Source organism: Paraburkholderia sp. GAS206C (assembly GCF_050435645.1).
In the GTDB taxonomy this organism is placed as follows: domain Bacteria; phylum Pseudomonadota; class Gammaproteobacteria; order Burkholderiales; family Burkholderiaceae; genus Paraburkholderia; species Paraburkholderia phenazinium_B.
In genome coordinates this window covers 1-114,518 of sequence record NZ_JBNDKR010000015.1, presented here as the reverse complement: position 1 = coordinate 114,518, position 114,518 = coordinate 1, and the positions used below count along the sequence as shown (strand labels likewise).

Below are 114,518 nucleotides of genomic sequence, written 5' to 3'. Positions count from 1 at the left end.
AACGCGTCGATCAGGAGCTGCTTAATTTCCAGTTTTAAAGAATCCATAGTCGAACAGGTGCTGGGTAATGTGCTTCTCGATAGCATGGGTCACGCTTCGTGCTGCAAGGGACGGCGGTTCATCCTGAATCGCGAGCTGCTCGGCCCCGACGGGATCGAGCACGTTCACGCTGATACGGAACGGACGCGGCGGCACATCGTACCAGCGCATTTCCTTCGTAAAAGCTGGTGGATTGCAATTCATCAGGACCGGGACAATCGGTACCCCCGCATCCAGCGCAATATAGGCAAAGCCGCGTGAAAACGCGTGCAACCGGTTCGGCGCGGGACTGCGCGAGCCCTCGGGGAAAATGATCATCGTATGGCCCGCGGCGAGCTGGCGCGAGCAGTCCGTGACAAATTCGACCGGGTCTGCGTTGCTCACATAAGCGGCCGCGCGCACGATGCCCCAGAAGCAGGGATTACCCCAGTGTGCGTTCTTCACCACGCAGCAGGCCGACGGTACCAGCGAGAGCAGCACTACGACGTCGAGATACGTCGGATGATTGGCCACGACGATGGCCGGGCCGCTGGCGCGCAATCTCGCCACGCCTTCGACTTCGAGTTCCATCACGCCGGTCCACTTCAGAGCCGCGACGAGTGCCCGAAAGAAATAGTGAATCACCGTCGTGACCGCACGTTGACGGGACGCGGCATGCGGCCACAGGCAGACGAGCGGATAGGCGAGGATCGAGAACAGCATGCCGCAGATGCCGAACACCACGAAGCTCATGCCCGTGGCGAAGAGCCGCCAGCCGTAATTAAGCCGTGCGGCCATGCCATCTCCATTGCCAGCTGACGTTCGCGCTTTGCCACGCTGCGGGCTGGCGGGAGTCGAGGCAGCGGACAAGCGCCTCGCTTTGTGTGGAAAGGCGCGGATCGGCCCCGTTTGCCTCGTCCATTCCGCTGACGGCGCATTCCAGGTGACCTTGGGCGGTGTCTGCGTCGACCAGGATTGCGAGGGCGCCTTCCTGGATTTCGTCCGCGACGTTGCCGTACACCGCATCGGCGGGCTCGTCGGCATAGACGACCAGCACTGGCGGCGAGGGCTGCTGCATGTGTTGCGCGTAGGCTTCGAGCAACGCGTAGCCTAGCGATTCCGGGCCAGCCGAGATGGCCGTCGCGGGCGAGCGGTCGCCGCGCGCAATGCCGAAGATGCCGGACATGGCGTTCAGGACAGACAGGCTGAAGGCGTTCGGCGAGACCTGCTCGGCCGCGGTGATGTTGCGCAGGATGTCGGTGGTGCGCCGCAACTCCCCGTGTCGCGATGCGAACACCATGCGTATGGCCTGTTTCCCGTCCGTACAGTCGTGCGCTACCTTGAGCGCCGCCTTTGACAGGGAGCTCAGGCGTCGACGCACCATCGGCTCAATAAAACCTGTATCGGGTTTCGTCGCGGACATGGGGGACCAGAAGGACCAGTATGCTACCGGCATGGTCCAGCGCAAATCGGGCATATCGGTGTTCTTATATTGAGGCTGCAACTGCTTCGGGTTTAGCCGTCAGAACGAATTGGCAAATTTCGTTAAAAGACAGCGCGTTACGGACCCTAACGATGTGCAGCACGGATACAGCGTGTTTATCGATAGGTACGTTAACGGCATTTTGCGCGAATTATATAGGGCCGGGAATAGAAATAATCTGCCTCGGCCGATACTGACGAGGTTTAACGCGTACTGCGAAGCAAATTGGCATTAAGCCGGAATCGTCGCGAACTTTTTACTCGGAGGTGAAAGCCTGACGTAATGTGATAAAGCGAAGCCCTTGTTGCCTGGCCGCTTCAATCACATGAGGCAGGACAGAGAGCAGAACAGGCTGGCCGTTAGCGGCGGTCGCGGCATTGCCGTCGTGCACGAGAAGGATGTCGCGCGCCGCGAGACTGTCAAGCAAGCGTTGCTGGACCCGCACGGGATCCGTTTCGCGGGTGTCGAAGCCGCGTTTCGTCCAGGCCACGAGGCGCAGATCGAAGGCCTGCAGCACCGGTTCGAGAAGGACGTTGCGCAGACCCGCCGGCGCACGGAAGAATAGCGGGCGCTCGCCGGTGAGCTCGGTCAGCGTGCGTTGTGCCGCTGCCACTTCCCGGGCCAGTGCGATTGGACCTTTTACCGAGAACGTGTGACGGTGCGTCTGCGAATGATTTTCCACTGCGTGACCGCGCGCCACGATCTCGCGGGTGAGCGACGGATAACGGCGGGCCAGCGTACCGATGCAGAAGAATGTGGCGCGAACGCCATGTCGATCGAGCAGATCGAGTACTTGCGGGGTGACGACGGGGTCCGGGCCATCGTCGATGGTCAGCGCGATGGAGTTGGCGTTGCCTGCGACCTCCGGCAACCGGGTCCAGTTTGGCCCGAGCACCGATGAGCGCGGCCATAGTCCCGCCGCCGTGACAGCGGCATGGTTGATGGCGGTGCCCGCAAGCCACCACGGCCATGATGACGGCGCGAGTGCACAACCGGCCAGCGCGGCGGCATGCCAGGCGGCGGTCAGCTTCAATGCATTGGGGTGGCCTGTGACAGGCCAGCGACGTGAGGACGTCGTGTCCAATCCGAGGGGCACCCGCGAGACGGGCTCGGTCATCCTGCTTCTTCGACTCTCTAATAGACGGCCGGCTACGCGGTGGTCTTCCCGACGCAAATTACGTTTGCGAAAGGGGCGGATCCGCGATGTCCGGCGCATTCGCTCAAGTCCGAAGTTTATTGCATGAGCGGGGATTGGTGTAGCGCCAGACGACGAGGTGTGGCGTGAGAGCCGTTTTATTTGTGGCGGGACTTTACGCTCGTTCGACTCTGTGCAAACGGGAAGTACGTTGCGGGTGGAAGGCGTCGTACGTTGGTCGCTCGCTGGTCAATGTATTGGTTAAGGTGAGAGGATTCGGGATGGTGAGGACTTCCAGGAGTTGCTGCTTATAAGGTGAGGAGTTCCAGGAGATCCCGAACAGCGCGTGTTGTTGCTCGAGACGAACTCAAGCGCTTACATCGGCTTACTTAGAGCAACAGGAAGTAGAAGCATCGGATTGCGCAAACGATGTCTCATGTCTTGCTAAAGCGTGTGTAAACAAGGGTGATTCAGCGAATACCCGCGTACGCTGGCGACAAACTTCTGTACGGTTTTGTAACTACGTTCTCAAACGCGATCCTTCGTCGGTTGATATGTTCTGGGCATTGCATTTCACGGATTCTGAAGCGACGGTATCCGTGCTCGCAATACCTCACGAAGGAGAAAAGCATGAGAAAGTTAGCGATAGTAGCGGCCCTGGCTGCGTTGACGGCAACCCTGAGCGGTTGCTGGTGGGGACCGGGCCCAGGTTGGGGCGGCCCCGGTGGCGGTGGTCCTGGTGGTCCCGGCGGCGGACCGCATGGCTCGATCGCGGTGCCCACCAACACTGCTCAAGGATAAGCCTTGGCTATGGATGGGCCGGCGCATCCTGCGCCGGCTTTCTGCGTGTGTGCGGCTAGCCTCGCACGTACGTGACGATCTCCACGCGACGATCCGGTTGCAGGCATCGAACCAGATCCGCGTTATCCATATTGCCGCATTGGGTCACGGGGTCCTGGCTGCCGAGTCCGTCGGCGCGAATCTTCTGCGCCGGCACACCTTGCTGGACCAGTACCGCCTTGACTGCTTCGGCTCGCCTTCTGGATAGCTCCATGTTGTAGGAATCGGACCCGAGCCGGTCGGTATAGCCGCGTACCTCGACGTGACCGAAAGGATTCGCACGCAGTCGTGCCGCGATTTGCGAGAGGTCTTGCAGACCCGCGGGGCGAATGTCGTTGACATCACCCCGGTCGAAAGGAAACAGCGCGTCCGCAGACAGACGCTCGACGCGCGGCGGCGGGGGCGGCTCAGGCGCGGGTTGCACCGTTGCCGGATACACACCATAGGCAACACGCGGTTGTGTGACCCACCCACCGGTAACCCACACATAACGGCCATGTTCCCACTGCCAGTAGCCGTGGTGCCACATATATCCAGGGCGGGGCGGCGGAGCATATTCGCGAACCGGAGCAGGAATCGGCACGAGCACGACCTGTGCGAAAGCGGCTGGCGCCGTTGCGGCGAGCGCCGCGGCAGCGATCAGCGTGCGTACCATCACGCGTGAATATGAGGCCCGTTGACGGGAGGAGCGCGCGCGGTCTTCGACCGGTTTTGATTTTAGGAACGTCATGAGACAACTCCGGATTGTTGTGGGGCGCCTTGGTTGAAATCGGCACATGCGCATTCTAGAAAGAGCGCATATGACAAGCTCTCTCGGTTTGTAACGAGACGTGTGCGGTGTTACGGATTCTCGGCTCAGGCGCTGTGGCTGGGGCTGAAGCAATTGAAAACAATGGTTAAACGGCTGAGACCGAATTGACGAGGGTGAGGATATTCGGGGGCTGCCGCAGAAAGCACAGCGACGTTAAACATGTCGCGAGTTTAACCCGTTGACATCTCAATTGCTGTTTAAAGGCCTACCTGGGAATGCAGATTAATTGCAGCTGCGCCCGAAGGTGAGGTTTTTCGGGAGCCAAGGCTCGCAACGAAGAGGTGCGGCTTTAAGCTCGTGTCGCCTTCACCTTTCGACGATCTTCGGTGAGGATTTTCCTGGGCATGCTTATCACCTTGCCGATCAAAATCAAACCTGATTTGCTCCTCGACGAAGCGCGCGTTGCACATCCCTGACGCCGGACTCATAACCTCATGCGTTTCAACCACTTGCGTGGTTTGCCCGCGAGTTATGCACACCCTTGCAAACAGAATCTGTGGACAACTTCGTTGCCGTAGCGGCCTCCATCCCTGTGAATGGAGAAATGGGATAAACAATATATACTGTTTTGCGTATTTCTCACCCGGAGATAACCATGGCCGCACCCAGCACCAGGAAGCCGAGCAAGAAAACCACTCCCGCATCGAGTCGCGCAAACGGCAGAACCAGGCCCGCTGTTGCCCCCGCTGCGGCGCCGGAAAAGCCCGCGGTGCCTGCCAGAGCGGCCAGGGCGGCCAAAACCGCCAAGCCGGCCAAGCCGAAGGCTGCGGCGCCGAAAACTCCCCGTGTGAAGCCAGCCAAGTCTGTAGAAACGAAGCCAGATAGCGTCACGGCAGAACAAAAAGCAAAGCGCCTGAAGAAGGAAAAGGTGGTCCGCGACAGCTTCACCATGCCGAAGTCGGACTACGAAAAACTCGCAGCGCTCAAGCAGAAGTGTCTGGATGCGGGCGTGGCCGTCAAGAAGAGCGAGTTGCTGCGCGCGGGTCTGCTGCTGCTCGAAGGGGTGCCGATTGCACGATTGCTCGATGCGATTTCGGCCGTCGAAACGGTCAAGACAGGGCGGCCGGCGAAATCGCCGCAGCACGACGCGGCGCAGTAAGCGGCGAGACTGCTGGGTGCCAGCAAAGCAGCCTTTTTAGTCTCCGTCGCAATGCGCTGCTGGCGAAAGGTGAGTCTTTTCGGGAGCGTGGTTTGAGCGATGCCGCCAACGCTCGAGCGCTGTGCGACGCAGTTGGTTTTCATGGATCACCGCACGCTGCACGCCGCGCGCCATGAACCGGCCCGGCCAACCGTCACTCACGGCAACGGCCCGAGCGTATGCGCAAAGCGCCGAGCTGTTTCGAGACCGAAGCGGCTCGGCAGCAACTTCGTGTCGCGATCGTGCTGTACCTCGAAATCCATGCGCCACGCGGCAATCCGTTTGCCGTAGCAGATCAGTGTATCGAGCGACTGCATCACGAATACGATGCCGGGCAGCACCTCGCGATACAGCGTCTCAGCGCGAGCCACATCGCCGTTCGCAAATGCTTCGTAGACACGTTGTTGCCAGTCGAAGCAGTCCGGCGCCACGATCATGCCGGCGCAGCCGGCGCGCAGATTGTCGAGCAACTCCAGGCCGCCGCGCCCGTTCAGTACCGGCATCAGATGGCCGACGCGTGCAATGGTCTCCGCGAGCACGATCGACGGCCCTTCGCCTTTGAGCAGCTGGAAGTTCGGACATCGCACGGCGAGTCGTTCGAGACTATCGGGCGAGAGTCCCACGCCGAGATATTCGGGAGCGTTCTGGATGCCCATGGGTACGTCGAAGCCGTCCATCACGGTAGCGAAAAAATCGAAATAGAAAGTCTCAGGTTGAGGCGCGGTGCCCGGCGGCAACGAGGGCGGCTGCAGGATAAGCCAGCTTGCGCCTTGCGCGGCAGCGAAGCGGGCCAGTTCGCGTTGAGCCTCGACCGAGGTGCCGCTGACAGTCACCGCGAGCGGCAACGCGCCGCCGCTATCTTCAATCGCCCACTGGATGACCTGCTCGCGTTCGACGCGCGAGAGCTTGTTGACCTCGGTCGCCAGTCCCAACACGGCGACGCCGGGCGCACGGGCCCCGACGACAGCTTGCATCTGTCTGCGCATGGCTTCCCGATCGAGCTGGTTGTGACGATCGAAATACGCGTAGAGAATCGGATAGATGCCTGCGATTCGAGGTTCGCTGGTGCGGGACGAGTCCATGGCGTCGAGCCACCTGTTCAATGAGAATCGCGCGGCACGGCTGCGCCGCTCGAGCCGACGAGAAATTCCAGATCGGCACCGAGGTTGGCCTGCTGGACGCTATTCACGTACAGCTTGTACCAGCCGCGCTCAGGTGACGGCGGCGCTTGCCAGGCCGCCTTGCGACGCGCCAGCTCGGCGTCGTCCACATCGAGATGGAGTCGGCGTCCCGTTACGTCGAGTTCGATCATGTCGCCGTCCTGCACGAGTGCCAGCGTACCGCCCGCGGCCGCCTCCGGGGCGACGTGCAAGACTACCGCGCCGTAGGCCGTGCCGCTCATGCGGCCATCCGAGATGCGCACCATGTCCGTAATGCCCTGCTTCAACACCTTGGGCGGCAGCGGCATGTTGCCGACTTCGGCAAAGCCCGGGTAGCCCTTCGGTCCTGCGCCTTTGAGCACCATGACGCAACTGGCGTCGATATCGAGGTTGTCGTCGTTGATCCGTGCGTGCAGATCTTCAACGCTTTCGAATACCACCGCGCGGCCTCGGTGCTGCAGCAGCGCCGCCGTTGCCGCCGACGGTTTGATCACAGCGCCGTCGGGCGCCAGGTTTCCCTTTAGCACCGCGATCCCCGCCTTCGCTTTGAACGGTTCCTCAATCGGGAAAATGACCTTGCGGTCGAAGCATTCAGCCTGGCTCACGTTGTCCCAGATCGTGCGGCCGTTCACGGTCAAGGCATCGCGATGAAGCAACTCCGCTTGGCCCAGTTCGCGCAGCACCGCAGGCAAACCGCCAGCGTAATAAAAATCTTCCATCAGGAACTCGCCCGACGGCTGCAGGTTCACGAGGCAGGGCACATCGGAGCCGTATTCCCAGTCTTCCAGCGTCAGGTCGACGCCGATGCGTCCGGCAATCGCCAGCAGGTGAACCACGGCATTGGTCGAACCGCCGATCGCGGCGTTGGCGCGAATCGCGTTTTCAAAGGCCGCACGCGTCAGGATTTTGTCCATCGTGAGGTCTTCGTTGACCATCTCTACGATGCGGCGCCCCGCCATGTGAGCCAGGACCTGGCGGCGCGCATCGACGGCGGGAATGGCGGCGTTGTGCGGCAATCCCATGCCGAGCGCCTCGACCATGCTGGCCATGGTCGAGGCTGTGCCCATGGTCATGCAGTGGCCGCGCGAACGGTTCATGCAGCTTTCTGCCTCAATGAACTGCTCCATGTTCATCGTACCGGCGCGAACCTGCTCGGACATTTGCCACACGCCGGTGCCCGAGCCGATTGTCTGGCCGCGATAGCGGCCGTTTAGCATCGGACCGCCCGAGACGGCAAGGGTCGGCAGATTGCACGACGCTGCGCCCATCAGCAGCGCAGGCGTGGTCTTGTCGCAGCCGCATAGCAGAATCACGCCGTCGATCGGATTGCCGCGAATCGACTCTTCGACATCCATCGAAGCCAGATTGCGAAACAGCATCGCCGTGGGCCGCAGGTTCGACTCGCCCAGCGACATGACCGGAAACTCCACCGGAAATCCCCCCGCCTCGTAGACGCCCTTCTTGACGTACTCGGCCAGTTCCCGAAAGTGGGCATTGCAGGGTGTGAGTTCCGACCACGTATTGCAGATGCCGATTACCGGCCGGCCGTCGAACAGATGGTGTGGCAGTCCCTGGTTTTTCATCCACGAGCGGTGAATGAAGCCATCCTTATCGGCTTTGCCAAACCAGGCCTGGCTGCGCAGAGGTTTTCTGGTGGGACTGTTCACAGGTGTCTCCTTTGATGCGCTTCAATCAAGCTCTTTGCAACGCGACGCTTGCTGCGCTGTTTGCAATGAACTTTAGGAGCGGCCCGGAGGTTCGTCAATCAAAGTGCGGGTGTCCCCATATCTGAAGCTGCCTCGCTCGACCTTGACACGTCGTGTCACGCGAGAACGCCCGGTGCGAAACGACGACGCCAGGTCAAAGGTGAGTACTTTCGGGAGCGCGACGGCGTCGCGAGATGTCGTGACTTAAGGTGAAGAAATCGCCTGACGGAGACGCACTGCTTGAGATGCGAGCCCGCGGACCGGCAGCCGAAATGGTGAGGATATTCGGGAGCCGGACGCCGCAGGCGGTGCAAGTGTCAACTGCGCTGGGTCAAGTCGCGGATATCCGCGACGGGCGTTTCTCCAAACGCATCGCTCAAGACGAAGTCGATCAACTGGGTAGCGCACGCCGCAGGTGTAGACAGCTGGCCGTTGCGTTTAAGTTCTTCGAATCGTTCGCGCAACGGGAATTGCTCTTTGCCGCTGCCGCGAATTTCCGCTTGCATGTCGGTATCGATCACGCCCGGCGCGACGCTGCAGATACGTAGTGCGCGATTGGTGTCGAGAACGACTGCGCGTGCGTGGTGATCCAGCGCGGCTTTGGTCGCGCAGTAGATGCTCCAGCCCGGATAGGCGTTGCGCGCCGCACCGCTCGAGATATGCGCGATCCGCCGGTCGCTTGCTGCCACGCTTACTTTGGCGACAGCGCTCGCGAGCATCAATGGTGTCGCCACGTTCAGGCCTACCGCGCTGGCGATTGCGCCGGCGTCCTGCGTGTCGATGGGACCCACCGGCTGCACCGTACCGGCATTGTTGAAGAGCAGCACGCTGTGCGCACCGTCGACGAAGCGGCTCAGCGCGTCGCCAGCGAGCCATTGCGCGACTCGCGAAGGATCGGCCAGATCGACTTCGATTTCTTCGAGTGTCTGCGGGAAACGTTGCGCGAGTGCTATGTTGCGCGAACGCGAAAGTCCCAGCACGGCTATGTCGCGCGACAACAGCTGTTCGGCAAGCGCAGCTCCGACGCCACGTGTATGGCCAGTAACGATGGCGCGAGTAATGGATGTGGTCATGATGATTGGCGGCGAGCGCCTGAGGCAAGAGGTGAGGCTGAGCATTTTCTCACGATGCACCGTGAGTCTGCAGCGTCGCGCCGTTCACGCCGAGCGGAAGCGCTCCCGATACTGCATGGGCGTAGCGCCGATGCGCCGCATGAACACGATGCGCATGCGGTCGGCGGTGCCGAAGCCGCAGTCGTAGGCAATCGCCTTAAGCGCCGCCGGGCTGCTCTCGAGCAGTTTGCGCGCCGCGTCCACCCGTGCGCGCTCGACAAATTCATGTGGCGTCACGCCGGTCTCCTGCACGAAGACGCGGGCGAAATTGCGCGCGCTCATACCCGCGACGTCCGCGAGTCGTTTCACCGTGAAGTTTTCGCCGATATGGTCCATAACGTGCGCCTGCACTTTGGCAACCGCCGATGTTTCATCCGCAGGCGCGGTCAGATACGGACTGAACTGCGATTGACCCCCTTGGCGCTGGGCAAATACGACGAGGCGCTTGGCGACTGCGAGAGCGGTGCGTGGCCCGTGATCCTCGGCGACGAGCGCAAGCGAGAGATCGATGCCGGCCGTCACGCCCGCGGACGTGACGAGCTGTTCGTCACGCAGATAGATGCGGTCGAAGTCGACGCGTGCGTGAGGAAATTGCGCGGCCAGTTGCGCGGCGTGTTGCCAGTGGGTGGTCACGCTGCGTTCGTCCAGCAAGCCTGCGTGGCCGAGCGCGAAGGCACCCGTGCAGATCGACCCGTAGCGCTTGCAGCGCGCGGCGACGGTGGTAATCCAGGCGGTCAGGCGCGGCTCGGGCTCGTGCTCGGGCAGCGCGGGGCCGCCGGCCACCAGTGCCAGGTCGAAGCCTTGCTCGGCCTGCTCGAAGGTCCGATCTGCGACCAGCGTCATACCATTGGAGGCGCGCAACGTACCTGGCTCGGCGCTGACCAAGGTCACGTGGTAATGCGCTTCGGGGGGAAGAAACAGGTTGGCTTCCGAAAAGACATCCACGGGTCCCGCGACGTCGAGCGCTTGCACACCGGGGAAGATCGCGACGGCGACGGTTGGCATTGAATGTGACCTCGAATGGTGTTGTGTCTACGTCGAAAAGGTGAGGATTTCCAGGGAGTTGGTCTTCACGCTCGTGTGATGACTCCGATGTCTTCACGCGCACTTGCCGTGGTCCCGAAAAGTCTCACCTTGAAGTATTTCACACCCAGGACTTTGCGCGTTGCGTAGTGCGTATGTTGCACGTGTCACGTCAAAGGTGAGGTTTTTCGGGATCTCGATTCGGAACCTCAAATCAGCCACGCCCGTGTTGCGCGGCAATCTCCTGCAGATCAAGATCGTGCTCGAGGATAGTGAGCAGGTCATCATCGATACACCCTGATCGATGCATCCGCAACAACTCCGTGCGCCCGGCGGCAATCGCGGCCAACACGACGTCATAGTGCGCGGCGCGTTCGTCGACGGGGTACGCGGCGTCGAGCTGATGCGCTTCGGTGATGCGCGCGCGTAGCTGTACTGTTCGAGCAGGCGCGGATGAATGACGTTGCCCTGGGTATCGTGCACGAGCGGCTGGATAGCGGAGAGTTGCGCGGTCTCGAGGCGCGCCCAGGCTTGCGGCTCGCTCAAAAGGTTTTCGTCCCGCCCTGCCGTATGCGCTGGTTTGACCCATCTGATCAGCGGTCCGATGGTGGTGCCTTGACCGAGCACCGTCACCAGAATCACAGCGAACGAGGCGACCAGAATCAGATCGCGGCCGGGCATCTCATCGGGTAAGGACAGGGCGATCGCAAGCGTCACCACTCCGCGCATCCCGGCCCAGCTCATGACAGTTGCCGAGCGCCAGTCGGGTGCGGCGTCGCTGCGTCGCAGGAGTGTGCGAAACGCGGTCTTCAACGCTTCGGAGCCGAACACCCACACGAAGCGCGAGAGTACGACGGCCGCGAGCACAGCGGCAACCGCCGGCGCGAAGGCGATCAGTGCATCACCCACGCCACCCAGACGGACAATCACGCCGCGCAGTGACAGCCCGATCAGAATGAACACCAACGCTTCCATCAGGAAGATAACGACCTGCCAGAACGCCGTACCGCGTGTGCGTACCGCGGCGGAGAAAATCTCGTGCTGATACCAGCCGAGCGTCATGCCGCAACTGACCGTAGCGATGACACCGGAGACATCGAGCATTTCGCCGGCGATATAAGTGATCCACCCGGCGAGTACGGACGCGGTGATCATCAGATAGTCGTCGTCGAGATAGGCAAGCAGCTTCACGACGAGGAAGCCGATTGCTCCGCCGACGGCGACACCGCCCAGCGCGAGGATCGCGAAGCTGGCGACGGCGTGGCTGGTGCTGAAGGTGCCTGTCAACGCCGCGGCGACAGCGAAGCGAAACAGGACGAGACCGGCGGCATCGTTCAGCAGGCTTTCGCCTTCTAACAGCACCATCAGCTGACGCGGCAGCGCGACGCGCTCGAGCACCGCTTTGGCGGCGACCGCATCGGGCGGCGAGACGATCGCGCCGAGTGCAAAACAGGCACCCCACGGCAGGCCCGGCACGACCTGATGCGCGACTACGCCGACCACCAGCGTCGTGAAGGCAACTGCGCCGATCGCAAGCAGCAGGATGCCGCCGAGGTTGCGTTTGAAGTCAGCCCAGACGGAGAAATAGGCGCCGTCCATCAGCAGGGGCGGCAGGAACACGATCAGCACGAGAGCGGGATCGAGCGTGACGGTGGGCAAGCCGGGAACGAAGGCCATTGCTGCGCCGCCTATCAACAGGGCGGCGGCGGGTGGCAAGCGCAGGCGCTTTGCGAGCAGTTGCAGTCCGATCATTGCGATGAGCGACAACAGGACCAGTTTGAAGGCCACAACGGAGGACATAGGGTGGTCTCGGCGAGTTCACGTTATGGGGTGGTGAACCTGCTTTCTACCATAGGTCGGTGGCCGCACTGAATGCGGGGGCGGGGAGGGGCTCCGCGTGGTTGAGCGATGAGCTCGGTGCGCCGTAGTTAGCTCTTCAAGCCTTCAGCGGCGAAGCCGCCACATCCTCCTGCGACTGCACCTGCAGTACCGCATCGCGCTTGTCCAGCAAGTGCTGCCGCAAGATCGCGCTCAGCCTTTTACCGTCGCGCGCTTCGAGTGCCTCGAGCATCTCGCCGTGATCGTGAACCGCGCGATCCCACTTCGGAATCTGAAAGTTCGACCGAAACCGCAGCGCCTGCAACCGTCGGTTCACCGAAATATAAGTCTGCCGCAACGCCCCATTGCGCGCCGCTTCGTTGATCTTGTCGTGAATCGCCTGATTGCGGCTGTAGTACCCCGCCAGATCGTTCTGCGCGCGACACGCCAGCATCGCGTAATGCAACGCCTTGATCTCAGCCAGCTCTGCCGCGGTGATACGTTCGGCCGCCAGCTCGCCCGAGAACGCTTCGAGCCCGCTCATCAGCTCAAAGGTCTCGCGCAACTCCGCCTCCGACATCTTCGACACCGACGCGCCGCGGTTCGGCCAGATCTCGATCAGCCCTTCTGCCGCGAGCACCTTCAGCGCTTCGCGCAACGGCGTGCGCGAAATGCCAAGCGTCTCGCACAGCTCGCGCTCATTAAGCTTCTTGCCCGGCTCCAGTACGCCTTCGACGATAAAGCGCCGAATGTGCTCAACTACGGTGTCATGCAACCGTTGCCGCTCAACCTTCGGCATCAGCGGGCTGCTGGCGGTATCCGCGTCAAATTCCGAATTTTGCATACAAAAACCCTCACTATCATTGGAGGCGATTTTATAGGAAGCCGGCCCTTTAGGTAAGATAGCGGGTAAACACTGGTGTCAGCAACCCACGTTTGCCTTGGGTTAGTCATCGATCGTCTGATATAGTTTTTTGCATGCAAAATTCAATCGGAGAAGACCCATGCTGAAGCTCGACTTTCATCCTGCGGGCCGTCACTTCCTGCAGATTCCGGGGCCGAGCCCCGTGCCGGACCGCATCTTGCGGGCGATGAGCTATCCCACCATCGATCACCGTGGCCCGGAATTCGCCGCGCTCGGGTTGAAGGTGCTCGAAGGCATCAAGAAGATCTTCAAGACCCAGCAGCCGGTGGTGATCTACCCGGCTTCGGGTACGGGTGCATGGGAAGCGGCGCTGTCGAATACGCTGAGCCCCGGTGACCACGTGCTGATGTTCGAAACGGGCCACTTTGCGACGCTGTGGAAGAAGATGGCGGAAAACCTCGGTCTGAAGCCGGAGTTTCTCGGCTTGCCAGGTATAGAGGGCTGGCGCCGTGGCGTGCAGCCGCAAATGATCGAAGCGCGTCTGCGCGAAGACACGCAGCATGCGATCAAGGCGGTCTGCGTGGTGCACAACGAGACCTCGACGGGCGTCACTTCCGATATCGCCGCCGTGCGCCGTGCGATCGACGCGGCCGGTCACCCGGCCCTGCTGCTGGTCGACACCATCTCGGGTCTGGCCTGCGCCGACTATCGCCATGACGAATGGGGCGTCGACGTCACCGTGTCGGGCTCGCAAAAGGGTTTGATGCTGCCGCCGGGCATCAGCTTCAACGCGGTGTCGCCGAAGGCCGTCGCCGCCGGCAAGCAGGCGAAGCTGCCGCGCAGCTTCTGGGACTGGACTGAGATCATCGAGATGAACAAGTCCGGCTACTGGCCGTACACGCCGAACACGAACCTGCTTTATGGTTTGTCGGAAGCGCTCGAGATGATTCTCGACGAAGGGCTCGACAACGTCTTCGCGCGCCATGAGCGTCTCGCCGAAGCCTGCCGCCGCGCCGTGCGGGCGTGGGGTCTCGAGATCCAGTGTGCTGACCCTGCCGTGTATAGCCCAGTGCTGACGGGTGTGATGATGCCTGAAGGTATAGACGCTGACGCCGTGCGCAAGACTATCTACGAACGCTTCGACATGTCGCTCGGCACGGGCCTTGGCAAGATGAAGGGCCGTATGTTCCGCATCGGCCATCTGGGCGACTGCAACGACCTCACGCTGCTGGCAACGCTGGCCGGTTGCGAGATGGGCCTGAAACTGGCGGGTGTGCCGGTTGCGGCGAGCGGGTTGCCGGCGGCGATGGAATGGTTGACTGCTGAGGCACAACGGGCTGGTCTGAAAGCCGCGGCTTGAGCTGTCTGCATCACGGGTAAAGAGTAAAGGGGGAAGAGGAGGAGTCTTCCCCTTGCAGTAAACGGTCTTAGCGGCCGTAGCGGTCCACAAGGCGCTACGGCCACGCAGCGCACGCCAGGGAAATAACGACGCAGCGCGCCGTTTCAGGCACGCCGTCGATCGCAGCAACGGAGACAGACGATGAAGCGGTTTCGTGTGACCAGTGCGAGCAGTATCGTTCTAGTGATGCTCTGCATCATGTACTTCATTACCTATCTTGACCGTGTCAACGTCAGTACCGCAGCAGCTGGGTTCGGTAAGGAGTTCCAACTTTCACATACACAGATCGGTCTGGTCTTTTCCGCATTTGCGTATCCGTATCTCGTGTTTCAGATCATCGGTGGCTGGGTAAGCGATCGCTTCGGCGCGAAGCGGACTCTGATCTGCTGCGGTGCGGTGTGGGCGGTGGCGACGATTCTGACCGGTCTCGCCGGCGGCCTCACATCGCTGCTCGCCGCGCGGTTGCTGCTCGGCTTCGGTGAGGGCGCGACGTTTCCTGCCGCGACCGCCGCGATGGCGCGTTGGGTCGCGAAAGAGAAACGCGGTTTCGCGCAGGGCATCACACACGCGGCCTCGCGTATCGGCAATGCGGTCGCGCCCGGCGCGATCGTTCTGGTGATGGCCACCTGGGGCTGGCGTGAGTCGTTCTACATCTGTGGGCTGTTCAGCCTGCTCTGGGTGATCGTCTGGGCGGTGACCTTCACCGAGCATCCGAAAGACCATCCGCGCATCACGTCCGATGAACTCGAAGTGCTGCCGGTACCCAAGCCGAGAGCTGCCAAGGTGCCGTGGATGGCCCTGTTTCGTCGCATGGCCCCGGTCACGATCGTCTACTTTTGTTATGGCTGGACGTTGTGGCTGTTCCTGAGCTGGATCCCCCAATACTTTTTGCATAGCTATCACCTCGACCTGCAGAAGTCGGCCCTGTTTGCCTCGACGGTGTTCTTCGCGGGCGTGCTCGGCGATACCCTCGGCGGCATCGTCACGGACAAGATTTTCACTCGCACAGGCAGCCTGAAACGTGCGCGTAGCTGGATGGTGTCCATCTGCATGCTGCTGACGCTGATCGTGCTGGTGCCGTTGATGTTTGCGCACAACCTGTACATCTCGATGGCGTGTCTGTCCGCTGGGTTCTTCTTTGCGGAAATGACGATCGGACCGATGTGGGCGATCCCGATGGACATTGCACCGGAATATTCAGGCACTGCTAGCGGCATGATGAACACGGGCTCGGCGCTGGCTGCGATCATTTCGCCGGTCGTGGGCGGGTTCCTGATTGACCGCTTCGGTAGTTGGGAACTGCCGTTTCTCGGCAGCATGCTGTTGATGGGGATCGGTGTCGTACTGGCCTTCCGCATGCAGCCGGAAAGCAAGTTCGGACAGAGCGCGGCAGCGGGCGCTCAACCGGCGCCGGGCCTTAATGTCTGAGTCTGTGACAGGCTCTCGCGTCACGCAATTTCCAACCAATCACTCATCAAGAATCAAGATGAACTTTACCGATACCTCCCCCTTGAGCCAGCGCCTCGCCGAAGCGCGAGCACGTCATCAGACGCTCGACAGCCTGCCGCCGGAACAGATACCGGCCGATTTCGGCGCTGCCTATGCGATCCAGCACGAGATCCTGCGCTTGTCGGGCTCGGAGATCGGCGGCTGGAAGATCGGTTCGAAGTCCGAAACAGGACCGATCCAGGGTGCGCCGCTGCCCGCAGCCGACGTCTACGAAGATGGCGCCAGGCTGCCGCGCGACGCCTTCACGCCGCTCGCACTCGAGCTGGAAATCGCGTTCCGTTTCGGCCGCCGTTTCGAACCGGCGCAGGAGCCTTATAGCGAAGCCGAAGTGCTGGCGGGTATCGGATCGTTCGGTACAACGATAGAAATCGTCGCAAGCCGCTACGCCGCATGGCCGAACGTCGACAAGCTCGCTCAACTCGCCGATTTGCAGAACAACGGCGCGTTGGTGGTCGGCGAGTTCGTGCCGTATCGTGAAGATTTTCCGTTTGTCGCACCGTCGCTACGGTTCAGCTTCGAGGGGCGCAACGTGGTGGTCGAGGCCGCCAAAAATCCGGCCGGCGATCCGCGCCGGCTGCTTACGTGGCTCGTGAATCACTGTGCAGTGGTTCGGGGCATTGCGGTCACTCCGGAGATGGTGATCACGGCCGGCTCGTACACGGGGATGTTCTTTCCGCAGAGCGCAGGCACGGCGAGCGGTCGTATTGAAGGGCTTGCTCCAATCAGTGTGACGCTGTTCTAAAGTTTTTTTCAGGCTGACGCTATGACGAATGCCGCTTCCCCCTTACTCGTCAAACCGATTCATCTGGTGCCGTCCAGTTCCCGGATGACAACGCCGCTTGCCAGGCGATTGCGCGAAGCCCTACGCGGCGATGTGCTGTTCGACTCCGCAAGCCGTGGCCGCTACTCGACGGATGCGTCGATCTATCAGATCACGCCGATCGGCGTCGTGGTGCCGCGCGATCAGGACGACCTGCGCATCGCGCTCGAAGTGGCACGCAGCGAAAAGGTGCCGCTGCTCGCGCGCGGCGCCGGCACGAGCCAATGTGGGCAGACGGTCGGCGAGGCGCTGGTGATCGACACCAGCAAGTGGCTAAACAACGTCGTCTCGTTCGATGCGGAGGCACGCACGGTCACGGTCGAGCCAGGCGTCGTGCTCGATCATCTGAACGCCTGGCTCAAGCCGCATGGATTGTGGTTTCCAGTTGACGTTTCGACGGCGGCGCAATGCACGATCGGCGGGATGGCGGGTAACAACTCGTGTGGCTCGCGCTCGATCGAATACGGCAACATGGTGCACAACGTCGAGGCTATTGAAGCGATCCTCGCCGACGGCAGCGAAGCGCGCTTCGGGTCGCTGAGAGACGCGCCGCAAGGGGCGCGCTTGCAGGAGATCGTCGAAGGCGTGAAGCGCATCGCGACGCGCGAACGCGACGAGATCGTGGCGCGCGTGCCGAAGGTGTTGCGGCGCGTCGCCGGTTACAACATCGACGTGTTCGACTGCCAGAATCCACGCGCCTATACCGATGATGGCATTGCCAACCTCGCGCATCTGCTGGTCGGCTCCGAGGGGACGCTCGCGTTCAGCCAGCAGTTGACGCTGAAGCTCTCGCCGTTGCCCGCGCACAAGGCGCTCGGCGTGGTCAACTTCCCGACCTTCTGGCAGGCGATGGATCTGACGCAGCACATCGTCAAGCTGAAGCCGGTGGCGGTAGAACTGGTCGACCGCACGATGATCGATCTGGCGATCAGCAACCCGGCCTTCCGCCCGGTCATCGAGAAAGCGCTGGTGGGTCGTCCCGAAGCGATCCTGCTGGTGGAATTCGCCGGCGAAAATCGCGACGAGCAATTGGCCGGTCTCAAGCAACTGACCGAACTGATGGCCGATCTCGGCTTGCCCGATTCGGTCGTGCAGATGCCGGATGCCAACGAGCAGAAAGCCTTGTGGGAAGTCCGCAAAGCCGGCTTGAACATCATGATGAGCATGAAGGGCGACGGCAAGCCGGTGTCTTTCATCGAAGACTGCGCGGTGCCGCTCGAACACCTGGCCGAGTACACCAGCAAGCTCACCGAAGTATTTCACCGTCACGGTACGGAAGGCACCTGGTACGCGCACGCGAGCGTCGGTACGCTGCACGTGCGGCCGATTCTCAACATGCGGCAGGACGGCGCGCTCAAGATGCGAGCGATTGCAGAAGAAGCCGCGGCTCTCGTGCAGGAATACAAAGGCGCGTATTCGGGCGAGCACGGCGATGGGCTGTGCCGTGGCGAATGGGTGGCATGGCAATACGGCCCGCGCCTGAACGAAGCGTTCAGCGAGATCAAGACGCTCTTCGATCCTGACAACCGTTTCAATCCGGACAAGATCGTGCGTCCGCCGAAGATGGACGACGCGCGCAATTTCCGCTTCGCGCCGGGCTATCGCGTACGGGCGCTGGATACCGCTCTCGATTGGTCCGCGTGGAACGTCGATCGTGATCCGCTTACCGGCGAGGAAACGCTGCCGGGTACCGGCAACGATCTCGCTGGCGGCCTCGGCAAGGCCGTCGAGATGTGCAACAACAACGGCCATTGCCGCAAGTTCGACGCGGGCACCATGTGCCCGAGTTATCGCGTGACGAAGGATGAGCAGCACGTGACGCGCGGCCGCGCCAATACATTGCGTCTGGCGATCTCAGGACAACTCGGTGAAGAAGGATTAGCGAGCGACGACGTCAAGGAAACGCTCGACCTGTGCGTCTCATGCAAGGGCTGCAAACGCGATTGCCCGACCGGCGTCGATATGGCGAAGTTCAAGATCGAGGCACGGGCGGCGCGCGTCAAGCGGCATGGTCTGAGTGTGCGCGACAGGCTGGTCGCGTTCATGCCGCGCTATGCGCCGTTCGCGAGCAAGGTGCCGGGGCTGATGGCGTTGGCTGAGAACGTGCCGGTGCTGTCCGGATGGTTCAAGCGCACGGTGGGTTTTGCGCCCGAGCGCACGCTGCCGCGTTTTCGCAAGTCGTTCCTGGCAGGGGCCGCTTCGACACGCGCGGCTCGCCCGGTTGGTTCGAATGCGCAAGTGAAAGAAGTCCTGTTGTTCGTCGATACGTTTAACAACAACATGGAACCGGAGAATGCGCGCGCCGCGCAACAGGTGCTGGAGGCTGCTGGCTATACCGTGCACTTCAACACTCGCCAGGGCGAGCGGCCGGTGTGTTGCGGGCGTACGTTCCTCGCCGCAGGCCTAGTGAACGAGGCGAAGCAGGAAGCGCGGCGCATGCTTGATACATTCAAGCCGTTTGTCGATCGCGGTGTGCCGATTGTCGGACTCGAACCGTCGTGTCTGCTGTCGTTGCGCGATGAGTTTCTCCACTATGGTTTTGGTGAGGAAGCGCAACGGCTGTCGAAGTCGGCGTTCCTGTTCGAAGAGTTTCTGGTTAGCGAGCAGAAAGCCGGGCGCGTGAAGCTCGACCTCAAACCACTGCCGACACAAAAGGCCCTCGTGCATGGCCATTGCCATCAGAAAGCCTTCGACGCTTTCACGCCTGTGCAAACCGTGCTGAAGTGGATTCCAGAGCTGACGGTGTCGACGGTCGAGTCATCGTGCTGCGGGATGGCCGGCAGTTTTGGTTACGAAGCTGAGCACTATGCGACTTCGCAGGCGATGGCGGAGTTGTCGTTGCTGCCGGCGGTGCGCAAGATCGGCGCCGATACGGTGATGGTGGCCGACGGCACCAGTTGCCGGCATCAGATTCACGACGGCGCCGGCGTCGACGCTGTGCACGTGGCGCGTGTGCTGGCGATGGCCTTGAAGTAGGCAATAAGCCTGGCGTAGTTGACTTCAGCTGACCTTACGCCGCCGTGCTCATCGCCTGGCGGAACAGCATCGGCGCCACGCCCACCGCTTCGCGGAAGCGGTGGCTAAAGTGGCTGGCGTTCGCATAACCGCAGCGCGCCGCGATCTGGGCGAGCGGCAACGCCGTGGTGCGCAACAGCAGCCGAGCCCGTTCGATACGCTGCTGGGCGATCCACGCAGCCGGCGGCAAACCGAACGATGTGCGGAACATACGCGCCAGGTGGTATTCCGACAGACAGGCCACATCGGCCAGATCGCCCAACGTGAGCGGCTGGCTGAGATGCGCGTCGATGTAGTCGCGTAGCCGCCGGCGCGTCGCCACCGAGAGACCGCCTCTGAGCTCCGCATCGGTACGGCTCACGCCTTGCGACTTCAGCAGCAGGCTCAATACTTCGTGCGCTGTTTCATTGGTCCTTAGCAGACCATCGGCGTCGTCCCATCTTTCCTCGGTTAACGACTGACACAGCGTAGCAATGCGCGCGTCTTCGAAATAGGTGCGGTCAGCCAGCGTCACTTCCCGCGGCTCGCGGTCCAACTCCCTCACGGCGCGTTGCGTGAAGTGCTCGGGCAAAAAATACAGATGCATGAAATGCATCTTGCCGCGCACCCACCAGCGCGATTCGTGGTCGCCGGGCAGCGCGCACAAGCGGGTCGGCGCGCCATACAGCCCCGGCATCTTTTGACGCTCAGTGCGATATCCGCCGTCGATATAGCACGACAGCGTGTGATGGCCCGGATTTTCATAGACGGTTTCGGCTTCCTCCGTCTCGCGAGTCCACTCCGCCACCGCCAACTGGTCGCCGAGCCACGCGAAGCGCTGCAGCGTCGCGTTGGCGTCGCGCAGCGTGTGACATACCGACTGGATGCCAAATGGCGTCTCGGTGGAGTCGATCGCGGTGCCGGGCTGGATGGCGGTATTCACGGCTGAAGAAGTGGCGGATTGCATGGCTTACAGTATAGAGCGGACGGCGCAGTCGCCGCTCCGCACGGCCAAAAAGTGCGCAATCCTGGACAAGTAGTGGCTGGTCCGCAGGCGCAGACTCGGGTGGTCGAATCCCCGATTTTCATCCCGCAAGCGTTGCCATGAACCTGTTTCTTTATGCCTTAACCGTTCTGATCTGGGGTACCACCTGGATCGCCATCAAATGGCAACTCGGCGTGGTGCCGCCGCCGGTGTCGATTGCCTGGCGCTTCGGGCTCGCCGCGCTGATCCTGTTCGCAGTGCTGCGCATCATGCGCCGGGCGATCTGGCCGCCGCGTGCCGCTTGGCGATATCTGGCGGCGCAGGGCCTGGCGCTGTTCTGCTGCAACTTTCTGTGCTTCTACTACGCCGAGCAGGTCGTGCCGAGCGGTCTGGTTGCGGTGATCTTCTCGATCGCGCCGCTGCTGAATTCGATCAACGGCCGGCTGTTCATGGGACGGCCGCTGCAACCCACGGTCATCCTGGGCGCATTGCTGGGCCTGGTGGGCATCCTGTGCCTGTTCGTGCCGCAGATGGCTGGACACCTCGGCGACCAGACCGCGTGGCTCGGGATGGGTGTCGCATTGCTCGGCACGTTGTGCTTTTCCACTGGCAGCCTGCTGTCGAGCCGGATGCAGTCGATGGGTCTGCATCCGCTCGTCACCAATAGCTGGGCCATGCTGATCGGCGCCAGCATCCTGACCGTGGGCAGCGCTTTGGCAGGCTTGCCGTTCAGCGTCGAACCGGATGTGCGGTATCTCGGTGCGCTTGCGTATCTGGCCGTGTTCGGCTCGGTGGTCGGATTTACGGCCTATCTGATGCTGGTGGGACGCATGGGCCCGGAGCGTGCCGCCTATTGCACCGTGCTGTTTCCGATCGTGGCGTTAGCGGTCTCTACCGTATTCGAGGGCTATCGCTGGACTGTTTTGGCCGTCGTTGGTCTGGTACTCGTGGTGGCAGGCAACCTCGTAGCGTTCGATCTGACGCGGCGCTTCTTCTCGCGGCGCGCCGCTACCTGATCCGTCGCTTCCCCGCCGATTCCTGTGCGATCCACGGTGAGGCTTGAGTAGCCGCACCGTGCACCCTCATCTCGTTGAGGTGAGTCTTTTCGGGAATCGATTGCACTCAAGCCAATGCATCGACGCGTAAAGGTGAGAACGTTCGGGAGTGGCGTGCGGCGGATGGACGATTGATCCTGATCGGTATATAACAACATTAGAGATTCATTCACCACCGCCACAACTGAGAGACGCTCCATCATGACGCGTGATGTTTCGCAAAAGCAGGAAGCGGGCGAACGGCCTGATCTCGAACACCTTGACGCAGCTGTCAGCCACGTCGACCAGTTGGTGAGTTCGGGCGGCATTGCATCGGGCGCAGCCAGAGGTCTGCTGTACAGCCTGATCGAGACGCTCGGCACCCTGGTGGGCGACCCGGATTTGCCCGAGCACGCCCGTTCCGGCTATGAAGGCCTGCTGGAAACGGCGCGCGAATTACGGGTCAAGCTCGATCACTGAAATTGATCAGTCGATTCAGGCTTCCACACTTTCCTGCGCTGCTAACGCTTCGAGCAGCTCGGGTGGCGCCGACGTGATCTGCACTTCCGGCGTGCCATGCCAGTCGGCGCAACGCTGGATGGCGCGCCGCAGATCGGCGGCGAGACGGCCGCTGACGCGTACTCCCGGTTCCAGATGAAGCGCCTTCAACTCGAAGATGCCGCTCGTGCGATGCGCCTTCGCATCGGCCCGGCCAATCAGCTTGCCGCGGTTCAGAATCGGCAGCACGAAGTAGCCGTATTTGCGTTTGGCCGCGGGCGTATAGCACTCGATCACATAGTCGAAGTCGAATAGCGCCGCGGCGCGCTTGCGATCCCACACCACCGGATCGAACGGCGAGAGCAAGGTCGTGACCGTCGAGGTCAGTTTGCCGCTCGCCGCATCGTCGATCAGCGGCGCGAACTCCTGATGCACGTACGTATCCTGCTTCCATCCTTCGACGCGAACCGGAACCAGCTCTCCTTGATCGGCCAGCGCGTGCAAGGCTTCGACATACGGTCGGCGCGGCAGCCGGTAGTAGTCAGCCACCCAATCGGCGCGCGCCACGCCTAACGCCCGGCAACTGCGTCGCAACAGTTCCGGCTCGACCGCCGCCGCCGGTTGCAGATCGCGTTTGTCGTTCCAGCCCGGCAGCACCCGCTCGGTCAGGTCATAGACGCGATGAAAATTGCGCCGCTCAGCCACCATCAATTCGCCGATGGCAAACAGCACTTCGAGGTGGCGCTTCTCCGGCTTCCAGTCCCACCATCCGTTACTCTTGCCGGCCTCGCGGACGAAATCTGCCGAACGCACCGGCCCATTCGCGCGGATCTGCTTGAGCAGCTGGTCGATCTCCTTGCGGTACTGCTTGTGCCACTCGCCTGCGTATTTCCAGCCCATCCCGCTCGGGTCGAGCATGCGGTGACGTAGCAGACCGTAGTCTTCGATCGGCAACAGGCAGGCCTCGTGCGACCAGTATTCGAACAGCTTGCCTTCGGCCAGATGCTCGTCGAGCCACTGCGGCGTGTACGCACCGAGGCGGCTGAACAGGACGAGATAAGGGCTGCGCGCGACGACGTGAATCGTGTCGATCTGCAACTGCGCCATGCGGCGAATCGCGTCGATGACGTCGGCTTTGGTGGCTTTGCGGCGCGGCGGGGTCAAGAGACCTTGCGCGGCCAGATGGAGGGTGCGGGCGGCGGATAACGGGAGAGTCTTCACGCGGTCGATCGCTGAATGGATGGAGCCCGCGCAGTGGCGCGCTGGCGTAGTAGCGGCGTGAGGCTGACCGAAGATGCGTCGCCCGGCCGGACAGCCGCTACTTTAGCGCGAAAGCGTCGTGCGTCATGCTCCCAGTGCCACCGCCTCCTCTGCGCTCACCGCCAGCATCTGATGGATCTGCGACACTACAGCCGCCCCTTCACCGACTGCTGCTGCCACGCGTTTGGTCGAGCCGGCGCGTGCATCGCCGATCGCGAATACGCCGTCAACCGTGGTGCCGAGATCGCAGGTGGAGTTCAGGCCTCTTTCACCGGTCAGCACGAAGCCCTTGGGATCGAGCTGCACGCCGCAGGTTTGCAGCCATTCGGTGTTGGGATCCGCGCCGGTGAAGAGGAACAGATGACGTGTGTCGAACCGATCCGTGCCGTCTGGTAACGGCTCCTTCAGCACCACCGATGCGAGGCCGGCCTCATCAGCTTCGAGCTGACCGATCTCCGTGTGAGGATGCACAAACACATTCGGCAGCGAGCGGATCCGGTCGATCAGATAGCGCGACATGGTCGCTTCGAAACCACTGCGCCGAATCAACACGTGCACTTTCGCCGCATGCGTGGCGAGATAGACGATGGCCTGCCCAGCCGAATTGCCGCCGCCCACCAGCACGATTTCTTCGCGCTTGCACAGCTTGGCTTCAACCGGCGACGCCCAGTAGTAGACGCCCTTGCCGTCAAAACGCTCGAGACCTTCAATAGCCGGCCGACGATACACCGCGCCGCTGGCAATCACGATGGTGCGCGCCTTCACGCTGCCACCGCACTTGAGCTCGAGCCGGTGCGGCGACTCCTCGCAATGCAGGGCTTTGACCCTGACCGGAATGGCGACGTGCGCGCCAAACTTCTGCGCCTGCACAAACGCGCGTCCGGCCAGCGCCTGACCGCTGATGCCGGTCGGAAAGCCGAGATAGTTTTCGATGCGCGAACTGGCGCCCGCCTGACCGCCCGGCGCGCGGCTGTCGAGCACGATCACCGAGAGGCCTTCCGAAGCCGCATAAACGGCCGTGGCGAGTCCTGCCGGCCCTGCGCCGACGATGGCAACGTCGTAGATCAGCGAAGCGTCGAGTTCGGGCAGCATGCCGAGGCAGGTTGCAAGGTGAGGATCGCTCGGATGACGCAGCACGGTACCGTCCGGGCAGATCACCAGTGGCAGGTCTTCAGGCTTTGCACCGAACTGCTCGATCAGGCCGAGCGCCTCCTCATCACGTTCGTCGAGTACCGAATGCGGATGACCGTTGCGCGACAAGAAGCCCTGCAGCGAGACGAGCCGCGAGTCGTTGCTCTTGCCGATCAGGATCGGGCCGCCAGCGCCCTTTTCGATCAGCGAGACACGCCGCAGGATCAGCGCACGCATGATGCGCTCGCCAAGCTCTGCTTCCGCGACGATCAACGCGCGTAGTTTGATAGGTGGAATCAGCAAGGCATCGACGGGTTCCAATGCCACGCCGCTGACGAGGCAGACGCGTCCCGACAACTGACCCACTTCGGCGAGGAATTGCTTCGGACCACGTTCGGAGACCAGGCGCTCACGGCCGAGGCCATCGCGTTGGAACAGCTTGACGCGCCCCGTGAGCGTGACAAACATGCCCGGTCCGACACGACCGGTTTCGAACAGCAGTTGACCGGGTTCCCAGTGCTGCACCTCGCCGAATTTGCTCAGCCGCTTGATTTCTTCCCACGTCAGTTCGGGGAACATCTGATGTTCGCGTGTCGCCAACGAAGAGAACGGCGCGTCGGCGACCACAGCTTGTTGTCCTTCGGCTTCTTGAATCTCAACCATCAAACCACTCCTTCTGTCGTTTGATCCAGCATGGGGTACTGCGAGGCAGCGCAGGCGACAGACGAACTGCTGGAGAACCGGACGTGCTACACCGCCGGCGCTACGCCGGGATGCACTTCTTCCATCGGCTCCTCTTCCAGTGGCTCGAGTTGCCGTCCCGCGTCGCGCCACGCGTCGAGACCGCCGCGCAGCGGCAGGACGTCGGCGAAGCCTGCTTCGTTGAGTTGTTTGGCCATCCACGCCGCCGAAATCTCATTCGGGCAGGAACAGTAGATGACGAGTTTCTGGTTCGGCGGATACTTCGCGATGATCTCGTTGAGCTGGCGCTCGTCGGCAAACTGGGTGCCCGGGATCACAAACGGATCCAGCTTGCGCTTCTCGCGCGAACGGATGTCGAACAGCACCGGCGGTTGGCCGGATGCGATCAGGTTGCCCAGCTCATCTATCTCCATGCGCGCGGTAGCCAGTTTGCGGATGAGCTGGCGCCGCCGGATCCACCGGTAGGTGGCGTAAAGCAGCAGCAATGCGACGATTACCACGCCCGCCATCTTGCCCAGGCGTCCGGCGCCCGCCATCAGCATGTCGATTTGCTGCGCGAACAGGGCGCCAATGATGAGACCCGTTCCAGACCAGAGCGCGGCGCCGATGCTGTCGTAAGTCAGAAAGGTGCGATACGTGGTGCCCATCGCACCGGCCATCGGGATGGAGACGATCGACAGGCCCGGCACGAACTTCGCCACGGCCAGCACGCGCACGCCCCAGCGGCCGAAGAAGCGCTCGGTCTTCTTGACACAGGTGTCGCGCGAGAGAGACAGCTTGCACAGCGTCTTCAATGTGTTGCCGCCGTAAATGCGGCCGGCGAGGTACCACGCGCTGTCGCCGATCAGCGTGGCGAAAATGGCGAGGATCAGCACCGACGCGAGCTGCGTGCCGACGGTGGCCGGATGCATGGCCGCCATCGCGCCGAACAGGACGAGACAGGGCATCGCGGGCACGGGCAACCCTAGCGATGCGGCGAGCACATTAGCGAAGACGAGAGCAGGCCCGTACTGCTCCACGAGGTCATGTAGCATCGGCTTACTTCCGCGACCGTTTCCGGCGGGAAGCGAAGAAGTAACTTAAGGATTATGGACGCATTTCCGAGACGTGCAAGCGTCCGGTAATGTGGGGCGCGGATGAAGCGGGAGAAGCTTTGCCGGGTCAGGCACGGCAGGCGCGGAGCGCGATTGGGCCGAGGCTCCGGACTGCCGTTTGTTGCTGGTCATTCAACGCTGAATTTCTCAAGCGGGCTGGGCGGTGGGTGAACGGCGTTCGCGTGCACCCGTACCGCTGCCACCTCCGTTTTACGTCCGGTGATTGTGTTGTTCGCCCGGCAATTCGGCGCCGTGCGCGCGAATGGCCGCAATCAGTTCCGCCGGCGTGATTTCATAACGCACTTCGCGGTGGATGCCCGGCTTGCGCTCGTCCACTTCGATCAGAAGAATACCCTTGCCGTCTTCTGTCGACTCGAGGCGCAGTGAGCGAAGTTCGCGCGCCGTCGCGTCGTCGAATTCGGTGAGCAGGGCCATTGACCCGGAAGACCCGGTAGTGCGCATCGAAGTTGTCCTCGTTCCGTTGTTTATCAAGCCATTGTACGGGCAGCCTGGTGCACCATGTGCCGCACACCGCCAAACCCATAGCATCCCACAAACTGCCGAAACCCGCGCTGCGCTTTGCTATGCGCGATGCGAGGATGTCGTGTCAGCCAGTTTAACGCGACTCATTGTGTCGCCGGATGCATTTTTCGTGCCCCGCTGCGGTGCAACCGTTCCACCCGATTGTCATGGCCCTGACGCGTAGCCGGGTTAGGGCTTGGTATCGGGCGAATGGGCGGCGCGCGGCTCCGCCGCCCGCGGGCAGGCACCTGTGCTGTAAACGATCCACCCCGCGCAGCCGTTGACCAGCACACGAGGCAATGCGCTACATTGATGCTATGAATCGGGACCGTGAAATCTGCTGTAAGCCGACGCCCTCGGGCGCCGCCCCATGCTTTGACGGCGGCTTCTCTCTGGTGGTGGCCTCGGCAGGTATTTATTGCCGCCCGTTGCGTCCCGTGCGTTGGTCGGGATTCGCAAATTGCCGTTTCTACGTGAACGCCGCATGAAACACTACTTGACGATTCAGAGCCCGCTCGGCGCGATGTGGCTACGCGCCGAGGACGATGCGCTCACGGGCGTGTACTTCGTCGGCCAGAAGTACTTCCCGCCGGACGCCGTCGACACCGCAAGCGGCACGGCGACGGGTCGCGACGCCGATACATTCACGGGTGTATCTATGGGCAAGCCGCCGCGCGTGTTAGCGGAAAGCGCGGAGCAACTCGCCGAATACTTTGCTGGCGAGCGGCAACAGTTCACCGTGCGCCTGCAGATGGCCGGTTCGCCATTCCAACGAAGTGTCTGGAGCGAACTCGTCAAGATTCCGTTTGGCGAGATCGAGAGTTATGGGCGGCTCGCGCAGCGGCTCGGTCTCCCGATCGGCAGTGCGCGCGCAGTGGGAGCCGCGAATGGACGCAATCCGGTGTCGATCATCGTGCCGTGCCATCGCGTGATATCGAATGCGGGCGAGCTCACCGGATATGCTGGCGGACTTGAACGCAAAGCGGCTTTGCTCGCGCTCGAGCGGCCGGCATCGAAACTCCCCCGGCAGCTCGAATTGCTGGACGCCGACGACGCTTTCTAACGCAGTGTGGCGTGCACGACGTGCGCCGAAAGTACAGCCACCGGCATCTGCCCGGCAACAAAAAATAGCCCGTCCGAAGAGGGACGGGCCGCTAAAACGCCGTTTTACATGGGTCAACCACCCCGCACAACCAGGGCGCTGACGGACTTATGCTGATCCGCGCCGAACCCTTTGTCGAGGTGGGAGTAACGCCGATCTATCAGACTAAACGGCATCCGGCGCCACGGTGCCCGGCGGTTTGTTTCGCTATGCCGACTACACGACGTTTGCCGGATGCGTCGAACGCGCTACACTGCGCCGGATAGTGCGGTATGGCCTCAGACACGGCTGCTTGCAAACATTATCGCCGGTAGCCCGTCTGTGCGAATGACGCGAACGACGTGACCCGATGCTGAAGACCCTCGACCGTACCCATGCGTCGCTCGCCGAAGCTTTTGCTTCGCTGGCAAAGAACGCACAGCGTCAGCGCTACCACTACCTCGCGGCGGTACTTACGCTGATGGTCATCGTGGCGGTCTCCGCGGCGCTGGCTGCCGTGCTGGCCGCCGGCAAGCAGCTCGACTATCGCCGCGGTCTCATCACCCAATACGTCGCCGAAATCTCGCTGCTGTTGCATGGCGAGGTTTCATTCCTGCGGCGCACCGAACTGACTATCCAGTACTACCAACAGACCGGCGATGTGCGCAGCCTCCCCGCTGGCGTCGAGGCTTCGATCCGGCAAACCGGCATGGCGCGCGGCGATGCAGGCACGGATGGATCGCACTTCGATCTGCTCGTGTCGCAGGCCGTGCGTGACGCATGGAGCGCGTCGCTCAGCGACAAGCTCTGGCGTCTATATGAAGCGGGTCAGTCCACACTTTCCACGCAGCGGGCCTTCGAGCTGAATCATCGCGCGATGCTGATCGGGCTGACTGACGACTATGCGGTGATCACGCCGTCGGTAGAGGGTCGGGAAGGCGGTCGCGCGCGGCCGCTGCAGCCGTCCGACGTTCCGCTAATCCGCGCCAGGCTCCTGCAACAGCTGCAGGAGCAGACCGGCCGGCGCGTGCCTGCCAGAGACCAGCGCGTGTGGGTGGGTCCATATGTGGACACAGAGTTGGGCGTGCCGGTCATGACCGCACTCAGCGCCTACTACGAGGGCGATACACCCACGATGCTCGTGACCATGAGCATTCCCGTCGATGCGCTCGTGGAGCATCTCTCGCGTCGCTTCCCGAGGGGCACCCTGATGCTGCTGACCGACGATCAGCGCATCGTCGTTTCCTCACGTCCGGTCTCTGTGGAAACCGGGCACATGTTGCAGACGAACGCCGCGCAGATGGCGAACGATACGTATCGATACACGCTCCACGGCGCGATTCTGCGCGAGCCGCTGCTGTCCGGCTTCGGTCTGGTGATCGCCTATCTTCCCTGGAGCGGGTTGGCGGCGATCCTCGGCTGGCAATTCGCGGCGATCGCGTGCGGCGCGCTGCTTTTGCTGGTCGGCATCGCATTGACCGCGCGTTTCTGGGGACTGCGCCTGCTGCGCACTGCTTACGATGAAGCCACGCGCGCGCTGGAGAACGAGGCCATCAACCATGTTCTCGTGAGCGCCACGCCGATTGGCCTGTGCATCGTCCGGCAACGCGACTATTCGATTCTCAGCGGCAATGCGCTCGCTGCACAATGGCTCCAGCGTGAGCCATCTGCGGATACGCTGCCCACGCATATCGTCGCGGCCTTCCGGGCCGCGTTGCCCGCTGTCGACGAGGCGCGGACGGTCGTGTTTGCCGCGCCGCTTCAACCCGACGAAATTGACGGCGCGGGCGCACAGGTTCTGCAGTTCACCTGCGCGCCGGCCCGCTATGCGGGTGAAGACGTGCTGTTCTGCGCCATCCTCGATATCACTTCGCAGCATGCGCTCGAGGCGCAACTGCGCACCGCGCAGCGCGCCACCGAAACGGCGATGCGCGAGCGGTCCAATTTCTTTGCGTCGATGAGCCATGAGATTCGCACACCGTTGAACGCATTGCTTGGCAATCTGGAGTTGTTCGTGCGCACGCCGGGTCTGGAGGCGCACGAGCAGCGCGTGCGTACGCTCGGCGTCGCGGCCGATGCGCTGCGCCGCATCGTCAACGATATCCTCGACTTTTCAAAGATCGACGCGGGCGAAATGAAGCTGGTCACGGAGTCTTTCCGGCCCATCGACGACTTCGAAAATCTTGCGCTGTCGTATGCGCCGATGGCGCCGGGGCGGCCGATTCGTTTCTACTCCCACCTTTCTCCGACGCTCACCCAGACTTTGCGCGGAGACCGGACCCGCATTGCGCAGATCGTCAACAACCTGTTGAGCAACGCTTTCAAATTCACCTCTGCCGGCAAGATCATGCTCGGCGCCGAGGTGCTGATCGATACGCAGGGCCGCCGTATTCTCAGTTGCCGGGTTTGCGACTCGGGGATCGGCATGGACCCGCCGATGGTGTCGCGTATTTTTCACCCGTTTGTGCAGGGCGAAGCGACGACGTCCAGCCGCTATGGTGGGACGGGACTCGGCTTGTCGATCTGCGCGAGCCTGTGTGAATTGATGGGCGGACATATCTCCGTCGAAAGCGTGAAGGGGGTGGGGAGCGCTTTCAGCATCTCGATTCCCATGGCGGTTCCATCCGACGAAGAGCGTGTCGCGCAGCCCGTGCCTGCGAGTCGCGGCAGCGTGCTGGTGTTGTGTCAGGAGACGGTGTCGGGTCAGCTCATCGGCGAGTGGCTCGGGCTTTACGGATGGTTCTGCTGCAGTGTTACTTCGGCGCGCTCCGCGCAGGAGTGGTTACAGACTAACCGGCCCGAGGTGCTGGTGGTGACCGGCGAGTATGAACTCGACGTAATCGCAACGTTGCGCGCGGTGCGGCCAGTGAACGCTGTGTGGATCACACGCGGCGGACCTGATCGTCCAACTTGGCGCTGCGAGGGAGTACTCGAAGTGAGCGAGTTCAGTCATACAGCGATTGTCGCGGCGGCGGATCTTGCCGCAACAGGCGCGCAAGACGGCGCAGGGCGCGTCGACGCTCTACTCGTTGCTCCGGCATCCACTCGGGAAACAATGAAGACCGTTGCACCTTCAACAGCTCCCGAGCCGACATTGCTGGGTCTGGTGGTGCTGGTCGCCGAGGATAATCCGCTGAACCAGTCCTTGATTGTCGAACAGTTGCAGACGCTGGGATGCGAGCCGATTCTTGCCGGCGATGGCCGCCAGGCGCTCGCGATACTCGAGCATACGGAAGTTGACGTCGTATTGACCGATATTCACATGCCGGTCATGGACGGTTATGAACTGCTGGTGGCGCTGCGACGGGATCATCCCGGGTTGCCGGTGTTCGCGTTCAGCGCGGTTACCGACACGCAGCAAACTGACGAATGGGATGAGCGCGGCTTCACCGGTTACATTCCCAAGCCCACGTCGCTTGGAGAGCTGGAAGCGGCGCTCGACGTGTTGGGTATGAACGCAGATGAGGCGGTAGAGCCGGCGGTAGCCCGCGAACCGGCGATTGCCTCGGACGCCGCGCCGCAGGTGCCGCTCAAGCCCACGCCCGAGTTCGACGCGCAGACCAAAGCGCGTTATGTCACCATGCTTAAGGAACATCTCGAGACCGATTTGCCCAAGCTGTTGGCCATCGTCGAGAGCCATAACCGCCTGGCGCTGCGCGACTGGGCGCATAGTGCCGCGGGCGGTTTCCTGATCGTGGGCGAACCGCAGTTCGCGACGCAATGTCGTGAGCTCCAGGATCTGTGTCGCAAGCAAGACCCGTGGAGCGAGCAGATGGCCAGTCTCGCCCTGGCGTTGCATGAAGGTCTGCGCAGCCACTTCGGCCTCGACGAGGCGTCGCTGCGCTGAAGGGAGCGCCAGGCGGCGCCTTCCCGTGTCACCCATCAAGCTTCTTCGAACCTGAACCTCAAGATTCCTGTGCGCGCGTCGTAAACGAGTTTGCGGGCCCTATGCGTCACGCATGTGGCCTTGTCCCCTGGGTAGATCTACCCGCCTCGGTCCTCTCGCCACGTCTAATAAAACGCCACAGGAACTTGTACGATGAAACGCTTGGTTGTCGCTCTGTTTGCAGGCCTTACCGCCGTCTATGGACCGCTCGCGATGGCGGATGAAGTGTACGGGCAGATCGGCACCGAAGGCGCCGGTATTGGCTACGGTCACCCGCTCGGCTCACTCGCCAACGTGCGGGCTGAAGTCAACGGTGTCAGTTTCTCGCATAGCTTCAACTCAGGCGACCTGCACTACGACGGAACGGCGACGCTCATCCATGCCGGCCTTTATGGCGACTTCTTCCCGATGCCCAGCGTCGTGCCGTTTCGCCTTACCGCCGGCTTGCTGATTGGCGACGATCATGTGAATGCGACCGCAACCAGCCCGTCCGGTACCTACACCATCAATGGCGTCGCCTATTCGACGCTGGGTCAAAGCATTCACGCGAAGGCCACCTACCCGGCCGTGCGTCCGTACCTTGGCATCGGCTTCGGCCATTCGCCGCTCGCCACCAAAGGCTTTTCGATGTTCTTCGACGCGGGCGTTGCCTATGGCAAGCCGCATCTGGACTTCGATGTGCCCGCCGATATCGTGGCCGAAGCGGGTCAGGCGAACGTCGACGCCGAGAAGCAATCGCTGCAGAACACTGTAGACCGTTATCGTTTCTATCCGATCGTGAAGGTCGGCGTGACGTACCGGTTTTAAGGCACGCCTTCGTGCTTTCGTTCGATCTATCGCGCCGCGGCCGTCTTTAACCAGGCCGTCGCGCGATGAAGTCGATTTCCACGAGTGCATCGCGCGCCAGGCCTGTGACGCCGATACAGGTTCGTGCGGGCAGGGCGCCGGGCGGAAAGTACGCCCGGTACGCGTCGTTCATCGCCGCGTAGTCACGCTTGAATTCCGTCAGGAAAATGCGTGCGTTCAGCACGTGTTCGAGTCCCAGTCCAAGGCCTTTCAGCACAATCTTCAGATTGTCCATCACGCGCTGTGTCTGCGCGACGACCCCCTCGGGTAGCGGGGCTGCGTCGTCGGTGGGCGAAGTGGGCATCTGTCCCGTCACGAATACCCATCCATCAGATTCGGCTGCGTGTGAAAACGGGGCCACGGGTGTCGGCGCGTCCGGGATCATCCAGAAGGTGGGGCCTTGCGTCATGCTGTTTCTCCGCTCAGATCATTGATGATGAAATAGCCGGACTTGCCGGCGAGGTCGAAAGTAACTCGCCAAAAACGGGCCCGTGCAATGTCACGCGGAAGGCATTTTGCGCATGCTACGATGGGTCGCGATGTGACGGAGGGTTGGGCGAGCAATGGCAACACTATACGAGAAGCTCGGCGTTCAGCCGAGCGCGACTGAAGACGAGATCAAGCGCGCCTACCGGAAGGCGGCCATGCGCTGGCATCCGGATCGCAACGCCGGTTCCGAAGAGACGGCACGCGCGGCGTTTCTGGATATCAAGGACGCGTACAACATTCTGTCCGATCCAGCGCAACGCAAAATCTACGACGACGTCTTCGCCCAGAAGATGCGTTCATGGGAAGCCCGCGTTCAGCGCATGGAGCGGGAACGCGCCGAGCGGGAAGAAGCGGCTCGCGCAGCCGAACAGGCGGCGTACGCGAAGTTGTTGGCGCTCGCGATGCGTTTTGCGGACGAAGGCTACAACCGCGATGTGGTGTTCGGCGTGCTGCTCGGGCAGCAGTGCGAGGCCAGCCGCGCTGGCCAGATTGCAGACAGCGTGCTGGCGCTGCATGCGTCACGTCAGCAAAAAAACGTGTCCCCCGGACCGGTGACTAATAACGACAAGTCGGCCCAGGCTGCGGACCACGCCTCGGCACGGAGTGACAGTGCCACGGCTACGAGCGGGAGTACGCTCGGCGGGCTGTGGTTTCAATTCCTGAACGGCCTGCGCTTCTGAGTCGCGCACAGTTTAGTTTGTCGCCCGCTTCAAAAAGAGCGCTGCCGTTGCGCTCCGATTGCTTATAGTAGAAGTGTGCCGGGTCGACAGAAGAAACGGGTCTGCCGTTTCCTGACTCGCACATTTGACGGGGGAACGGTGCGATGACAACAGCAACCGGTTCAGCCTACACGATGCGAACGAGCACACCCGCGTCGTTGCGGGAGCTTGCCAACTACCTCGAACTGGCGCTCGATGCCGGTCAATCCGTGGTCGTGATGCGCTATGGCGAGGGTCATCGCTCGGTGTACATCGGCGACCCGGCCAACTCGCTGGATGCGCTATCGAGCAGCGACGCGGTCGCGGCCCACCTCGCGGATGAGATGCTTGCTTTGACCGAACCGGGATTGAACCGGATCACCGCTGATGGCCAGGTCTATCGCTTCACGCGGACGCACCGCTATATCGAGGACCGGCAGGCCGTGATCTTTGCGCCGGCATGAGCGGGCTGCCGCGACTTCATCGTCAATCTCACGCCAACCGCTCCAGCACGCTCGCACAATAAAAAAAGCGAACCGAAGTTCGCTTTTTGCAACGGTTCGCCGCCCGTGGGCAGCGACCGAAACATTTCGTTTGCGTCTGACGCTTTGCTTTATGCGCCGGCCGAAACGGTTGCCACGAATTGCTTGGCAGCCTTGCTAGCCGATTCGTACGTAGCGTTGGCAGCCGAAAATGCCGAGTTCCATGCTGCTACCGCGCCTTCGCTGCCGGCCGGTGCATTCTTTGCCAGGCTTTCGATAAAGCCTTGTGCGTCTTTCTGGGCTTTCTGAAACTGTGCGGTAGCGGCGCTCGAGAATTCGGCTTGGGCGCCCGACAGGATTTCATGCACATGGCGGCCGTATGCAGCTGCCTTTTCCGATGCCGGTTGCGACAGGCTGGCCGACAGCGCGACCAGTTCGCTCGGATCTTTCACCGAGAGAGCCTTGGCTGCGATTTCCTGCGTTTCGGCGAGCGATGCCTTGCCGACTTGCAGATTCAGTGCGACCAGCTTCTCGAAGCTTGCGAACGCCAGGTTCGTGAAGCCGAAAAACGATTGCAGGCTGGCTTGCTGTGCGGCGATCAATTGTTGGGGGGTAAGCGTGCTCATCACTGCTCCAAAGGGTAAGGCGGCGAGTGCGAGACGGCTCTAAGTGAACAAAATCCGCGCGCCGCAAGGGCTGAAAGTGGTTTGTTGCAGTGCAACAAAAACTCATTGTACGGGGTAATTTTGGGAAGTCAATCAATTTCGAGAGAAGGGGAGGCAAGGCTGTGCAGCCGCCGTGGCGGGTTGCGGATTGGTTGAAACTGGCGTGAAATGCCCATGCGGCCGGCTTGCAGCAGACGCGAGGCGGATGTGACGGTAGCCGTCGCCGGGCCGCCCGTGGCATAGTGCGACCCATTCACGAGCGACTGCGTACAGGAGTAAAGCTAAGCCGATGACCAGCCCCCTCGATTCTTTCCAGCAGGACCAGGTCGTTTTGCTGGACGACGTGCCTAGCCCCGCCGCCGATACCCCGGAACCGTTTGTCGTCGCAAATGAACGACGTGTGGTGATTGCCTATCGGATTGCCGCGACGGATTTCGAGCGCTTCGGTCCGTTCGATGAAGATGACGATCCGTTCTGCGCGGTGGAGTTTTCGGCGGCGGCGTTTCATCAGTTCGGACCACCCAACGACGAAGGGCTGTACGCTCATCCGTTGTCCGCGCAGGGCCTACGCGGCTATTGCGCGCATGAAATCGTGAACTCGTCTCTGGTGGCCGATTCGTGGGGACCGGCGGCTGCGCAAGAAGGCTATCGGCACTACGTCCTGACGTTCCAGGACAGCACGTATGAATGCGTGGCGGCGGACTGCACGGTGGTGGGAATCTACGGCAATGGCGACATTGCCGCCCGTGAAGCGTTTTCGTTATGTAAATGAGTCTCCTCAGCCTGGCCCGCGGGCGGTTACCGTGGGCCGGCGCGTCTTGGCATTGCGCGTTGCGTCGCTGCAATGCAACTCCTCCTGGTCCATTCTCTAAAAGATTCGTATAATTTACTTCTTTGTGACATTTGGCGGTAAAAAATACCCATCCCCCATTTGAAGGCTGTGAGTTAACGAATCGAACCGGTTCGCCGGATTACCTGCGCACCATCACGACGGTTCGTCTGGCAGTGGGCTTTCCGACGAGCCGCGATTCGAAGTCGAATACCGCTTTCGCGCAGAGAGGGCGACACGACGGTTCGCTTGCTAAAGTCAAAGATACACGGCGCGCGTGAGTTCATGCCATTGAAAAAAATATGTAGTGCGAAGGATTAAATCAGGCGAGATCGAAGTCTGTCCCAATGCACCTGCGCGAGGAAGCCAGCACGAAAACGTTTCACTATCTGGCTCGCCTTCGAGCGTGGCGAGATCTCGTAAGCAAAGAAAGCTTCTTGACCCCAGCACGCGGGTCGATATTCGATTTTTACTGGCTTTAGAAATCTGGCTGCGATATCTATAGGAAAGGTCAGTCTGCGTGATCCCTATCCATTCGTAGAATCCCGTGATTGAAATTCCTTTGTCCGATGACGACTGGATGCACGTCGAGCATCTATTTCGTGAATCCCCGTCGCCACGTGGGAGACCGCGCCGCGCTGCGCGCGATATTTTGAATGCCATTCTCTGGATTCAACAAACCGGAGAAAAGTGGCATCGGTTGCCGGCGAACTTTCCGCCGCAACAGACCTGCTACGCGAAGTACATCGCGTGGCGCCGCTCAGGTGAATTGCAGCGCGCCGTTGAGCTTCTGTGCAAGCGGCAGCGCGGCTGCGGCTGATTCTCCCGAGATATTTCTGCGCGATCCAGCGGCCTTCCAACGGCTGGCGCCGCGCGTACGTGTTCGCGCCGCCCGGCCGTAACACCGTAACGTGGCCGGCGTAACAACACGGCCATAACAGCCTATCCCTGAGCTTTATGTGCACTCGATGCCATGTTGAGCTCGCAAGGTAAAGCCATGTTTTGCAAAGGCTTTGCCCTCGTTCAGTGTCCACGCAGAGCATAGCGGCCTTGGCAGCTTTGTCGGCGCCACCGTGAGTTTCCCGCTGACTCCGCGTCAAGGCATGAAACCTGGCATCACGCAGTTGTATGGCGACGAGAGCTTTGGGCTCGACTTCCGCACGCGTGCAGGTTCCACCAATTATCTGCCAGGCAATGCGGCTGAGAACGTCACGTTCGCTTATGGCGCGCAACAGTATCTGCTGAATCAAGGCCGCTTTAGCGGCGAGTACTTCTCGACACAGCTTTACCGCATGCGTGACGCCTATCTGCGTTACGCGCAACCCGCCGAAGAGGCACACGAACCCGGCGGGCCAAGCCCGGCTGCGAGCGTGTCAAAGACAGTGCGCTTACGGTGCGCTCCCGGCATGGCTGATGATCCCCCACACGAAACAGCAGACCAAGAACCTGGTTCTGTCAATTGTGCATTACCTTTTCCTGGAGAGAATGAATGAAACTTCTTAACGCTTCAATGCGGCGCACGTTGCAATTCGGGTCTGTAGCTTTCCTAACCAGTACGATCGTGGCGTGCGAGCAATTCGTCGTTTCAGGGTGCGTTGACCAACAGCGCTTTGATCGCAAGCGCGGAAACTGCGGTTGTGCAGATACTTGAGCAAACGTATGGCATTTCGCTCTCGACTACATCGTTTTTGACGGCGTCGTTCACACCGGGTCAGCCGGGTATCGACTCGGAGCTCGATGCTTTGCAGGCTGCAGGCGCAATCAATAGCGACGGATCTCCGTCCGCCACCCTGGTGGCGTCGGTGACGGCGGCAGGTGCAGCGGTGGGTAAAGGCGCTAGCGGCGGTACGACGCCGACGGGTGGAACCGGAAGCAGTACCTGAACGCAGGACGCAGCAGCCGCATCGACATCTTCAGCAAGCTAATCGTCCTTCTGGAGTTTGACTGGCCTGATGAATACCATTCTTGTGATCTGCACAGCCAATGTCTGCTGTGGCCCGATGGCGCAGGGGCTGCTTACCCGCGCGCTACCGGGTACGCGGGTGCTGTCCGGAGGGTTGTTTGTCGTGGAGGGAGCGTCGCCGAACGGCGAGGCCGTGGATTTGATGGACTCCGAGGGCCTCGATATTCGACATCACCGTGCTCACGCCGTCACCCCGTGGATGATCGATGCGGCGACTTTTATTCTCGTGATGACCTCGCGGCAGAAACTCACGATTGAGCGCCGTTTTCCACCAGCGTACGGCAAGACCTTTCGTCTGCTGGAGGAAGGCGATGTGCCGGAACCTTGTATGAACGGTCGTGCTTGCCACGCCGCAGCCTTGCTCGACATCCGTGAGGGTGCGGAGCGCTGGGCGTGGCATATGTCGAGGTTGAAGATGGAGGCGGCTTATCTGGAGGCGATCTATGACGTATGAAGATTGGCGAATGAGGATCGCTTGAGACTACTCAAACCAGCCCCGTGGTGTAGTACACCGCGATCACAAAGAACACGGCCAGGGTCTTGATGATCGTCACCGCGAAAATCTCGCGGTACGACTCGCGGTGCGTCAACCCCGTGACGGCCAGCAGCGTGATCACCGCGCCGTTGTGCGGCAACGTATCCATCCCGCCGCTCGCCATCGCCACCACCCGGTGCAGTACTTCCATCGGAATATGCGCCGCGTTCGCCGCGCTGATGAAGGTATCCGACATGGCGGCGAGCGCGATGCTCATACCGCCCGATGCCGAACCGGTAATCCCCGCGAGCGAGCTGACCGACACGGCGGCATTGACGAGCGGGTTCGGAATGCTCTTGAGCAAATCGCTTACGACCAGAAAGCCGGGCAACGCCGCGATCACACCGCCAAAGCCATATTCGGACGCCGTGTTGAGCGAGGCCAGCAGCGCGCCCGCGACGGCTGCCTTGGTGCCGGAGGCGAAGCGCTCGCGCATGCGGGGAAACGCGGTCAGCATGACCATCACGATGCCCAGCAGCAACGCGCCTTCCACAGCCCAGATCCCGACGACGGCCTTGATCGATGTCGTGACTGGCGCATGAATGCCGGGCAGCACTTCCGGCGCAATCGTATATGACGCGCCGTACCAGTCGGGGATCAGCTTGGTGAGCGCGAAGTTCGCCACACCTACCAGCACGAGCGGCGCCACGGCCAGCAGCGGATTCGGCAGTTGTTTCGATTCGACGCGTTCCGGCTCATTGACGAGCGACGTGCCATAGCCCTCGCCCTTCTCCATCGCAGCACGCCGGCGCCATTCCAGATAGGTCAGCCCGACGACGATGATGAACACCGAGCCGATCGTGCCAAGCACCGGGGCGGCCCACGAGGTCGTCTTGAAGAAGGTGGTCGGGATGATGTTCTGGATTTGCGGAGTGCCCGGCAGCGAATCCATCGTGAAGGAGAATGCGCCCAGTGCGATCGCCCCCGGCATCAGGCGCTTCGGAATATTGCTCTGGCGATAGAGTTCGGCCGCGAACGGATACACCGCGAACACGACGACAAACAGCGAGACGCCGCCGTAGGTGAGCAGCGCGCAGACCGCGACGATCACCGCATTGGCGCGCGAGCGGCCGATATAGCGGATCGCGGCGGCGACGATCGATTCAGAGAAGCCCGACAGTTCGATGACTTTGCCGAACACCGCACCGAGCATGAATACCGGAAAGTACAGCTTCACGAAGCCGACCATCTTGTCCATGAAGATGCCGGAAAACACCGGCGCGACCGCCGATGGATCGGTCAGCAGGACGGCGCCGAGGGCGGCGATTGGCGCGACGAGAATCACGCTGTAGCCGCGATATGCGGCGAGCATCAGGAACGCCAGGGCGGCGAGGACGATGACAAAGGACATTGAGTCTCCGAAAGCTGGGTTGTTCTACTTGTACCGATGCGACCGATTGTACCGAATCGTCTCAATGGAGGACCAGGACGCGTCACTTCTCTTGTGTCCGCGCGCGCGGCCCGGCAACATGCGGGAATTGCGCAATATGAGCGCTGGTGCGATCTCGAAGCAGTCGGGAGGTGCGATGAAGACCTGGCCTGTCGCTACATTGCTTTTCCTGTTTGGCATATCGCTGCATGCGCAGCAGAGTGACCTCAAGAACTGGTATAACGATCCGTTCTTCACTCTCTCGCAGGGCTTTGCCGATTGTCCGGTGCCGCTCGGGCCGCTGATGACGCACGCGCAGATGGAAAGCGATGCGCACTACCGGGTCGAGCGCGGGACAACCTGCTGGCTTGCACATAAATGTTCGAAGCCGAACTCGTACCTGTACGACGCACCGATCGCCGACGCGATTCACGCGCGTTTCACGGATCCCCACGCGTTCGACGGCACGAGTATCTGGATCATGGTGCAGCGTCGCTTTGTCTACGTTGACGGCTGCGCGCCGCGCTCGTTCGATCGTCACGCGCTGCAACAGGAGCTCGAAGCAATTCCCGATGTCGAGCAGGTTTTCATGCGTATCGGCGCGGATCCCCACGGGCCGCTTCCCTACAAGACGCTTGCTGCGCCTGACGATCCGGCGAATGGCCATGCCGACGAAGACACGGCTCCCAAGTGACGCAGTGCAGCGTGCGCATGGCACAATCGCTGGGTCAAAGAATTAGAAAGGGACCGGGGTTCTCAATGAAACGCAGCTACTCATTTTCTGCTCGAATGGAACATGTAATCCGCGCGAAACGTGCGGCGCTTGGCGCGGCTTCCGGGTTCGCCTTGCTTGCGGCGCTGGCCGGTTGCAGCAGCAGCCCGCCGCTGTTCCTGCCTGACGGCCGGCCCACTACGCTGGTCCAGTGTCCGGAGGGCTCCGATTCGTGTACGCAGCAGGCGCGCGCCAGTTGCGGCGGCCAGTTCGACGTGGTGCGTCAGTCGAATGACGAGGGCACGCACAGCCTGATTTACGCGTGTCCTGCGAAGTCGGGCGTCCAGTAGCGAGTAGTTCGCCCGGAAGATGCCGGGCGAAGTGCAGCGGCAGGCGCGGTGTAAGCGGCTCAGGCGGCGCCCAGGCCGGAGCGTTTCTTTTTGCCGCGCGTCGATCCGGGCCACCCACTGCGCTTCATAAATGCGGCGCGCAAAGCGATCGTATTGACCTCGGCTTAATTCCCTATACCGCGGCGCTCAGGAGGCGATGCCATGAGCGCTTTGCGAATCTATGAATGCTTTCCCCCGAAGAATCAGGAATACATAAGCGAGGTTATCGCAGCTATTCCTCTTTTCCTTACGATCTATTGCCTCGTTGCTTTATCGATAGGTCTCGACGGCACGCTTCATGCTTTAAGGTCGGATAGTACCTGGGAATATCGGGGGAGACGTAATGAATCATCATCAATTAGAAAAAGACATTCAGCATCTCGAACACGTGATTACGCGGATTTCCGCCGCTGACCGTATTCCGCTGTCGTATTGGCGCAACCGGCTCAAGTCGGTATCGGACGCGGCATTGGTTCCGTCGCTGGCGAGCCGGGTCAGACGGCTCCATGTGGCACTGAGCGCGCTTGAGGCGCGAGAAGGAATAGCGCTCGCGTCAGCCAATGTGCGGTAACGTCGTCGCTGACGATGACTTAACGTTACGTATCATTCATGCCGGATGGCGCTCGGGTGATTGCCGCGTTGCTGACTCAGGATGCGTTTCACACGCATCTAATCCGAAAACGGACAGGAGATGCTACCCGGCACTTTTTAGGTCTGATAGGGTCACACTGCAGTTATCCAACCGACTGGAGGCGATTCTTCATGGCCACTTACAAACAATTGACTGCGCAGCTCGAAAAACTTCATAAGGAAGTCGCGGTTGCTCGCGAAAAAGAAATTGAGCAGGCGATTGCCGATATCAAGCAGAAGATTGTGGAATACGGCATTACCGCAGAGGAACTTGGCTTTTCGAGCAAACGTTCAACGCCGAAAAAGGCACCTTTACCACCGAAGTACCGCAATCCGAAGACGGGCGAAACCTGGAGTGGCCGTGGGCGTTCGCCGGCCTGGCTGGCGGGTAAGAATCGCGAACGCTTCCTGATCGCCGAGTGAAGTGATGCGGCGGTGAGAATTTTTCGCACCGCCGCGGTGGTCCCGAAAACTCTCACCTTTGCGTTTGGTCGCAGCCACTGATTCCGCGGATGACTGCATTTTGCGTTTCGCTGCCTTGGGCTTTTGCGAACCGTTTTTGTCGAATGCTCGCGGTGCGATTGCGCAAGCCTTGATTGAGTTGACGTCTGCGTCGACGCCGTCGTTGCGAAGTCGGAACACCTTATCTGACAAGGCTTTGCGCGATTTATCCATCGCACTTTCTGCGGTGAATGAGTGATGTCCGATGCGCTCTTTTGCTCTCCTCACTTCGTTTCGAACTACTCCCACATCCAAAACGTTCGGTGCATGCGCAATGAGGTTGGCCGTCACCTCAAGCGGTCTTTTTGCGGTTTGCTGTGCAGGTCCCGAAAACCCTCACCTTAAGGAATGGGGAAGAATGTCGGGACCTTGGCGATGAGCCGCGAGACCGCGCGCAAATTGCAGTCTGTCTAGCGGCGTAACGGGCGATACACGTCGGCTCACGTCTGGCCAGCGGGCAGGTATACCCGGAGTTGAGCGCGTCTCATACCCCAGATCAAAAAACATCGATTCATGGTCGCTCATCTCGAATAGCACAATCCGCTCATCCACCTAACCCTTGATGGGAACAGACATGAGCGTAACGACAGAAAAGCAACTTTTTATCGGCGAGGGCTTCGAAGGCCCGGGCGTGAATCTCGCGCACATCAACGTTCTGGTCGGCCCGCGTAATGGCCCGGCAGGCCAGGCGTTCGCTACCGCGCTGTCGACGCCGTCTGCGGGTCACGCGCCGTTCGTCGTCATTGCCCGTCCGGGTATCCCGACCAAGCCGCTCACGTTATATGTGAACAAGGCGCAGATCGACAGCGACTTCCATGGCAACGCCACCTGGGGTGCTTCGCAAGCGGGTATCGCCAAGGCCGTGGCTGAATCGCTCGAGAACGGCACGCTGCCGCCGGAAGCGGAAAACGATTGGGTTGTCGTGTCGGCGAACTGGGTCAACCCGAAGACCGACGATCTCGACGCCGTGTTCGAGAACAACTACCGCGCCTGCAAGAACGCGATCCTCGCTGCAATGAAGGGTCTGCCGCATCGCGACGAAGTATTTGCCGCCGCGCGCGAAGTGTCGAACCCGTTCTATACGCCGAAGCAACGCTAAAAACGCTAACTGGCGCGCCGCTGCTCGCGCCACACGAGCGCCGCCGCCATCAGGAGACAAACAAAATGGAATACATTCGCCTCGGCCAATCGGGCCTGAAAGTGTCGCGCCTATGCCTCGGCACGATGAACATGGGCACACCCGACTGGAAGCCCTGGATTTTCGACGAAGCGCAAAGCGAGCCGATCGTGCGCCACGCGCTCGAAGCCGGCGTCAACTTCATCGATCTCGCGGACTTTTATTCGACGGGTGTCGGTGAAGAAGTCGTGGGCCGCATTCTTAAGCGCATCGCGCGACGCGAAGAGATCGTCGTTACGACCAAGGTCGGCTACGACATGGGCACGTATCAGAACGCCGGCGGCCATTCGCGCAAGCACATCATGGATGGCATCGACGGCTCGCTGAAGCGTCTGGGCATGGAATACGTCGATATCTACATGCTGCACTTCTTCGACGTCAACACACCGGTCGAAGAAACGATGGGGGCGCTGAACGATATCGTGCGTGCCGGCAAGGCGCGCTATATCGGCGTATCGACGATGTACACATGGCAGTTCGCCAAGATCATGCAGGTATGCGAACGCAACGGCTGGCACAAGCCGATCAACATGCAGTTGCAACTGAATCTGGCCTATCGCGAGGAAGAGCGCGAGATGATTCCGTATTGCGACGATCAGGGCGTAGGTGTCTCGGTGTTTAGTCCGTTGGCCCGTGGTCTGCTGACGAGCGATCCGAACTCGACGCGCAATCAGACCGACTTCTTCACCGCGCAAATGTACGGCGATACGGCCTCGCGTGAGATTGCCGCATCCGTAGCGCGAGTGGCCGCAGCGCGTGGCGTGTCCGCCGCGCAGGTCGCGCAGGCGTGGGTGCTGAATCATGGCGGCGTGGCAAGCATGCTGGTCGGCGCAGATACGCCCGCGCAATTCGACAGCGCGCTCGCCGCACTCGACACGAAGCTCTCCGCCGACGAACTCTTCGAACTCGAACGCAACTACACGCCTTGCGATCTCATCAACGATTACACGGCAGGTAAGCGCATCGCCCGCGAGCCGCGGCCGGCGCAAGCGGCGTTCGCCCAAACTCTGGAAAAAGCAGCATGAGCGATTTTCTCCGTACCGGGCATTACATCAACGGCGAATGGTATCAAGGCGCCGAGACCTATGCCGTGTCGAATCCGGCTACCGGCGAGCTGATTGCCAACGTGGCCAAAGGCGGTGCTGCTGAAACCGCTCAGGCGATTGCCGCCGCCGAACGTGCATTCCCTGCGTGGCGTGCGTTGACCGCGAAGGAACGCGGCGCCCGGGTGAAGCGTTGGGGCGAGTTGATGCTCGAGAACCGCGATGCGCTCGCTGAACTGATGTCGCGTGAACAGGGCAAACCGCTTGCTGAAGCGCGCGGTGAGGTGGGTTATGCGGCGAGCTTTTTCGAGTGGTTCGCCGAAGAAGCGAAGCGCGCTTACGGCGATGTGATTCCGAGCCCGAATCCGAAAGCGAAGATCATCGTGACGCGTGAGCCAGTGGGCGTCGTCGCGGCGATTACGCCGTGGAACTTTCCGCTCGCAATGATTACGCGTAAAGCGGGCCCGGCGCTGGCGGCTGGCTGCACGATGGTTCTCAAGCCATCCGAGGAAACACCGCTGTCCGCTTTCGCGTTGGCCGTGCTGGCCGAACAGGCCGGCGTTCCCGCTGGCGTGTTCAACATCGTGTCTGGCGATGCAGTTGCGATTGGCGGGGCACTGACGGCTTCATCGGTGGTGCGCAAGCTGTCGTTCACCGGTTCTACGCGGGTGGGCAAGCTGCTCGCGAAGCAATCCGCGGATACGCTGAAAAAGCTCTCGCTGGAGCTCGGCGGCAACGCGCCGTTCATCGTGTTCGACGATGCGGACATTGAAGCCGCCGTGCAAGGTGCGGTGGCTTCAAAGTTTCGCAACACTGGGCAGACCTGTGTGTGCGTCAATCGCTTCTACGTGCAGGACGGCGTCTACGACGCTTTCACCCAGGCGCTGACGAAGGCCGTACAGAAGATGCGGGTCGGCAATGCGCTCGAAGGCGAAGTCGAACAAGGTCCGCTCATCAATGCAGCCGCCTTGAAGAAAGTGGAAACCCATGTCGCGGATGCTTTGCAGAAGGGTGCCAAGGTGCTGACAGGCGCGAAACGTCACGCGCTCGGCGGCACGTTTTACGAGCCGACGGTGTTGATCGACGCGGCGAAGTCGATGCTGGTTGCTGGCGAAGAAACCTTCGGCCCTGTCGCCGCCTGCTTCCGCTTCAAGACGGAAGAAGAAGCGATCGCAGCGGCTAACGACACGCCGTTCGGTTTGTCCGCGTACTTCTACACCCGCGATCTCGGCCGGGCGTGGCGCGTGGCCGAAGCCCTGGAAAGCGGCATGGTGGCGGTCAATGAAGGCATCCTCTCGACGGAAGTGGCGCCGTTCGGCGGCGTCAAGGAATCGGGCCTGGGCCGCGAAGGCTCGAAGTATGGTCTCGATGAGTATATGGAGTTGAAGTACATGATGATGGGCGGCCTTGGTCGCTGATCGTCGCATTATTTGTAACGGTCCGCTTCGCGTTGCGCATGCGCGAAGCGGATGACGCAGTACCGTGCGCGATGACCGGCGACAAGCTGGCTGCGCACGGCTGCTCGAACAAGGAGGAGACAGCGTGAGTATTCAGGATATCCAGGTAAGTGCACTTGATCTTGCCTCAACGCCGCCGCGTGCAAACCACACCGCGTCCGCACATGATTGTGTTCCCCTCGACGACGTTCCTCTGAACGCCTTCCACGTCAAGATTGCTGGCCTGACCTTTGGGGCGCACTTCACCGAAGGCTACGCGCTCGGCACCATTGGCTATGCGCTTGCCTCGCTGAATCGCCAGATGCCGCTCGACGCGTTCTGGATGGGCATGATTGGCAGCTCCGCTCTGATGGGCATCTTTCTGGGCAGTCTTGTGTTTGGGTGGCTATCGGATCGCATGGGCCGCCAGAAAATTTTCCTGCTGAGCTTCCTGATCATCACGGCAGCCGCGTTCGCGCAGTTCTATGTGACCTCGCCGGCGCAGTTGTGCGTGTTGCGGGTGTTGATCGGATTTGGCATGGGCGGCGACTTCGCGGTTGGCCATGCGATTCTGGCCGAGTTCTCGCCGCGCAAACATCGTGGGACGCTGCTCGGTTCGTTCAGTGTGGTGTGGACAGTCGGCTACGTCGTTGCGAACGTACTCGGCATGCAGTACGCGCACGCTTCACCGGATGCGTGGCGCTGGTTGCTGGCTTCGGCGGGTGTTCCCGCGCTGATCGTGCTGGTAATGCGTATGGGTACGCCGGAGTCGCCGCGCTGGCTCCATGGCAAAGGGCGTATTGCGGAGGCCAAGGCCGTCCTGCTCAAACACTTCGGCCCGAACGTTACGCTCGACGGCAACGGTGCCGACGATCACAGCAAAGTGCAGGGCGGATTCGCACGCCTGTTCAAAAAGGATCTGATTCGCCGTACGCTCTTCAACTGCGCGTTCTTCGTGTGCCTGGTGATTCCTTATTTCGCGGTCTACACATTCCTGCCGACCATCCTCAAGGCGATCCATCTGAACGACGGCTCTGGAGCGGATCTTCTGCTGAATGGATTCCTCGTGCTGGGCGCGTTGATCGGCATCTGGCTTACCATTGCGCTGCCGCGTCGCGTGTTTCTGATTGGTTCGTTCGCGGTGACTTGCCTGTCGCTGGTGGCGCTGAGTCTGCTGCCGGAGTCGTCGACGATTGCGATGATCGTGGCGTTCGCGATCTTCACGCTGACCATGTCGGCGTTCTCGAATCTGGTGGGCGTGTTTCCGCCGGAGTGCTTTCCCACTGAGGTGCGGGCATGTGGTGTGGGTCTCGCCATTGCCTGTAGCCGGCTCGGATCGGCGGTGGGGACGTTTCTGCTACCGCTGGGCATTGCACAGCTGGGTTTCCACGCGACCATGATGGCGCTAGCCGTAGTGCTCCTGATTGGCATGGTGGTGTCGATCGCATGGGCGCCGGAAACGAAGCACCTGACGTTGAATGAGGCGAGCGGCGCATAGCGTTGCATTGCTTCAGACAAAATCCATCGTGGCCAAAAAATATGGCCGAACGTTAAATGTTCGGCCATATTCCGTAACAGCAATGCTGATAAAATAGAAACAGTCTTTGGTATTGCACCCTTTCTAGAAATTAACTGCTCGGCCCCTTTCTACGGGAAACGCGCGATCAAGCACGGATCGTAGTAGTTTCGTATGCGTTTCGCTTGCATCCAGAATGAGCAGATTATCGTCGAACGCTGTGTCGATGTTTAATTTCTCATTCATAATGGCCTGCATCGTTGCTTCGGATGAAACAAACACCACATCGCGATCAGCCTGATTTTCCGAGGTCACGTCGGGTGGTTCGGGCTGAATGTCGGGGTCGAAGCCAGTCTCAGTAGCATGGAAAAATCCCCAGGTTCCGATTTCAATCAGAAGCACATAGAAATCAGGGAGCGCCATTAACTGCGTAGTCGGCACAGCGGCTTCTAACCGGTCTTGCAGGCCCTTGAGCGCATCAATAGCCGCCAATCGCAGCTTCATATTGCTCAACGCGCCCTCGGCCTGCGTTTCCGGCAATACTCCGGTATCCATTGCTTCTCGCGTCGCAACGGCTACCGTGAGCGCCTGAGGATGCCCGATATTAAATTCAATCTTCAGCTCGCAGATTGCACACATCGTCTTGATTCCGTGTTTAGGGCTAGTCGGTTTTTACGGTGTGACAATATTGAACCAGAAGTCGAAATTATCGAGCCAGGAGACAAATTCACCTAATTTCGGTGCGCTCCCGCTAATCTTGGCTTTACCAGCCATGACCAGTTTCTCCATTGACGTATTACCCATCATCACTTCGTTGAGATCAGTGCGCGTCATCGTCACTGACGCATCCGCCGTATCCGAAGTTTTACCTTTGGAATAATGCAGAGCGGAATTTTCGACACCGACCACATAACTCTCATTCGTGTCGGTCATGACGAAATTGAAACTGATCGTCTTGCCAGCCGCGCGCGCTCCGTTCAGGCGCACACCCTGGTAGTCGAGGAACATCTCCAGAGGCATGGCCTTGATGGTGTCCGGGCTTTGCGAGCTGCCGAACGGCACCTTATGGACGCCGTTACGCAGCTCCATTGCGCCGGTCAGATAGAAGTTGCGCCAACTGGCCGACTCGGCCTGATAGCCCATCTGCTCGTAAGCGTCGGCCAGCATGTGCTTGGCGGCCACGTTGTCTGGATCGGCAAAGACCACGTGGTTCACCACCTCGGCGACCCAACGGTAGTCGCCCTTGTCGTAGTAGTGCTGCGCCTTTTGTAGCACCGCTGCGGGGCCACCCATGAACTCGACATAGCGCTTGCCGTTGTCGACCGGCGGCAGCCGGTGAAGGTTGGCGGGCACGCCGTCAAAGAACCCCAGCCGCAAGTTGTACTGCGCGATCAGGTCATGAAAGACCGTGCCGTAATAGCTCCGACAGTACCAGTGCCTGGCGAGGCTGTCGGGCAGGTGCAGGGTGTCGGCGATTTCCAGCGGGGTCAGGCCGGTATTGGCGAGACGCATGGTCTGGTCATGCAGATACCGGTACATGTCCCGTTGCGCCCGCAGGAAGTCGACGATGCGCTCGTTGCCCCAGGTCGGCCAGTAGTGCGAGGCGAACAGGACTTCCATTTCGCCGCCGAACATATCGATGGCAGCCTGCAGGTACTTCGACCACAGCAATGCATCGCGAACCTTCGCGCCACGCAGCGTATAGAGGTTGTGCAACGTGTGGGTGGCGTCTTCCGAGGCGCAGAAGGCCTTGAACTTCGGGATGTAGAACATGAACTCTGACGGCGCTTCGGACTCCGGCGCCATGATGATGGTCATGTCGATACCGTCCAGGGTCAGCTTCTGGCCCGTCGAGTTGGCGAAATCGGTTGGCACGATGAGCGTGATTGCGCCGATGGAGGTCGTCTTGCCCAACCCGCCGTCCACCACGCCCGTCGGGCTTCTCGGCAGCAGATTGCCGTACATGTAGGCCGCCCGCCGGCTCATGGCGTTGCCGGCAATCACGTTTTCGCCCACCGCGGCTTCAGTGAAAGCCGCTGGCGCGTAAATCTTTACCTTGCCGGCCTTGATGTCCGCTTCGTCGACCACACCGCGAACGCCGCCATAATGGTCTGCGTGACTGTGGGTGTAAATGATATGGGTAATCGGGCGATCGCCCAGGTGCGGAATAACCAGCTGCTTCCAGACAACCACGGCAGCATCTTCGGTCATTAGCGGGTCGATAACAATCCAGCCGGTATCGCCGCGAATAATACTCATCACCGATAAATCGTAACCGCGAACCTGCCAGATACCGTCGACGACCTCGAATAATCCATGATTCATATTCAGCTTGGCGTTTCGCCATAAGCTGGGATTAACCGAATCCGGTGCGTTATTTTCTGGTCCGCCTGTAATAAATGAGAATTGGCCTAAATCCCAGGCGGCACCGCCTTTAGAGCTGGGAATAATGCCAGGATCGGGTAATGTAGCAATCAGTCCACGCGTGGCGTCCTGAAAATCCTGCGTATCGTTAAATGCCAGCTGATTGGCGTAAACCGAATTGGCATCTCGTGTTGCTTTAGTAGGCGGCTTTGAGCCAATTCCGGTTGGCCTAGGCGCTGCGGGGCTTTGCGCCAACGCCTCACCCACTCCTGCACCGAAACCCGTCGCAATGCTAACGGTGGCGACACCTCTTAAAAATTCCCTACGTTTAGTCGAGGAAGCCGGATTGTTATCGTCGGACATACACATACCTCCAGGTTTTCCGAAGGTCCCATGGCGAGGAACCAATGGGGGTTAGTGATCGTTAGGCCCTTCAATCACCGCGATTAATCCTAGGTGATGTAGTAAAAATTCGCAAACAAGTTATTTGCTTGCATCTTCCGGTAATTGCATGTAGCTCTGATTCATCTGCAAGTCGCCGCCGTGTTTTCAGGGCCGTTAAGCCTTTTGCGATCATTGTGTTTTTCGATTCACCTGTTTCTTAGACCGCAGTGTCTTATCTGCCAGGACATTGGCGGTCGACGTGCGTGGTTGTCCCGACACGTCGCGTCGCAAACTGCCGCTGCGGCCGCCGTCGTCGCCCCCCGTTTCTCTACGTCGTTTCCCATGACGTGTATCATTCGTTCCCTGCGCGGTTCTGCGCCGGCGATGCCCCGTATACCGCTTGAACCTCTATCTGTGACCGCCCGATCCGATGTCAGTCTCTGAACTCAAACGCCGCCGCACGTTCGCGGTCATTTCCCACCCGGACGCGGGCAAGACCACGCTGACCGAGAAGCTGTTGCTGTTTTCGGGCGCGATCCAGATTGCCGGCACCGTGAAGGGCCGCAAGAGCAATCGCTACGCGACTTCGGACTGGATGGAGATCGAAAAGCAGCGCGGCATTTCCGTAGCCAGTTCGGTGATGCAGTTCGAGTATGGTGATGCCGTCATCAACCTGCTCGATACCCCAGGCCACGAGGACTTCTCGGAAGACACCTACCGTGTGCTGACGGCGGTCGATGCCGCCGTGATGGTGATCGACGGCGCGAACGGTGTCGAAGCACAAACGCTGAAGCTGCTCGAGGTCTGTCGCAGCCGTAAGACGCCGATCGTCACCTTCATCAACAAGCTCGACCGCGAAGTGCGCGAGCCGCTCGAGCTGCTCGACGAGATCGAACAGCATCTGGGGGTCGCCGCCGTCCCGTTTACATGGCCGATCGGGATGGGCAAGGACTTCCAGGGTGTCTACGATCTGCAGCGGGATCAGGTCCGTCTGTTCCGCGCCGGACAGGACAAGGCGGGCGGCGAGGTCGAAACAATCCACGCGCTCAGCGACGAAGAAGGCGAGCGCCGCTTCGGTCATGCCTGGGTCAAGGCGAAGGAAGAAATCGATCTGATCACCGGCGCCTCGCCTGATTTCGATCGCGAGCAGTTTCTCGCCGGTCAGCAATCGCCTGTGTTGTTCGGTTCGGCGATCAACAACTTCGGCGTGAAGGAAATTCTCGACGCACTGGTCGATCTGGCGCCGCCGCCGTCGGCACGCATGGCGGTGCAGCGTTCGGTCGAGCCGGATGAGCCGAAATTCACCGGTGTCGTGTTCAAGGTGCAGGCGAACATGGACCTGGCGCACCGCGACCGTGTGGCGTTCATCCGCGTCTGCTCGGGGCATTTCGAACGCGGTATGGCGCTGAAGGTGACGCGCTCGAACAAGACGTTCCGCGCCAATAACGTGGTGACGTTCCTGTCGCAGCGTCGTGAGACCGTGAGCGAGGCGTATCCCGGGGACATTATTGGCATTCCGAATCACGGCACACTGAGCCTCGGCGATACGCTGACCGAAGGCGAGACCCTGCAGTTCGTCGGTTTGCCGTTCTTCGCGCCGGAAATCTTCCAGACGGTCGAAGTGGTGGACCCGATGCGCGCCAAGCAACTTGGCGAAGCGCTCAAGCAACTCGGCGAAGAGGGCGCAATTCAGGTGTTTCGCCCGGTGGGCGGCGGCTTGATGATTCTGGGCGCGGTTGGCCAACTTCAGTTTGAAGTGGTGTCGCACCGTCTGTCGACCGAGTACAAGGTCGATGTGCGGATGGCGTCGGCGCGCTATCGGATGTCGCGCTGGGTGACCTGCGACGACGCGGCTGAATTGCGTCGTTTCACCGATGCGTATGCGGCGCGGATTGCGCTCGATGCATCGAACGCGCCGACGTATCTCGCCTCACACATCTCCGAGATCGAAGTTGCGCAGAAGGCGTGGCCGAAGATCGTCTTCAACGAATTGCGCGAGCATTCGGGCGCGCCATTCAAGAAGGCGATGTAACGCAGCCCTCAGTGCTTCGTCGTCGTAGACGGCGCGAGAATCGTGACCTCGGGAGCAGGCTCGTCGCGTTGTTCGTGTTCCCGACGCAATTGCTGCTTCATGACTTGCCCGTCGCGCAATCCTTCGAAAAATTCTGCGTCGAGCCTGGCCTCGGCCTCGGCGCTGCTGGCAAGTTCTTCGAAGCGGAACAGCATCTTTGCGCGCGCGGCCGGCGATGAATTGCATTGCTCGATGGCCCGGGCGAGCGCAGCGAGCTTGGCGAACTGTTCCGCGTTGCGCTGCCCCGCGTTGGCGGCCTTTGCGAGGATGCCGTCGAGCAGTTGATCGCTGGCGGGTGCTTCCAGCGCTTCTGGGAGACGGGGTTTGCTTTCGTTCATGATTGGCTTCCTTGGACAGGGTTCCGGGCAGTCCTGGACAGATCCGGCCGTCGAACCCCACTGCCGCTGTATGGACGGCAACGAAAGTATAAGGTGTCGAGCGTAGTGAAGGGCTTTCCGATTGCCGGCTCCGCCTCCTCACCCCATCTTCAACACCTCTTCCCGTAACCATCCGGCAAACGCTTGCACATGCTCGAGCGCCTCGTGCCGATGCGCGATATCGAGCCAGTACCCAAACGGCCCGCTGACCTCGATCTCGGAGATCTGCGCCAGGCTTCCATCCGCCAGTTCTTCGACGATCATGTTGCGGTCGACGATGGCCAGTCCCACGCCTTTACGCGCGGCGTGAATGGCCTGCTCCAGATTCGAAAACTCGATGCCGTTCTCAGCGTAGTGCGCCGGCATGCCTGCGGTTGCAAGCCAGTTCGGCCACAGATCGAGCCGCGTTTCGTTGTGCAGCACATGCAGCGCGGGCATCGTTGCGAGCAGCGTGTCGAGCGGGCGCCCGGGCAACTGCGGCGCTCCCACTAGTGTATGGCGCTCCGTCATCAGCAACTCGGAATGCGCGTCCGGCAGCGCGTCGCGTCCAAAGCGGATGTTGCAGTGGCAATCCTCAGTCGGCTCGGTGCGGATGGACAGTTCGACATCGGGCAGTTCCACCGCTAGCGAGCCGAGTCGCGGCGAGAACCATTGAGTCGCGAAGGTAGGCGGCACCGACAGCACGAGACGACGCCGGCCTTTGGCGGTGGTGATCTGACGCGTGCCGCGCTCGATCGTATCGAACGCTTCCGACACGCACGGCAGCAACTGCAAGCCCGCCGCGGTCAGGCGGATGCCCTTGTGGTCGCGCTCGAACAGCTTCGCGTCGAGCGACTCCTCGAGTATCTTGATCTGGCGGCTTACGGCGCCCTGCGTCACGCACAGGGCGCTCGCCGCGCGATTGAAACTCAGATGACGTGCCGTCTCCTCGAAGAAGCGCAACGCAATCAGCGATGGCAAGCGCCGCATAACTTCACCTTCCGTTTTTCTGGTCGTCCGGCGGTGCGCCGGGTTGGCGCGGTCCTACCGCCCGCAATGATTGTCATGGCGTGGATTGTCGCATTTCGGATGGTGTTTGAGCGGGCGCAAGCAACAAAATTCGCTCGCCTGGGAACACGTCTGACAGTGTGCGCCGTCGGTGCGCTTTCCTGACCCGAAGCGCCGCACAACGGTGCCGGCATCGCCTATCCTGAGGGGATGCGCGTTGCTCCTGAACGCACCCTCTTTCGACTCGCGGAGTGTCCCGTGACCGTTCGCAATCTCGATGCGCTGTTTCGACCCAAATCCGTTGCCGTGATCGGCGCTTCACGACGGCCGCGCAGCACGGGTGCGATGGTATGGACGAGCCTGCTGGGCGGCGGTTTTGATGGCGCCTTGTGGCCTGTGAATCCGAAATACGACGCACTGGACGGTCACGCCGCCGTGGCCGATGCCGGCGACCTCCCGGAGGCTCCTACGGTGGCGCTGATCTGTACACCGCCGTCGACGTGGCCAGGCATCATCCACAAACTTGGCGGTCTGGGCACGCGCGCCGCGATCATCGTCGGGGAAGTCCACACGGACGAGGACCGCACCGCGCTCAGGCACGCGCTGTCGGCGGCGCGGCCGCATCTGCTGCGCATTGTCGGACCCGGCAGTCTCGGGGTGATGTCGCCGGCACTGCGGGCGCATCTGGGCGCGCCGTCGCGCCTCGTGAAGGCGGGAGGGGTGGCGTGGGTCTCGCAATCCAATGCGCTGACCAATGCCGTGCTGGGCTGGGCGTATGCGCGTGGACTGGGCTTTTCGCACGCGGTGGCGCTCGGCGGTGAGGCGGATGTGGATGCGGGCGACGTGCTCGACTACCTGGCGAGCGATCCAGGTACCCGCGCGATCCTGCTCGAACTCGATACGGTACGCGCGGCCCGCAAGTTCATGTCGGCGGCGCGGGCGGCGGCTCGCAACAAGCCGGTCCTGGCGCTGCGCTCGGGGCGCGCCGATCCCGCCGATGGCTTGTACGCAGCTGCGTTCCGCCGCGCGGGGATGGTGCGCGTCGACTCGCTCGACGATCTGCTCGACGAGATCGAAACGCTCGGTGTGGGCCGCGTTGCAGCCGGCGCGACGGCGACGCTGATCACCAGCGACCGCGGCGTCGCGACGCTCGCCTGCGATGCGTTCGCGGCGGCCGGTGACACGCTTGCGCAGTGGCCCGCGGAGACCGTGGACGAGGTCGCCAAGGCGTTGCCGCGCGCGGTCCCAGGCAACCCGTTGCTTCTCGGCGACGACGCTCGTGCCGAGCATTTCGGCACGGCGTTGCAGGTTCTCGCGCAGCAAGGGGCGACCGGGACGGCGTTCGTGGTTCACGCGTCGACTCATAACGCGCCGGTCGGCGAGGTCGCGCAGGCGCTGATCGCGAATCAGCGATTCGCGTATCGCGGTTTGCTGGCGTGCTTCTTTGGCGGAGTGGACGCGGCGACGCGCGATGCATTGCATGCGCAGGGCATTCCGGTGCATACGACCCCGCAGCGCCTCGCCCGGGCGTTCGCTCGTCTGGTCGATTACCGGCTGGGGCGCGAGTTGTTGATGCAAACGCCGGAAGGGCTGCCGGCGCAGATCCCCGCTGAGACCGACGCCGCTCAGGCGCAGGCGCGCGCGGCGTTGGCTGCGGGTGAGGACACGCTGACGAAGGAACCCGCGGCACATCTGCTCGCGCACTTCGGGTTGCATGTCGAACCGCTCGATGCGGTGCAGGGCAAGATCGTCGACATCGACGTCGAACTGCACGACGACGATAACTTTGGTCCCGTGTTCCGTTTCACGACGCCATTGGCGGATGGCGTGTCGGCGCCGGAGCGGGTCTTCGGCTTGCCGCCGCTCAATCCCATGCTGGCGCGCGATATGGTGATGCGCTCGCCTTACGCGCGGGTTGCTGCGCCCGAACCGGTGCTGGCGGCTTTCACGGCGCTCTCACAGGCGGTATGCGATGTACGCGAGATAGTCGGCTTAAAGCTCGTGCTGCGGGTATTCCGCGAGCACGTCGCTGTCATCGCGCCGTCTATCCGGCTCGGCGCCAAGCGCAGCCGGCTCGCGATCATGCCGTATCCGCGCCGTTACGAGGAGACGCTCGATTGGCACGGTCTGCAGATCACTGTAAGACCTATTCGCCCCGAAGACGAGGCGGCTCATCACGACTTCGTCGAAGCGATGACGCCCGACGATCTGCGTCTGCGTTTCTTCGGCGCCGTAGGCAGTTTCGATCACTCGCAACTCGCGCGCATGACGCAGATTGACTATGACCGCGAAATGGCGTTGATCGCGACGGTTCCATGCGAGGAAGGCTTCACGCGGACGTTAGGGGTGGTGCGCGCCGTGGCGGATCCCGATAACGAAACCGCTGAATTCGCGGTGGCGATTCGCTCCGATCAGAAGGGGCGGCACCTCGGCACACTGCTGATGGAGAAGATCATCGCTTATGCGCGCTCGCGCGGCACGCATTGGCTGGTGGGCGAAGCGCTGCGCGAGAACGGACCGATGATCGCGTTGGCCAGAGCGAGTGGATTTACGGTGACGCACACCGAAGATCCAGGTGTGGTGGGGTTCAGGATGGCGCTGGATGACGCAGAAGCCGCGCAAGGTTGATTCGGAAGCCATTGCGTCGCGCGTCGGTTTCTTGTGTCGTCCCTTTGAGAATCGTCCGAGTGTTTGCCGCGCTCGCTTCCAATATATTTTTATGCTCCCTTCAGCGATCGCAATCACGGCGTCGTTTAGCACGCCCACGGCGTGAACGCATATGTCGTTCGCCGTCCCACGGGCAAGTCCGAATCGCTGAGCTCACCACGATATATCTGGACCGATACTCCCATGGATAACTTCGCCGACTCCGATCAATTCATCAAATCACTGCTGTTCGCGTTTCTCTTCAGCGCTGTTTCGATCTTCGTGCTTCAACTAACTAATCTCGTCGATCCAGACCATCTGTTGGGCCGCGAAGGCGTTGCATGGCTTGCCGCGACCGTCGTTTGCACCGTCGAACCGCTTCTGCGTCATCAGGGAATTCTGAAGGGTGGCGTTGAATGCCAGATTGGCGACTTCACCAAGGCGAGCGCGCTTGGACGTCTGATTGGCGCGCCGGCAGGTTGCGCCTTTGCATGGGCGATCACGATTATTGGATCTTGAGCTTATCTCGTGCGCAATGTTGCAAAGAATCGTCAAGGATTCCAGATTAAATCATGAGTGAGTCAACGGCTTCCGCAGAAGGCCGTTAAACACACGACCGTTATCAGGTCGTACCCTCAACCGAGATTTTTCAGGAAGGACTAACGATGAATAAGCAGATCACTATCGCCGCTCTCGCCGGGTTGTTTTCGCTCGGCGCGTTTGCACAGGCATCCGCACCCGTCGCCGCGCCCGCTCAGGAGCAGAGCGCCGCTCCGGCCGAGGCAGCGTCCGCTGTGAAGCATCACCACAAGCATCACAAAAATCATAAGCACCATGCATCGGCAGCGGTTGAGGCATCCGCCGCAATGGGCGCTTCCAATACGGCCACGAAGCCGTAAGGCCTCGGCCGGCCTTGCAGCCTGATGACGTTGAGACTGGGACTCAATGTTGAGTATTGGGAAGTCGTTCGGGCGCAGTCGTCAAGCAAAGATAGACCATCACCATCGCTGAGACGGCCGGATCGTAACGCCGGATGGCAGCTTCATCCGGCGTCGTCATCACGGCAGCGTGCTCAGGCCGGCAGTTTGCCTGCCGCCTCGTCCACCTGGCTGCGCGACACTGACAACTCTTCGAGCCACGCCTGCGCATACACGGCACCCGTCTCACGTTCGAGGCGGGCAATCGTTGCCGCGCAGCGAGCGGCGTCCTTCGGCGTCGCGATGAAGTCCTTCACCGATTGCCCCGCCTTGAAGGCGTCGAACAGCGGTACGCGGATATCGTCGGGCAGCGCGCGCGTCCATTGGTACGGCTTGCCGTTATACGTGAACGACGGCGGCAGCACGCGTTCCTTCTTCGCAGCCGGAATCAGGCCATAGGTGCGTGCGGCGTCGCCGATCTGCTCCGGCGAAAACAGTTCGTCCGGGCTGATGTCGAATTGCTGGATGTACGCTTCCATCGCCTGCATGGCCGCGGCGCGGTCGTCGCGCTTTTGCTGCGCGCGGGCCACGATGTCGCGCAGTTCGTCGGCTTCTTCGCTGGTGATCGTGAAGCTCGCCTGCTTCTGCTGGAGTTCGGAAAAACGCTGGAATTCGGAATCGGTCAGAAGTTTCGCCATGAGGTATCGATAGCGCGCGCAGGTCGTTGCCCGCGCGGCGACATTTTTGAAAGGGTCGCCATTCTAAACCATGCAGACTTAAACCATGTGAGTGTGGCGAAAGACCTGGCGGGCTCCACGCCTGTGCGTGCGTCCGGGCGGCTCCGCCTTATTGAATCGGGCCTTCCTGCGCGTGAGCGGCCGCCCGCTCTTCAGCCTGCTTTTTCTTCGCCAGATGGTGTCCGACGATACATCCGCCAACCGCGCCGACAACCGCGTGATGGCCCGCATAGTGACCCGCGACACCGCCGACCACGGCACCCTTCAGACAGCCGGCCGCGGAAGCCGAACCTGCGAAACCCGCCAGCGCAAGAGCCAGTAAAACGAGAGAACAAGACGATTTCTTCATGATGATGTATCGGTGTGAAGCTTGAAACGTAAGGCGAAATACGCCTCATCCTGGGTCCGGCCGGTGGAGCCTTTGCAGCCCTTCCGGCACGGACGCAGGATTGTACGACGGTCAATATTTACTGGCAGGCCTTGCCAGCGTCGGCGCGGTAGCCCTTGCTCTTCGCGTCCGCTTCGCTCATGTACGAGCCGTGCTTGGTTTTGCCGTAGTACTTGTCACCCGGGCAGTGGTAGACCTTCGTGCTGGTGTTGACCCACACCTGGCCGGGGCCGCCGCCAGGGGCTGCCTGGGCGGTGCTGGCCGCTGCAGGCGCCTTGGAGGGTGCCGCTTTGGCGCTGCTGGCTGCCGCCGGCGCCATGGCCGGTGCTGCTGCCGGAGCCGAAGCCGCGGCTGCGCTCGACGCTGCGCCGTACCAGGTCTGGACACCTTTATGACCCTTGCACGCACCCTTCTTCGTCGCACCGGAATAGAACGAGCCGTCCTTGCAGAGACCCGTCGTGCCGCTCGGCGCGCTCGCGGGAACCTGCGCATAGCTGGCGCTCGCTGCGAACAGGCCGGCCACGGCGGCCATGGAGAGAATGAGTTTTTTCATCGTTTTGATCCTGTTGACCTGCCGCGGCATCGCCGCGTTCATCGGGGAGGCGCAGACAATCCGGCCTGCTAGAGAGCCGTGCATGCTGCGGTTTTTGTACGCGCATGAGCGCGACCCTGATAAAACGCGCGAGCCCCGTGATCGGCTGACGTGCCGCTTCCCGGAGACTGTCAAATATTGCCAGGCCAGGCCGACGGGGGATGCTAGCTTGCTTCTTCGCGATACATCGACAGCGCCGCGACAGTTTCCCGCAGCATCGCGGTCGCTGCGTCGAGCGCGGGCGCGACGTATTCGTCGATACGCCGCAGGTACGGACAGGTCAGCACGGCGATCGCCTGCCCGGACGGCCCGAGGATGGGGAACGTGACATCGGTGACGCCGAAGATCTGCTGGCTGTCTTTCTGCGAGAACCCCGCCGCGCGGATCCGCTCGCAGGTCGCCTCGAGCGCTTCCTCGTCGATCGTCACTTCGCCTTTCACCTTCGTATGCTCGGCGAGCATATGGGCGCGCTGCTCGGCGGTTTGGAAAGCCAGCATGACGCGGCCCGAGCCGGTATCGATGAGACCGACCCGCGAACCGAGCCGCACCGACATCCCCCACGTGCCCGGACCGTCCACCTGCGCAATCACCAGAAGATTGCCGCGGTCGTACACCACCAGGTGACACGACTGTTCCGCGCGGTCTGAGAAACGCTGCATCAGCGGCAGCGCTTCGTAGATCAGCCGGTTCATCGGCGGGTGCCGGTGCGCAAGCGCATACAGCTTCAGGCTCAGCGAATAGCGGTCGCCCCCCGCCGAACGCACCACATATTGACGGGCGACCAGCCGCTCGAGCATCCGGTACATCTCGCTCGCATTACGTCCCAGCAGCTTGGTGATCTCGGCGCGCGTCAATCCATCTTTCTGCTCGGCCAGCAGTTCGAGGATATCGAGCCCCTTGTCCAGCGCGGGCGCCCGGTAACGGTCGGCGTCGTCTCTTTCTTCCGCATCCATCATCGGTGGAGTTCCATGTGTCGACCTGAGTTGGCGCTTTGGTGCTTACGCCGCTCCCATGCAAAGCAGTGCAGGTTTCATTGTCATCTGGCGCGTGAGTGTAGAGCGCAATTGGCGCGTGCGGCCAGGGAAAGTACGGACGGCTGTTACACCGGACATGCCTTGACTTCGAATGATGCATATATGAATAATACGTTCATTGGTGAATTGTCGTGCACCAATATCGATAAGAACGAAGAACGCGCAGGGCGATACGCCGGCCGCTGAGCGGAGCGGCGGGGTAGTTCAACAACACCTATCAGGAGACAAGACATGACGTTCGCTAAGGGGCCGCGCGCGGCCCATCGCTTCATTCGTGGCGCTTTATCAGTTGGGGTAGCGGCCACATGCGTGGCCGGCCTCGTGACGAGCGGCGCTGCCCGCGCTGCCGATTCGGGCAAGATCGGCCTCGATCTGCCGCTACTCACCTCGCCGTTCTGGCAGTCGTACAACAACTACCTGCCCGTCTACGCGAAGCAAAGCGGGCTCGACATCCTCGCGCCGGTCAATTCCAACGGTGACCCTGCACAGCAGATCACCGATATGAACAACATCCTGAATCTGGGTGCGAAGGGCATCGTCGTCGGTCCGCTGGATTCGGCTGCGATCAGCCGCGCGCTCGACGCCGCCTCCGCCAAGAACGTGCCAGTGGTGGCCGTAGACGTCGCGCCGACGCAAGGCAAGGTCGCGATGGTGGTCCGCGCCGACAATCACGCGTACGGCGAGATGGCCTGCAAGTACATCGGCGAGCATGTGAAGTCCGGCAAGGTCGTGCAGATCGAGGGCGATCTGGCGTCGGTGAACGGCCGTGACCGTTCGGAGGCGTTCCGCACATGCCTGAAGCATTACCCGTCGCTATCGCTGCTGGAAATTCCGGCCGCGTGGAAGGGCGACGTCGCGGCCACCGCGCTCGACAGCCTGTTGACCGCCAACCCCGACGTGAAAGCGATCTACATGCAGGCAGGCGGGGTTTATCTGTCGCCCACTCTACAGACGCTGCGCCGCAAGCAGATGCTGTTTCCGGTGGGTGACGCGAAACACGTCGTGATTGTCAGCAACGACGGCATTCCGCAAGAGTTCGAGGCGATCCGCAAGGGTGAGATCGACGCCACCGTTTCGCAACCGGCTGACCTGTACGCGAAGTACGGCCTGTTCTACATCAAGGCCGCGCTCGCCGGACAGACCTTCAAGCCGGGTCCGACCGATCACGGCAGCACGATCATCCAGATCGCGCCGGGCATGCTGGAAGATCAGTTGCCGGCACCGCTCGTGACGAAGGCGAATGTCGACGACAAGAACCTGTGGGGCAATACGGTCAAATGAGTGAGCTCATGCACGCGCCTGGCGTTGTGGCGGCTGCCTCTGGCCAGGCGATGGTCGAAGCGCTGGAAGTGACCAAGCGCTTCGGCTCGTACGCCGCACTGAACGACGTGAGCATCCGCGTGATGCCTGGCGAGTCGCATGCACTCGTCGGGCGGAACGGGGCCGGGAAATCGACGCTGGTGTCGATCCTCACCGGCCTGCGCAAGCCGGATACCGGCGAGGTGCGCTTCGGCGGCGCGCCGGCGCCTTCGCTCGCCGACCGCGATGCCTGGCGCGAGCGTGTGGCCTGCGTCTATCAGCATTCGACGATCATCCGCGACCTCAGCGTCGCGGAGAATCTGTTCATCAACCGTCAGCCTGAACGGCGCGGCATGATCGACTGGCAGGCCATGCGCCGCGACGCGCGTGAACTGCTCGATCACTGGAAGATCGACGTGCGCGAAGATGCGCGCGCGGGCGATCTGAGCGTCGAGGCACGTCAACTGGTGGAGATTGCGCGGGCGCTGTCGTATGGCGCGCGCTTCATCATTCTCGACGAGCCGACCGCCCAGCTCGACGGCGATGAAATCAAGCGGCTGTTTCGTCGCATCACCGAGTTGCAGCGCGAAGGCGTGACATTCCTGTTTATCTCGCACCATCTGCAGGAGGTGTACGAGATCTGCCAGGCGGTGACGGTGTTGCGCGATGCGCGGCATATCGTCAGCGCGCCGGTTTCTGCGTTGCCGCGCGAGCAACTGATCGAAGCCATGACCGGCGAGCGCGGCGGCCTTGAAGTCGCCGACGCTGCTTCGCGCGAGCCGCTACCGGCCGATACGAAAGTGGCGCTGGAAGTCGCGGGTCTCGGCGGCGCCGATTACGAAGACGTGTCGTTCACGGTGAAGCGCGGCGAGGTCATCGGTTTGACTGGCGCGACGAGTAGCGGCCGCACTAGTGTCGCGGAAGCGATCGCAGGGTTGCGCTCGCCGACCCGTGGCGACATTCGCGTAGCAGGTAAGTCGTTGCCGCGTGGTGACGTGCCGGCGGCGCTGGCGGCCGGTATCGGCTGCGTGCCGAAAGACCGGCATCACGAAGGCCTGGTGCTGACGCAATCGGTCGCGGAAAACGCCTCAATGACGATCACGCGCCTGCTCGGCAAGTTCGGCCTCGCCTCGCCCGCAAAGAAGAACGCGTTCGGCCAGAAGATGATCGAGGCACTCGGCATCGTCACGCCGGGCCCTGAACACGTCGTATCGGGCCTGTCCGGCGGCAATCAGCAAAAGGTCGTGATGGCGCGTGCCTTGGCGACTGATCCGAACTTCCTCGTGCTAATCGACCCCACCGCCGGCGTCGACGTGAAATCGAAGGAAGCGCTGCTGTCTGTCGTGGACCGTGTGCGTGAAGAGGGCAAAGCGGTGCTCGTGGTCTCGGGCGAACTCGATGATTTGCGTACCTGTGACCGCGTGCTGGTCATGTTTCGTGGCCGCGTCGCGGCCGAATTTCCCGCGGGTTGGCAGGACCACGACCTGATCGCATCCGTTGAAGGAGTCAGTCTCCATGAAGAATAGTGTGCCTAGCCCTGCATTCGCTACGGCTCAAGGAGCGGCCGGCGCGCCTGCCGCGCGCAGCCGCCGGGCGCGGATCGAGCTCGCGCGTCTGCGCGACCTCGCGTTGCTGCCCGCGCTTGCTTTACTGCTTGTGATAGGTGCTTTCGTCAGCCCGAGTTTCTTGACCAAGGCGAATCTGATCAGCGTGCTTGGGGCCTCCGCGGCGCTCGCGCTCGTCGTGCTCGCCGAATCGCTGATCGTGCTGACCGGCAAGTTCGATCTGTCGCTCGAGTCGACGGTGGGGATCGCACCCGCTGTCGGCGCGATGCTCGTCATGCCGGCGGCGTCCGCCGGTTTTGGCTGGCAATGGCCGGCTGCGGCAGGTCTGTTGGCGATTCTCGTCGTCGGCGCGGTGATTGGTTTTATCAACGGCTTCCTGGTGGTGCGCTTACGGCTCAATGCGTTCATCGTCACGCTCGCGATGCTGATTGTGCTGCGCGGCATGCTCGTGGGCGCCACCAAGGGCGGCACGCTGTTCGATATGCCGCCGTCGTTCTTCACCCTCGCCACCACGATCGTGCTTGGGCTGCCTGTCTCCGTGTGGCTCGCCGCAGTGGCCTTCGCTGTCGCCGCGTTCATGCTGCGCTACCATCGTGTTGGGCGTGCGCTGTATGCGATCGGCGGCAATCCGGAAGCGGCGCGCGCGGCCGGAATTCGCGTCGAACGCATTACGTGGGGCGTGCTCGTGCTGGGCAGCGTGCTGGCGTCGCTTGGCGGCCTGATCGTCACCGGCTACGTTGGCGCGATCAACGCGAATCAGGGCAACGGCATGATCTTTACCGTGTTCGCGGCGGCAGTGATCGGCGGCATTTCGCTCGACGGCGGCAAGGGCACGATGCTCGGCGCGCTATCCGGCGTACTATTGCTGGGTGTCGTGCAAAACCTGCTGACGCTCGCACAAGTGCCGTCGTTCTGGATTCAGGCCATCTACGGCGCCATTATTCTCGGCTCGCTGATGGTGGCGCGCCTCGCGAGCGGCGAAGGCCAGAACTAAAACGGACCCATTGCGGAGACAATTTTGAGCAGCCCATCGCATACCGACGCCCGCCTGATCCTGCTAAGTCCGCAGGACAACTGCCTGATTGCAGGGGCGCGGCTCGAAGCCGGCACCGAGCTTGAGATCGAAGGCGAGCGCGTCACGCTCGCCAAGACGATCGAGCTTGGTCACAAAGTCGCACGCGGCGCGCTGGCGAAAGACGACAAGGTGCTGCGCTACGGCGCGGTCATCGGTCACGTGACCGGAGCCGTCGCGCGCGGCGAGCATCTTCATACCCACAACCTCGAAAGCGACTACCTGCCCACGTACACGCACGATGCAGGTCACGAGTTCGTGCATCATTGATGCGGTGCAATACCGCGCTGGAACGATCATGACTGACACTTCCGAAGCAACGGTCTCCACGACCGCCGGCACGCAGCCGATGCTGCAAGGCTATTTGCGCAGCGACGGCCGCAAGGGCATCCGCAATGTCGTTGCGGTCGCGTATCTCGTCGAGTGCGCGCATCACGTGGCACGGGAAATCGTCACACAGTTTCGCGAACCGCTCGATGCGTTCGATGACCCCGCAGCCGAGCGTGATCCGGCGGTTCATCTGATCGGGTTTCCCGGCTGCTATCCGAATGGCTATGCGGAAAAGATGCTCAAGCAGCTCACTACGCATCCGAATGTGGGTGCGGTGCTGTTTGTGTCGCTCGGTTGCGAGAGCATGAACAAGCACTATCTCGTGGACGTGGTGCGCGAGAGCGGCCGGCCCGTGGAAGTGCTCACGATCCAGGAAAAGGGTGGCACCCGCAGCACGATCCAGTATGGCGTGGACTGGGTGCGCGATGCGCGCAAACAATTGGCGGCGCAACAGCGCGTGCCGATGGCGCTTAGCGAACTGGTGGTCGGCACGATCTGCGGCGGCTCGGACGGGACCAGCGGCATCACCGCGAATCCCGCCGTGGGCCGCGCGTTCGATCATCTGATCGAGGCTGGTTCGAGCTGCATCTTCGAAGAAACGGGCGAACTGGTGGGCTGCGAGTTCCATATGAAAACGCGCGCCGCGCGGCCGGAATTGGGCGATGAAATCGTCGCCTGCGTGGCGAAGGCCGCGCGCTACTACTCGATTCTCGGCCACGGCAGTTTTGCGGTGGGGAATGCAGACGGCGGGTTGACCACGCAGGAAGAGAAGTCGCTCGGCGCGTATGCGAAGAGCGGGGCGTCGCCGATTGTCGGCATCATCAAACCGGGCGATGTTCCGCCGACCGGCGGCCTTTATCTGCTCGACGTGGTGCCGGATGGCGAGCCGCGCTTTGGCTTTCCGAACATTAGCGACAATGCCGAGATCGGCGAACTGATCGCCTGCGGAGCGCACGTTATCCTGTTCACGACCGGACGTGGATCGGTGGTGGGCTCGGCCATTTCGCCGGTCATCAAGGTGTGTGCGAATCCGGCGACCTATCGCAATCTCGCGGGTGATATGGATGTCGACGCGGGCCGGATTCTCGAAGGACGTGGCACGCTGGAAGAAGTCGGCCGCGAAGTGTTCGAGCAGACGGTGGCGGTGGCGCAAGGTGTAGCATCGAAGTCCGAAACGCTTGGGCACCAGGAGTTTATCCTGACGTACAAGACATTCGAGCCGGTTGGCCCGGCGTGTCTACCGTCGAGCGCGGGGTCTGCGCAGCGGGTGGTGGAGATCGCTTCGCATTAAAACTGCATGAGGCGCGAGTAAGCGCTAAAGCGCTAACTCGTGTCGACAATGGAGACATCTGCATGACAGCAGCGATTGATTCAAACGTCGTAAAGCGCCGCCAGATTGGCCGGCGCGATCTGCAGGTGAGCGGGCTCAGTCTGGGCACGGCGCCGCTCGGCGGCCTCTACCACGATCTGACGGAAGAACAGGCACGCGCCACGGTTGCCGCAGCCTGGGACGCAGGTGTGCGTTTCTTCGACACTGCGCCGCATTACGGCCATACGAAAGCCGAGCACCGGCTGGGCGATGCGCTACGTCGCTATCCACGTGACCAGTATGTGCTGTCCACCAAGGTCGGCCGGCGCTTTGTGCCGCGCACCAACCCGTATGACGGCAGCGAAGGCTGGCAAGACCCGCTGCCGTTCGAGGCCATCTTCGATTACACCCACGACAGCATCCTGCGTTCGTTCGAGGACAGCCAGCAGCGGCTGGGCATCGTCGAGATCGACATCCTGCTGATCCACGATATCGGCCGCGTCACACACGGCGATAAGAATCCGGTCTACTGGAAGCAACTGACGGAAGGCGGCGGCTTTCGCGCGCTCGATGAATTGCGCTCGGCGGGTGTGGTCAAGGCTGTTGGCCTTGGTGTCAACGAAGGCGCGGCGGTTCTCGAGATGATGGCGGATTTCGACATCGACTGCGCGCTGTTGGCGGGCCGCTATACGTTGCTGGAACAGGCAACGCTCGACGACCTGTTGCCCGCCTGCGAGGCGCGCGGCGTAAGTATCCTGCTAGGCGGAGCATTTAACTCGGGCATTCTGGCGCGCGGTGTTCAAGGGGATCTGAAGTTCAACTATGGCGCTGCGCCCAAAGAAGTGATCGAGCGCGTGGCGCGGCTCGAAGCCGTATGCCGCGCGCACGATGTACCCTTGGCCGCGGCGGCGCTGCAGTTTCCCTACGCTCACCCAGCCGTCGCAACCGTGCTGACCGGGGCGCGCAGTGTCGAAGAATTGCGCGAGAACGTCGCTTCGTTCGATCGCCCGATTCCTGCTGAACTGTGGACGGCATTGCGCGACGAAGGTCTGCTGGATCCGCGGGCGCCGGTGCCCAAGGATTGACTACCCATGCACATCGACGCTCACCAGCATTACTGGGATCCGGCCCGCGGCGATTATGGCTGGCTGACGCCCGATCTGAAATCGCTGTACCGGACCTTCGGGCCACAAGATCTCGCCCCGCTGCGTGAGCGCGCCGATGTGCAGCGTACGGTCGTCGTCCAGGCGGCGCCCACGGTTGAAGAGACCCGCTACCTGCTCGATCTCGCGCGCGAAGAGGCGTCGATTGCGGGCGTGGTCGGCTGGGTGCCGATGTTGTCCGACGATGCACCCGCCCTGATCGCTGAACTCGCACGTGACGCGAAATTCAAGGGCATCCGGCCGATGCTGCAAGACATCGCTGACGACGACTGGATCGCCAATCCCGATCTCGCACCCGCCGTCGAAGCGCTGATTGCTCACGACCTCGCGTTCGATGCGCTGATTTTTACGCGCCATGTCGACGCCCTCGAAATCTTCGTCAAGCGCTTTCCCAAGCTGCGCATCGTGGTCGATCACGGCGCCAAGCCGCCGATTCGCGACGGCGGCCATACAGGCTGGCAAAGTTGGGCCGACGGCATCACACGTCTCGCCAGCTTGCCGCACGTCCATTGCAAACTCTCCGGGCTTGCGACTGAGGCCGCGTCCGGCTGGACGGAGGCCACGTTGCAACCCTATGTCGACCATCTGCTGAAGTCATTTGGTCCGGCGCGTCTGATGTGGGGCAGCGATTGGCCGGTACTCGATCTGAACGGTGACTACCTGCTATGGCATTCGGTGGCGAATACACTGCTCAGCGGATTATCCGACGCGGAACGCGAAGCGGTGTTCGGCGCGAACGCGACGGCGTTCTACCGTCTGTGAAATTCATGGCAAGCTATCCCGTATAAAACTTCGCAAGCCATTTCAACTGGAGCCGTAGATGACACAAAGACTGGCCGGGAAGACGGCCCTGATTACTGCCGCCGGACAAGGCATCGGTCTTGCCACCGCCGAACTTTTCGCCAGCGAAGGCGCGCGGGTGATCGCTACCGATATCCGTATCGATTCGCTCGTCGGCAAGCCGGTCGAGGCGCGCAAACTCGATGTGCTCGACAAGGCCGCGATCCACGCGCTGGCCGCCGAACTCGGCCCGATCGATGTGCTGTTCAACTGCGCAGGATACGTCCACGCCGGATCGATTCTCGAAGCGACGGAAGAAGATTGGGACTTCGCGTTCAACCTGAACGCCAAGGCGATGTACCACACGATTCGCGCGTTTTTGCCGGGAATGCTGGAGAAGGGCAACGGTTCGATCATCAATATGTCGTCGGCGGCGTCGAGCGTAAAGGGCGTGCCGAATCGCTTCGTGTACGGCGCGTCTAAAGCGGCCGTGATCGGTTTGACGAAGGCCGTCGCTGCAGACTTCGTCACACGTGGTGTACGCTGTAACGCGATCTGCCCGGGCACGGTGGCTTCACCGTCGCTCGAACAGCGGATTGCGGCACAGGCGCAGGCGCAAGGCGCCACCGTCGACGCGGTGCAGGCGGCGTTCGTCGCCCGCCAGCCGATGGGCCGCGTCGGCAAGACCGAAGAAATCGCGGCGCTGGCGCTGTATCTCGCCTCCGACGAGTCGGGCTTTACTACCGGCCAGGCGCACGTGATCGACGGCGGTTGGTCGAACTAGCCTGTTTTTTCACTGAACACTCTGGATAGATAGGGAAGTGCAACGATGAAACTGCTTCGTTATGGGCCGAAAGGTCAGGAAAAACCCGGCTTGCTCGACGCGCAGGGCAAGATTCGCGATCTGTCGAAGGTGGTGGCCGATATCAATGGCGACACGCTGACGGACGCCGGTCTCGCGCAACTGCGCAAGCTCGACCCGGCATCGCTGCCGGTGGTCGAAGGCAATCCGCGCCTTGGGCCGTGCGTTGGCCGGATCGGCAAGTTCATCTGTATCGGCCTGAATTACGCCGATCACGCGGCCGAGTCGAATCTGCCGGTGCCTACCGAGCCGGTCGTGTTCAACAAGTGGAATAGCGCGGTCAGCGGCCCGAACGACGACGTCGAGATCCCGCGCGGCTCGAAGAAGACCGACTGGGAAGTCGAACTGGGCGTGGTGATCGGCAAGCCGGCCAAATACATTGATGAGGCGAACGCGCTCGACTACGTCGCCGGTTATTGCGTGATCAACGACGTCTCCGAGCGCGAATGGCAGATCGAACGCGGCGGTACGTGGGATAAGGGCAAGGGCTTCGACACGTTCGGCCCGATCGGCCCGTGGGTTGTCACGCGCGATGAAGTCGCCGATCCGCAGAACCTGAACTTGTGGCTCGAAGTGGACGGCCACCGTTATCAGAACGGCTCGACCAGGACGATGGTGTTCACCGTCGCGAAGCTCGTGTCGTATCTGTCGCAGTGCATGAGCCTGCAACCGGGCGATGTGATCTCGACCGGCACGCCGCCGGGCGTCGGCATGGGCGTCAAGCCGAACCCGATTTATCTGAAGCCGGGTCAGACTATCCGCCTCGGTATCGAAGGCCTGGGCGAGCAGCAGCAGAAGACTTACGCAGCAGAGTAATCCCTCAAGGCGACGGCACCGTTTCCCCGCCGTCGCCGATCCGGTTGATTGTCCCCTGCGCGACGGCGACGAGCCGCTCGCGATCGCCGTCCATCACAAAGATGTTGCACTGACAGGTCGCCTGATGCCGCCCGGCATAGACGACCTGCGCCCGCGCGACCAGCATGCCGTTCATCGCGGGCCGCAGATAATTGATCTTGTACTCGCCCGTGACGACCCGCGGCCCGAGTGCGAGCGCTCCGGCGAACGTGAGCGCATTGTCCGCCAGGTAACTGATCACTCCCCCGTGAACGAAGCCGTGTTGTTGCCGCAACTCGTCGCGAATCGGCAGGCATAGGGTCACCTCGTTGGCACTGGTGTGCATCAGCTCGGCGCCGAGGAGCATGCTGAAGGGCTGGGCATGGAGTGCGCCTCGTGCCCGGTCCAGTAGATCTGTCATCGTCGAATCCTTCGGGGCGATGCCCGTGGTGGCGTCCCTACCCACTCTAGGAAGCCCGTACGCGCCACGTCAAGGTGAATCGCAAAAATGACGCGCGGATTATTGTGTAAATCAATGTCAATAGAGTGATTGCGTCGCGAATCAGCTTGCAAGACAGTCTTTCACCGGGTTTTGCTCAAGAGAACGTTGGTGTTGCCGTAAACAGCGTCGTGGTTCTCCCGTCATTCAATGCAATTCAGGTGTTCACGATGTTTAGCAAGATCAAGGTCGCATCCGGCCTGCTGTGTGTTTTGGCCGCTTTTTGCCTGCTGCAACTGGTGACGGAAGGTTTGGGGTTCTGGTCGTTGACGCGTACCCATGACGACGTTGGCGAGCTGTCGAATGTCGCGTTGAATCAGGTCGATGCGGTGAATCGCACTACCCAGGCGCTGATGGACGCGCGCATCAACCTGTCGCGCGCCAGCACACGGATGGTGAAGGGCAGCGCCGAACCGGCCGACATCGTGCAGCACGCCCGCGACCAACTGGTGGCGGCGGATCAGTCGTTCACCTCTTTTACCAATGCCACCAAGACGAGCGACGAAAACAGCGCTCGGGCCGCCGCGCTCACTGACCGTTATCAGAAATATCACTCGGCGCTGGTCGAGCTGACGCAGGATCTCGACTCGGGCAACATCCAGGCCTTCCTCGATCAGCCCACTCAGTCTTTCCAGGACGCCTATCTCGGCGAACTGCATACCTTCGTAGAGTTCGCGGACGCCGCGAACCGGGCTTCTCTCGAGTCGATCGACAGCCGGCTTGCGTTGTTCCGCAGTGTTGGCGCGGCGATCCTGCTGTTGCTGCTGGCGGGTACGGTGGCAGTCTACCTGGCTCTGCGGCGCGGCGTGGTTGCGCCACTCGAAGAGGCGGGCCGTCATTTTGACCGGATTGCGCAAGGCAAGCTGGATCAGGCGATTAGCGCGCGTGGCACCAACGAAATCGGCCGTCTGTTTTCGGGGCTGGCGAGAATGCAGGCAAGCGTCGCGCGCACAGTGAAGACGGTGCGTGAATCGGCTGACTCGATTTACCTGGGCGCTAACGAAATTGCCACGGGCAACGCGGATTTGTCGGCGCGTACCGAGAGTCAGGCTGCCTCGCTGGAGGAAACCGCCTCGAGCATGGAAGAGTTGACTGCGACCGTGCGGCAGAACGCCGATCATGCGCGCGAAGCGAACGCGCTGGCGCAGACCGCACTGGATGCCACTTCGCGTGGCAGTGAGGTCGTGAATCAGGTGGTCGACAAGATGCGGGGGATCGCGCAGAGCTCGGACAAGATCGCGGAAATCATTTCGGTGATCGACGGCATCGCGTTCCAGACCAACATCCTCGCGTTGAACGCGGCGGTCGAAGCGGCACGGGCAGGCGAGCAAGGACGTGGCTTTGCGGTGGTGGCAGGGGAAGTACGCGGGCTCGCGCAGCGCAGCGCACAATCGGCCAAGGAGATCAAGACGCTGATCAGCGAGTCGGTCACAGAGATCAAGGGTGGCTCGACGCTCGTCGAGCACGCGGGCGGCGCGATGCGCAATGTCTCGGAGTCGATCTCGCGTGTCACGCAGATGATGGCGGAGATCAGCGCATCGTCGCTCGAGCAGAGCACTGGCATCGAGCAGGTCAACCAGGCCGTGGTGCAGATGGACGAGATGACGCAGCAGAACGCGGCGCTGGTCGAAGAAGCTGCTGCGGCCGCGGCCTCGTTGCATCAGCAGACGCAGCAACTGAAGGCGGCCGTCTCGGTGTTCGAGATTTCCGATGTCGTCCTAAGGATGCAGCAGTTCGACGAGTTGCGCGGCGAGCACGAGCGGGAGTTTTCGTTCGGTGCAGCGGTTTAAGCAGGCTTTTCTTAGGTTTATCCAGATCTAGCCGCGTCAGGCAGGCAGCGCTGCATACGCGGTGGCGAGATGATAAGGCGTCGTCGACGGCATGTCGGCGCGCGAAACCTCGCCTGTAGCCGTTTTGCACTCGTACCATCCTTGCGGGTGCAGAAAGCGTTGCTGGAAATGTTCGATCTGCCTTGGCAAGACAGCGCGCGCCGCGTCGTCATTCCGTGTAGCTAGAGCGCGCAGATATTCGCTCTGTGCCCAGATCCGCTGCGTCGCGTCCTTGACGCGCCCAGCTTCGTCGAGCGATGCAGCGACGCCGCCTGTCACCGGATCGACGCCATGCTGTTGCGCAAAGTCAAAAGCGCGCGTCAGAGCCTCGTCGAGTCCCGATCCTTCCAGCAACGTACCTGCCTGTTTGACCAACCAGAACCATTCGAACTGGTGACCCGGCTCCAGACGATTGTCATCCGCCCCTAACGGCAGCTCCGCGATGGAGCCCGTCGGCGCATGCACGAAAGTGCGTTCGATCGCGCCTGCCAGTTTGCGCAGCGCTGTATCGAATGCGCTATCGCCGGTCGCTGCGCGCGCGGCGAGCCACGCTTCCGTGAGGTGCATCAAGGGGTTTTGCACAGGCGTGCCGGTCACCGTCGAAAACGTTGCGTCCAACGCGGCGTTGAGCAGACCATCCTGCGCCGCGAAGCGGTCTTCGATCAGCCCCGACGTACTGTGCACCAGGTCCAGCGCATCCCGATTGCCCGAACGCGCGCCGTATTCGGCACACGCGAAGACCAGGAAAGCGTGCGTATAGAGGTCCTTGGTCGTATCGAGCGGCGTACCTTCTGAATCGACGCTATAGAACCATCCGCCCCGCTGCTTGTCTTGAAAGTAGTGCACGAGCGCATCGAACAGGCCTTCGGCGTGGGCCGTATCACCTGCCTGGGAGAAAACGAACAATTGCCGTGCGCAAGCCATCGCGCGGTAGCGTTCGGCCGGCAGGGGGCGATGGCTTTCGGCGCTGACTGCCTCGTACGGCAGTTTCAATGCAATGTTGAAGCCCGGCCCGCGCCAGATGGGCAGAACGACGCGTGCAAAATGATCGCGCAGGGCGGCGGCAAGGGTGATCGCGGAGGCGGGTGTGTTCATGCTATGAATCTGCTTGGGGTAGAGCCGTACAAGGTTGCGGGCGCTGGGTCCGGCAAGGCAGCGCGGGTCCAAGCATAAAGCAAACCGTCAGCGAGGGCACGTTTGCGACCCTCTCAAATGCGGTTCCAATAATTTCAGATAAGGAGGAACAACCATGCTGGGCAATGTCGAACTGGTCTCGCGGCTGGTGTTGGCCGCGGCGCTTGGCAGCGTCATCGGTATCGAGCGTGAGCGGCTGTCGTGGGCCGCGGGCTTGCGCACGCACATGCTGGTGTGCGTCGGCTCGGCGCTCATCATGATTGTCTCCGCGTTCGGTTTTGCCGATGTGCTCGGCGCCCAGAACGTCGTACTGGATCCCTCGCGGATGGCTGCCCAGGTGGTCTCCGGTATCGGCTTTCTGGGAGCGGGTTCGATCCTGATGCGCGGCGAGATCGTGCGCGGGCTGACGACTGCGGCGAGCCTGTGGTCGGTGGCGGCGATCGGGCTGGCGGTGGGCGGTGGCATGTACACGGCGTCGATCGCGGCGACCATCATCATCCTGATCATCCTGGCGGGGATCAAACCGCTCGAGCGGCGTTTCATCACAGTCAAGCAGCGGCGTCAGCTGACGTTGCTGGTCGAGCGCGGTGCGCTCACGTTTCACTCGCTGCACGATGCGCTCGGCGCGGCGAGCCCGCGTGTCAAACAGTTCGTGATGCAACAGAGCGACGATGCGCCCGAGTTCGATGTGGTGATGATCACGCTGCACCGGGTCTCCTCAACCGAATATGCTGCGATTCGCGATCGCTTGCGTGAACTGCCTTGCGTCAAGGAGCTTCGCGAGGACGATCCGACGGTTTAAATCGGCGATGGGCTTTAGCTGGCGCGGTTGGCCGTGAGACAATGCGCTCTCGAAAAAACTGATGGCATTTTGTAGCGGCATTCGGCGCCCGGTGGCCGGCGACGACCGCTTCTTTCTCTATGGCAGATTCCGCAGCATCCACGCAGTCCCGTACACCCCGCGCCGGCTCGAAGAAGCGGCGCGCCAATACCGTCTCCACCGAGACCGAAAATAAACTGGCACGCGCTGCCCGCTCGGCGCAGCGCTTAGCCCAACTGAGCGACGCGTCGCGCGACGACAGCACGCTCGACATGTTCCCCGACGATCCCACCCGCGCGACGCTGGAGGCGATGAATATCGACATCCGGCAAGGCACGCTGCATGGCTTTGAATTGCCGGACATTGTACTGGCTGCGGTTGGTGCGGCGACCAGTCTGGAGGGCGCGGCGAGCACTTCGTCCGAAGCGCGGGCGGCGCGCCGTGCGCCGCGTGAGAGGACCGAAGCGGCTTATGCGGCGGTGCCGTTGGCCGGGTTTGAACGTATCGAGCCGACGCAGAAAGTGAGTGCGCCTAAGGATTTATCTTCCGATGCTGCGGGCGCTGGCGGGGTGGTGCCTGAAGTGGTAGACGTGGCGGATGGGCAGGCGATACGGGTGGACGATTCGCAGCAGACCTCGCCGGCTGTTAGCTCGACGCTCGTCTCACCGTCGATGGCGGCGGCGAGCCTGGTGCGCAGCGTGACCGCACGGCGTCCGAGCGGCGATTCATCGTTCAGCCCGACTGTGCCGGCTACGTCGATCGCCACGACTACGCCGAGCCCACCGACTACGCCGACCTCCACGGCCGACAATTCTAAGCCGGCGGCTTTGCCGTCTCAGCGCATTGCTGCAAGCTTTGCGAAGTCAGCAACCGCCTCCAGCGAGACGGCGGATGTGAACGGCGAGGCATTGGATCGCGCGTCGACTGGGCCCACGACGGTGGAGGCCAAGCCCTTGCCCAACGACGCGGCGGGATTATCCACCCCGCCGGCGAGCGCACCGGAACTCGACCGGGCTCGCGCGACGGCATTCGCCGACACAGTCGACGCGCTGTACGGCGTGATCTCCGATCAGCGCCACGCGGCGACCGACCATACGCGCCGGATGAAATGGATGCTGTCGATCGTCGTCGGGGCGCTGCTGATGACTGTGGCGATCGGCATCACGCAGACCGTTCTGCTGATGCGTCTGACTCGTGAAACCACGGCGCAGCAGCACCGTATCGAACAGTTGATGCAGAACGAGCAGACGGCAATGACGAGTCTGCTCGACGCACACCTCGCAATGGCGAATCCGGTAGCAGGTGCCGCGTCTACTGCCGCGGCGCCGATTGCGACGCCTCCTCCCGCTGTTGCTACCGCGGCGCCTGCTGCTGCACCCGCCAGCAAGCGAAAAGCGCACACGCACGCTCACAAGCCTAAAGCGCTTCCCGCTGCCCACTGATCGAATCGGGTCGGAAGACGCGATGCCGCTTGCGGCATCCGTCGCCCGCTCAACCTGTTGCCCCTCTTGTCGTCTCGCAAGGCCAAGCCACCACGCCGCTTTCAAAGACACGGCGCGCCGACGCTCGCAAATGATAGGTGCGGTAAGGCGAGGCGACGCCAGCACGCCTCCTGAGGCGAATCGCGGGATTTAAACTTGCATTGTCAAAGCACAAACGATGGCCGGACCCCCGGCCGGCTTTCTGACGAGCGCAAGATGGCGACCAGCGAACACAAATTTTCAATCGACGAACTGATTCAGGCGCTGCTGCGCGCCCAAGGCATCCACGAGGGTCACTGGGCATTGAATGTCGAGTTTCTGGCGAGCGGCACCGCCGCGAATTCCCCGACCGACCCCGCAAAGACGTTGCCGGCGCTGTTGGTATCGGTCGTTAGCGCCACGCTGGTCCGTACCGAAAATGCCGCGCGGGGTACGTTGGACGCAGCCGTCGTCAATCCGCGCAAGCGTGTCGCAGCGGCGAAAACCGCGCGGACAAGGAAGGCGCACCCCAGTACGCTGCAATGATCGCGGAGCTGATAGGGCCGAATCGCGTGTTGTTCGCCTGCGCGCCGGCATAGCTTTCTTGTTGTAATGACGCAACGCAACATCCCGTCGAATGGGTGCGACAAGCGACCACAGTCAAAAAATGTTGCAACGCACTAGCTTTTCCCTAGGGAAAACCCCTATAATGCTTCTTAAGGGAAAACCCTAGCAACCAATCAACCGGGAGTCGCCATGAGCGTTATCTTTGCATTGTTCCAAAAGGTCAGCGACCTCTTCGCGTCGCCCCATCTGCCGATGGATTCGGATTACTCGTACGAAGCGCGTAGCCGCGAAGCTGAACGTCAGCGTCGTGCGCAGTCCACGCTGTTCGGCATCAAGCTGAGCGACTAATTCGCTCAGGTCTGGCGCGGTGAGCCGCGCCGGGTGCGCGCCCTTGGCGCGCGCTGCTGCATACGAGCCACGGCCTTGCCGTGGCTTTTGTTCGTTTACGGCCTGGCATTCGTGCATCTACGGGCCTGAATTAGCTGTCAGAAGAAAAAACAGGGCTTTCGAATGCATTGCTGAATATTTCAACGCCGAAATGAATGTAACGATGACTGACTGCCGTAGCGCGCTGGATCGGCGTAGAGGGGCTCGCCAACGTGCGAAAAAGCTTGCACTTTCCCGACGGAAAGGCTCGTTCATCGATCCCCGAATATTGATACTTCTTCTTACAAGCGCTCACGTCTTTAATCGTTTGGCCCCGTTAAAGTTGTTTTCAAGCGCAGGGCACCGGGCGTCGTGGCGATCAGCCAGCCTGCACCTGAGCAAACCTTGAATCGGAGGTCTCACTATGAAAACGTTGAACAAGACATCGCGTACCATCCTCGCCGCTCTGGTAGCTGGCGGCGCATTGCTCACCGCAGGCAGCGCTTTCGCACAGGCAGACCGCGTCGTGATTTCGGCGCCGGGCCCGGTTGCAACTTATGACCAACCGCGAATGATCCCGGTGGGCGTGCAGATCGATATCGGCTGGCACGGCGACCGTTATTGGGACGGCCATCGTTATTGGGCGCACGACGACTGGATGCGTCACCACCCGCACGATCGGGATCCGTATCGGCACGACGACCACCGTCAGTAATGGTGCGGTGGTAACGGCGCCTTTGGCGCCGATGTGAGGTCTGACGAGGCCGGTCTCTCATGATGAGGGGCCGGCTTTGTCGTTTTGCAATTCCGCCCAGGTCGCCAGATTGCTAAAATATGCGCAAATAGCGTATATTTCGAGATGAGAGCCGTTTTTGTCGAGTTGGTAGCATTCCGGAAGCATCGTAGCGACTATCTGTCGGATGATGAATACAGGTTTTTGCAAGAAGAGTTGCTTGCCGAGCCTGGCGCTGGAGATGTCATTAGAGGCACGGGTGGTCTGCGCAAGCTTCGTTTTGCCGATAAGCGGCGAAACAAGGGCAAGCGTGGCGGTCTGCGCGTGATTTACTACTATTGGGTCGGTGGCTTCCAATTCTGGATGTTCACGCTCTACGACAAAGACGAAATGAGCGATCTAACGAACGACGAGCGCAAAGAGCTGGCGCGCATGCTCGAAGTCGAAATTGCGCAACGGAGTGCACGATGAAGCGGAACCTGTTTGCCGAATTGAAGGAAGGCATGGCTGAACTTGCCGGCGAACGCGAAGGCAAACTGACGCTGCGCACGGTAGACGTCGAGGTTCCTGACGCACTTGACGTTTCGCCGGAGGAAATCAGAACTGTTCGAGAGGCGCTACACGCATCGCAGGCGGTGATGGCTCGACGTTTGCGCGTTAATCAGCGTACGTATCAGAATTGGGAGCAAGGAAAGGCAAAGCCCAATGCGCAAGCGGCCGTTTTGATCAAGCTGGTCGAGAAACATCCAGAGACACTGAGACTGCTCGAAGCACTGTGACTTCCTAAGTGATTAGGCCGCCTTCGGGCGGTTTTTTATTTCCGCTATGTGTTCTCTGCTTTTCTTGGCGCTTTCGCCTGGACTCATCTAGCCGGAGCCGCCGCCATGATGCGACAGCCATCACAAGGCAGCGAGCGAGGTTGACGTCAGCCCGTCCGTCGCAAATCCCGCCTCTGCGCTATCCTTAAACGCTTTCATCGACGCCCCAGCGGGAGAGCAGCTTGGATAACGCAGTAGTAGGTGTGGTAGGCACGGGCCTGATGGGCGTGGGTATTGCGACGCAGAGCGCGTTGCATGGATATCGGACGATCGTGCATGACGTCGACGCAGCGCGTCTCGCCAGCGTCGCGCCCAAAGCGGAAGCGGTGCTCGACGAACTGATCGACGCTGGCCGCATTGATGCAGCAGCCAAGCGCGCGGCCCTCGCGCGCATCGAAACGCACACTACGCTCGAAACGATGGCGGCCGCGCAATTCGTCATCGAAGCGATCCCCGAGGTACTGGAGCTGAAGCATCGCGTTTACGCGTCGCTCGCTCAACTGCTTGCTGACGACACCATTCTCGCCAGCAATACCAGCGGCTTTACTCCCGATCAGCTCGCCGCTCCATTGCGTCACAAAGAGCGCTTCCTGATCGCGCATTTCTGGAATCCTCCGCATATGATTCCGCTCGTCGAGGTGGTGCCCGGCACGCTCACTGACCCGTACGTTACCCAGCAGACGGTGGCCTTGATGAGCCGCATCGGCATGGAACCGGTTGTGCTGACGAAGGCGATACCGGGCTTTGTCGGAAACCGCCTGCAGTTTGCCGTGCTCCGTGAGGCGCTCAACATCGTGCGCTCGGGCGCGGCGACGCCGGAGGTGGTGGATCGTGTGGTGAAGGCTTCGCTTGGACGCCGCTGGGGTGTCGTGGGACCGCTCGAGGGCGCCGACCTCGGCGGCCTCGACACCTTCCTCGATATCGCTTCCCACTTGATGCCTGAACTCGCAAAAGATGAGGACGTACTCGATCTTTTACGCAAGCAGGTCGGTGTGGGGCGCGTAGGCGTTCGCAGCGGCGCCGGCTTTTATGATTGGGACGATGCGCATCTGGCGCAGGTGAAGGAAGGACGCAAAAAAGTGATTAGCCGCGGTTGATCCGCCGTGATCCGGATGGTCGATGCCGTGAAGCCCGAAGGGTTTGCGACACCGCTCCACAAACCAGGCCGCCAGACACGAAACCGGCGCCAGCCATGCAATTAACCCAAAAGTTCCAGACAACCGCTCCCTCCAACATGAACGACACCTACTTCTACGACCCGGCCACAGGCCACGGTCTCAAGCACGATCCGTTCAAGGCGATCGTTGCTCCGCGCCTGATCGGCTGGATCTCGACCCGCAGTGCTGCCGGCCACCTCAACCTGGCGCCGTACAGCTTCTTTGGCGCCTTCGCGACCTTCCCGGCCATCATCGGTTTCTGCAGTGAAGGCCGCAAAGACAGCATCGGCAATATCGAGGAAACCGGCGAATTCGTCTGGAATCTCGCCACCAAGCCGCTTGCCGAGCAGATGAACCGCAGCTCCGCACCGGTTGCCCCCGAGGTCGACGAATTCCAGCTCGCCGGACTCACGCCGGTGCCGGGCCGCAGCGTTTCGGTGCCGCACGTCGGCGAATCGCCCGCAGCGCTCGAATGCAAGCTGCTACAGATCGTGCGCCTGAACTCCCTCGACGGAACACCGATGGATAACTACCTCGCCCTCGGCCAGGTGGTCGGCGTCCATATCCAGAATGCCTATCTCAAGGACGGTCTGTTCGACACGCACGCGGCCCAGCCGATCATGCGCGCGGGCTATCGCGCCGACTATGCGCAGATCGGCGAGATGTTTCAGATGATCCGTCCGACTGCGTGAACCATTGTGGTTCGCCGGTTTGAAAATAGCCACCAGCGAAGCTGGAACGCTTGATGCTTGAAAACGGCGCTCACCGTGCCGTTTTCCTTGCCCGTTCATCTTCCTGGAGCGCGATCATGTCTACCGAATTCGCCACGCAGTTTTCGCATGTCCGTCCGCAAGACACTTCGTATGAGGACCAGGGCCTGCGCGACTTCTTTCTCTATCGCGATCTCGGTATCGCGCAAGCGACGGGAGGCAAGGTTCTGGCGCAACTCGTGAAGGCGAACCATGCACCAGAGCAAGGCACCGGCTGGCACCGTCATGAGGCCGATTTCCACATTGTGATCATGCTGAAGGGCTGGGCGCGCTTCATGTATGGCGAGAAGGAGACGCTTGTCGCCGCCGGCGATTGCGTCCATCAGGCGCCCGGCATCGTTCACTACCTGTTCGACTACTCCGAAGATATGGAGTACATCGAAATTGTTTCGCCTGCGGATTTCAAATCGATCGACGTGGAGGGGCCGTGCGACGTCCCGGCCGTCACGCCGTGGAAAGGCGTAACGGCTTGAACGTGGCAGAAATCGTATCAGGCCGCCGGTAGGGCGCAGGCAACGAAGCGTCTCCTACCGGTTCAACTCAAGCGACGTTGCTTCGTGGCGATGCCAGCGACGCTTTACCCGAAGATGACGCGTCCGCAGCCGCCGCCGTTACAGCAGATGCGGCTGGCGCGGCAATCGGCGCCGCTGCCACAGGCACCGGCCGGATCGCCTGTGCACGTGAGCTGACCGCGACCGCACGCGGCTCGTTGTCGTAGATCACTGCCCGCACACGTGGATAGATATGCCGCTCCCAACGATGGCCGTTGAACACCCCGTAATGGCCGACGCCCGTCTGCACATGATGGGTTTTCAGATAAGGCCGAAGCTTGTCGCACATATCTTGCGCCGCGAGCGTCTGGCCGACCGCGCAGATATCGTCCTTCTCACCCTCGACGGTTAACAAGGCCGTGCGGCGAATCTTCGACGGTTCGATCAGGCGTCCGCCCACCTCCAGCTCATGCAGCGGCAACGCATGGCGTTGAAATACGGTCTCGACGGTTTCCAGATAGAAATCCGCCGTCAGATCCATTGTTGCGAAGTATTCCTCGTAGAAGATCCGGATGGTGTCCGCCTTGGCCGGATCGCCTTTGGCGCGCTCGTAATACATCGTCTCGAACGAATCGAGGTGACGGCCAAGATTCATCGCCATGAACGCGTTGAGCTGCACGAAGCCGGGATACACGCGGCGGTGTGCGCCGGCAAAGCCGAACGGCACCGCGCTGATCAGATTGCGTTCGAACCATTCAATCGGCTTGCTCTTGGCGAGCGCGTTGACCTTGGTCGGATTGATGCGCGTATCGAGCGGTCCAGCCATAAGCGTCATGCTCGCGGGCTGCGCGGGATGGTCGTCCGCGGCCATCAGCGACACCGCCGCGAGGGCGGCAACCGTCGGCTGGCAAACAGCCAGCAGATGGGTACCGGGACCGATTGCTTCAACGAAGTCGATAATGTGCTGGACGAATTCCTCAAAGCCAAAGCGTCCCTGCGACAACGGGACGTCGCGCGGGTTGTGCCAGTCGGTGATGTAGACGTCGTGCTCGGCGAGCATCGTCTTGACGGTGCCCCGCAACAGGGTCGCGAAGTGGCCGGACATCGGCGCAATCACCAGCACGCGCGGCTGAGCGGGTGAGGGGGCCTGTTCCTTGCGGAAATGCAGCAGCGAGCAGAACGGCGTGCGCGCAGCAACTTCCTCGACAAGCTTGATGGGCTTGCCGTCCACCTCGATGGTGTCCAGCTCGAACGGTGGTCTCGAGTGCGTCAGACCGGCCAGCGTGATCAGGTCGCAAGACGCACGTAGCGAACGGCCGTGTGGCGTTTCGCTGAACGCCGGCCATGCGTTCAACGAATGATTGATAAGCGCCGCGCCGTGCCGGGCCGGAAGCATCAGGTCGGCAAACGCCTGGTAAGCGGGATATGCGAACAGGTTCATAGCCTTCGCACGAATGCCCAAAAGGAAGGAGCCCGAATAGAGGCAATACGTGTGCCAATGCGCCAGGCAGTGCCCGGCACCCGCCCACGCTGGCATAGCATTTGCACCATTGCGAGCAGGGTGCTGGTTTTGCCGCGGTTTGGTGCGCGCACGCACCACAGCGTGCATAGGGCGACCCGACACCATGGGCAGCACAGACAGGGCTCCCGCTTAGGAGGAGATTGGTATGGCGAATACGACGCTCACCATCAGCAGCAAGAACTATTCGTCATGGTCCCTGCGGGGCTGGCTGCTGACGAAGTTCAGCGGATTGCCTTTCGAAGAGATCGTGATGCCGGTGGATGACCCCAGCGCGCGCGCCGAACTGCTCCTGCTTTCGCCATCGATTCTAGTGCCTTGTCTGTTTCACGACGGCATCAAGGTGTGGGACACATTGGCGATAGCCGAGTATCTCAACGAGGTGCAGCCCGATGCGAAGCTGTTGCCGGACGACCGGCGCGCCCGGGCGCACTGCCGGGCGATCAGCGGCGAGATGCATTCGGGGTTTGGTTCGTTGCGCTCGGCACTGCCCATGAACCTCAAGGCGCACTTTCCAGGTTTCAAGGTGTGGGCACGCGCGCAGTCCGACATCGACCGGATCGTCGCAATCTGGCGCGAGTGTCTCGAGCAATACGGCGGCCCTTATCTGTTTGGAGAACGTAGTGTCGCCGATGCGATGTATGCACCTGTGGTGACCCGCTTTGTCACCTATGACGTCAAGCTTGACCCGGATATCGTCGAATACGGACAGCGCATCCTCGCGCTGCCGGAGATGCAGCAATGGATCGCCGACGCGCAGCAGGAAATCGACGAGATCGATGAGCTGGACGTCGAATTCTAAGCACCCTCACAACTTCGCGTTTCGCTTCAGACCCGGCACACGTCGGACGGCAGGGCTCCGGATCAATCCCGACGCCCTGCGTCCAGCTTGAACACGCTCACCACCTGCGCGAGCCGTGCGGCTTGATCGCGTAGTTCTGCGGCGGCCTGTTCTGCGTTGCCGACAATCGCGGCGTTCTGCTGGGTCGCTTCGCCGATCTGCGTAACGGCGATATTCACCTGTTCGATGCCGCCCGACTGCTCGCGCGACGCGACGCTAATTTCACCCATGATCGCGCGCACCTGGCCGACCCGTTCAACGATGCCATGCATCGTCGCGCTCGCCTCTTCGGCGATCTTGAAGCCACTTTGAACCCGCGCGGTCGATTCGCCGATCAGCGCTTCGATTTCCTTCACGGCAGCAGCGCTGCGTTGAGCAAGTGCACGCACTTCGGATGCGACCACTGCGAATCCCCGGCCGTGTTCGCCGGCGCGCGCGGCTTCGACCGCTGCATTCAGCGCGAGGATATTGGTCTGAAACGCAATGCCCTCGATCACGCTGGTGATGTCGGATATTTTCTGCGAAGAGCGCGTGATGTCGCCCATCGTCGAGACGACGCGTTCCACTGCGCGGCCGCCTTCCAGTGCTGCTTCAGAGGCGCTCGTCACGAGTGTATTGGCCTGTGCGGCGTGGTCCGCGTTCTGCTGGACGTTCGACGTCATCTGTTCCATGCTCGCGGCAGTCTCTTCGAGGCTGCTCGCCTGCACGGCGATGCGCGAGGCGATATCGCCGCTGTCGGTGGCGATCTTCGCGGTGCCTTGCGTCATGTCGGACGACGCATTGCGCACCTGGACCACAATGCGCGCGATGCCCTCGCCGATGCCGTCTATCGCCAGCATCAAGCGTCCGATCTCATCGGCGCGGGCGCTGTTCCCATCCACGAGCCGCACGCTCAGATCGCCCGCGGCAAGACGCTCGGACGCCTTGGCGGCTTCCTCGATCGGACGACTTACCAGACGCCGCACGGCGATCAGGAAAGCCACGGCGAACGCGACGACCAGCGCGAGGCCAATCAGCAGGAAGCGGTTACGGGTCGCTTTGACCTCGGCCATCACTTCATCGCGCGGTGCAATCCCACCCACCAGCCAGTGCCATTCCGGCACCGTGGCAAACGACACATATTTGTCTTGCGCCGAGCTCTCGCCGAGTGTCGCGTCGGCCGAGCGGTATTCGAGCTGGCCTTGCTGCATGTCGAGCATCTGCTTGTACGGTGCGGTGGTGTCGTCGGCGAGCTGGCCGGCGGCGGCCGGATGCACGAGTAACTTGCCGCGGTCCGCACCGTTCGACGCGTCGAGCACGAAGTAATAGCCGCTGTCGCCGATCTTGAGCTGACGGATGCCGTCTTGAACCGACTGGATCTGCGCGCCCACGTCCACGCCGACGAAGAACGCGCCGATCACCTTGCCGCTGGCGTCCGTGATGGGCCGGTACTGCGTGATGTAACGCTTGCCGAACAGCGTGGCGAGACCGGTGAAGGTTCTGCCTGCAACGATCAGACCGTAGGCCGGGCCTTTACGGTCGAGCAGCGTGCCGATGGCCCGGCTGCCGTCCTGCTTCTTCAGCGACGTGGTGACGCGCACGAAGTCGTCGCCGGTGCGCGCGAATACGGTGGCGATGGCGCCGCTGCTTTGCAGGAATTGGTCGGGGATCGAGAAGTCCATATTGAGGACTTTGTCGCCGGCTTTAATGGTGGGTGTCGCGACGCCGTTGATGTCGACTTTCTGCGATTCGTCGAGCGTGTACGTGGCCGGCAGCAGACTGGCGAATAGTGTCATCGAACGGCCAACTTCGGCTGACAGACCCTGGTTGAACAGGGCGATCATTGCGGCGATCGAGCGGTCTTTCTCGGCAATACGGGCCAGCACCTGCTCGCTCACCTGTTCGCCGGCCGAGCGGGTCAGCGCCCACGTGAACGCGGCAAAGATCAGCGCGACCAGCGTGCACGAAAGCATGGCGAGCCTGGCCCCGACGCTGGCGCGACGCAAAGAGAGTAGTTCCATGGGTTTCTGCGGGTAAGAAGATGAGAGGAATAGAGCGCAGCCGTGCGCCGATACAAAGTGCGCCCTTGCTCTTTTTACGGCAGATCAGGTGATTTCTTGAGGTCGAAAACGTTTGCAGCGGGGAGGGATACAACTCTGGACAGCGCAAGCTGCGGGCGCAGATGAAAAGCCCAGCCCCGACGATTTTGGAGGAGTGATTTAGTCTATGTTGACAAAATAAGGCCTATATTTAGTCAGGATAGACCAATTCTGTTTGGGCTGGAAACTTGATTAACTGTAAAATTTGGTCTATGTTGGTCAAATAACCCGCCTAATTTGTCAACATAGACCTATGCGACGCCAGAACAAGGAATTTGTCTCCCCGGACTTGAGACGCCGCTCCGAAGCGCTAGGTTCGGCAATCTCCGCGGCTCGTATTGCCCGGAACATGAGTCGACAGGACTTTTCAGAGAGGGCCAGCATCAGTCCGAGCACGCTGATGCGAATAGAGAGAGGTGACGTGTCGGTCAATTTTCTGGCGTGGCTTCAGGCCTTGGAACGAGCCGGCTTGCTTGGGCTGCTTGAGCCCTTGTCGCTTCCGCAAGCCGACGTCGTAGGGGAGTCGAAACGAAAGGCCGAGGCGCGCAAGCGGCCTCGCAGGAGCAAGGTAAAGGATGATCCGTACGACTTCTGAAGTAACGGACTGGACGAAAACTGTCTTCATCTGTCTCGACGGCGAGAGTGGGGCCGTTCCCGCCGGCCTGCTTACCATCTATGAGCAGGGTATCAGGCCCGTGCGTTCAACTTTCGTATATGGAAACCGATACCGGGAGCGCAAAAACGCGATTGCCGTCGACCCTGAAAGCCTGGCGCTGGCCGAAGCGAACCGAACAGGTAAGCCTGTCACGTTCGAACCGCCGGCGGGGCTCGCTCTCTTCGGCGCCATAAGGGACGCCGCACCCGACTCGTGGGGACGGCGCGTAATCGAAAACAGTCTCGACGCCGAACCGAATTCGCTGCCTGAGACTGACTACCTGGCCCACGCAGGCCCGCACAGAACAGGAGCGCTCGACTTTCGAGACTCGCCAACGGCCGCAGCGCAAATCGGCAAACTGCCCGACGCGAAAGACCTGAAGTATCTGCTCGATGCGTCCGCGATGATTCAGGAGGGCAGACCTGTACCGCGCAATCTCGACGTGTACTTTACGGTTGGCGCAACATTTGGTGGCGCGCGGCCTAAAGCCGTCGTGCTCGACAAGGCGCGGCAGTGGGTGGCCAAGTTCCCGGCAATCAATGACGGGTTCAACGTGCCGCTGATCGAGAAGGCAACATTGCAACTCGCGCGTCAATGCGGCCTGCGCGTGCCGGATCTCGCGCACGTGCGGCTTGCCGATGGGCGCGATGTGATGCTGATCGAACGCTTCGACCGGTTACCGTTAGCAACAGGCGGGTTCGCACGCCGTCATATGGTCAGCGCGTTGACGATGTTAAGGCTGCACGAGAGCGATACAGCGGTGGCGCGGTACGCCGATCTCGCCGAGGTTCTGAACAATCATGGTGCGAGCGGATTTGTTGCGCTCGATAAGGTCGAGCTTTTCAAGCGGATGGTGTTCAATGTGCTCGTGTCGAATGACGACGATCATTTGCGCAACCATGCATTCGTTTGGGACGGTGCAAGGAACGGGTGGCGCTTGAGTGACCTGTACGACGTAGTGCCGAAACCTCAGGTCGCCACACAACGATATCTGGTTCTTGGCGTCGGCCAGAAAGGCCGGCTCGCTACGCTCGAGAACGCGCTTTCTGCTGCCGGCCAGTTCGGTATCCTGGCCGGCGACGCTGTGGCATACATCAATGAGATCGCGAGCGTCGTGCGTGAGTGGCGAACCTGGTTCGACGAATATGGCGTGCCGCAAAGTGAATGCGACAAGGTGGCGAGCGCTTTCCGCAACCCTAAAGACATAGGGCTCGCGCACATCAAGTAGTCGTCTTTGCGCCGCGCCAGGTTCGCAACAACAGCGCATTGGTCACGACGCTCACGCTTGAAAACGCCATCGCCGCGCCTGCCAGCATGGGGTTCAGCAAGCCGAACGCGGCAAGCGGAATGCCGATCAGGTTATAGACGAACGCCCAGAACAGGTTCTGCTGAATCTTGCGCCAGGTGCGGCGCGAGATGTCGATTGCGTCGGCGACGAGTGCGGGGTCACCGCGCATCAGCGTGATACTCGCGGCATGCATGGCGACGTCTGTGCCGGTCGCCATGGCAATGCCGAGGTCCGCGGCCGCGAGGGCCGGGGCGTCATTGATGCCGTCGCCTGCCATCGCGACTATGCCGGCGGTGCGGATCTTCAGATCGCGGATCACACGCGCTTTATCCTCGGGCAACACGTGGGCGTGGAATTCGTCGATACCGAGCGCCGCCGCGACGCTGGCCGCGCTGCCCTCGTTGTCGCCGGTCAGGAGCACGCTACGGATACCCATTTGCTTGAGGCGTTCGATCGCCGCGCGTGCACTCGGCTTGATGGTGTCGCCAAAGGCGAGCAAGGCAAGCGCTTGTGCGGGCGCGGCGTTGGCGTCTTCACTGTTCGCATGGTCCGCGTAGCTCATCAGCCACGAGACAGTGTTGCCTGCGTGTTCAAGTTGTTGGGCGCGGGCGGCGAGTTCGGGTGTCAGCACGATGCCCAGTTCCTTGAGCCAGCGGCTGCTGCCGATCGCGATAATCCGGCCGTCGATCTCGGCTTCGACGCCACGTCCCGGCACAGCGCGCGCCTTGGAGGATGCTCCAAGGAGGGAGCGGCTGGAAGAGGTCGCTTCGGAGTTCGCCCCGGAGGCCACGGCCGCAAGGGCGTGGCCGGACGCGGCATCCTCGCGGCGCGTGTCTTCATAAGCCTTGACCACTGCCCGCGCAAGCGGATGATCGCTATCCCGCTGCACGGCCGCCGCCAATGCGAGCGCCTCGTCGCGCGCCGTGCCGATCGGCTCGAACGCCGTCAGCGACGGTTGTCCCACGGTCAAGGTTCCGGTCTTGTCGAACGCGACGAGGTTCACTCGATGCGCGATTTCCAGCGCTTCGGCGTCCTTGATCAGCACTCCGTGGCGCGCAGCTACACCGGTGCCCGCCATGATCGCTGCGGGCGTCGCCAGGCCCAGCGCGCACGGGCAGGCAATCACCAGCACGGCGACCGCGTTGAGGATCGCAGTTTCGACGCCCGCGCCGGCGATCAGCCAGCCGACTAGCGTGAGCAACGCAATTACCAGAATCGCAGGTACGAAAATCTCGCTTACCCGATCCACCAGCCGCTGGATCGGCGCCTTTTCGGCCTGCGCCGTTTCGACGAGGCGAATGATCCGCGCCAGCGTGGTCTCCGCGCCGATCGCCTTCGTCGTGATGGTGATCGCGCCCTCGCCGTTGATCGAGCCGGCCGTGACCGGGTCGTCCGGCTGCTTCGGCACGGGCAGGCTCTCACCGGTAATCAGCGATTCGTCAATGTGAGTCCGGCCTTCGAACACCGCGCCATCGACCGGCACCCGTTCGCCGGGTCGCACGACGACGATCATGCCGACCCGCACCTGCGCCAGCGGCAACTCATGTTCCTTCTCGCCGACGCGGATGCGTGCTCGCTCGGGCCGCAACGCGTTCAACGCGCGGATCGCGTCGGTAGTTTGACGCTTGGCGCGCGCTTCCAGCCACTTGCCGAAGCGCACGAGCGTAATCACGACCGCCGAGGCCTCGAAGTAGAGATGTGCCGCGCTGCCCGGATGGGCGACCAGTTCGTAGACGCTGATGCCGTACGCCGCCGACGTGCCGAGCGCAACCAGCAGGTCCATATTTCCCGCGCCGGCCCGCACTGCACGGTACGCAGCCCGGTAAAACCGCGCGCCGAACGCAAACTGGACGACCGTGGCGAGCGCGAACTGTAGCCATGGGGGCACCATCGCGCCGATGCCGTGCGGTGCGAAGCTGCCGCCGAATCCTTCGCCGATCATCGGCAAGACGAGCGGCAGCGTCAGCAGCGCGGAGATCACGACGGCTACGAGTTCGCGGCGGGTTCGGTCCTCGGCGCGGTGTGCGCTGGAAGTTGCCGCGGCCGCCGCGGCTTCTTCGACAATCGGTGTCGCCTGATAGCCGGCCTTGGTCACCGCGGCAATGAGCGCATCGACGCCGGTGGCCGCATCGCTCAGATTGACGGTCGCCTTTTCAGTCGCAAGATTGACCGACACGCTCGCGACGCCTGGCACTTTAGCCAGCGCCTTTTCGACCCGCGCCGAGCACGAAGCGCAGGTCATGCCGCTGATTTCGAGTTCTGCGCTGGCCTGCGTCGCGGCTTCGGGAATGGAAAGATCAGTCATGGTTTGGGCTCGGGCGGCATGTGGCCGCATCATGAGTCCCAGTATTCACCTTCCCATGATGGGAAGGTCAAGGGCTAATATCGGCCAAAATAATGACCGGGGCCAGACCGCGCGCCAAACCACATTTAAAACGCCGGTGGTGCGTTCAGCATTGCCTCGGCGACAGCCTCCTGCGCCTCGCCGCCGCCGGCCAGCAGCGCATCGACCGCGCCACGCCGGTCGCGTGCTTCCTTGTTCTGACCCAGCTTCCATTTGCCGACCAGCCGCGTAACTTCGATCTCGATTCCAACGATGGCCCCGAGCATTTGGGAAATATAGTCAGCCGGTGCGTCCCCCATCTTCCAGGGCCGCGGCTCATTGGCCTCCATCGCGCGGGTGAGCCGCGCCACAAGTCCGCGGACGAACGCTTCATCGTCGCGTACGACGATCTTGCCGTGGGCGTGAACCACCATGTAGTTGTACGTCGGCACCTGACGGTGCGCCTCGTGCTTGCTCGGATACCAGTTCGGCGAAATATAGGCGGCCGGTCCCTGGAAAATCACCAGCGTGTCCGGTTGCGAAGCCACTTCCTGCCAGACCGGGTTGGCCCGCGCCACGTGCGCCCGCAACGTGCCATGCGAACCTTCGGCCGGTGCGAATTCGAACGGCAGATGATTCGCGTCCAGACCGTTGGGACCGGTGGTCACGAGCGTGCCGAACGGCTGATCGGAGATGAGCTGATGAAGAACCTCTGGACGGTTCTCTTCGAAATGGGCAGGGACGTACATGGGCGCTCCGGGGGCGTGAAGGTGCGAGTTGTGCAAAAGGTGCGGTTGTGCCTTTGCGCTTGCTAGCTGTCAAGGATACGATACAACCCGTTGTTGTCGGGATCGAGATATGTGGCGAGTTCGCGGGGGCTTGGGAACCACGTGGGCAGAGCCGCCGCCGACCGACGCCTGTCCCTGGACCGAACGTTCTGCCACCTGAACGAATGATAAAAAATCGCCGAACACTGTTTTCGCTTCATTGGACCTGCGCTTCGTTCGCAGGCTTCGCCTTTCTCGCCGGCTGTGCCTCGACTCACACCGACGCACCCAAGCCCACCGGCTGGATCAAGGACGAGGTGGCCGACTCCTACGTGTTCGGCTACCCGCTGGTGCTGATGGAAGTGGCGCGCGATGTCGCGGTCGGCACCGATCCGGGTCAGGCGCCCCTCAATGCGCTGCGCCACGCGCAGGCGTTGCCGCCGGTCGGCTCGGCGAATCCGCCCACACCCGGTATCGACACGTTCGATTCGAGCGGCTGGCTCGACTTGAGCGCGGAACCCGTGATCCTGACGCTGCCCGATTCGCACGGCCGCTACGTCGATGCCCGCACGCTCGATATGTGGACCAACGTGGTCTGGTCGACCAGCGCCCAGATCGGTCCGCGATCCAGCGGGATCAGGGAGCAGGCGATCGCCTTTGTCGGTCCTGGCTGGCAGGGCGATTTGCCGGCGAACGTCAAACGCGTTGACGTGCCGACCCGCAACGCGTGGGTGACCGTGCGGATCCAGTCGAACGCCGGTCGCGACGTCACGGCGGTGCGCAAACTGCAGCGCGGCATGCGTCTCGTACCATTGAGCGCGTACGCGAGCGATAAGCGTTCGGCGTCGATCGCGCCGGGCGGCAACGCCGCGGCTGCTGCGGCGTTGGCGGCATCCGGATCGCCGGCCGCGCAGGTTGCCGCGCTCGACGCGAGCGGCTTTTTCAACCGGCTTGCGCAGGGGTTGCAGGACAACCCGTCCGTGCCTGACGATCCGCACGCATTGAAGATCCTCGCCGACCTGGGCGTGAAGCCTGGTGAGCCGGTCGAACTGCCGAACGCCAAGGACGTTATTACCGAGGGGATGGCCGACGGCCGTGAGCGTGTGGTGACGCCTCCGCCGAATCTGCTGAGCGTGAACGGCTGGAGCTGGTTCGGTGACGGCGTCGGCAACTACGGTCCGGATTACGCGTTACGTGCTTACGCAGCCTACGAGCAGCCGGGTATCGGCACGAAAGACGACGAAGTGCGCGCCACGGTCACGCTGGATAGCGACGGCCACGCGTTGAATGGCGCCAACCGGTATGTGATCCATTTCGCGCCGAACCAGTTGCCGCCGGTGCGCGGCTTCTGGTCGATCACGGCCTACACGAAGGAAGGCGCGCTCGGTGAAAGCGCGCCGGCACGGCTTGCCGTCGGCGATCGCAACGGCGCGCACCGCAACCGGGACGGATCGCTTGACGTGGTGGTGTCGTCGGCGCACGTGCGGGCGGCCAACTGGCTGCCGGCGCCGCGCACCGACCTTCAACTCGTGCTGCGACTCTACGCACCCAAGCCGCAAGCCACCGACGGCACCTGGCAACCGCCCACCGTCGTACGTCAATGATGACGGGGTGTGCATCGCGCCATTGCGATGCACACCTTCGCTGCTTCCGCAGCAGCGCCGTCAAATAGCCCGCAAATCAATTGTTTCCGAACCCGCAACGCGGGTTCGCAGCGTTGCAAAGATTGTCACAAACGCGTGACTAAACTTTGTGCTCGCGCGCGCCCATGCGCATCGGGTGTTTGTTTGCTTTCGGCTTACATTTCTATCCCGCCTACGTCTCACGACATATACTTGCCCGAGGCAGGACTCCAGTTATCGCGGCGGGCTTGCCGCCGCATCACCCATGACCGAGCATGGCAAGCCTCAATAAAGCAACTCTGACATCTTCCCTGCAGGCCGTGCGCGGTGTCGCGCAGGCGCGTCGTACACGCCGTATCGTGATCGGCCTGCTGATCTTCCTGGTGTTGTTCGGTCTGTTTGGCTTCTTCGCGGCGCCGCCGCTGATTCGCCATATTGCCGAGCAGCAACTCAGCAAACAGCTCGACCGGCCCGCGACCATTGGCCGGATCGCGCTCAATCCGTACACACTCAGGCTCGAAGCCGATCGCATTCATATTGGCGAGCGTGGCGGCCAGGGCGATTTCGTCGATATCTCGCGGTTGATCGTGAAGCCGTCGTGGAGCTCGCTGTTTCGCGCAGCGCCGATTGTCGATGAAGTGCAGCTCGATTCACCGCGCTTCACCATCGTTCGCTACGACGCTCAGCGCTTCAATTTCACGGATCTGATCGAGAAGTTTGCCAAGCAGCCGTCCAGGCCGGATAGCAAACCGACGCTGTTCTCTGTGTCGAACATCAGGCTCGAAAACGGCCAGATCACTTTCGATGACCGCCTGCTCGGCGTGAAGCACGTGATCGATCAGTGGAAACTCGGCATTCCGTTTATCGCCACGTTGCCGTCGAAAACCGACATCTTTGTCGAACCGCTGCTGCGCGCGCGCATTGACGGCAGCCCGCTTGCGATCGATGGCAAGACCAAGCCGTTCGCCGCGTCGCGCGAGTCGGACGTGTCGCTGCGGTTCGATGGGCTGGACGTGCCGAAGCTGCTCTCGTACTCGCCGCAGAAGTTGCCGGTGACGGTGCAGGCGGGCAAGCTCTCGACGGATCTCAAGCTCAATTTCATCATGTCGGACGACGCGCCTTCGTTACGCGTGACCGGTACCGTCGACCTGAACGATATCGACGTCCTCGATGAGAAGAAGCAGCCGTTTTTTGCCGCGCACGCGCTGCATGTCGCGGCGGCCACGCTTGAGCCGATGAAGAGCGTCTATCACTTCGACGATATCCGTCTCGACACGCCTACCGTGAATCTGGCGCGGGACAAGGACGGTGTGCTGAGCGTCGAGCGGACGTTTGCTGCGCCGCCGGCGGCAGCGGCAGCGCCTGTGTCTGCCAGCGAGGCGCAGGCAGCCAGTGCAAACCCAAGTGCGAATGCAGGTGCAGGTGCAAGTGCGCCCGCAGCGGCATCGTCGACGGCTGGCGCAGCCAAACCCGCTGCGCCGCTCGACCTTGCGATCAAGCGCTTTACGCTCAACGACGGCACGGTCAACGTTCAGGATGACGCTGCGTCGAGGCCGGTCGCGCTGGGACTGAAGAGTCTCGCGGTGTCGCTGGCGGACTTTTCGACGATGGCTAAGGCGCCGGCACGCTATACGGTGAGCACGGCATTCAAGGACAGTCCGGGTTCACTGGATGTGGCGGGCTCGCTCGGTCTGGTCACCAAAAGCGCCGATTCGAAGATCGACCTCAAGTCGCTTCCGCTGCCGATGCTGCAGCCGTATCTCGACAGCATGACCGCCGCCCAGGTGACCGACGGCGCGCTCTCCGTGACGACCAACCTCAGCGCCAACTGGGCGAAGTCGCCACCCGACATCCAGGTGGGCGCAACGCAACTGGACCTGCAATCGCTGAAACTGGCAGCGCGCGGCGACAAGGAGGCGGCGGTGGCGCTCGCGCAGGGTCACGTGGACGTCAAGCAGGTGGACGTGCCGGGTCGCAATGCGGCGGTCAATGCCGTTGACGTGACCGGTCTCGTGATCAACGCGCAGCGTATGAAGGACGGCAGCATCGACCTCGCTGCGCTGGCCGGACCGCACCAGGAGGCGCAGCAACGCACCGCGATCCACGCTGCCAAGCAGGCGCAGGAACAGGGGCCGGCGTGGCATTACACAATTGGCCAACTGAGCCTGAAGGACGCGACGGCCAACTTCACCGACAACAGCACGCCGCGTCCGGTCAAGCTCGCCATTTCGCCGCTGCAACTCAAAGTGCAGCAGATCAGTGACGATTTGAGCAAGCCTCTACCGATCGATCTGCAGGCGACGCTCAATCGCAAGGGCACGCTTGGCGTGACGGGCGACGTCACGGCGACACCGCTCAAGCTCGCGCTGAAAGTGGATGCCAACCGGCTGGATGCCGCTGCGTTCGAGCCGTACTTCGGCGGCAAGCTCAACGCGACGATCGCGAGCGCGTTGCTGAACATGAAGGGCGACGTGGCGATGTCGCAGGCATCGAAAGCGCTGAAGGCTTCGTATCGCGGCAACGCGGCGCTCGTCGACGTTCGCATGCTGGACAAGGCGACTTCGGACTCGTTCGCGGGCTGGGGATCGCTCGCGCTGACTAACCTGAAGGCGAACTACGACGAACACGGCACCGATGTCGACGCCGGACGCGTGACATTTTCGAACTTCTACGGGCGTGTGTTGCTGGATCCGCAAGGCAAGCTCAATCTGACGGATGTGGTGGCCCATGAAGGGGGCGGCACGCCGCAATCGCTGACGCGGAGCAAGAGCAAAACGGAGCCGGTGCCGTTGACGCCTGGTACCGCGCCTGAGCCCGCGGAGCCAGCTTCTGCTGGCGTGGCGGCTGTGGTGCCGGCCTCGGAGCCTGCGGTGGCTTCGGCGTCGGTGCCGGCATCCACGGTGGCGTCTGTGGGTGCGTCGGCGCCGCGCGTAGCGTCCGCGAAGGCAGCTTCGGGTGCGACGGTTGCTGCCGGCCAGGCGCAGCCACAGCCGCCCGCTAGTCCGGTTCGGCTGCACTTTGGCCAATTGGTGCTTCAACAGGGCCGCGTGACGTATACCGACAACTTCATCAAGCCGAACTTCACGGCCAACCTGGTGGGGATTCAGGGGACGATTGGCGCGTTCGGCACGCAATCGACCACGTCCGCTCCGGTGGACGTTTCCGCCAAGCTCGCGGCAAATGGTCCGCTATCGATTCGCGGCACGGTTAATCCGCTGATTGCCAAACCTGCGCTCGATTTGACCGCGAGCGCGCACGATATCGAACTGACCAACCTCACGCCGTACTCGGCTAAGTACGCTGGCTATCCGATCACGAAGGGCAAGCTCAACGTCGATCTGCACTACAAGCTCGATAACGACCAGTTGAGCGCGAACAACCACATCTTCATCGATCAACTGACGTTCGGCGATCACATCGACAATGACACAGCGACCAAGCTGCCGGTGCGCTTCGCGATTTCGCTATTGAAGAACTCGAAGGGCGAGATCGACGTGAACATTCCGGTGTCCGGCTCGTTGTCGAATCCGGAGTTCAGTATCGGCGGCCTGATCTGGCATGCGGTGTTGAATCTGCTGGAACGGGCTGTGACCGCGCCATTCTCGCTGCTTGCAAACGCGTTCGGTGGCGGAGGTGGTGAGGAAATGGGCTACGTCGAATTCGATGCCGGGTCCGCGAAGCTTTCGGACGCGGCGGAAAAGAAGCTCGACACCATTGCAAAGGCGCTGGCCGACAAGTCTTCGATCCGGATCGATGTGATCGGACGCGTCGATCCGGCTGTCGACACGCCGGCCTTGCGCACGGAGTATGTGGAGAAGCTGGTCAAGCAGGAAAAGATCAAGGACGTGGTCGGGAACGGTGAAAGCGTCGATCTGTCGACGGTCACGGTTGATCCAAAGGATTACGACAAGTACCTGACCAAGGCCTATAAGGATGCCGACTTCAAGAAGCCGCGCAATTTTGTCGGCCTCACGAAGAGCATGCCTGATGACGAGATGAAGAGCGCCCTGGCCGAACATGCGCCGATCAACGATGCCAGCCTGCGCGACCTCGCGCAGGAGCGCGCGCAGAGCGTGCAGCAGTACTTCGAAGGCAAGATCGACAGCAGCCGGGTGTTCATCGTCGCACCGAAACTCGACGCGCAAGGCATCAAGGACAAGGGCGCCACAACGCGGGTGGACTTCGGCCTGAAGTAATACGCCAATGTCGCGAGGACCGCCGGGCTGCGACGCTCGTGGCGGTCCTGCGCAATGTCATCGCTGGTCTGCCGCTGGTGGGCCCCATTAGCTCTCTTCTTTTTCGGGCACCACTCTAAGACTCTTCCCATTCCATGCCCGTAGACGTCTCCCCATACTCCTGCTCATTACAAAACAAACGCGTTTGGACGCGGGGCACTGATGAGATTTCAGCTAACTATGGTGGCGTGTGCGCTAGCTTTAACAGGCTGCGCGAGTCGGGCCGACAGGGATCGACTGGGCATTGAAGATCCTACAGTTCTGAAGACTGGTCTTGGCACTGCACAAGATACTGCCTCGGGTGCGGTGACGCCGCAATGGCTGAACACCTACGCGCCGGTTAGCCATGGTGGCGAAGCGCTTGCCGCGCTCCAGCAGCGGCTGAACAACCTACCCGCCGACAAGAACAGCTACTTTCACACCAAGGCCCAATGTTGGATCGACGCTGGACGAGTTCAGCGGGATGCGCACGATCAATGGGGTTTTGTTGAGGAAGCCATCGGTCAAGCTGCAATCATCACCTTCGGTCTGGAAAACGACACGCCGCTCTCCGCAGCCAATCCCGAGTTGCGTACTGTATCGACGGTGCGTCCGGATTTGTGGAAGATCGTCAACGTCATCAAGAGCGATCCGGTCACCGCCCGCTGTCCGGAGGCGCAAGCGCCGCTCGCCTGTGCCGAAGTCGAATTGATGCTCGCCGGTCACTACGCATGGACCCGCAATTTCTCAGCTGCCGAAAAGGCGCTCCCCGATATTCAGGGGAATTTGCACAAATCGGCAGAAGCAGCACTGCAATGCGCACAACCATCCACACCCGCACCCGCCGCAAGCGTCGCCGCACCGGCGATTACGCTTAGAGCCGACTCGGCGTTTCGCTTCAACGGTAGCGATGTCGCCGCACTGTTGCCACGTGGCAAGACTCAGCTAAACGGGTTGGCCGCTGCCTTGCAAAAAGCGAAGGGCATTCGTCGACTGAGTATCAGCGGCTATACCGATCGTTTGGGCAGCGATGCATATAACCAGAGGCTTTCGCTTCAACGCGCACTGACCGTGAAGGCCTATCTGGTCAAACGCGGTGTGACCTTGCCGATCACCGTCACAGGACTTGGCAAGGCCAGCCCAGTGGTGGAATGCAACCAGACCGATCGTGTCGCTCTGGTGCAGTGTCTTGCGCCAAACCGGCGTGTCGAGATTGGCTTCGTGCGCAATAGCGACTGAATCGAAATACCGTTAGGAGGACAACTGTATGAGCACCATCCTGATTGTGGACGATCATCCCGCATTTCGGCTCGTTATTAAAATGCATCTCGCCAAACTGCTCGGCGTCAACGATGTCTTCGAGGCCGACAATGGGCAGACGGCCGTTGAGATAGCCCGGCAGCACTTGCCGGACCTCGCTATACTCGATTTGGACATTCCGCGTATTAATGGGCTCGATGTCATCCCACGGCTGAAGCTGGCCCATCCGGATATCCGCGTTCTGGTGCTGTCGGGTCAAGACCCTTCAACCTTTGCGCCGCGCGCCATGCGTGCGGGAGCACAAGGTTTCGTCGGCAAATCGCAGGAGATGAAGGAAATCATGCGCGGCGTCGAAGCGGTGATGGCCGCCTATACAGTTTTTCCGATGAACATCGGGGCTACAGGAACAAGCCCAACCTTGGCTGCCGGTGAAGAGGAGGAGAAGCTTGAGCTGCTCTCTGACAAGGAGTTGATGATTCTGCAAATGCTTGCGAAGGGCATGTCGAATAAAACTATTGGCGATGCGTTGTTTATTAGTAATAAAACGGTGAGTAGTCACAAAACCCGAATAATGAGCAAACTACGGGTTAAGTCATTGGTTGAACTGATCGATTTTGCGAGGCGTTGCCGCGTCTCACCAGCGCAATGAAGTCAACCGATTTGACGACGACATCATGAACCGCGCATTGCTGATGAGCGCCGATAGAGAATGGGTGCAAGCCAGCGGAAGTGAAGCCATGCTCGCCCGTCTCGGATTTACAGTGTCTACCGAGCCAGAAAAAGCGTTGGCCGAGCCGCGACGCATCCGGCTGGTGGTGGAACACCGCTTGTCCGTTGAGTTCGGCATTGCTTCGATGCCCACCGGAATTTTCCCGCTGCCCGCGGAGACCCTGCGCTTTGCGGTGGTGCCGCATCAAGCGCAAGTAGGTGAAGCGTTACCAGGCTTCCACGCCACCTTGAGCTTGCCGATTGACGAATGCGCGTTCGTCGACGCATTGGCGACGTGCCGGTATATCGCCATTTCCGCGCACGAACGCGACTCGCTCCATACCAGAATCGGGGAACTGGCCTGCGACGACCAGGCGGTTGCACGGCAGCTTGTCCGTTTGCTGATCGACACAAATGCTTCCACACTCGCGGCGCTACGCGATGCGTTTAGCACCAGGTCTTGGGATGCCGTTGGGCGCGGCGTGCACCGCATGGCCGGATCTGCCCGCATGCTCGATTGTCCGGGCCTGCTAGCGTTGCTGTCGCGGCTCGAGGGTGCCGCGCGCGCACATCAGGTCGAGCTAGCAAGGCCGCTCTTGCAGGTGATCGTCAATACGATCGACAGTCTGGACGTTTCGCTGCAGAAACTGCTCGATGCAGCGTCAACGTTCTAACCGTATAGAACGGCTCGTTGTCTTTCTCACTCTTCCGCTCTGCCGTTTTGCCGGACCAGCAAAAAGCGGCCTTGGCTCGCATCGGTTCCAGAGTTTGAAATCGGTCCATTCGGCAAGCCCGTTACGTTACGATAGTGAAGATAACGTGCCATCACTCGTGGTACATAGTTCATCGTTTCCGCGTAGGGCGGTATTTGGCCGCCATACTTCTGCACCGCGCCTTCACCGGCGTTGTACGCAGCCAGCGCCAATCGCAGGTCGCCAAACTGCTGCATCAACTGGCGCAAGTAGCGCGCGCCGGCCTCGACGTTTTGCCGTGGATTGAACAGATCTAAGGCACCTTGTCGGGCGCCCGTGTCCGGCATCAACTGCATGAGCCCGGTTGCGCCCTTGCGTGACACCGCCAGCGCATTTCCACCGGATTCGACGTCGATCACCGCCATTAGCAGCGCGCTGTCCACGCCGGCGGTGCGCCCAATTTCGTCGACCATGGGGGCGAGTGCCGTTACACGGGACGCGGTAGACGAGGAGGATGCTATCGATAAGTCTGAAGGCGAGCGGCCGGGCTCCATGATCATGGACAGATGGCCCCCATCATCAGACGGTGCAACGCCTTTGACTTGAACCACAGGTTCTCGGGTTTGCGGGAGAGGCGTGCTTTCGTCGCCGTCCGTCATCCCGCCTATCACCATCACAACGCCAGCCGGTTGACGGGAGCGCAATACCGAAGAGTCGGCTGCTCGCGTGCAGACCGGCGCGCATGTAATACCCACCATCAGCATGCGGAGCAGCATTTGATGCCACCGCGCTTTCCGCGGCAATTCGCGATGCACGGCGCGACGCCCTATCAGCGGATTGCCGTGAGCGTAATACACTACGTTGCTTAGCCGGCAAGCCATCACAAACCCGTAGGATTCGGAGAGTCGTTGATCGCTGAATACCGCAGTGGCGACTGCATGCGGACCATCGCTTCCGAATCGAGTGAGAGCGGCCAGCGGTCCGTGGCGATGCCATCCACCAATTTGGTCTTGCAGAGCGCGTCGCCGTTTAAAGGTGCGCCATATGGATCCTGATTGGCCGGTTCGTGCGTCAGGATGCCCATCGTACCGATGCTGCCAATAACGTTGACGGCGTAGTAGATCACCTTGCTAGCGAGCGGCACATACATGTTGTAGCAGTAGTGCACGTGAATCTTGAGCAGGTTCGCATCTTGGATATTGATGCGAGAGCCCGGCCCTAACGTAGTGGAGTCGCGATACATCAGCGAGTCATTCGGGATTTCGCTATACGTCACACCTTGGTCGGGATAGAAGCGTGGCTGCGAAAAATCCTGTATCGCCGCCTCAGTGGGACTGATGACAGTAATTACCGCAAAATTGCTCGCGTCGGTCTGAGCGGCGACGAGTGCTGCGTCGACGCCGTCAGCATCGGCGTGGCGTGCGTAGATGGGTGTAAGACCGCGAGCAAGACCCGCGCGCATGGCCTTCATGGAACCGTTGTTTACTGCGCCTTCACGCGCGGCCTCCAGCACTGCGACGTCCAGTGTCGACTTCGCCTGATAAAGCAGCACGAACTGGATAATAGCGAAGCAGACGAACAGCAACGCCGGAGCGATGATGATGAACTCCACCATCGCCTGGCCCGACTGCCCTGCCCAGCGCGCACGACGGTTCAATGAAGGCCCACGTAACGGGGACTGCCGCAACATGCCTTGTCGATCACACATACTCATGCGGTCGCCTCAAAAGCAAGCGAAGCCCCGACCGAAAGTCCATGCAGTCGGGCGGCGCCACCCGACATCTCAAGGGTTTGGGTTGCACGCAGGTTAAGCAACATACGCCGCTTCGGCACGTCATGATGAATCGCAACAATGCGCTCATGCCGGTCGAGAAACAGCACATCAATGCTGAATTCCATTCCGAACGTATGAACCGAGCGGCATCGCTTCAGAAGCAGCGCTTCATCCGGAGGCAAGTGGTCACGGCCAAGCAGGCCACGCATGCGCTCATGCGTCGTTTCCGTCACGAAGACCGTGACGCTGGTCTTCTGTCCGCAAACATGCAGGCGGGTCGGTTTCATAGCAGACCCTCCTGTACGAATTTCATCACAATCGGGAATCCCAGCACGATGAAGGTGATCGGGAAGATAAAAAACAAGAGTGGAAACACGAGTTTCACCGGCGCTTCCATGGCCTGCTTTTCAGCCCGTTGAAAGCGTTCACTGCGGCGTTGCTCGGATTGAAATCGTAGCGATTTCGCCAGACCCGAACCCATTCGCTCGGCCTGGACAATTGCGCCGACGAAGTTCGTCACTTCCTTGATACGAAGCCGGTCGTCGAACCGGCGAAGCGATTCAGAGCGATTCAGGCCGGACTTCAGGTCGCGCAGCACGTGCTCGAACTCCCAACGCAACGGTCCCTCAGGTCCTTTCTCAACGGCCTTTTGCAGCGCACCGTTGATATTAAGACCGGCCTCGACCCCAAGGGTGAGGAAGTCAAGATAGATTGGCAAGTGCTTCAGGATTTGCGCCACACGGCGGCGCCGGACGTTCCGTGTCCAGATGCGCGGATAAAAGTAGCCGAGCGTGGCCATCCCGACCAGCACCAAAAACGAGAACATGCCGAGCGCCAGCATGAGCAGGACGGAGATCAGCGCCGCCAGAATCGCGACGATGACGGACAACGCAAGAAACTGTCGCGCGTTCATCAGGAACGTGAGCGAGGTCAGGCGCAATTGCAGTTCGGTTTTTTCGATGAGCTTCGCGCTGAACCGATCGCCGAAGTGGTACACGACGAAGTTGACCAGCGGCCATACCATCCGCAGCGACTTTGGTAGCGGATCGAGGAAGGTACGATCTTCTGGCGGTATCGAACCGGTCAAACCGGTGATCGACTTGTAGCCAATCGCGATGAAGGCGATCAAGCCGATACTGATAACAAAAGCAATAACTAGCAGCATAGGTCACACGTCGATGTTGGTGATCTTGGTGATCGACTTGTAGCCGAGAAATTCCATGATGGAGATAACAGCCAGCGTGGCCCACCCGACGGGTTGGTTGAACAGTGGTGCCATTGCCTTTGGCTCCATGAAACGCAGAACCAGCATGAGGAACAATGGCAGACAGGTCATCACAATGCCCTGCATTCGCCCCTGCGATGTCAACGCCTTGATCTTGCCCTCCATCTGCAGTTTTTCACGCAACGTGCGAGCGACGGACTCCAACGCCTCGGCCAGATTTCCGCCCACTTCCCGCGCGATGGAAACAGCGGCTGTGACCATCATGAAATCGGGTACAGGAATGCGCTTCTCGACGTTGCGCATGGCGACGTCCAGATCGATCCCAAGGCGGATTTCCCGCATCAGCAGGTCGAATTCCTGGGAGATCGGCGCGGCGGCTTCGTGGACCACGGCCTCTAGCGCTGTCGGAAAACTCGCGCCCGCGCGCAGTGCGCCGGAAAGCATCAAGAGTGCATCAGGCAATTGCTTCTCGAGCGTGTCGATGCGCTCTTTGCGCATGTGCGCGAGGTACTTCTTGGGCAACGTCAACGCGATCGGAACCGTAGCCAGCGCAATGATGATGCTATGGCTTAGCAGGAGTGCCAGAATGGGCAGTCCCACGATAGCGACCATGCTCCAAGCGGCCATTTTCTGCCGGTTCACGAACACGAAGGCATCGGCGAGCGACGACTCGATTTCCCCGACCATCTGGCGGGACCCGGCTTTGACCGTGGACGTACCCATCCGGGCGACTATCCAGATGAGAAAGATGATGCCGAAAAACGCCAGCCCGAGAATGATGAAGAGACTCATGACCGACCTCTCATTCCACGCCGGTAAAGATGTCGGTGTTGACCGGAATACGTCTGCGGATCAACTCCTGATAGAAATCGGGAATATACGCAGTCGGAACAAATTTGCCTTGAATCTTGCCGTTTTCCCCGAAACCTTCTTCCCGGAAGACGAACACATCCTGTAGCGTGATGACGCCCGACTCCATGCCACTCACTTCTGTGATGTGCGTGACGCGGCGCGAACCGCAGGAGAAGCGGGACTGCTGGACGATGATGTCGATCGCCGAGCAGATCTGTTCGCGAATCGCCTGTGCCGGCAGATCGAGCCCAGCCATAAGCGTCATCACTTCGAGACGAGCAATGCAGTCACGAGGAGTATTGGCGTGAGCGGTAGTCAACGATCCATCGTGACCGGTGTTCATTGCCTGCAGCATGTCCAATGCTTCCCCGCCCCGGCATTCGCCGATGACGATCCGGTCAGGACGCATGCGCAGGCAGTTCTTCACGAGGTCACGGATGGGCACCGCGCCCTTGCCCTCCATGTTGGCGGGACGGGCTTCGAGTGATACGAGATTCGGTTGGGACAACTGCAGTTCCGCCGCGTCCTCGACGGTGACGATGCGCTCGTTATCGGGAATGTAGTTCGAGAGGACGTTCAGCAACGTCGTCTTACCCGAGCCTGTGCCGCCGGAGATGATGATATTGGCGCCTTGCTCGACAGCAGTGTGCAAGAACTCGAGCATATCTGGCGACATAGAGCCGAACTTGATCAGATCCTCACCTCCCAGCTTTTGCCTGGAGAATTTCCGGATGGTGATGCTCGGGCCTTTCAGTGCGAGCGGTGGGATCACGGCGTTCACACGCGAGCCGTCCGCGAGACGAGCGTCGACCATCGGTGAGCTTTCGTCGATACGGCGGCCAATAGGCGCCACGATCCGTTCGATTGCACCGATTACGGCACGGTCATCGGTGAAGATCACGGGCGATCGGGTCAACTGCCCAGCTTGCTCGATAAAGATTTCGTTGTGGCAATTAACCATGATTTCGGAAATCGACGGATCTGCTATCAGCTCTTCGAGCGGACCCAGGCCAATGACTTCGTCGAACACGCTTTTCTTCAGAATCTCTAGCGGAATATCCTTCGTGTGAAAGGTCGGATCGTGGGCGAAGATGTCGTCGAGTGCCGAACTGACGGTCTTGCGCAATTCCCCGTCTTCCATGCGCGCCACGTTCAGGCGGCGCAAGTCGAGCGCCGCGATGACTTTCATGTGCGCCTGTTTGCGCAATTCGATACCGATCGTGCTATTGATCGGTGCGACGGGCATGGGTTCGGTCGCCGACTTTCTGACGCGCGCTGACGGTGTGCGCGCGGACATTGCCGCGGCATGTGCACCCTCGCGAGCAGCCGGCGAATGGACGACGAACGGGTCCGGGTGGGCTGGTGTGCCCGGCTGGGTTGCGTGGATTTGCGGTTCTGGGGTCGTTGCGTTGTGGGACGACAGGAGATCGTGCACTGTGGTCGCCGGTATCGAGAGCGCCGGATCAGGTGCGAACGGCGCCATCGTGGGCGGCGAGTGGTGCAGCGCGGCGTGGCCGCCATGACCGGCCTGTGGCGCGCCGAGAGCCGCTTGCGCCGCCATGACCGGTTGCATAGCTTGCGCGGTGACAGCGGCACGGACGATCTTGATCGTCGTGTTGCCAATCTCGATCTGGTCGACTTCGCTTAGCGGACCGTATCGCGTGACAGGCGATCCATTGACGAGCGTCGCAGCAATACCACCTTGGTCCTCGATGTAATAGGCGTTACTTTCCCTGACGATACGAGCCTGCGTCTTGCCGACAAGCATTCCCTTCACCACGATATCGCAACTGGCATCTTTGCCGATCGTACAACCGAGATCGATCTGGAACGTGCGGACCGGCGCATTGCGCGCGTGTACTTGCAGATTGAGCATTTTGAGTCTCCGGATCGTCCGGTTAATTGCCTGAGCTACCGAGCACGCCGACCTGTTGCGGAGGGACTTTGCCGTTGGTCGCCGGTTGGGTGCCGTTCGGGACGTTAGCTGGGGAACCCGGTGGGTGTTGAGCGGCGCTCAACATGCGTAACGCCTCGGCGACGCCTGCGGGCGGTACGCCTGTTGTGACCGGAGCGGGAGCAGGAGCAGGAGCGGGAGCGGGAGCAGGAGTGGGCGCCGGAGCCGCGGTCGTGGCCGGTGCCTTTTGAGTTGGCGTACTGCTTGCCGGAAAAGAATGCGTAGCGGGGACGGGGGCAACAACCGCGTCGGTGCTGCGGACCGGCGCGGGAAGGAGCGCAGACGTAGGCTCGATGGCCTGACGCGGTGCGGGCATGTGCGAGGCCTCCTCCTTATCTGCGATCAACGGATTCGGATTGCCATACTCCTTGCGATACCGCTGATCAACGTTGTCAGCGCGCGCGAGAAGATCTGCATTTGGACTCAGTTCAGGGTCCGAAATAACTGGCGTGACGAAAATCACCAGATCGCTTTTCTTCGCGCGGAAGCTGTCCGAGCGGAACAGGTGACCGATGATCGGCAGCTGGCCGAGGAACGGCATGCCGTTGCTGTCATTGACCGCGTCCGAACTGACGAGACCCGAGATGGCGAGTGTTTCGCCTGCACGCATCGAAATATCGGAGGTCGTGCTGCGGGTCAGAAAGCCCGGCATGCCGGCGTAGGTCACCGTAGGATCGATCTGGCTAATTTCGGTTGTCAGATGCGCGGAGATAACGTTATTCGTATCGACGACGGGAATGATGCTCAGCTTGACACCGTACGGCTTGTACTCGACATTGGTGGTGCCGAGTGCGCCGGATTGCGGAATGGGGACTTCCCCACCCGCAAGGAAACTTGCGGTACCGCCGCTCTTGGTGTTCAGTTCGGGCGCTGCGAGGAGATAGGCATCGCCATTGTCGACGGCGAAGTTAATTTGCGAGGTGATATTGGAGGCGAGACCGGCGAGGAAGTAAGTGGTTCCCGCCGTGACGGCCTTTGCAGCGCCGGTCGCAACGCTCGTCGCTCCGCCTACTTGCGGCCCATTGAAACTGCTGTCCCATGCGATGCCAAGGTTCTTCTGCGCATTTCGGGTGACTTCCATGATCTGCACCTTGAAGTGGATGGTCTTCTTGAGCGCGTCCCCTTCATCGACCGTCGTGGTATCGATCACGTTCTTCATGTCTTGCGTTGCCGCCTTGACGATCGACACCATATCGCGATGGACGACGCCCGACAGCACGATGTTCGAACCAATCGCGTCGATGCGTAACCCCGTCACCGATTTCAGCACGGCCCGCAACTGCTCCATTGACGCATTAACCTCGGCTTTCGCGATACGCACGGTGGTTTGCAGCGCGATGCCCTTTTCGTTCCAGACGACGAGCGACGTGACGCCATCCTGTTCGCCAAGCAACATCAGACTGCCGTCGACCACATTGGCGGTAATCAGTTTGCCGTTGCCAATCGCGATACGCTTGATGGTGCCGGGCAGATGCAAAATGCGCACCTCGCCGCGGAACATTTCGAGCACACGGCTGTTGGCGGTCGCGGTGTCGTTGACGGACGATAGAGCAGCCTGTGCGAGCGCTGCGGGCGCGGCATTGCACAAGAGGATGCCGATGAGAACGGATGGCAGAACCCGGTGGCGCAACACCGACGCGTTGTTGTTGACTTTCATGATTCGAAACCTGTGCTCTTTACTTTAATTCTGCTTCGACGTGCTGCGGTCAGCGGCTTTCTGCAGTTGTTGGGCGATCGCGTTGGCCTGCTCGTAGAGGCTCGGCTGATGGCTTGCGGCGGCGGCCGCTGGGTCGGCGAGCGCGCTGGAAGTCGGCTGCGTCGCATTTGACGGCGTGGGGTTGGGCTTCTGCGTATCTTGAGCGGCGGAGGACGAGCCTTGAGGCGTCAGCACCGTGCTGCTCACGCCACCACCCGTGATCACCTCGACACCCGGAACGCTGGTGGCGCCGTTCGTCGTGGTCCGGTCAGGGTCCATGAACACGTCGCTTTCCTTGACCAGCGCGGGGCCATCTGCGCCCTTGTCGTCTGCGTTTCGCAAAATCAGGCGGAGTCCGCCAATCTTTTGCGCAAGAGCCACACGCGCAACGTCATCCACCGGCACCTGCAGCGTGACGGTTGTGAAACCCATGCCTTCCTGCCTGCTCATAGCGCTGCTGTTGGCGTTGGCCTGGTCAGGCTCGGCGGCCTCGCCCGCATCGCGCGCCCTCATGTCCTGGCCGGTAGCGAGTACCAGCACATCCGGCATGATCAGCTGTGCCATCTTCTTCTCGTCGGATGCCTGACCCTCGTGGTAGATCTTGCCTACCCAATAGACGTCGACTCGATTGCCTGGACGGACCATCAGCGCGGTCGAGTTGACCGTGTCGATTTCGACCGTTACGGCGCGCTGGCCGGCAGGCAGAATGTCGGAGAAGTCGCGCCCGCGCAGCGCGTCAATGTCGCCAGCGCGTAACGGCAGGCCACGACGCACCGCCTTGACCAGATGAGAAGCGCGGTACTTGGGGAAGTCGTCAACGCGGATCATGTCGTCGTACACCATGTCCGAGTCGATTTCCCTGGAGACGAAGTCGTTGCTTGTTAGCGGCGTGCCGACGGGAACATCCTGTGCGGGCACAACCACCTCGACGCCAGCCCGCGCACGATGAGCCGTGATGTCGGCTTTGAGCTTGTTCTCACGGTCAGTCAAATACTTGTACAGCAGGAAAGTCAGGCCACCTGCGACCAATACAGCCAATGTGAGCAGAACCCAGGAATTTCCGAGGAGCGAGCGAAAATTGATTTTTTTCAACATGACAAATTGATCCTTGCCGGATCAGGGCAACGAAAGAGCGAAGCTATAAGCACTAAAGAACGATTTAAAACCGGCGATGAGCGCGGCAATCGGGGACATCGTGTCGCCCGCCTCCATTAGCAGGAGACCGGCAAGCGCGGCGGTAACCACGAGGTACTCGGCATAGGCCTGACCGGATTGGCGGCTGCGCGGTGCCCCTGGGTGATTGACCTTTCCCGGTAGATTCATCTCAACGGTTCCTTGTTACGTTGATGACCGCCGCGGTCTTTCCGTCGCGATCCGAAAAACTCACATCCAGGCTGTCGACGCCATGCTGCATGGCGAAGGCAGTGCTCGAGACCATTCGGCCGCCGTCCGACTGATACGTAGGATGAAGGCCGACGCTTACCCATCCTTCCGTCACCAGCAGGTCGCGGTATCTCTGGGCATTCCAGCGCGCACTTCCCGAGATTTCGATTAGCCATGTGCGCCCGGTTTGGCCCGGATCGTGGCTTTCGATATCCGAAACGGTCTTTCCGCCTTCGGGTAGTGGTACGGCGGAATCGGGTATTTGATGTCTTGTAGCGTCACCGCCCATCCTGATCACGCTCATGAGCCCCCGGGTGTGCGCACCGTTTTGTTGTGGCGAGATACTCAGTACATAGAGGCAGTGATCGTCCAGGGCGCTTAGAAGCAGTCCGGATGGGCCGGTTTGAATCTTTGTCCGCACGTTTTCGCGGGACCAGAACTCCCGGAATTCGCTAGACACGTCACCTGGAGTTCCTGCCATCTCGACACCGACGATGGAAGTGGGCACCCCGTTCACGATCATGTCGCGACCGATAGCGACGACGCTTCGTGTCTCGACAGGTTGCTTGTTGCAGGCGGTGTCGGCGAATGCCGCGCCGGAAATCAACGCGCAGGTGAGCCAACTGCTACGCGCGAGACCAGGAATAACTTTCATGGGCTTAAACGGTTCCCAGGTACGACGTCTTGCTGGATGCGACCGAACTGAAGCGTGGAAATCTCAGGCGCATACTTTTGCAGACCCATATAGGTGGACGAGGGCACCAGCGCGGCGTTGGCGGCCGGAACCGCAGGGATAAAGACGGCTTTCGCGTTGTCTGTACCTTCCGGCACCCAGGTGTTGGTCATCAGCACGTTTGTGTCCGTGAAAGTCAATCCGCTGAACGCGGGCAACGAACCGTTCTTCGGCCACAAGCGTTTCAATGTTTCGTTGTTCTGGGCGATGGAAACGCTCAGCGTGCCGAATTGCGTCGTGCGTGTCGGAACGCTTAACTTCGCACCGTATGCGTTGCCGGCAGCGGTCTGTATGGATCCAAACGGTACGTTGGCGGAGCTCGTCTGACTGGTCGACGGATCGTTGCTCACGCCCGTTGAGACAAGCACGTCGCCGGTAGAGGCGAGCAGCGGCTGGCCGCTGTAGTCGTCCCACATTGCCGGCCGGACTGCCGGCAGCTGGGTTTGTGTTCGGTCGGCACTCGTAGGCGTTGTGCTGTCACCCGCCATGAATCGCTGTATGACCTCGCGCTCAATCTCCGTATCCGCCTTTGAGGCTGCAAGAGCTGAACTGCCGTACTTCGTCGACCAGCCTTCGGTGGTAGCAGGATCGCTGGCGTAGTTCTTCGATGGATCGTTGTCCGTCCATACCGTGCGTTCCCATGCCACATAGCGCGAACCCATCAAGGTCCGGTTGCGCACGTCGTTGAACTTGCCGAGCATCACGATTCCGAGGAACAGCACGCTCATGACGGCGATCATCGAAACCAGGAATTCCGCCATCGCCTGTCCAGCCTGGGCGGACCTCTTTGCGTCGATTCGTTTCATTGCTTTGAAGCCTGAGGTGTCGCCGACATCTGGCTGCTTTGAGCGGCTTTGCGCTCGCTTTCGCTCACGGGTGCCAGCGTGGCTTGCCAGTACGGACTGAACAGGCTTGGGTATTCGGTTTTGTTGTCCGCACGAGCCCATTCGTTGGCGTGTACCAGCCCGCCTGCAAACGAACCAGACGACGTTTCATCGGGACGAACGAAGTAGGCGTGCGCGCTCGACAGCGCGCGCATCGCGCCGCCGGCGCCGTTGTTGTCTATTTCCATACGTCCGCCGCCTTGCAGGCCTATGGTTTGAATCAGAGTGTTGGTGTTGCGCGTGACTTCGATGGTGATGCGAGGAGCAGCGTTGGCGAATGGCGCACCGCTTACCTCGTCGTACGGAAGCAAGCCGCCGTTCGCTGCATCAAGGGATGGTCCGGGGCCGTCTCTGAACTGCTCAGCCATCGAATCCGGAACTTGCCATCCGGGTGTCGAGCTTCCCTGATAACCGAAATTGATATAACCGCCATAGCCCGCCCAGTCTTGCCACGCAGCGAACGGTGGATTTGCCATGAAGCTGCTGACGTTGCCATTGGCGCTGCCTCCGGACCCCGACGAGGCCTCAATCGGGCCGATGCAGCTAATCTGCACATGGCCGGTACTGGCATCGATCGATTCCCAGCCGGCCTTGTCGTTGCGCAACTGAGTGCCGCCATCATGGGTAACGTTGATAGTGATGGTGCCGCCCGCGCCGCAGATAGTCGCGGCCGTATCGTTCAGCTGCTGAAAATTTGGTGCGACGCTCCGGCTGGAATCGCGATTTTTAACGAATCCGTCGAGTGTATGGGTGTCTGTGACCACATCGGCAAAGTCGTCCGAGCCGTTTGTGCCGGCGGGGGTGACTGTACCCGCGTAGGAGCGCCACGCAGCAAGCTGCGCCGCGTTGCGTGAGCTTACGAAGTAGCCCTGTGTGACCTGCGTGTTCGGCTGATTTTGTTGAGCGACGACATTGGCGGTATTGGGTACCGCCGCGAAGACCGCCGCATGGTAGCGGACCTGAGCATTGCTAAGTGCACGGTTAATGGAGCCGATGCCTCTTTCCACAGTGGGCAGCAGCGCATCCAGGGCCGCACGCACCGGTGCGGTGTCTGCCTTTCCAGCGTTTCTGGGCGTATTCCATTTGTCTGGATGGTCAGCAAGTCCTTCATTGACGATATCGTCGATCTCCGTCGGACTGTATGTAGAGTCGAGTTCGTCGATCCAGGATTTCAATGCTACGAGTTGCGCGGCAGTGACCTGGTTGGCAACCATCGCCCGGTTCGTATAGGCGGAAAAATTGTAGTCGCGCGCCTGCAGCACGGCTGCGCTATAGGCAGCTGCGTCAGCGGTATTCTGGAGCTTGATCTTGGCGCTCGTCATCTGAAACGAGTTGAACGCCACATAGAGGCCGATACTGCCTACCAGAAGAAAAATCATTGCAGGGACCAGCGCCTGCCCGCTAGCGCTGGCGACCCTGGCCCTGCCCTTGCGGGCAGAGCGTTTCATGTTGGATGTCGCTAATCTGAAGAGATTAGTTGCCCGAGTTATTGCTGTCGTTATACGTACCCATGTTCTTCGTATGGTTCGCATTGCTCGTCGCGGTGTTCGCGTTGGTTTGCGACGTCGTGATGTTGCTCTGGGCGTTCTGGCCGGACATTTCTACTGCGAGACCCGCGGTCTGATTGCGCAGGGTTTGGCCGAACAGCGAGTACACACCGATTGCCGAAACGGCGATCAGAGCGACGATGATGATGTATTCGGTCATGCCTTGACCGAGCTGTGTGCTTTTGCGACGAATTTGAGAAATTTTCATGATCTATATTTCAAATAAATAACGCGGTTATTAAATGTTGCCTGGAGGCAGCTTTAAATGATTTGGTGTGTTGAGCAGGAGTGGGATGAAAACGACTGCTCAAAAAACAGGCGCAACGATGCCGGACCCGAAGTATAGGAACGTACCGGTTATGTAGGAGTGGGAAATTTCCGAACGTGTTGGGCGGAATTCTGCGTGACGGGTGATACGGCGTGTTGACGAGTTGAGCGCGTCTTGAGTTGGGTGAGATCGTTCGCCGAGTTGCGGCTAGTCGAGGGTTCGGCCTGTCAGGTTGTGGTGGCTGCGCATGACTTGGCGTAGGCGTGCAAGCCCCGAATTTTCTAAATTCCGGAAGGCGCAGGCGTGCGTGTTTCGTTGCAACGAGATCACGATGGAGCGCCGCATAAAAAATTGTTCGTTGTACTTATAACTAATGGATATCAGGATCGAAAGCGGCGCGTTAGGTAGCGGTGACATGTCTCGCAGCTGTTCGGAAATTTCCCGCCTGCGTTTCGTGTTTCCTGATTTTTAGGGATAGGTGTGACAGTTAAATTTTGCCGCGTGTGAAAAGTCTGGGTCGAGCCATCGCGGAGCGCGGCCAGTTTTTTGCCGCGACCGTGTTCCACGGTTTCTCAATTCAACTGCAATCGGGACTCGCCCGCTACAGCTACATAGGGAATGCAAGAAAAATGAACAAGTCGTATATCAGCGTCTGGAACGACGCGTCTGGAACGTGGGTTGCTGCGCCCGAAACTGCTAAAACTCATTGCGGTACGGGAGTCGCGACCTCCCGCGCCATCTCGGCAAATGTCGATGGGGTGGACCGGCCGGCAACCCGGTTGAGGGCCTCCTTTATGCCGATTGCTATGGCAATCGGCGCGGCGATGTTGCCAGGCATGGCATTTGCCCAGGCTGCAACCGGTAATGGTGGCCTTGAATTATGTCCAGGGGGAGTAGGTGGAACCGGCTCTTCCTGGGGGATATTGTCGAGTTCGGCGTTGAATTGCAACGGTGCCAATGGTTCTGCCGGGATGTCGTTCTCGTTGAATAACGGTGCAGATACTAGCGGCGCCTGGGGCTTCAACGATAACGCAATCAGTGCTCGCGTGACCGGCTATGACGACGGCCGCCTCGTGCTGGTGGGTGGTGCTGGCATTACGATGCAAGATACCGTCTACATGAGCAGCAATAACATCACGGGGTTGGCGGCGGGTGACCTGTCGACGGCGAGCACGGATGCGGTGAATGGCTCACAACTGTATCAACGCACGCGATACTTCCAGGCAAACTCTCCTTCGGACGACCCATCTACCGATGCAAAGGCAACAGGAGCCAACTCGGTTGCCTCCGGGCCAGCATCGATGGCAATTGGTCGAAATTCGAGTGCATATGGCGCGAACACCGCCGCGATTGCGGCCAATTCAGTCGCGCTGGGCGAAGGTTCGATCGCCAGTCGTAGCGATTCCGTGTCAGTCGGATATCTGTCGGCGGACGGCACCTCGCAGTACACAAGACAGATTACCAACGTGACCGCAGGCGCCGCAGGTACGGATGCCGTGAACGTTAATCAGTTGAATGCCGCGATCGCAAACCTCAGCGGCGGCGGCGGCCCAGTGCCTAACGCCGTAACGTACGACAGTTCCGCGGCTGACCTGATTACGCTGCAGGGTGCAAAGGGCACCAAGATCACAAACCTCACGGCTGGCGATATTTCGTCTGCGTGGAGCACGGATGCAGTGAATGGTTCGCAGCTGTATCAGACGAACCAGAACGTGACGAACGTTGTCAACAACGTCGCCAACGTGTCCGGAAATCTTGCGAATGTGACGAACATCGTCAACAACATCGTGAACAATGGCATTGCCGGGTCGCCCCTCGTGGTGACCTACGACACGTCGGCCCGTGACACGGTGACGCTCGGCGGCGTCGGCGAGACGACTGCGGTCAAGTTGACTAACGTGGCAGCTGGCGATATCTCGTCGGCCACCAGCACTGACGCAGTCAACGGCGGGCAGTTGTACTCGACTAATCAGAACGTCATCGCTCTTGCAAACAACTTGAGCAGCGTTGTGGTGAACATGTACAACAGCGGCCTCAAGTATTTCCAGGCCAATTCGGCGCTTGCCAATGCGTCGGCGGCAGGCGCAGAGTCTGTGGCGATCGGCGGCTCGTCCGTTGCGACTGCAAAAAATTCGGTAGCGCTGGGTTCGAACTCGTTGGCTGATCGTGAGAATGCGGTTTCGATTGGTTCTGCGGGTGCGGAGCGACAGATCATTAACGTGGCCGCCGGCACTGACGATACCGACGCGGTGAACGTCGCACAATTGAATCAGGCAATTGGAAGTGTCTCCGGCGGTGGTTCGGCAGACGCGGTTATTTACGACACGTCGCTGCACAACAAGCTGACGCTGGGTGGCACGGGCGCCACGACTGCGGTAGGCCTGACGAATGTGGCAGCAGGCCAGGTTGCGTCCGGCAGCAAGGATGCGATTAACGGTTCGCAACTGTACGGTACGGCAAACAGCGTGGCCGTTGCCCTTGGTGGCGGTACGGCCGTCAACGCGAACGGCACTCTTTCGGCACCTGCGTACGCATTGGAAGGTACAACGTACAACGACGTCGGCTCCGCGCTCAGCGCGATGGATTCGGCTATCAGCGGCCTCGACAATCAAGTCACCAATACGTCGAAGTACATCAAGGTCGTGTCCTCATCGTCCGCAGCAATCGCAACTGGCGCAGAATCTGTTGCTATTGGTGGGGGATCGTACGCGAGTGGGGCGAATTCGCTGGCTATCGGATCGGGCGCACGTTCACAATTCGCAGACTCTGTGGCGATCGGCTCAGACTCGAGCACCACGGTCGCGAATACGATTTCGGTTGGCTCCAAAGGTTCGGAGCGTCGCATCATGAATGTGGCGAACGGCGTAGCGGCAACTGACGTAGCAACGTTCGGTCAGTTGAGCGCACTGCAAACTTCATTGCAACAGCAGATCACGCAGCAGACACAACAGTCGAGCGGTGTGAAATCGATGCTCCTGGGCGCAACGCAGGTGGGTGCGACACCGGTGGGTGCGACGCCGCCGGTCACGAGTTACATCTCAGTTAGCACGAACGTGACTCCGGGTACCGAGACCAATACAGACAATTCAATGGACGCTATGGCGATTGGTCCGACCGCCACCGCAGATGGTCAAGGCTCGTTGGCCGTCGGCGCGGGCTCTGGCACGTCGCTCGCCGGCTCTACGGCTATTGGTTCTGCCGCGGCGGCATTGGCATTGAATACAACTACGGTGGGTGCTGGCGCGTCGACTAGCAGCAAGGCGACTAACGGCGTGGCAATTGGTTACTACGCCAATGTCCAGGGCGTTGACGCACTAGCACTTGGCTCGAATAGCCAGACGAACGGCGCGGAATCCGTTGCTATGGGCACGGGCTCGTTTGTGGGCAAAACAGGTACGGGTGCGATGGCTTTGGGCGCGGGCGCTACGGTTCGGGGTGCCAACGACGACGATACTATCAGCGTGGCGTATTCGCTTGCATTGGGGACCGCTTCTAGCGTCAGCGTGGCGAATTCCGTCGCGCTAGGTTACGGCTCGACCGCAACTCGCGCGAATACGGTTTCCGTTGGCAGCAGCACGGCGCAGCGCCAAATCGTCAACATGGCAGCGGGTACAAGCAGCACCGACGCGGTGAACGTTAGCCAGTTGGCCGGCGTCGCCGCCGCATTGGGCGGCGGAGCGGGTGTGAATGGCACCGATGGCTCGATCACGAAGCCGTCCTATACCATCGGCGGGAAGACTTATAACGACGTCGCCTCGGCGCTTGTGGCGGTGGCCACAGGTTCTTCGCCTGACTCGGTGCAATACGATACGTCAGCGCACGACAAGGTCACATTGGGCGGTTCTGGCACGACGGGGCTGGTGACGCTGTCGAACGTGGCAGACGGCAAGGCGAACAACGATGCGGTGAACGTTGAACAGCTGAAGGCGATGGGTGCAAACATCGACACCAGCGGTAACATCACGAACGCATTCGTTTCGTACGACAGTTCGGCGAAGAACAAGGTGACGCTGGGCGGAGCCGGTTCGACGACGCCTGTGGCACTCTCGAACGTGGCGGACGGTAAAGCGAATACCGATGCCGTGAACGTTGAACAGCTGAAGGCGATGGGCGCAAACATCGACACAAGCGGCAACATCACGAACGCGTTTGTTTCGTACGACAGCTCCGCGAAGAACAAGGTGACGTTGGGCGGAGCCGGTTCGACGACGCCAGTGGCACTCTCGAACGTGGCCGACGGTAAAGCGAATACCGATGCCGTGAACGTTGAGCAGCTGAAGGCGATGGGCGCAAACATCGACACAAGCGGCAATATCACGAATGCGTTTGTTTCGTACGACAGCTCCGCGAAGAACAAGGTGACGCTGGGCGGAGCCGGTTCGACGACGCCAGTGGCACTCTCGAACGTGGCGGACGGTAAAGCGAATACCGATGCCGTGAACGTTGAACAGCTGAAGGCGATGGGCGCAAACATCGACACGAGCGGCAACATCACGAACGCGTTTGTTTCGTACGACAGCTCCGCGAAGAACAAGGTGACGTTGGGCGGAGCCGGTTCGACGACGCCAGTGGCACT

General features: G+C 61.1%; 106 protein-coding genes and 1 pseudogene (1 of these 107 running past the window's edge). 60 read left to right on the top strand and 47 right to left on the bottom strand.

Translation table 11 applies throughout. The features are described from left to right. The 4 genes from P3T20_RS34020 to P3T20_RS34005 all read right to left on the bottom strand — a co-directional run. Nucleotides 1-47, bottom strand: the 5' end (the start) of a protein-coding gene (locus P3T20_RS34020) for a phosphopantetheine-binding protein (RefSeq protein ID WP_074266723.1). Its footprint begins 253 nt before the window's first position; the window shows 47 of its 300 coding nt (coding positions 1-47); the start codon lies at nt 45-47; its stop codon lies beyond the left edge, outside the window. Beyond that, complete coding sequence (locus P3T20_RS34015) at nt 22-816, bottom strand: lysophospholipid acyltransferase family protein (protein ID WP_074266722.1); 795 nt, start codon at nt 814-816, stop codon at nt 22-24. Before P3T20_RS34015 ends, P3T20_RS34020 begins: the two co-directional genes overlap by 26 nt. Further along, the gene (locus tag P3T20_RS34010) at nt 800-1,441 is read right to left on the bottom strand and encodes a beta-ketoacyl synthase chain length factor (RefSeq protein WP_429289171.1); all 642 of its coding nucleotides are present in this window, start codon (nt 1,439-1,441) and stop codon (nt 800-802) included. Before P3T20_RS34010 ends, P3T20_RS34015 begins: the two co-directional genes overlap by 17 nt. A gap of 316 nt (nt 1,442-1,757) precedes the next feature. After that, nucleotides 1,758-2,618: a polysaccharide deacetylase family protein gene (locus P3T20_RS34005; RefSeq protein ID WP_074266720.1), complete on the bottom strand. Its 861-nt coding sequence runs from the start codon at nt 2,616-2,618 to the stop codon at nt 1,758-1,760. Nucleotides 2,619-3,266: 648 nt separating this feature from the next. Here P3T20_RS34005 and P3T20_RS34000 point away from each other — a divergent pair. Next, a complete protein-coding gene (locus tag P3T20_RS34000) occupies nt 3,267-3,437 on the top strand; it encodes a hypothetical protein (protein ID WP_167379420.1) in 171 nt (56 codons plus the stop codon). A gap of 55 nt (nt 3,438-3,492) precedes the next feature. Here the strand turns inward: P3T20_RS34000 and P3T20_RS33995 are convergent, their stop codons facing one another. Together P3T20_RS33995 and P3T20_RS33990 are read right to left on the bottom strand one after the other, a co-directional pair. Beyond that, nucleotides 3,493-4,206, bottom strand: a complete 714-nt coding sequence (locus P3T20_RS33995; protein ID WP_074266719.1) for an OmpA family protein — start codon at nt 4,204-4,206, stop codon at nt 3,493-3,495. Nucleotides 4,207-4,866: 660 nt separating this feature from the next. After that, the gene (locus P3T20_RS33990; RefSeq protein ID WP_367946967.1) at nt 4,867-5,178 is read right to left on the bottom strand and encodes a hypothetical protein; all 312 of its coding nucleotides are present in this window, start codon (nt 5,176-5,178) and stop codon (nt 4,867-4,869) included. On the opposite strand from P3T20_RS33990, the gene P3T20_RS33985 reads away from it, so the two are divergent. Continuing rightward, nucleotides 5,177-5,386: a hypothetical protein gene (locus P3T20_RS33985; protein WP_367946966.1), complete on the top strand. Its 210-nt coding sequence runs from the start codon at nt 5,177-5,179 to the stop codon at nt 5,384-5,386. The two genes, P3T20_RS33990 and P3T20_RS33985, sit on opposite strands and share 2 nt — an antisense overlap. A gap of 197 nt (nt 5,387-5,583) precedes the next feature. On the opposite strand, the gene P3T20_RS33980 is transcribed toward P3T20_RS33985, so the two are convergent. From P3T20_RS33980 to P3T20_RS33955, 6 genes and pseudogenes are all read right to left on the bottom strand, one after another. Continuing rightward, the gene (locus P3T20_RS33980; protein WP_174567545.1) at nt 5,584-6,507 is read right to left on the bottom strand and encodes a dihydrodipicolinate synthase family protein; all 924 of its coding nucleotides are present in this window, start codon (nt 6,505-6,507) and stop codon (nt 5,584-5,586) included. 17 nt (nt 6,508-6,524) lie between these two features. Beyond that, on the bottom strand, nt 6,525-8,252 hold the full coding sequence (locus P3T20_RS33975; RefSeq protein ID WP_074266717.1) for an IlvD/Edd family dehydratase: 1,728 nt from the start codon (nt 8,250-8,252) through the stop codon (nt 6,525-6,527). Nucleotides 8,253-8,608: 356 nt separating this feature from the next. Beyond that, a complete protein-coding gene (locus P3T20_RS33970) occupies nt 8,609-9,364 on the bottom strand; it encodes an SDR family oxidoreductase (RefSeq protein ID WP_074266716.1) in 756 nt (251 codons plus the stop codon). Nucleotides 9,365-9,448: 84 nt separating this feature from the next. Continuing rightward, nucleotides 9,449-10,408 (bottom strand): GlxA family transcriptional regulator, encoded by a 960-nt coding sequence (locus P3T20_RS33965; protein WP_074266715.1) that lies wholly within the window; start codon nt 10,406-10,408, stop codon nt 9,449-9,451. Between the two features lie 232 nt (nt 10,409-10,640). Then, nucleotides 10,641-12,226, bottom strand: a pseudogene (locus P3T20_RS33960) (Na+/H+ antiporter). Between the two features lie 136 nt (nt 12,227-12,362). Further along, nucleotides 12,363-13,088 carry a GntR family transcriptional regulator gene (locus P3T20_RS33955; RefSeq protein ID WP_074266712.1) on the bottom strand — a complete coding sequence of 242 codons (726 nt, stop codon included), beginning with the start codon at nt 13,086-13,088 and terminating at the stop codon, nt 12,363-12,365. 160 nt (nt 13,089-13,248) lie between these two features. Here P3T20_RS33955 and P3T20_RS33950 point away from each other — a divergent pair, with 160 nt between their 5' ends. The 4 genes from P3T20_RS33950 to P3T20_RS33935 all read left to right on the top strand — a co-directional run bounded on the left by P3T20_RS33950 (nt 13,249) and on the right by P3T20_RS33935 (nt 19,813). Continuing rightward, nucleotides 13,249-14,469 (top strand): pyridoxal-phosphate-dependent aminotransferase family protein, encoded by a 1,221-nt coding sequence (locus tag P3T20_RS33950; protein WP_429289170.1) that lies wholly within the window; start codon nt 13,249-13,251, stop codon nt 14,467-14,469. Between the two features lie 180 nt (nt 14,470-14,649). Next, nucleotides 14,650-15,936, top strand: coding sequence for an MFS transporter (locus P3T20_RS33945; protein ID WP_429289169.1), 1,287 nt, complete (start codon nt 14,650-14,652; stop codon nt 15,934-15,936). 58 nt (nt 15,937-15,994) lie between these two features. Then, on the top strand, nt 15,995-16,759 hold the full coding sequence (locus P3T20_RS33940; RefSeq protein ID WP_429289168.1) for a 2-keto-4-pentenoate hydratase: 765 nt from the start codon (nt 15,995-15,997) through the stop codon (nt 16,757-16,759). A gap of 21 nt (nt 16,760-16,780) precedes the next feature. Next, nucleotides 16,781-19,813 (top strand): FAD-binding and (Fe-S)-binding domain-containing protein, encoded by a 3,033-nt coding sequence (locus P3T20_RS33935; protein WP_429289167.1) that lies wholly within the window; start codon nt 16,781-16,783, stop codon nt 19,811-19,813. 34 nt (nt 19,814-19,847) lie between these two features. On the opposite strand, the gene P3T20_RS33930 is transcribed toward P3T20_RS33935, so the two are convergent. Further along, entirely contained in the window at nt 19,848-20,798 is a 951-nt protein-coding gene (locus P3T20_RS33930) for a helix-turn-helix domain-containing protein (RefSeq protein ID WP_429289166.1), read from the bottom strand. 137 nt (nt 20,799-20,935) lie between these two features. On the opposite strand from P3T20_RS33930, the gene P3T20_RS33925 reads away from it, so the two are divergent. Together P3T20_RS33925 and P3T20_RS33920 are read left to right on the top strand one after the other, a co-directional pair. Then, the gene (locus P3T20_RS33925; RefSeq protein ID WP_429289165.1) at nt 20,936-21,832 is read left to right on the top strand and encodes a DMT family transporter; all 897 of its coding nucleotides are present in this window, start codon (nt 20,936-20,938) and stop codon (nt 21,830-21,832) included. A gap of 240 nt (nt 21,833-22,072) precedes the next feature. Further along, entirely contained in the window at nt 22,073-22,330 is a 258-nt protein-coding gene (locus P3T20_RS33920) for a hypothetical protein (RefSeq protein ID WP_074266705.1), read from the top strand. Between the two features lie 15 nt (nt 22,331-22,345). Here the strand turns inward: P3T20_RS33920 and P3T20_RS33915 are convergent, their stop codons facing one another. The 4 genes from P3T20_RS33915 to P3T20_RS33900 form a co-directional block, all read right to left on the bottom strand. Beyond that, nucleotides 22,346-23,569, bottom strand: a complete 1,224-nt coding sequence (locus P3T20_RS33915) for a winged helix-turn-helix domain-containing protein (RefSeq protein ID WP_074266704.1) — start codon at nt 23,567-23,569, stop codon at nt 22,346-22,348. A gap of 123 nt (nt 23,570-23,692) precedes the next feature. Then, nucleotides 23,693-25,402 carry an FAD-dependent oxidoreductase gene (locus tag P3T20_RS33910; protein ID WP_074266703.1) on the bottom strand — a complete coding sequence of 570 codons (1,710 nt, stop codon included), beginning with the start codon at nt 25,400-25,402 and terminating at the stop codon, nt 23,693-23,695. Between the two features lie 86 nt (nt 25,403-25,488). Next, nucleotides 25,489-26,475: a DedA family protein/thiosulfate sulfurtransferase GlpE gene (locus P3T20_RS33905; RefSeq protein WP_429289164.1), complete on the bottom strand. Its 987-nt coding sequence runs from the start codon at nt 26,473-26,475 to the stop codon at nt 25,489-25,491. A 270-nt stretch (nt 26,476-26,745) separates the two neighbouring features. Further along, nucleotides 26,746-26,997 carry a hypothetical protein gene (locus P3T20_RS33900; protein WP_074266701.1) on the bottom strand — a complete coding sequence of 84 codons (252 nt, stop codon included), beginning with the start codon at nt 26,995-26,997 and terminating at the stop codon, nt 26,746-26,748. A gap of 359 nt (nt 26,998-27,356) precedes the next feature. Here P3T20_RS33900 and P3T20_RS33895 point away from each other — a divergent pair, with 359 nt between their 5' ends. From P3T20_RS33895 to P3T20_RS33880, 4 genes are all read left to right on the top strand, one after another. Continuing rightward, complete coding sequence (locus P3T20_RS33895) at nt 27,357-27,545, top strand: Ada metal-binding domain-containing protein (protein ID WP_429289163.1); 189 nt, start codon at nt 27,357-27,359, stop codon at nt 27,543-27,545. Continuing rightward, entirely contained in the window at nt 27,542-28,120 is a 579-nt protein-coding gene (locus tag P3T20_RS33890; RefSeq protein WP_429289162.1) for a methylated-DNA--[protein]-cysteine S-methyltransferase, read from the top strand. Before P3T20_RS33895 ends, P3T20_RS33890 begins: the two co-directional genes overlap by 4 nt. A gap of 388 nt (nt 28,121-28,508) precedes the next feature. Further along, nucleotides 28,509-31,985: an ATP-binding protein gene (locus P3T20_RS33885; RefSeq protein ID WP_429289161.1), complete on the top strand. Its 3,477-nt coding sequence runs from the start codon at nt 28,509-28,511 to the stop codon at nt 31,983-31,985. 192 nt (nt 31,986-32,177) lie between these two features. Beyond that, on the top strand, nt 32,178-32,831 hold the full coding sequence (locus P3T20_RS33880) for a hypothetical protein (protein ID WP_074266697.1): 654 nt from the start codon (nt 32,178-32,180) through the stop codon (nt 32,829-32,831). Between the two features lie 46 nt (nt 32,832-32,877). Here the strand turns inward: P3T20_RS33880 and P3T20_RS33875 are convergent, their stop codons facing one another. Then, nucleotides 32,878-33,279, bottom strand: a complete 402-nt coding sequence (locus P3T20_RS33875; protein WP_074266696.1) for a RidA family protein — start codon at nt 33,277-33,279, stop codon at nt 32,878-32,880. A 154-nt stretch (nt 33,280-33,433) separates the two neighbouring features. Between P3T20_RS33875 and P3T20_RS33870 the strand changes: the two genes are divergently transcribed. Both P3T20_RS33870 and P3T20_RS33865 read left to right on the top strand, forming a co-directional pair. Then, complete coding sequence (locus P3T20_RS33870; protein WP_429289160.1) at nt 33,434-34,039, top strand: J domain-containing protein; 606 nt, start codon at nt 33,434-33,436, stop codon at nt 34,037-34,039. A gap of 143 nt (nt 34,040-34,182) precedes the next feature. Further along, nucleotides 34,183-34,521, top strand: coding sequence for a hypothetical protein (locus P3T20_RS33865; RefSeq protein WP_074266694.1), 339 nt, complete (start codon nt 34,183-34,185; stop codon nt 34,519-34,521). 149 nt (nt 34,522-34,670) lie between these two features. On the opposite strand, the gene phaP is transcribed toward P3T20_RS33865, so the two are convergent. Beyond that, the gene (gene phaP, locus P3T20_RS33860; RefSeq protein ID WP_429289159.1) at nt 34,671-35,165 is read right to left on the bottom strand and encodes a TIGR01841 family phasin; all 495 of its coding nucleotides are present in this window, start codon (nt 35,163-35,165) and stop codon (nt 34,671-34,673) included. Between the two features lie 328 nt (nt 35,166-35,493). On the opposite strand from phaP, the gene P3T20_RS33855 reads away from it, so the two are divergent. The 5 genes from P3T20_RS33855 (at nt 35,494) to P3T20_RS33835 (ending at nt 38,450) form a co-directional block, all read left to right on the top strand. Next, nucleotides 35,494-35,976: a hypothetical protein gene (locus P3T20_RS33855; RefSeq protein ID WP_429289158.1), complete on the top strand. Its 483-nt coding sequence runs from the start codon at nt 35,494-35,496 to the stop codon at nt 35,974-35,976. 619 nt (nt 35,977-36,595) lie between these two features. After that, nucleotides 36,596-36,853, top strand: coding sequence for a transposase (locus P3T20_RS33850; protein WP_429289157.1), 258 nt, complete (start codon nt 36,596-36,598; stop codon nt 36,851-36,853). Nucleotides 36,854-37,136: 283 nt separating this feature from the next. Continuing rightward, the gene (locus P3T20_RS33845) at nt 37,137-37,526 is read left to right on the top strand and encodes a hypothetical protein (RefSeq protein WP_429289156.1); all 390 of its coding nucleotides are present in this window, start codon (nt 37,137-37,139) and stop codon (nt 37,524-37,526) included. Nucleotides 37,527-37,670: 144 nt separating this feature from the next. Next, the gene (locus P3T20_RS33840) at nt 37,671-37,916 is read left to right on the top strand and encodes a hypothetical protein (RefSeq protein WP_429289155.1); all 246 of its coding nucleotides are present in this window, start codon (nt 37,671-37,673) and stop codon (nt 37,914-37,916) included. Nucleotides 37,917-37,985: 69 nt separating this feature from the next. Continuing rightward, on the top strand, nt 37,986-38,450 hold the full coding sequence (locus P3T20_RS33835; RefSeq protein ID WP_429289154.1) for a protein-tyrosine-phosphatase: 465 nt from the start codon (nt 37,986-37,988) through the stop codon (nt 38,448-38,450). 31 nt (nt 38,451-38,481) lie between these two features. On the opposite strand, the gene P3T20_RS33830 is transcribed toward P3T20_RS33835, so the two are convergent. Continuing rightward, the gene (locus P3T20_RS33830) at nt 38,482-39,882 is read right to left on the bottom strand and encodes a GntP family permease (protein ID WP_429289153.1); all 1,401 of its coding nucleotides are present in this window, start codon (nt 39,880-39,882) and stop codon (nt 38,482-38,484) included. Nucleotides 39,883-40,057: 175 nt separating this feature from the next. On the opposite strand from P3T20_RS33830, the gene P3T20_RS33825 reads away from it, so the two are divergent. The 8 genes from P3T20_RS33825 to P3T20_RS33790 all read left to right on the top strand — a co-directional run bounded on the left by P3T20_RS33825 (nt 40,058) and on the right by P3T20_RS33790 (nt 47,286). Next, nucleotides 40,058-40,594, top strand: a complete 537-nt coding sequence (locus tag P3T20_RS33825; protein ID WP_429289152.1) for a BON domain-containing protein — start codon at nt 40,058-40,060, stop codon at nt 40,592-40,594. A 65-nt stretch (nt 40,595-40,659) separates the two neighbouring features. Continuing rightward, nucleotides 40,660-40,962: a hypothetical protein gene (locus tag P3T20_RS33820; protein ID WP_429289151.1), complete on the top strand. Its 303-nt coding sequence runs from the start codon at nt 40,660-40,662 to the stop codon at nt 40,960-40,962. Nucleotides 40,963-41,344: 382 nt separating this feature from the next. Beyond that, a complete protein-coding gene (locus P3T20_RS33815; protein WP_429289150.1) occupies nt 41,345-41,572 on the top strand; it encodes a hypothetical protein in 228 nt (75 codons plus the stop codon). A gap of 191 nt (nt 41,573-41,763) precedes the next feature. After that, nucleotides 41,764-42,054: an H-NS family nucleoid-associated regulatory protein gene (locus P3T20_RS33810; protein ID WP_429289149.1), complete on the top strand. Its 291-nt coding sequence runs from the start codon at nt 41,764-41,766 to the stop codon at nt 42,052-42,054. A gap of 652 nt (nt 42,055-42,706) precedes the next feature. Next, entirely contained in the window at nt 42,707-43,231 is a 525-nt protein-coding gene (fae, locus tag P3T20_RS33805) for a formaldehyde-activating enzyme (protein WP_429289148.1), read from the top strand. 65 nt (nt 43,232-43,296) lie between these two features. Next, nucleotides 43,297-44,334, top strand: coding sequence for an aldo/keto reductase (locus P3T20_RS33800; RefSeq protein WP_429289147.1), 1,038 nt, complete (start codon nt 43,297-43,299; stop codon nt 44,332-44,334). Further along, entirely contained in the window at nt 44,331-45,770 is a 1,440-nt protein-coding gene (locus P3T20_RS33795) for an NAD-dependent succinate-semialdehyde dehydrogenase (protein ID WP_429289146.1), read from the top strand. Before P3T20_RS33800 ends, P3T20_RS33795 begins: the two co-directional genes overlap by 4 nt. Nucleotides 45,771-45,894: 124 nt before the next feature. Further along, entirely contained in the window at nt 45,895-47,286 is a 1,392-nt protein-coding gene (locus P3T20_RS33790; protein WP_429289145.1) for an MFS transporter, read from the top strand. Between the two features lie 123 nt (nt 47,287-47,409). Here the strand turns inward: P3T20_RS33790 and P3T20_RS33785 are convergent, their stop codons facing one another. Both P3T20_RS33785 and P3T20_RS33780 read right to left on the bottom strand, forming a co-directional pair. Further along, nucleotides 47,410-47,943 carry a hypothetical protein gene (locus tag P3T20_RS33785; protein ID WP_429289144.1) on the bottom strand — a complete coding sequence of 178 codons (534 nt, stop codon included), beginning with the start codon at nt 47,941-47,943 and terminating at the stop codon, nt 47,410-47,412. Nucleotides 47,944-47,976: 33 nt separating this feature from the next. After that, nucleotides 47,977-50,031 carry an alkyl/aryl-sulfatase gene (locus tag P3T20_RS33780; RefSeq protein WP_429289143.1) on the bottom strand — a complete coding sequence of 685 codons (2,055 nt, stop codon included), beginning with the start codon at nt 50,029-50,031 and terminating at the stop codon, nt 47,977-47,979. A gap of 451 nt (nt 50,032-50,482) precedes the next feature. On the opposite strand from P3T20_RS33780, the gene P3T20_RS33775 reads away from it, so the two are divergent. Continuing rightward, a complete protein-coding gene (locus P3T20_RS33775) occupies nt 50,483-52,084 on the top strand; it encodes a peptide chain release factor 3 (protein ID WP_074266678.1) in 1,602 nt (533 codons plus the stop codon). Between the two features lie 8 nt (nt 52,085-52,092). On the opposite strand, the gene P3T20_RS33770 is transcribed toward P3T20_RS33775, so the two are convergent. Together P3T20_RS33770 and P3T20_RS33765 are read right to left on the bottom strand one after the other, a co-directional pair. Continuing rightward, nucleotides 52,093-52,461, bottom strand: coding sequence for a hypothetical protein (locus tag P3T20_RS33770; protein ID WP_429289142.1), 369 nt, complete (start codon nt 52,459-52,461; stop codon nt 52,093-52,095). Between the two features lie 138 nt (nt 52,462-52,599). Then, nucleotides 52,600-53,469: a LysR substrate-binding domain-containing protein gene (locus tag P3T20_RS33765; RefSeq protein ID WP_429289141.1), complete on the bottom strand. Its 870-nt coding sequence runs from the start codon at nt 53,467-53,469 to the stop codon at nt 52,600-52,602. 276 nt (nt 53,470-53,745) lie between these two features. Here P3T20_RS33765 and P3T20_RS33760 point away from each other — a divergent pair, with 276 nt between their 5' ends. From P3T20_RS33760 to P3T20_RS33750, 3 genes are all read left to right on the top strand, one after another. After that, nucleotides 53,746-56,115: a GNAT family N-acetyltransferase gene (locus tag P3T20_RS33760; protein ID WP_429289140.1), complete on the top strand. Its 2,370-nt coding sequence runs from the start codon at nt 53,746-53,748 to the stop codon at nt 56,113-56,115. Between the two features lie 222 nt (nt 56,116-56,337). Continuing rightward, nucleotides 56,338-56,652, top strand: coding sequence for a hypothetical protein (locus P3T20_RS33755; protein ID WP_429289139.1), 315 nt, complete (start codon nt 56,338-56,340; stop codon nt 56,650-56,652). Nucleotides 56,653-56,798: 146 nt separating this feature from the next. After that, on the top strand, nt 56,799-57,032 hold the full coding sequence (locus tag P3T20_RS33750; RefSeq protein WP_074266673.1) for a hypothetical protein: 234 nt from the start codon (nt 56,799-56,801) through the stop codon (nt 57,030-57,032). Between the two features lie 173 nt (nt 57,033-57,205). Here the strand turns inward: P3T20_RS33750 and P3T20_RS33745 are convergent, their stop codons facing one another. From P3T20_RS33745 to P3T20_RS33730, 4 genes are all read right to left on the bottom strand, one after another. Beyond that, nucleotides 57,206-57,748: a hypothetical protein gene (locus P3T20_RS33745; protein WP_074266672.1), complete on the bottom strand. Its 543-nt coding sequence runs from the start codon at nt 57,746-57,748 to the stop codon at nt 57,206-57,208. A gap of 148 nt (nt 57,749-57,896) precedes the next feature. Beyond that, nucleotides 57,897-58,136: a hypothetical protein gene (locus P3T20_RS33740; protein ID WP_074266671.1), complete on the bottom strand. Its 240-nt coding sequence runs from the start codon at nt 58,134-58,136 to the stop codon at nt 57,897-57,899. 118 nt (nt 58,137-58,254) lie between these two features. Next, on the bottom strand, nt 58,255-58,728 hold the full coding sequence (locus P3T20_RS33735; RefSeq protein ID WP_429289138.1) for a DUF3761 domain-containing protein: 474 nt from the start codon (nt 58,726-58,728) through the stop codon (nt 58,255-58,257). A 203-nt stretch (nt 58,729-58,931) separates the two neighbouring features. Further along, entirely contained in the window at nt 58,932-59,720 is a 789-nt protein-coding gene (locus tag P3T20_RS33730; protein ID WP_429289193.1) for an IclR family transcriptional regulator, read from the bottom strand. Between the two features lie 312 nt (nt 59,721-60,032). On the opposite strand from P3T20_RS33730, the gene P3T20_RS33725 reads away from it, so the two are divergent. From P3T20_RS33725 to P3T20_RS33685, 9 genes are all read left to right on the top strand, one after another. Further along, nucleotides 60,033-61,082: a sugar ABC transporter substrate-binding protein gene (locus P3T20_RS33725; protein WP_429289137.1), complete on the top strand. Its 1,050-nt coding sequence runs from the start codon at nt 60,033-60,035 to the stop codon at nt 61,080-61,082. A gap of 8 nt (nt 61,083-61,090) precedes the next feature. Continuing rightward, complete coding sequence (locus P3T20_RS33720) at nt 61,091-62,626, top strand: sugar ABC transporter ATP-binding protein (RefSeq protein WP_429289136.1); 1,536 nt, start codon at nt 61,091-61,093, stop codon at nt 62,624-62,626. After that, nucleotides 62,616-63,659 (top strand): ABC transporter permease, encoded by a 1,044-nt coding sequence (locus P3T20_RS33715; RefSeq protein ID WP_429289135.1) that lies wholly within the window; start codon nt 62,616-62,618, stop codon nt 63,657-63,659. The genes P3T20_RS33720 and P3T20_RS33715 overlap by 11 nt, the downstream gene beginning before the upstream one ends. A gap of 24 nt (nt 63,660-63,683) precedes the next feature. After that, entirely contained in the window at nt 63,684-64,007 is a 324-nt protein-coding gene (locus P3T20_RS33710; RefSeq protein ID WP_429289134.1) for a UxaA family hydrolase, read from the top strand. A 28-nt stretch (nt 64,008-64,035) separates the two neighbouring features. Then, a complete protein-coding gene (locus tag P3T20_RS33705; protein WP_429289133.1) occupies nt 64,036-65,358 on the top strand; it encodes a UxaA family hydrolase in 1,323 nt (440 codons plus the stop codon). Nucleotides 65,359-65,420: 62 nt separating this feature from the next. Beyond that, nucleotides 65,421-66,461 carry an aldo/keto reductase gene (locus tag P3T20_RS33700; protein ID WP_429289132.1) on the top strand — a complete coding sequence of 347 codons (1,041 nt, stop codon included), beginning with the start codon at nt 65,421-65,423 and terminating at the stop codon, nt 66,459-66,461. 6 nt (nt 66,462-66,467) lie between these two features. Continuing rightward, the gene (locus P3T20_RS33695; protein WP_429289131.1) at nt 66,468-67,301 is read left to right on the top strand and encodes an amidohydrolase family protein; all 834 of its coding nucleotides are present in this window, start codon (nt 66,468-66,470) and stop codon (nt 67,299-67,301) included. A 58-nt stretch (nt 67,302-67,359) separates the two neighbouring features. Continuing rightward, nucleotides 67,360-68,103 (top strand): SDR family oxidoreductase, encoded by a 744-nt coding sequence (locus P3T20_RS33690; protein ID WP_074266663.1) that lies wholly within the window; start codon nt 67,360-67,362, stop codon nt 68,101-68,103. 45 nt (nt 68,104-68,148) lie between these two features. Continuing rightward, entirely contained in the window at nt 68,149-68,997 is an 849-nt protein-coding gene (locus tag P3T20_RS33685; protein WP_074266662.1) for an ureidoglycolate lyase, read from the top strand. Nucleotides 68,998-69,001: 4 nt separating this feature from the next. Here P3T20_RS33685 and P3T20_RS33680 read toward each other — a convergent pair whose 3' ends face one another. Beyond that, nucleotides 69,002-69,436, bottom strand: coding sequence for a PaaI family thioesterase (locus P3T20_RS33680; RefSeq protein WP_074266661.1), 435 nt, complete (start codon nt 69,434-69,436; stop codon nt 69,002-69,004). Nucleotides 69,437-69,684: 248 nt separating this feature from the next. Here P3T20_RS33680 and P3T20_RS33675 point away from each other — a divergent pair, with 248 nt between their 5' ends. Then, nucleotides 69,685-71,304: a methyl-accepting chemotaxis protein gene (locus P3T20_RS33675; protein WP_074269239.1), complete on the top strand. Its 1,620-nt coding sequence runs from the start codon at nt 69,685-69,687 to the stop codon at nt 71,302-71,304. A gap of 36 nt (nt 71,305-71,340) precedes the next feature. On the opposite strand, the gene P3T20_RS33670 is transcribed toward P3T20_RS33675, so the two are convergent. Beyond that, the gene (locus P3T20_RS33670) at nt 71,341-72,438 is read right to left on the bottom strand and encodes an AGE family epimerase/isomerase (protein WP_074266660.1); all 1,098 of its coding nucleotides are present in this window, start codon (nt 72,436-72,438) and stop codon (nt 71,341-71,343) included. Between the two features lie 154 nt (nt 72,439-72,592). Here P3T20_RS33670 and P3T20_RS33665 point away from each other — a divergent pair, with 154 nt between their 5' ends. The 10 genes from P3T20_RS33665 (at nt 72,593) to P3T20_RS33620 (ending at nt 79,641) form a co-directional block, all read left to right on the top strand. Beyond that, nucleotides 72,593-73,279: an MgtC/SapB family protein gene (locus P3T20_RS33665; RefSeq protein ID WP_074266659.1), complete on the top strand. Its 687-nt coding sequence runs from the start codon at nt 72,593-72,595 to the stop codon at nt 73,277-73,279. A 119-nt stretch (nt 73,280-73,398) separates the two neighbouring features. After that, complete coding sequence (locus P3T20_RS33660; protein ID WP_074266658.1) at nt 73,399-74,739, top strand: hypothetical protein; 1,341 nt, start codon at nt 73,399-73,401, stop codon at nt 74,737-74,739. A 255-nt stretch (nt 74,740-74,994) separates the two neighbouring features. Continuing rightward, nucleotides 74,995-75,303, top strand: a complete 309-nt coding sequence (locus P3T20_RS33655) for a hypothetical protein (RefSeq protein ID WP_074266657.1) — start codon at nt 74,995-74,997, stop codon at nt 75,301-75,303. Between the two features lie 210 nt (nt 75,304-75,513). After that, complete coding sequence (locus P3T20_RS33650) at nt 75,514-75,672, top strand: hypothetical protein (RefSeq protein ID WP_167379418.1); 159 nt, start codon at nt 75,514-75,516, stop codon at nt 75,670-75,672. A gap of 442 nt (nt 75,673-76,114) precedes the next feature. Further along, the gene (locus tag P3T20_RS33645) at nt 76,115-76,405 is read left to right on the top strand and encodes a hypothetical protein (RefSeq protein ID WP_074266656.1); all 291 of its coding nucleotides are present in this window, start codon (nt 76,115-76,117) and stop codon (nt 76,403-76,405) included. A gap of 144 nt (nt 76,406-76,549) precedes the next feature. After that, entirely contained in the window at nt 76,550-76,894 is a 345-nt protein-coding gene (locus P3T20_RS33640) for a toxin (RefSeq protein ID WP_074266655.1), read from the top strand. Next, nucleotides 76,891-77,202: a helix-turn-helix domain-containing protein gene (locus P3T20_RS33635; protein ID WP_074266654.1), complete on the top strand. Its 312-nt coding sequence runs from the start codon at nt 76,891-76,893 to the stop codon at nt 77,200-77,202. Before P3T20_RS33640 ends, P3T20_RS33635 begins: the two co-directional genes overlap by 4 nt. A gap of 260 nt (nt 77,203-77,462) precedes the next feature. Further along, nucleotides 77,463-78,338, top strand: coding sequence for a 3-hydroxyacyl-CoA dehydrogenase family protein (locus tag P3T20_RS33630; protein ID WP_254369070.1), 876 nt, complete (start codon nt 77,463-77,465; stop codon nt 78,336-78,338). 137 nt (nt 78,339-78,475) lie between these two features. Then, on the top strand, nt 78,476-79,090 hold the full coding sequence (locus tag P3T20_RS33625) for a flavin reductase family protein (RefSeq protein WP_074266652.1): 615 nt from the start codon (nt 78,476-78,478) through the stop codon (nt 79,088-79,090). Between the two features lie 116 nt (nt 79,091-79,206). Beyond that, nucleotides 79,207-79,641 (top strand): cupin domain-containing protein, encoded by a 435-nt coding sequence (locus tag P3T20_RS33620; RefSeq protein ID WP_074266651.1) that lies wholly within the window; start codon nt 79,207-79,209, stop codon nt 79,639-79,641. 67 nt (nt 79,642-79,708) lie between these two features. Here P3T20_RS33620 and P3T20_RS33615 read toward each other — a convergent pair whose 3' ends face one another. Continuing rightward, nucleotides 79,709-81,100, bottom strand: a complete 1,392-nt coding sequence (locus P3T20_RS33615) for a polyhydroxyalkanoate depolymerase (RefSeq protein WP_074266650.1) — start codon at nt 81,098-81,100, stop codon at nt 79,709-79,711. Between the two features lie 226 nt (nt 81,101-81,326). Between P3T20_RS33615 and P3T20_RS33610 the strand changes: the two genes are divergently transcribed. Next, on the top strand, nt 81,327-81,980 hold the full coding sequence (locus P3T20_RS33610) for a glutathione S-transferase family protein (protein ID WP_074266649.1): 654 nt from the start codon (nt 81,327-81,329) through the stop codon (nt 81,978-81,980). A 62-nt stretch (nt 81,981-82,042) separates the two neighbouring features. Here P3T20_RS33610 and P3T20_RS33605 read toward each other — a convergent pair whose 3' ends face one another. After that, nucleotides 82,043-84,019 (bottom strand): methyl-accepting chemotaxis protein, encoded by a 1,977-nt coding sequence (locus P3T20_RS33605; protein ID WP_074266648.1) that lies wholly within the window; start codon nt 84,017-84,019, stop codon nt 82,043-82,045. A 331-nt stretch (nt 84,020-84,350) separates the two neighbouring features. Here P3T20_RS33605 and P3T20_RS33600 point away from each other — a divergent pair, with 331 nt between their 5' ends. Both P3T20_RS33600 and P3T20_RS33595 read left to right on the top strand, forming a co-directional pair. Continuing rightward, a complete protein-coding gene (locus P3T20_RS33600) occupies nt 84,351-84,692 on the top strand; it encodes a helix-turn-helix domain-containing protein (RefSeq protein ID WP_143787632.1) in 342 nt (113 codons plus the stop codon). After that, on the top strand, nt 84,673-85,980 hold the full coding sequence (locus P3T20_RS33595; protein ID WP_074266646.1) for a type II toxin-antitoxin system HipA family toxin: 1,308 nt from the start codon (nt 84,673-84,675) through the stop codon (nt 85,978-85,980). The genes P3T20_RS33600 and P3T20_RS33595 overlap by 20 nt, the downstream gene beginning before the upstream one ends. On the opposite strand, the gene P3T20_RS33590 is transcribed toward P3T20_RS33595, so the two are convergent. Further along, nucleotides 85,973-88,345 carry a heavy metal translocating P-type ATPase gene (locus P3T20_RS33590; RefSeq protein ID WP_254368935.1) on the bottom strand — a complete coding sequence of 791 codons (2,373 nt, stop codon included), beginning with the start codon at nt 88,343-88,345 and terminating at the stop codon, nt 85,973-85,975. The two genes, P3T20_RS33595 and P3T20_RS33590, sit on opposite strands and share 8 nt — an antisense overlap. Before the next feature lie 125 nt (nt 88,346-88,470). Then, the gene (locus P3T20_RS33585; protein WP_074266645.1) at nt 88,471-89,112 is read right to left on the bottom strand and encodes an FMN-binding negative transcriptional regulator; all 642 of its coding nucleotides are present in this window, start codon (nt 89,110-89,112) and stop codon (nt 88,471-88,473) included. A 203-nt stretch (nt 89,113-89,315) separates the two neighbouring features. Here P3T20_RS33585 and P3T20_RS33580 point away from each other — a divergent pair, with 203 nt between their 5' ends. The 5 genes from P3T20_RS33580 (at nt 89,316) to P3T20_RS33560 (ending at nt 97,608) form a co-directional block, all read left to right on the top strand. Further along, nucleotides 89,316-90,734, top strand: a complete 1,419-nt coding sequence (locus tag P3T20_RS33580) for a DUF1254 domain-containing protein (RefSeq protein ID WP_074266644.1) — start codon at nt 89,316-89,318, stop codon at nt 90,732-90,734. Nucleotides 90,735-91,027: 293 nt separating this feature from the next. After that, a complete protein-coding gene (locus P3T20_RS33575) occupies nt 91,028-94,948 on the top strand; it encodes a DUF748 domain-containing protein (RefSeq protein ID WP_074266643.1) in 3,921 nt (1,306 codons plus the stop codon). Nucleotides 94,949-95,293: 345 nt separating this feature from the next. Further along, nucleotides 95,294-96,205 (top strand): OmpA family protein, encoded by a 912-nt coding sequence (locus P3T20_RS33570; protein WP_429289130.1) that lies wholly within the window; start codon nt 95,294-95,296, stop codon nt 96,203-96,205. A 28-nt stretch (nt 96,206-96,233) separates the two neighbouring features. Continuing rightward, nucleotides 96,234-96,875, top strand: coding sequence for a response regulator transcription factor (locus tag P3T20_RS33565; protein ID WP_074266641.1), 642 nt, complete (start codon nt 96,234-96,236; stop codon nt 96,873-96,875). A 25-nt stretch (nt 96,876-96,900) separates the two neighbouring features. Beyond that, complete coding sequence (locus P3T20_RS33560) at nt 96,901-97,608, top strand: Hpt domain-containing protein (RefSeq protein ID WP_429289129.1); 708 nt, start codon at nt 96,901-96,903, stop codon at nt 97,606-97,608. A 26-nt stretch (nt 97,609-97,634) separates the two neighbouring features. Here the strand turns inward: P3T20_RS33560 and P3T20_RS33555 are convergent, their stop codons facing one another. From P3T20_RS33555 to P3T20_RS33495, 13 genes are all read right to left on the bottom strand, one after another. Beyond that, entirely contained in the window at nt 97,635-98,099 is a 465-nt protein-coding gene (locus P3T20_RS33555; RefSeq protein ID WP_429289128.1) for a lytic transglycosylase domain-containing protein, read from the bottom strand. Between the two features lie 407 nt (nt 98,100-98,506). After that, nucleotides 98,507-99,316 carry a TadE/TadG family type IV pilus assembly protein gene (locus P3T20_RS33550; protein ID WP_429289127.1) on the bottom strand — a complete coding sequence of 270 codons (810 nt, stop codon included), beginning with the start codon at nt 99,314-99,316 and terminating at the stop codon, nt 98,507-98,509. A 20-nt stretch (nt 99,317-99,336) separates the two neighbouring features. Continuing rightward, the gene (locus tag P3T20_RS33545; RefSeq protein WP_429289126.1) at nt 99,337-99,687 is read right to left on the bottom strand and encodes a DUF192 domain-containing protein; all 351 of its coding nucleotides are present in this window, start codon (nt 99,685-99,687) and stop codon (nt 99,337-99,339) included. After that, a complete protein-coding gene (locus P3T20_RS33540) occupies nt 99,684-100,565 on the bottom strand; it encodes a type II secretion system F family protein (RefSeq protein WP_429289125.1) in 882 nt (293 codons plus the stop codon). The genes P3T20_RS33545 and P3T20_RS33540 overlap by 4 nt, the downstream gene beginning before the upstream one ends. 3 nt (nt 100,566-100,568) lie before the next feature. Further along, the gene (locus tag P3T20_RS33535) at nt 100,569-101,417 is read right to left on the bottom strand and encodes a type II secretion system F family protein (protein ID WP_429289124.1); all 849 of its coding nucleotides are present in this window, start codon (nt 101,415-101,417) and stop codon (nt 100,569-100,571) included. A gap of 10 nt (nt 101,418-101,427) precedes the next feature. Beyond that, nucleotides 101,428-103,353 (bottom strand): ATPase, T2SS/T4P/T4SS family, encoded by a 1,926-nt coding sequence (locus P3T20_RS33530; RefSeq protein ID WP_429289123.1) that lies wholly within the window; start codon nt 103,351-103,353, stop codon nt 101,428-101,430. A 22-nt stretch (nt 103,354-103,375) separates the two neighbouring features. After that, complete coding sequence (locus P3T20_RS33525; protein WP_429289122.1) at nt 103,376-105,088, bottom strand: type II and III secretion system protein family protein; 1,713 nt, start codon at nt 105,086-105,088, stop codon at nt 103,376-103,378. A gap of 24 nt (nt 105,089-105,112) precedes the next feature. After that, on the bottom strand, nt 105,113-106,222 hold the full coding sequence (gene cpaB, locus P3T20_RS33520) for a Flp pilus assembly protein CpaB (RefSeq protein WP_429289121.1): 1,110 nt from the start codon (nt 106,220-106,222) through the stop codon (nt 105,113-105,115). A gap of 21 nt (nt 106,223-106,243) precedes the next feature. After that, nucleotides 106,244-106,450 carry a hypothetical protein gene (locus P3T20_RS33515; RefSeq protein ID WP_074266633.1) on the bottom strand — a complete coding sequence of 69 codons (207 nt, stop codon included), beginning with the start codon at nt 106,448-106,450 and terminating at the stop codon, nt 106,244-106,246. A 1-nt stretch (nt 106,451) separates the two neighbouring features. Further along, nucleotides 106,452-107,165, bottom strand: a complete 714-nt coding sequence (locus P3T20_RS33510) for a hypothetical protein (RefSeq protein WP_429289120.1) — start codon at nt 107,163-107,165, stop codon at nt 106,452-106,454. Continuing rightward, complete coding sequence (locus tag P3T20_RS33505) at nt 107,162-108,049, bottom strand: hypothetical protein (protein WP_429289119.1); 888 nt, start codon at nt 108,047-108,049, stop codon at nt 107,162-107,164. The genes P3T20_RS33510 and P3T20_RS33505 overlap by 4 nt, the downstream gene beginning before the upstream one ends. Next, nucleotides 108,046-109,575 (bottom strand): pilus assembly protein TadG-related protein, encoded by a 1,530-nt coding sequence (locus P3T20_RS33500; RefSeq protein ID WP_429289118.1) that lies wholly within the window; start codon nt 109,573-109,575, stop codon nt 108,046-108,048. Before P3T20_RS33500 ends, P3T20_RS33505 begins: the two co-directional genes overlap by 4 nt. Nucleotides 109,576-109,600: 25 nt before the next feature. Then, nucleotides 109,601-109,882: a Flp family type IVb pilin gene (locus P3T20_RS33495; protein ID WP_429289117.1), complete on the bottom strand. Its 282-nt coding sequence runs from the start codon at nt 109,880-109,882 to the stop codon at nt 109,601-109,603. Nucleotides 109,883-110,571: 689 nt separating this feature from the next. On the opposite strand from P3T20_RS33495, the gene P3T20_RS33490 reads away from it, so the two are divergent. Continuing rightward, a partial coding sequence (locus P3T20_RS33490) for an ESPR-type extended signal peptide-containing protein (RefSeq protein ID WP_429289116.1) occupies nt 110,572-114,518 on the top strand: 3,947 nt, incomplete at its 3' end.

Bases quoted from the DNA above. Each gene is read 5' to 3' on its own strand.
- P3T20_RS34015 (WP_074266722.1), bottom strand. From the start codon at position 816: ATGGCCGCACGGCTTAATTACGGCTGGCGGCTCTTCGCCACGGGCATG.
- P3T20_RS34010 (WP_429289171.1), bottom strand. From the start codon at position 1,441: ATGTCCGCGACGAAACCCGATACAGGTTTTATTGAGCCGATGGTGCGT.
- P3T20_RS34005 (WP_074266720.1), bottom strand. From the start codon at position 2,618: ATGACCGAGCCCGTCTCGCGGGTGCCCCTCGGATTGGACACGACGTCC.
- P3T20_RS34000 (WP_167379420.1), top strand. From the start codon at position 3,267: ATGAGAAAGTTAGCGATAGTAGCGGCCCTGGCTGCGTTGACGGCAACC.
- P3T20_RS33995 (WP_074266719.1), bottom strand. From the start codon at position 4,206: ATGACGTTCCTAAAATCAAAACCGGTCGAAGACCGCGCGCGCTCCTCC.
- P3T20_RS33985 (WP_367946966.1), top strand. From the start codon at position 5,177: ATGCCGAAGTCGGACTACGAAAAACTCGCAGCGCTCAAGCAGAAGTGT.
- P3T20_RS33990 (WP_367946967.1), bottom strand. From the start codon at position 5,178: ATGGTGAAGCTGTCGCGGACCACCTTTTCCTTCTTCAGGCGCTTTGCT.
- P3T20_RS33980 (WP_174567545.1), bottom strand. From the start codon at position 6,507: ATGGACTCGTCCCGCACCAGCGAACCTCGAATCGCAGGCATCTATCCG.
- P3T20_RS33970 (WP_074266716.1), bottom strand. From the start codon at position 9,364: ATGACCACATCCATTACTCGCGCCATCGTTACTGGCCATACACGTGGC.
- P3T20_RS33965 (WP_074266715.1), bottom strand. From the start codon at position 10,408: ATGCCAACCGTCGCCGTCGCGATCTTCCCCGGTGTGCAAGCGCTCGAC.
- P3T20_RS33955 (WP_074266712.1), bottom strand. From the start codon at position 13,088: ATGCAAAATTCGGAATTTGACGCGGATACCGCCAGCAGCCCGCTGATG.
- P3T20_RS33950 (WP_429289170.1), top strand. From the start codon at position 13,249: ATGCTGAAGCTCGACTTTCATCCTGCGGGCCGTCACTTCCTGCAGATT.
- P3T20_RS33945 (WP_429289169.1), top strand. From the start codon at position 14,650: ATGAAGCGGTTTCGTGTGACCAGTGCGAGCAGTATCGTTCTAGTGATG.
- P3T20_RS33940 (WP_429289168.1), top strand. From the start codon at position 15,995: ATGAACTTTACCGATACCTCCCCCTTGAGCCAGCGCCTCGCCGAAGCG.
- P3T20_RS33935 (WP_429289167.1), top strand. From the start codon at position 16,781: ATGACGAATGCCGCTTCCCCCTTACTCGTCAAACCGATTCATCTGGTG.
- P3T20_RS33930 (WP_429289166.1), bottom strand. From the start codon at position 20,798: ATGCAATCCGCCACTTCTTCAGCCGTGAATACCGCCATCCAGCCCGGC.
- P3T20_RS33925 (WP_429289165.1), top strand. From the start codon at position 20,936: ATGAACCTGTTTCTTTATGCCTTAACCGTTCTGATCTGGGGTACCACC.
- P3T20_RS33920 (WP_074266705.1), top strand. From the start codon at position 22,073: ATGACGCGTGATGTTTCGCAAAAGCAGGAAGCGGGCGAACGGCCTGAT.
- P3T20_RS33910 (WP_074266703.1), bottom strand. From the start codon at position 25,402: ATGGTTGAGATTCAAGAAGCCGAAGGACAACAAGCTGTGGTCGCCGAC.
- P3T20_RS33905 (WP_429289164.1), bottom strand. From the start codon at position 26,475: ATGCTACATGACCTCGTGGAGCAGTACGGGCCTGCTCTCGTCTTCGCT.
- P3T20_RS33900 (WP_074266701.1), bottom strand. From the start codon at position 26,997: ATGCGCACTACCGGGTCTTCCGGGTCAATGGCCCTGCTCACCGAATTC.
- P3T20_RS33895 (WP_429289163.1), top strand. From the start codon at position 27,357: ATGCGCTACATTGATGCTATGAATCGGGACCGTGAAATCTGCTGTAAG.
- P3T20_RS33890 (WP_429289162.1), top strand. From the start codon at position 27,542: ATGAAACACTACTTGACGATTCAGAGCCCGCTCGGCGCGATGTGGCTA.
- P3T20_RS33885 (WP_429289161.1), top strand. From the start codon at position 28,509: ATGCTGAAGACCCTCGACCGTACCCATGCGTCGCTCGCCGAAGCTTTT.
- P3T20_RS33880 (WP_074266697.1), top strand. From the start codon at position 32,178: ATGAAACGCTTGGTTGTCGCTCTGTTTGCAGGCCTTACCGCCGTCTAT.
- P3T20_RS33875 (WP_074266696.1), bottom strand. From the start codon at position 33,279: ATGACGCAAGGCCCCACCTTCTGGATGATCCCGGACGCGCCGACACCC.
- P3T20_RS33870 (WP_429289160.1), top strand. From the start codon at position 33,434: ATGGCAACACTATACGAGAAGCTCGGCGTTCAGCCGAGCGCGACTGAA.
- P3T20_RS33865 (WP_074266694.1), top strand. From the start codon at position 34,183: ATGACAACAGCAACCGGTTCAGCCTACACGATGCGAACGAGCACACCC.
- phaP (WP_429289159.1), bottom strand. From the start codon at position 35,165: ATGAGCACGCTTACCCCCCAACAATTGATCGCCGCACAGCAAGCCAGC.
- P3T20_RS33855 (WP_429289158.1), top strand. From the start codon at position 35,494: ATGACCAGCCCCCTCGATTCTTTCCAGCAGGACCAGGTCGTTTTGCTG.
- P3T20_RS33845 (WP_429289156.1), top strand. From the start codon at position 37,137: ATGAAACCTGGCATCACGCAGTTGTATGGCGACGAGAGCTTTGGGCTC.
- P3T20_RS33835 (WP_429289154.1), top strand. From the start codon at position 37,986: ATGAATACCATTCTTGTGATCTGCACAGCCAATGTCTGCTGTGGCCCG.
- P3T20_RS33830 (WP_429289153.1), bottom strand. From the start codon at position 39,882: ATGTCCTTTGTCATCGTCCTCGCCGCCCTGGCGTTCCTGATGCTCGCC.
- P3T20_RS33825 (WP_429289152.1), top strand. From the start codon at position 40,058: ATGAAGACCTGGCCTGTCGCTACATTGCTTTTCCTGTTTGGCATATCG.
- P3T20_RS33820 (WP_429289151.1), top strand. From the start codon at position 40,660: ATGAAACGCAGCTACTCATTTTCTGCTCGAATGGAACATGTAATCCGC.
- P3T20_RS33815 (WP_429289150.1), top strand. From the start codon at position 41,345: ATGAATCATCATCAATTAGAAAAAGACATTCAGCATCTCGAACACGTG.
- P3T20_RS33810 (WP_429289149.1), top strand. From the start codon at position 41,764: ATGGCCACTTACAAACAATTGACTGCGCAGCTCGAAAAACTTCATAAG.
- fae (WP_429289148.1), top strand. From the start codon at position 42,707: ATGAGCGTAACGACAGAAAAGCAACTTTTTATCGGCGAGGGCTTCGAA.
- P3T20_RS33800 (WP_429289147.1), top strand. From the start codon at position 43,297: ATGGAATACATTCGCCTCGGCCAATCGGGCCTGAAAGTGTCGCGCCTA.
- P3T20_RS33795 (WP_429289146.1), top strand. From the start codon at position 44,331: ATGAGCGATTTTCTCCGTACCGGGCATTACATCAACGGCGAATGGTAT.
- P3T20_RS33785 (WP_429289144.1), bottom strand. From the start codon at position 47,943: ATGTGTGCAATCTGCGAGCTGAAGATTGAATTTAATATCGGGCATCCT.
- P3T20_RS33780 (WP_429289143.1), bottom strand. From the start codon at position 50,031: ATGTCCGACGATAACAATCCGGCTTCCTCGACTAAACGTAGGGAATTT.
- P3T20_RS33775 (WP_074266678.1), top strand. From the start codon at position 50,483: ATGTCAGTCTCTGAACTCAAACGCCGCCGCACGTTCGCGGTCATTTCC.
- P3T20_RS33770 (WP_429289142.1), bottom strand. From the start codon at position 52,461: ATGAACGAAAGCAAACCCCGTCTCCCAGAAGCGCTGGAAGCACCCGCC.
- P3T20_RS33765 (WP_429289141.1), bottom strand. From the start codon at position 53,469: ATGCGGCGCTTGCCATCGCTGATTGCGTTGCGCTTCTTCGAGGAGACG.
- P3T20_RS33755 (WP_429289139.1), top strand. From the start codon at position 56,338: ATGGATAACTTCGCCGACTCCGATCAATTCATCAAATCACTGCTGTTC.
- P3T20_RS33750 (WP_074266673.1), top strand. From the start codon at position 56,799: ATGAATAAGCAGATCACTATCGCCGCTCTCGCCGGGTTGTTTTCGCTC.
- P3T20_RS33745 (WP_074266672.1), bottom strand. From the start codon at position 57,748: ATGGCGAAACTTCTGACCGATTCCGAATTCCAGCGTTTTTCCGAACTC.
- P3T20_RS33740 (WP_074266671.1), bottom strand. From the start codon at position 58,136: ATGAAGAAATCGTCTTGTTCTCTCGTTTTACTGGCTCTTGCGCTGGCG.
- P3T20_RS33735 (WP_429289138.1), bottom strand. From the start codon at position 58,728: ATGAAAAAACTCATTCTCTCCATGGCCGCCGTGGCCGGCCTGTTCGCA.
- P3T20_RS33730 (WP_429289193.1), bottom strand. From the start codon at position 59,720: ATGGATGCGGAAGAAAGAGACGACGCCGACCGTTACCGGGCGCCCGCG.
- P3T20_RS33725 (WP_429289137.1), top strand. From the start codon at position 60,033: ATGACGTTCGCTAAGGGGCCGCGCGCGGCCCATCGCTTCATTCGTGGC.
- P3T20_RS33720 (WP_429289136.1), top strand. From the start codon at position 61,091: ATGCACGCGCCTGGCGTTGTGGCGGCTGCCTCTGGCCAGGCGATGGTC.
- P3T20_RS33715 (WP_429289135.1), top strand. From the start codon at position 62,616: ATGAAGAATAGTGTGCCTAGCCCTGCATTCGCTACGGCTCAAGGAGCG.
- P3T20_RS33705 (WP_429289133.1), top strand. From the start codon at position 64,036: ATGACTGACACTTCCGAAGCAACGGTCTCCACGACCGCCGGCACGCAG.
- P3T20_RS33700 (WP_429289132.1), top strand. From the start codon at position 65,421: ATGACAGCAGCGATTGATTCAAACGTCGTAAAGCGCCGCCAGATTGGC.
- P3T20_RS33695 (WP_429289131.1), top strand. From the start codon at position 66,468: ATGCACATCGACGCTCACCAGCATTACTGGGATCCGGCCCGCGGCGAT.
- P3T20_RS33690 (WP_074266663.1), top strand. From the start codon at position 67,360: ATGACACAAAGACTGGCCGGGAAGACGGCCCTGATTACTGCCGCCGGA.
- P3T20_RS33685 (WP_074266662.1), top strand. From the start codon at position 68,149: ATGAAACTGCTTCGTTATGGGCCGAAAGGTCAGGAAAAACCCGGCTTG.
- P3T20_RS33680 (WP_074266661.1), bottom strand. From the start codon at position 69,436: ATGACAGATCTACTGGACCGGGCACGAGGCGCACTCCATGCCCAGCCC.
- P3T20_RS33675 (WP_074269239.1), top strand. From the start codon at position 69,685: ATGTTTAGCAAGATCAAGGTCGCATCCGGCCTGCTGTGTGTTTTGGCC.
- P3T20_RS33670 (WP_074266660.1), bottom strand. From the start codon at position 72,438: ATGAACACACCCGCCTCCGCGATCACCCTTGCCGCCGCCCTGCGCGAT.
- P3T20_RS33665 (WP_074266659.1), top strand. From the start codon at position 72,593: ATGCTGGGCAATGTCGAACTGGTCTCGCGGCTGGTGTTGGCCGCGGCG.
- P3T20_RS33660 (WP_074266658.1), top strand. From the start codon at position 73,399: ATGGCAGATTCCGCAGCATCCACGCAGTCCCGTACACCCCGCGCCGGC.
- P3T20_RS33655 (WP_074266657.1), top strand. From the start codon at position 74,995: ATGGCGACCAGCGAACACAAATTTTCAATCGACGAACTGATTCAGGCG.
- P3T20_RS33650 (WP_167379418.1), top strand. From the start codon at position 75,514: ATGAGCGTTATCTTTGCATTGTTCCAAAAGGTCAGCGACCTCTTCGCG.
- P3T20_RS33645 (WP_074266656.1), top strand. From the start codon at position 76,115: ATGAAAACGTTGAACAAGACATCGCGTACCATCCTCGCCGCTCTGGTA.
- P3T20_RS33640 (WP_074266655.1), top strand. From the start codon at position 76,550: ATGAGAGCCGTTTTTGTCGAGTTGGTAGCATTCCGGAAGCATCGTAGC.
- P3T20_RS33635 (WP_074266654.1), top strand. From the start codon at position 76,891: ATGAAGCGGAACCTGTTTGCCGAATTGAAGGAAGGCATGGCTGAACTT.
- P3T20_RS33630 (WP_254369070.1), top strand. From the start codon at position 77,463: ATGGGCGTGGGTATTGCGACGCAGAGCGCGTTGCATGGATATCGGACG.
- P3T20_RS33625 (WP_074266652.1), top strand. From the start codon at position 78,476: ATGAACGACACCTACTTCTACGACCCGGCCACAGGCCACGGTCTCAAG.
- P3T20_RS33620 (WP_074266651.1), top strand. From the start codon at position 79,207: ATGTCTACCGAATTCGCCACGCAGTTTTCGCATGTCCGTCCGCAAGAC.
- P3T20_RS33615 (WP_074266650.1), bottom strand. From the start codon at position 81,100: ATGAACCTGTTCGCATATCCCGCTTACCAGGCGTTTGCCGACCTGATG.
- P3T20_RS33610 (WP_074266649.1), top strand. From the start codon at position 81,327: ATGGCGAATACGACGCTCACCATCAGCAGCAAGAACTATTCGTCATGG.
- P3T20_RS33605 (WP_074266648.1), bottom strand. From the start codon at position 84,019: ATGGAACTACTCTCTTTGCGTCGCGCCAGCGTCGGGGCCAGGCTCGCC.
- P3T20_RS33600 (WP_143787632.1), top strand. From the start codon at position 84,351: ATGCGACGCCAGAACAAGGAATTTGTCTCCCCGGACTTGAGACGCCGC.
- P3T20_RS33595 (WP_074266646.1), top strand. From the start codon at position 84,673: ATGATCCGTACGACTTCTGAAGTAACGGACTGGACGAAAACTGTCTTC.
- P3T20_RS33590 (WP_254368935.1), bottom strand. From the start codon at position 88,345: ATGACTGATCTTTCCATTCCCGAAGCCGCGACGCAGGCCAGCGCAGAA.
- P3T20_RS33585 (WP_074266645.1), bottom strand. From the start codon at position 89,112: ATGTACGTCCCTGCCCATTTCGAAGAGAACCGTCCAGAGGTTCTTCAT.
- P3T20_RS33580 (WP_074266644.1), top strand. From the start codon at position 89,316: ATGATAAAAAATCGCCGAACACTGTTTTCGCTTCATTGGACCTGCGCT.
- P3T20_RS33575 (WP_074266643.1), top strand. From the start codon at position 91,028: ATGGCAAGCCTCAATAAAGCAACTCTGACATCTTCCCTGCAGGCCGTG.
- P3T20_RS33565 (WP_074266641.1), top strand. From the start codon at position 96,234: ATGAGCACCATCCTGATTGTGGACGATCATCCCGCATTTCGGCTCGTT.
- P3T20_RS33560 (WP_429289129.1), top strand. From the start codon at position 96,901: ATGAACCGCGCATTGCTGATGAGCGCCGATAGAGAATGGGTGCAAGCC.
- P3T20_RS33555 (WP_429289128.1), bottom strand. From the start codon at position 98,099: ATGGTCGACGAAATTGGGCGCACCGCCGGCGTGGACAGCGCGCTGCTA.
- P3T20_RS33550 (WP_429289127.1), bottom strand. From the start codon at position 99,316: ATGTTGCGGCAGTCCCCGTTACGTGGGCCTTCATTGAACCGTCGTGCG.
- P3T20_RS33545 (WP_429289126.1), bottom strand. From the start codon at position 99,687: ATGAAACCGACCCGCCTGCATGTTTGCGGACAGAAGACCAGCGTCACG.
- P3T20_RS33540 (WP_429289125.1), bottom strand. From the start codon at position 100,565: ATGCTGCTAGTTATTGCTTTTGTTATCAGTATCGGCTTGATCGCCTTC.
- P3T20_RS33535 (WP_429289124.1), bottom strand. From the start codon at position 101,417: ATGAGTCTCTTCATCATTCTCGGGCTGGCGTTTTTCGGCATCATCTTT.
- P3T20_RS33530 (WP_429289123.1), bottom strand. From the start codon at position 103,353: ATGCTCAATCTGCAAGTACACGCGCGCAATGCGCCGGTCCGCACGTTC.
- P3T20_RS33525 (WP_429289122.1), bottom strand. From the start codon at position 105,088: ATGAAAGTCAACAACAACGCGTCGGTGTTGCGCCACCGGGTTCTGCCA.
- cpaB (WP_429289121.1), bottom strand. From the start codon at position 106,222: ATGTTGAAAAAAATCAATTTTCGCTCGCTCCTCGGAAATTCCTGGGTT.
- P3T20_RS33515 (WP_074266633.1), bottom strand. From the start codon at position 106,450: ATGAATCTACCGGGAAAGGTCAATCACCCAGGGGCACCGCGCAGCCGC.
- P3T20_RS33510 (WP_429289120.1), bottom strand. From the start codon at position 107,165: ATGAAAGTTATTCCTGGTCTCGCGCGTAGCAGTTGGCTCACCTGCGCG.
- P3T20_RS33505 (WP_429289119.1), bottom strand. From the start codon at position 108,049: ATGAAACGAATCGACGCAAAGAGGTCCGCCCAGGCTGGACAGGCGATG.
- P3T20_RS33500 (WP_429289118.1), bottom strand. From the start codon at position 109,575: ATGAAACGCTCTGCCCGCAAGGGCAGGGCCAGGGTCGCCAGCGCTAGC.
- P3T20_RS33495 (WP_429289117.1), bottom strand. From the start codon at position 109,882: ATGAAAATTTCTCAAATTCGTCGCAAAAGCACACAGCTCGGTCAAGGC.